Origin of the sequence: Billgrantia sulfidoxydans (genome assembly GCF_017868775.1) — a bacterium.
Lineage (GTDB): Bacteria > Pseudomonadota > Gammaproteobacteria > Pseudomonadales > Halomonadaceae > Halomonas > Halomonas sulfidoxydans.
Window position 1 is genome coordinate 1,799,999 of the sequence record NZ_CP053381.1, and the last position, 114,845, is coordinate 1,914,843.

The window sequence follows — 114,845 nt, forward strand, 5'->3', positions numbered from 1 at the left end:
GCCGATCCAGCTCACCTGGTAGTAGCGCAGTGCGGAGGCCCCGGCCAGTACGCTGACCACGCCGAGCATGGCGGCCAGTGTCTGGTTGAGGCGGGTGCTGTCCTCGGCGAGGAAGCCCTGGTCGATTACCAGGCGCAGCCCCTGGCCGAGCATCAGCACGCTGGCGGAGGCCAGCAACAGCGCCAGGGCGGCGATGGCCAGCCGGGCGCGATAGGGCCCCAACAGCGCCATCAGGCGCAGCAGGAGGCGGGGATCGGGGCGAGAAGTCATGGCGGGGGCGTCGCTCGTGGCAGGCATGCAGACACGATACCAGCGGCCCGGGATCGCCAAAAGCGACGAGGCGCCCAGCGGCGTCTCGTCGCAAGGTGAGACCGGCGTACCTTGCCGTGACGCTCAGGCCAGCAGCCGGCTCCAACTGCCATACTCGCCGCGGATCGCTCCCCGCCGCAGGCTCAGTGCGATCACCGCCGCGCCGCAGGCCAGGCTGTTGACGGTGGATGGCAGGTCGGCGCCATGCAAAAAGGGCACGAAGAACAGCAGGATCCCCAGCGGGATCAGCAGCCAGCGCACGGGGCGGGCCGATTCGGCCATGGCGACCACGCCTACGGTGATGATCAGCGCACCGACCAGGTGATCCCAGTTGGCCAGGGTGCCTTCGGCGCCGAAGGTCAGCCGCGTGAACATCAGCCAGGCGCCGATCAGGATAGACAGAGCCAGGTTCCAGGGCAGGTTCACGCCGGTGGAGAGCGCGTCGCCGAGAATGGCGGCGGGCTTGCGCTGGAAGTTCTCGTCCACCGATTCGTTGGGCCCTTCGTCGGTGTCGCCGGTGAAGAAGATCTTGAGCACCGGAGCCCCGGCCTTGTGGCGCCGCTTGAGGAACTCGCCGGTGGCGACGAATTCGTTGAAGGCGTAGGCGATCTGCAGCAGCATGGCGCCGGCCTGGATCAGGCACAGGGTGCACCAGGTGCCGATCAGGATCGGCTGGATGATGATGAAGGTCACCGAGACCACGCCCAGCGGCACGATCAGTACGCCGAACGAGGCGACGATCCAGGGCATGGTGCGCCAGCGGTTGGCCGCACCGATGAAGCCGAGCAGGATTTCCAGCATGTAGACGATGCCGCCCAGGCCGGCATCGGGTACCGGCCACGCCTCGGAGGCCTCGGAGGTGATGATGTCCTCGGTGCCGTTGAGCCCACTGCGGGTGCCGTCGAAGAAGGGGTCCCATACGGCATCGATGTGGCCGAGCTGGTAGGCGGCGAGGTAGCGCGAGACGAAGAAGCCGACGAAGGCCAGCACGATGATCGGCATGCGCTGGAGCCAGCTCGAGGGGTTGTTGTTCCAGCCGGGCGGCGTGGTGGGGCCGGTCATCGCCGCGGCGGGCGATATTCCCGGCGCCGGTCGCACCAGGGCGGCGAAGCCGATGGCCAGGGTACCGACCAGGGTGCCGTTGAGATAAGCCGCGGCACTCTCGCTCCAGAACACCAGCGGCGCGAACAGCACCCACAGGCCGATGGCGGCGGCTGCCCAGCGCGCCCAGCTCAGCTTCAACGACAGCGAGAGCGCGCCGAACAGCGCCAGCAGCAGCCCCGCGGCCATGTCGCTCACGGCCATGCCGCCGCCGTAGCCTAGCGTGGCGGGGGAGACCACCAGCCAGGCGCCCAGGGCGATGTTGAAGAAGTGCGCCCACAGGAAGCGATAGTGCTCGCGCCGGGCATGGGTCTGATACTCCTCGAGTACCCGCTCGGGATTGGCGCCCTTCTCCTCGGCCTCCTCGACCCAGTCGGGCGGGGTGATGCCGTTGGCCTGGTACCAGCCGTGGGGATCGGCGAGCAGGTGGTCGACCATGGCCTCGAGAGTGTCGTAGAGCTGATGGCGAGGTTCCCAGCCGAGTTGCTCCCGGGCGCGGCGAATGTCCAGCTCGTAGTGGTCGTCGGCCATGTCGATCATGAACGGCCGGATGAAGGGCTTCTCGCCCTTGTCGAAGTCGTCCGGCACCAGCGGCTCGCTCTTCTCCTCCAGCAGCGCGCCGGTCTTGGCCAGCGGCTTCGGCATCACCACGGTCTTCCACTTCTTCTTGCCGTGGATGAGCTCGCCGAGCCGGTTCTGCAGCGCCTCGTAGCTGACGGCGTGCTCCTCGCCGATGAGGATCTCGTTGCGCTCGGGCAGTTCGCGGCGGCGGTCGATGGTGCGGCGGAAGGCATCGATCATGTCTTCCTTGTGCACGCAGGCCTGGCCGGCATTGGTATTGCCCGAATAGAAGTGGCTCTTGAAGGTGTGCTCGTAGATGCGCGCGATCTGGTGTGACAGCGTGGGCACGCTGGTCTTCTCGTCGTACATGCCGGCGAGCCGCAGCAGGGTGTAGGGCATGCGGGCATGTCGGCGAATCACTTCCTCGGTGCGCGCCTTGGACTGCGGGTAGGGCCAGGTGGGGCCGATCGGCGTCTCTTCGTTGACACGGTGACCCGGTACCTGCGGTTCGTGAACCAGCATGGTGCTGGAGTAGACGAAGCGCTCGACGTTCATGCCTTCGAGCGCCTCCAGCAGGTTCCTGGTGCCCTGTTCGTTGACCTTCTCGTAGAGCGGCGACGCCTCGCCGGTGAAGTCGAAGTAGGCGGCCAGATGCACCACCGCGGCGATGTCGCGGCCGTGTCGCTCGGCGATCTTGTCCATCGCCTTGCGGATGGATTCGAGCTCGGTCAGGTCGAATTCGTAGCTTTCGTCCGCCTCTTCCGCTTCGTTACGGTCCAGGGCGATGATCCGATAGTCGTTCTTGAGGCTTTGGGTCAGGGCCGTTCCCACGCCCCCCGAAGCCCCCGTGATCACCACCAGCGGTTTCTCCTGGGTTGCCACTTCCTTGTCCTGCATGGCCAGGGTTCCCTCCTCGCTGCTGCGTTGAAGTGCCTTCGCGCTGCTGCACACTCAAGCTAGTCGGCTTTGCACTCGAACGGCAAACTCGACCTGTTTCTTGGCACAGGCTGCATTGGCTATGCTGCTGAGGTATTGGCGCTCATGCCAAACCGTTTGGAAAGGAAAGGGAGCTTCTCGTTCATGAAGAGTGTCGTTGCCATTCGCCACGTGGCTTTCGAGGATCTGGGTATCTTCGAGCCGATCCTGGAGGAATTCGGCTATCGGGTTCGCTACCTCGATCCGGGGCTGCTGGGGCCGGATGCCCTCGAGGCGCTGGACGTCGACAGCCCCGAGCTGATGGTGGTGCTCGGCGCTCCCCTCGGGGCCAACGACGATGCGCTCTATCCCTTCCTCACTGCGGAGCTGGACGCCATCCGTCATCGCCTCGACTCGGGGCGCCCGCTGCTTGGCATCTGCCTCGGGGCGCAGCTGATCGCCCGGGCGCTGGGCGGCAGAGTATTTCCCATGGCGCAGAAAGAGATCGGCTTCGCCGATGTCTCGCTGACCCGCGACGGTCAGGAAGGGCCGCTGCGCCACCTCGGCAACCCGGACGTGGTGCTGCACTGGCACGGCGACATGTTCGAGACGCCGCCCGGCGCCACCCGCCTGGCGTACAGCCATGCCTGCTCTCACCAGGCCTTCGCCGTGGGCGAGCAGGTGCTTGGCCTGCAGTTCCACCTCGAGGTGGACCCCGCCAGGATCGAGCCGTGGCTGATCGGTCACGCCGCCGAGCTGGCAGCGGCGCAGATCGATCCGGTAGCGCTGCGCGAGCAGGCCGAGCGCTACGGTCCCGGGCTCAAGCAGCGCGGGCAGCAGGTGCTGCGCGAGTGGCTGGCGACGACGGAAGCGGCCCACGGCATCGAGTAGCGACCGCGCCGGTGACAGGGAGCGCCGGGGTCAGCCCTGGCGTTTCTTCAGCTGCTCCTTCAACTGCTTGGGTAGCTGCTTGATGACCAGGCGGTCCTGGCTTTCGTCGTACTCGATGCTGGAGCCGAGCAGGTGTGAGTCGAAGCTGATCGACATGCCGCCGGCGCGCCCGGTGAAGCGGCGAAACTGCCGCAGGGTGCGCTTGTCGGGTGGGATCTCGGGGGAGAGGCCATAGTCGGCGTTGCGGATGTGGTCGTAGAAGGCCTTGGGCTGCTGCTCGTCGAGTAGCTCGGAGAGTTCCTCCAGGGTGATCGGCTCGCCGCGGCCCGCCTGCTCGTTGGCGTAGTCGATCAGCGCCTCGGTCTTCTCCCGGCTTTGCTCCTCGGGCATGTCCTCCCGCTCCACGTAGTCGCTGAAGGCCTTGAGCAGCGTGCGTGTCTCGCCGGTGGCGTCGATGCCCTCGGTGGCGCCGAGCACGCCGGCCAGGTCCTCGGAGAGCTTCTTGCCGCCGCGGTCGTGAATCCACGAGAGGTAATGGCGGGATGCGGCACCCTCGCGCCACTGGGTCAGGTTGATGCGCAGGCCCAGGCTCATGCGCGCCAGGTTGAGCTGGGTGGCGGGTACGACCTGCAGCGAGTCGCCGACGCCGAACCCCTCGCGCTGGTGCAGCAGCGCCAGGGCGAGATAGTGCGTCTCGCCCTGATGGTAATCGACGCACAGCAGGTGGCCCGAGACCGAGAGGTGGGCGTCGACCACAGGCAGCAGCCGCTCGGCGGCCCCGCGGGTGAAGGCGGCGAAATCGTGCTTGCCGTCGAGATAATCGGCCAGGACGGGGACGAACCCGGCGGCCGACTCGGCCTGGTCGTCGCTTGCGGTCACGAAGTGTCCCCAGGCCTTGGTCTTGGCGTGGTAGGCGTCGTGAAAGCGGGCGAGCAGCTCCTCCAGCAGTGCCGAAGGTGCCAGCTCCGCGGTGGCGGGGCTCAGGCGGGCGGGCTGGTCGCTTCCGGCCTTGTCGACGGCGTGGACGATGCAGTGCTGTATCGGCATGACCTGGGAATCCTGCGAAGCGAAGGGAGGCTGCGAGAGGGCACGAAGGGTGGTGCCGGCAAGCTGAAGAGCGAATCATACCGGGCTCATGGGCCAGTTCAACCCGCGCCGGTTGGCTTCAGACCCGGGCGACGATCGAGGAAGGGGCTTCGCCCGCCACCACCACGCAGTTGCGCCCGCGGGCCTTGCCCGCGTAGAGCGCGTCATCGGCGCGTTGCAGTGCCTGCTCGAGCCGCGCCTCACCGGGTTCGACCTGGCTGATGCCCACCGTCACGGAGAGATGCTGGTCCTCATCGAGCATGGGCAGGCGCAGCGAGGTCACCTTGTGGCGCAGGCGCTCGGCGATGAAGCTGGCGGTTTCGAGATCGGCCTGGGGCAGGGCGATGACGAACTCCTCGCCGCCGTAGCGGCCGATGATGTCCGTCTCGCGCAGCATCGAGGCGCAGCACGAGGCGACGGTGGTCAGGACCAGGTCGCCGACGGCATGGCCGTGATGGTCGTTGAGCGTCTTGAACAGGTCGATATCGACCATGCAGATCGTCAGCGGCGTACCGTCGCGTTGTGCCCGGCGGAATTCGCGTTCGGCCAGCTCGAAGAAATGTCGGCGGTTGGCAATGCCGGTCAGTGGATCGGTGCTGGCCATGTGGCGCAGCTGGGCCTCGAGCAGCTGACGCTCCTCGATCTCCTTCTGCAGCTTGCGGTTGATCTCGCGCTCCGCCACCAGCAGGGCGAACTGCTTGCGCTGCAGCCGATTGAGGCGGCTGTAGGTCAGCCAGCCCATCAGGTTGGCGAAGGCGAGAATCAGAAGGCTGCTGATCAACATGCCGGGCGCGAGCGGCTTCCACAGCGCCACCACCAGCACGAACCCACCCGCCAGGTAGCCGTTCCAGGCCAGTATCCATGGCAGGCGGTTGGGCACCAGCAGATAGATGGCCAGGCTCGATATCGCCACGCTCGAGATGTGCAGGCCCACGCTGCCTGGGTGCAGCAGGATCGATACCAGCAAACCGCTGATCGCAATGCAATAGACCAGATTGAGCGGCCGGGGGCGATGGGCCTGCGCCGAATGGCGGCCGATCAGGCGTGCCAGCGCCAGGCAGCTGGAGGCCACCACGAAGCGGACCAACAGCAGGGCCAGCAGGGCGAGACTGGCACCGAGCAGGATATAGTCCGCTGCACCGAACAGCAGGAAGGTGCCGGCAATGATCCATAGCGCGTAACGTAGCTGCTGTGCGTCCTGCAGCTGCATGGTGCGTCGATACAGGGCTTCCAGCGCCGAGTCCTGGAACTCGTCGCGCCAGTCGAGCGAAGCCCCCTCCCCAGCCTCGTTCTTGCCAGCAGTCATGTAGTGTTCCCTTGAAAGGAGGCGCCCGGCTACGTGACGTCCTCCTGCGAAGCCTTGTGGTTATCCTTGCCCGTGATGCTCAGCGATTTGTATTACTTTTTGTTACGTGAAGACAGCTACTGAAGAATGGTCAATAACTTCGCCATGTGCCAGCCGCGACTATGCCCAAACGCCGCGGCGGGGAAAATCGAACGCGGGGTCAGGGCTTGAGGCGATAGCCGGTACGGAAGATCCAGTTGACCACGGCCAGGGCCACGCCGAGGAACAGCGTGATGATGGCCAGGCTGGCCCAGATGCTGACGTCGCCCGAGCCGTAGAAGCTCCAGCGGAACCCGCTGACCAGGTAAACCACCGGGTTGAGCAGCGTCACGGCCTGCCAGAAGGACGGCAGCATGTCGATGGAGTAGAAGGTGCCGCCGAGGAAGGTCAGCGGTGTGACGATCAGCAGCGGTACCAGCTGGAGCTTCTCGAAGCCGTCGGCCCAGATGCCGATGATGAAGCCGAGCAGGCTGAAGGTCAGCGCGGTGAGGATCAGGAACAGCAGCATCACCAGCGGATACTGGATCGTGAAGGGCACGAACAGGCGCGCCGTGCCGAGCACGATCAAGCCCAGGATCACCGACTTCGTGGCTGCCGCGCCGACATAGCCGAGCACGACCTCGAAGTAGGAGATCGGCGCCGAGAGGATCTCGTAGATGGTGCCCGAGAAGCGTGGGAAGAAGATGCCGAACGAGGCGGTCGAGACGCTCTGGGTCAGCAGCATCAGCATGATCAGCCCGGGCACGATGAAGGCGCCGTAGCTCACGCCGTCCACCTCGCTGATGCGCGAGCCGATGGCGGCGCCGAACACCACGAAGTAGAGCGAGGTGGATACCACCGGCGAAACGATGCTCTGCAGCACGGTGCGCAGGCTGCGGGCCATCTCGGCCAGGTAGATGGTCTTCACCGATTGCAGGTTCATGCGCTCTCCCGTACCAGGTTGACGAAGATCTCCTCGAGCGAGCTCTGCCGCGTATGCAGGTCCTTGACGCGCACGCCGGTGGCCTCGAGGTCGGCCAGCAGCCCGGCGATGCCGGTGCCTTCGTCCTGGCGGGTGGCGTCGTAGGTGTAGACCAGCGCATGGCCCTCGTCGGCCAGCACGAGATCGTGGCCGGCGAGGGCGGCGGGCACGGCTTCCAGCGGCACGGCGAGGTGCAGCGTCAGCTCCTTGCGCCCCAGCTGGCGCATCAGCGTCGCCTTCTCTTCCACCAGCACCAGCTCGCCGCGGCGGATCACGCCGATGCGGTCGGCCATCTCCTCGGCTTCCTCGATGTAGTGGGTGGTGAGGATGATGGTCACGCCCTGGTCGCGCAGCCCGCGCACCACTTCCCACATCTCGCGGCGCAGCTCCACGTCGACGCCGGCGGTGGGCTCGTCGAGGAACAGCACCAGCGGCCGGTGCGACAGCGCCTTGGCGATCAGCACCCGGCGCTTCATGCCGCCGGAGAGTTCCAGCAGGCGGTTGTCGCGCTTGTCCCACAGGGTCAGGGCGCGCAGCACGTTCTCGATGTGGCCCGGGTCCTTGGGCTTGCCGAACAGCCCGCGGCTGAAGCTGACCGTATCCCACACCGTGGTGAAGGCCTCGTTGGTCAGCTCCTGGGGCACCAGGCCGATGCGCTCGCGCGCCTCGCGATACTGCATCACGTTATCGAAGCCGTCGACCTTGACGCTGCCGCTGCTGGCATTGACCAGCCCGCAGATCACGCTGATCAGGGTGGTCTTGCCGGCGCCGTTGGGGCCGAGCAGGGCGAAGATCTCGCCACGGCGGATGGTCAGGTCGACTTCCTTCAAGGCCTGGAAACCGTCGCGGTAGGTTTTCGAGAGCTTTTCGACCCGGATCATCGGCGTCCCGGCGTCGGCGTTGCCGCCGGCGGAACTGCCCTGTTCCGGCAGCGTGGTCGGGTTGGCTGAAAGGGTCATGCGGCGTCCCTGTTGGCAAAAGAGCGAATCGACATGCCCTATCCTAGCGCGTGGCAGCCCCCGGCGCAGAACTCATGAGGCTCATGACGAAGCGCCCGGTGGGGGCGCTGTCCAGGCTCAGCCATTCAGCAGGCCCGCCATGTTCAACAGGTAGAGCACCGCAAAGCCGAGATAGAACAGGCCGGCAACCGTCATCGTGGCGGTGGCCGCCATGCCCGGCCGCAGCTGCCTGGGCAGGCGGGTGCGGTTGACGTAGAGCGCCGCCAGGGCAATGAAGGGCGTATGGGCTGCCGCAATGATGCCTGAAACCGACATCACCTGCACCGGATCGGAGAACGCCAACAGAATGAGCAGCGGCACGATGCCGGTCACGCCGACGATGTAGAGCCGCTTGAGCCAGCGCCGCTCGAACATGGGCCAGGGCAGGCGCCGGTCGAGGGCATTCAGGCCCTTCAGCAGCAGGCCCGGTTCATCGGACTCACGGCGGGCCCGGGTCACGATCAGGGTCATGTCGGCGAAGCTGCGACCCCAGCCGTCCTGGTTGGCCAGCACGCTGCCGCCCAGGGCGATGACGATGGCGGCGAGCAGCACGTAGCGGCCGAGCTCGCCCCACACCTCCGAGAAGATGCTGGTCAGGTCCACCGCGACCTCCGGCCCCTCGGGCATGATGCCCTCAGGGGCCAGTAGTTCGGCGCCGAGCACGAGGAACGAGAAGATCACCACCAGCCCGCCGACCACGCCGAGGGCCGCGGTCACGGTCATGGTGCGAATCCAGCCGCGGGCATGGGCGACCCGCACTTCATGCGGCTTGGGGCCTGTCCTGTCCAGCTCCTCGCGCGAGTCGTCGGGCTGCTCGTCGTCGGGCTCGCGGCTCTGCAGGCCGCCGCCGAAGCCGCGGGTGGCGGTCCAATAGCCGAACCAGACGATGCCCATGGAGCCGGCGAGAATGGTGCCCACCCAGGGCAGAATCACGTAGAGGTCGGGATTCTCCGGCCAGCCGGGGGTGAGACCCTCGGCGAGCGGCGCCACCCCGGGGAAGACGATGGCCGCCGTGACGATGGCCATCACCATCAGCGCCAGGGCCATCACGCGGCTGAAGGTCTCGATCAGCGAGTAGCGCCCGGTGGCGGTGAACAGGGTGGAAGCCACCACCATGGCCATGGCATAGAGCGTGTTGGCGCCGGGCAGGGTTTCGCCGAGGGCACTGCCGACGACGGCGGCGAGTCCGGCGATGCCGATCGACGCCGCCAGCAATTGCGGCACGAAGATCACCCACACGGCCCAGTTCCTCGGCCCGCTCAGGGTGTGCATGCCCTCCAGCATGGTCCGGCCGGTGACGATGGAGTAGCGCGCCATCTCGCGGATCATGACCCACATGAACAGCACCACCACGAGCAGTATCCAGAGCAGCTGATACTCGTAGGCGGAGGCCACGCGAGGGGTGAAGAGGATCGAACCGGTCCCCACGGCGGAGAGCATCCACAGCAGACCGGGACCATACCACTTGAGGCGCTTTCTGCCTTGCGGCGGGTCGGGGACCCGCTCGCGAAAATGAGCGTCCTGCTCCTGTTGCTTCCCTGTCACACTCGTCTCCTTGCTGCCTGCATGGATGATTCAAGGTAGCAGGCCAGGCTTCCGCAAGGTCAAGGAAGGGACACACAGCCAGAACGACGAAGCCGCCATGGCGAGGCATGGCGGCTCGGGCGGGTTTGGCCGGGCTCAGCGAGCCGGCCGGGCCGGGATCAGCTGCGGCTGGTGATCTCCAGCAGATGATAGCCGAACTGGGTCTTCACCGGACCGTGCACCTTGTTCAGCTCGCCGGAGAACACCACTTCGTCGAACTCGCGCACCATCTGGCCCGGGCCGAAGCTGCCCAGGTCGCCACCCTGGCGGCCCGAAGGGCAGGTGGAGTGTTCGCGCGCCACGTCGGCGAAGTCGCGGCCGCCCTCGATCTCGGCCTTGAGGGCCTCGCACTTCGCTTCATCGTTTACCAGAATATGCCGTGCCGTTGCCCTGGCCATGCCGTGCTCCCGTGAGGTGGATTGGTGTCAGTGCGGCGAGCATAGCACGACAGCCGCGCCTGGCGAACTCGCCCCCATGCGTTCATCCGCCTACGCCGAACCTCAGCCGCAGGTTCTGCAGGCCGTCGAGCTCCATGCGCATTTCTTCCGAAAACAGCGGGTGGCCGTACAGGCGAATGGTGACCGTGGCATCGGCGCCGCGGTAGCCGACCTCGGCACGGATGGTGGCCTCGGTGCTGAGGGGCGCCAGCGGGTCGTAGTCGATGCGCTGAACCTCGAGGGCACTCAGCCCGCGCGCCTCGAGCTGCTCGTCGATGGCCCGTTCGACGACACGGCCGTAGTAGAAATAGAGGCCGCCGTAGGCCAGGGCGGCAATGAAAAGCAACGAGATGAGTCGGCCCAAGGGGGTCTCCTTCGAGTCTGGAAGTCAGGCTAGGGTCGGCGTTCGTCACGCGTCGAGGCCAGCAGCACCCGGTCCATGCCGCGCGTGGAGAGCAGGCGCTTCAGCACGCCGAACAGGTGGGTGGGCAGGGTCACATGATAGCGCGGTTTGGGGCGCCGGCTCTCCAGGGCGTGGATCAGCTTGTCGACCACGGCGTCGGGACCCAGGGTGAAGGCGCCGCCGGATGAGCCCTTGCTGCCCGCCAGCCGGGCCTCCACGGCGCGATAGGTCTCGTGGTGGACGCTGTGTTCGGCATCGATGTTGGCCTTGAAGGCGCGATAGGCGTTCTCGCGGAAGCGGCTGGCGATGGGGCCGGGCTCGATCAGGCTGACGTGGATGCCGCTGCCGTAGAGCTCCTGGCGCAGGGTGTCGGTCAAGCCCTCCAGGGCGAACTTGGAGCATACGTAGGCGCCACGATAGGGCAAGGCGGCAAAGCCGAGCACCGAGCTGTTCTGCACGATGCGCCCACCGCCCTGCTCGCGCATCACCGGAATGATCCGCGTGGTGAGTTCATGCGTGCCGAGCAGGTTGGCCTCCAACTGGGCGCGCAGCACCGCCCGGGAGAGATCCTCCACCGCGCCCGGTTGGCCGTAGGCGGCGTTGTTGAACAGGGCGTCGAGCCGCCCGCCGGTGTGTTCCAGCAGCTGCGTAACGCAGCGTTCGATCGATTCGCTGGAGGCCAGCTCCAGGGGCAGGGCGTCGAGCCCTTCCGCCCGAAGCCGTGCGAGATCCTCCTCGCGGCGGGCGGTGGTGAAGACGCGCCAGCCGCGCTGCGCCAGGGCGTGCGCCGCGGCATGGCCGATGCCGCTGGAGCCGCCGGTCACCAGCACGCTGGGTGGCGTATCAGCGCGGGAAAGTGGGGAGCGGCGACTCATGGCAGGGGGATCTCGTTGACCTTCTTCGGCACCTGATAGCCGTGCTGAACCGCCGGGCGGCTGGCGATCTCGACGTACCAGCGCCTGACGCTGGGATAGTCGGCGAGATCGATGCGCTGCCATTCGTAGCGCGACACCCAGGGCCAGCAGGCCATGTCGGCGATGGTGTAGTCGTCGCCGGCCAGGTAGGAATTATCGGCCAGGCGTGCGTCCATGACGCGGTAGAGCCGCTTGGCCTCATTGTGAAAGCGCCTTTCGGCATAGGGTGCCTCGCCGGGATTGAAGTGCAGGAAATGGTGGGCCTGGCCGAGGAAGGGGCCGAGGCCGCCCATCTGCCACATCAGCCACTCCAGGGCGCGGTAGCGCTTCTCCGGCTCGCTGGGCAGGAAGCGCCCGGCCTTCTCGGCCAGATAGATCATGATGGCGCCCGACTCCATCAGGGCGATGCCGGTCTCGTCATCGCGAATGGCGGGAATCTTGTGGTTGGGGCTGACCGCGACGAAGGCCGGCTCGTGCTGCTCGCCCTGGGTGATGTCCACGGCGTGGATGCGGTAGGGCAGGCCCAGTTCCTCGAGCAGGATGGAGACCTTGCGTCCGTTGGGAGTGGTCCAGGTCCAGAGGTCGATCATGTCGGTGTCCTTGCGCCTGAGGGGAGGCTCGCACGCAATGCGTCTGCGAAGTCTGCCAAGACCATACCACTCCAGGCGGAGTCGGGGTAACGGCCGGGCCGCCCTCGCCAGGAGCAGGCCAGCGGCTACGCTGAAGGGACATGCACCTTCGAACCTGCGAGGCCTGCCATGCACCTGCAAGGGTCCTGTCACTGCGGAGCGGTAACGTTCGAGCTCGAGTCGCCACACCCGTATCCCTACCAGCGCTGCTACTGCTCGATCTGTCGCAAGACCGCGGGAGGCGGCGGTTATGCCATCAATCTCGGTGGCAGGTACGACACGCTACGGGTAGCGGGGGAGGAGGCGGTCTCGATCTATCATGCGCTGATCGATGGTCAGCCGAGCTCTGGTGAGCGGCACTTCTGTTCCCGCTGCGGCAGTGCCCTATGGGTCTTCGATCCGAGCTGGCCGGCGCTGGTGCATCCTTTCGCCTCGGCCATCGATACGCCTTTGCCGGTACCGCCCGAACGGGTCCACCTGCTGCTGGACAGCAAGGCCAACTGGGTGGAGCCGGAAGTGAGGCCGCGCGACGCGTGTTTCGACCGCTACCCGGAAGAGAGCCTGGCGGAATGGCACGAGCGCCTGGGGCTTGCCAGGTAGGCGGCAGCCCATGAGAATGGCCGCCGAACGGCTGCAGGCGAGCTGGAGCGACGGCGAGGGGGAAACATGACCGGGAAACACGCGCTGTGGGTGTGGCTGGGCCCATGGGCACTGCTGTCGTTGGCTGCGCCGCTAGCGGCCAGCGCTCCGGATGAGCCCGAGATCAGTGGCAGCATGGTGGGGTTGCTGGACGGTGAGGAGCGTGAATGGTTCATCGTGAGCCAGGGCACCGACTCCAACGCCACCTTCACCGAGCTGGGCGACCAGGTACAGATCGACCTGGTCGGTTTCGTCAAGCCCGATGACTGGCAGGTGCGCGACTCGCTCTCGCTCAGCATCACGCTGGAGGAGGGGGAGGTGACGAACTTCGACGTGCTGCATCCCATCGGCGCTACCGCCATGCCACCGGTGTTCACGTCCGACAACGCCTCGGTACGGCTGAACCTGAGCACCTACGAGGTGCAAGGAAGCAAGGTCCATGTCGTCGGCAGGGTGGAGGGCGTTCTGGCCCTGCAGAAGGAGCTGGGTGAAGAGGCCGTCGAAGACGAGGGCATCGGCATTTCGGTGGAGTTCGATGCCGAAGCTTCCCGACTCGAGTACTGAACTGCGCTTCTCCCGCCTCACCTCGTTGCTGGCCGAATGGCAGCCGCTGTGGCGCCCGGCGCCGTTCATGCACCGCCGGCTGCCCTGGGGGGAGGCCTACCGCGAGCTGGCCGAGCGATTGCTGGGGCTGGACGATCGCCAGGTGGCGCGCCTGCAGGCGGACCCGTGGCAGGATTCGCCGCTGCGTGACTGGCTACCGGTCGAGGAGCTGGCCGAGCGGGTGCGTCTGGCGCCGCTGGCTGCCGGTGACGTGTCGTTGCCGCCAGCCTGGGGGCAGCACGTGAGTGGCCGCAAATGGCAGCAGGTCGAGGCCTTCGCGCGCCATCTACGGCTGTCGCCTCAAGACAGGCTGCTGGACTGGTGCGCCGGCAAGGGGCACCTGGCCCGCGCCCTGGCCCGTCGTCACGATGTCGCCGTCACCGCCCTGGAGTGGCAGGCGACGCTGTGCCAGGAGGGGCGTCGCCTGGCGACGATACAGCGAGCTTCGGTGCACATGCAGCAGCAGGACGTGATGGCGGCGGAGGCCGGGCGCCATTTCTCCCCCCGGACTCACGTCGTCGCCCTGCATGCGTGTGGCGACCTGCACCTGCGGCTGCTCGAGCTGGCCGCGGCTGCGGGCAGTTCGGTCAGCCTGGCGCCGTGCTGCTACCACCGTACCCGGGAGGAGACGTATCGACCCGTATCGCAGCGCGGCCGTGCGCTGTCCCGCGATGACGCCCTGCGGCTGACGCGCGACGACCTGGCGCTGGCGGTGCAGGAAACGGTCACCGCACCGCGCGGGGTGCGCCGTCGCCGCGAGCAGGCCAGTGCCTGGCGGCTGGGGTTCGACGAGCTGCAGCGCGAGTTGCGCGGCGATGACCGCTACCTGCCGGTGCCCAGCCTGGCCTACGGCCGCTTTCCCGAGCGCTTCGACGACTTCTGTCGCTGGGCGGCGGCACAGAAGGGGCTGACGCTGCCCGCTTCGCTCGATCCGGCGCCCTTCGAGCGTGCCGGCTGGCAGCGCCAGGCCGAGGTGAAGCGGCTGGAGCTGGTGCGCCATCTGTTCCGCCGGCCGCTGGAGATATGGCTGATACTGGATCGACTCTCGCTGATGGAAGAGGCGGGCTACACGGTACGGATCGGGACGTTCTGCAGCCCGGATCTGACGCCGCGAAATCTGTTAATTTTCGCCAGGAAGGCCTAATCTGGAAGTCGTAGGTCGCCTCCTGTTTACAGCTCAGGCCCGGCCTGCCGATAAAGAAAAAATGATTATAAGGCGCCAGTGCGGATCCACGGATGACTTCGTCCAGGGGGTCCGGCGAAGGTGCCGGTACGCAAGGGAACCGGGCTGTGAACGAAGGTAACTCGACGGCGTCCTCCGACGACGATCTGGGCTGTCTGCTGCACGCTTTGCCCCTGCCGGTTCTGGTGGTTCAAGCCAGGCAGGACTGGCGGCTGCGATACGCCAATGGGGCTGCCCGCCACTATTTCGATCTTGTCGGCGAGATCGGGAGCCGCTCACTGCTGCCCCTGCTGGGTGACGCCGACCGGCGCTCGCTCGAGACAGCCCTGGCACAGCCGGAACTCGCGGCACCCCGCGTCCCCTGCCAGGGCGTCGAGGGCAAGGCACCCTTCGAGGCAATGCTGCGCCGCGCCACGTGGCAGGGGCAGGCGGCGTGGCAGCTGACGCTGGTAACGCTAGCCCCGCGCGCCGGGCCGGGCAACGAGCCCTTCTTTCAGCAGATGTTCAACACCAACCCGGCGATCAAGCTGCTGATCGACCCCCTCGATGGCCGCATCGTCGACGCCAATGCGTCCGCCGTGGCGTTCTACGGCTACTCCCTCGATGCTCTCAGGCAGCTCAAGATCACGGATATCAACTGCATGGGCCCCGAGGAGGTCCGGGCCGGCATGGCCAGAGCGGAATCCTGCCAGCAGCTCTTCTTCGAGTACCGCCATCGTCTGGCCGGCGGTGAGATCCGCGACGTCCACGTCTACTCGGGGCCGGTATGCCTGAGCGGCCGTGAATACCTGCACTCGATCATCGTCGACGTCACCGACGAAAAGCGATACTGCGCCCAGCTGGAGAAGTACAACGAGCTGTTCCACAACCTGCCGGTGGGGGTCTATCGTCACACGGCGGATCCGGCGGGGCACTTCACTGCCGCCAATCCCGCCATGCTGCGCATCTTCGAAGCGGATTCGCGTCAGGCGCTCTTCACCGCACCGGTCACCGCATTCTACGACTGCCCTACGCAGATCCACCGCTTCCTGGTGGATCTGGAGCGCGACGGCGCCGTGATTCGCCGCCCGCTGCGGTTGCGCACCCTCAAGGGGCGTCTCATTCATGCCGAGGTCACTGCCTACCGCCAGGTCGCCGCGGACGGCGCCGTCGAGTACAGCGGTATCGTCGAGGACGTAACGGAGCGCTACGCCGCCCAGGTCAACCAGGAGCGGCTGACGCATCTGCTCGATGCCTCGCCGGACATCGTGTCGATTGCCGATGCCGAGCATCGCGTGGTCTACCTCAACAAGGCCGGGCGGGAGCTGCTGGGTATTCTCCCCGAGGCCTTGTCGGAAGCGCTGGCCGCCGTTCACCCGCTGTGGGCGCGGCGGCTGATCCAGGAGAAGGGCATCCCCTATGCCATCGAACACGGCCACTGGTATGCGGAGACGGCGGTGCTTGGGCGCGGGGGGGAAATCCCCGTCTCGCAGCTGATCGTCACCCGCCGCGACGAGAACGGTGACATCGAGAGCATTGCCACCATCATGCGCGACATCAGCCAGGCCAAGCGCTACCAGGCCGAGCTCGAATACCACGCCGGCCACGACCCGCTGACCGGCGCGGTCAACCGCAACCGCTTCATCGACCTGCTGGCGCGCGAGCGGCAGGAGGCCCGTCGCAACGGCCGCGCCTTGAGCCTGGTCATGTTCGACATCGACCACTTCAAGCGCGTCAACGACAGCTTCGGCCACAGCGTGGGCGACATGGTGCTGGGCCGGCTGGTTCATACCTGCAGCGCCTTGCTGCGCGAAGTGGACGTGCTGGCGCGCTGGGGCGGTGAAGAGTTCATGCTGCTGCTGCCGGGGACGCCGCTGGCCGGTGCCGTGACGCTGGCCGAGCGCCTGCGCCTGGCGGTCGAGGAGGAGGACTTCAGTCCGGTGCCGGGCATTACCAGCAGTTTCGGTGTCGCCGAGCTCAGCCCCGACGAGCCGGAATCCCAGTGCTACAAGCGTCTCGACGAGGCGCTCTATCGCGCCAAGGCCGGCGGGCGTAACCGAGTGTGCGTGGCTGACCTACTCGACGACCTCAGCGAAAAGTGCGGGGTTCGATGAACGGCGCTGCGAGCGACAGTTTTTCAGCGCTTGATTTCCAGATGGACTTCGATGGTGCGCAGCAGACGCTGACGGTCGATCCAGCCACTGACACGCCCGTTCTCCATGACGGGGATTTGGTTCAGGCCGTGCTCGTTGAGCAGTTGCAATATCTCGTCGGCCTTGGCGCCGGGGGGCACATGATAAAGCTTGTCGGCAGGGGTCATGATATCCGCCACTCGTGTCTCGGGCCACTGCGCTTGCGCCACCCGGCGTGCATCGCTCAGAGAGACCAGCCCCTCCACGTGAGCGGTATCGCGACTGACCAGGAAGGCTCGGCGCCCTGAAGGCAGCACGTCCTGGTACAGCCACGCCTCGACCGGGCGTTGCCCCGTCACCAATGGCACGTCGGGGTCGGCCAGGTCTCGAGCCCGCACGCCGGCCAGTCGCTCCTTCAGCAGGTACATGCGACTCTGTGCCTGGGTCATGTTGAGCAGGAACCAGGCGATCAGCAGGATCCACAGCCCGCCGACGAGATTGCCCACCACCATGTTCCACACGGCCAGTCCGAACAGTCCGTAGGCGACCAGCTTTCCGCTGGCGAAGGCCGTTTCGTTTGCCTTGCCGGCGTCATTGGTCAGCTTCCACACCACGGCTCTCAAGACCCTTCCGCCGTCGAGTGGGAAGCCTGGTATCAGGTTGAAGACGGCCACCAGCAGGTTGATCGTCGCCAGCCATCCCAGGGCAACGGGAACCGGCTGATACCAGCCGCTAGTGATTGCCGCAAGCAAGCCGAAAGCGCCTGCCAGAACGAAGCTGACGATCGGCCCAGCGATGGCGATCCAGAACTCGTCGTTCGCCTTGTCCGGATCGCGGTCCATCTGCGCGACGCCGCCGAAGATAAACAGAGTGATGGCCGTAACGAGAACACCTCGATGTATCGCCACGAGACTGTGTCCCAGCTCATGGGCAAGGATGGAGGCAAAGAACAGCAGAGCGGTAACCAATGCGGTGATGACAGCCGTGGTGACGGCCCAGCCGGGATGCTGGTTCTGGAATCCCGCACTCATCGTCGTCAGCAACAGGACGAAGATGATCAGCCAACTGATGTGGACTTCCAGGCGAATCCCGCGGAAATGACCGATGACCAGAACGGACTTGAACATCGTGAGCCTCCTCTTTTCGGCCAGTTTGACCGCTTCGGCGGGGCCGGCCAAGGAGAACCGCCTGCTAACAGGTTTTGTTCTGTTCACCAGCCTCCCTCGCGCCTATCTTCCAAACGTAGGTGTGACTCCAGGGAGGGAGGGCGGATGCCGTCGAAACGCATGCAAGGGGTGGAGGAGCGCGAAGCGGGCCGAACGGTGAAGCGCAGGCACTCGCGCCTGATGGCGCTGCTGGGAGCACTGGCGCTGGTCGTCTTCGTGGCGCTGGCGAGTGGCTACTGGCTGATGCTGTCCATGCCGGGGGGTTCCTTTCGCGATGAGCCCGCCCCGTTGAAGGAGGAGGGCGAGGCCCTGCGTGAACGGCTCCATGCTCACGTGCGCATCCTGTCCGAGGAGATCGGCGAACGCCACTACTGGCGGCCGGATGCCTTGCGGGCCGCAGGCGACTATGTCGAGCGCGCCTTCGAGGCGGCTGGGCACCGGCCGCGGCGGCAGGCCGTACCGACGGGTAGCCGGACGTTCCATAACATCGAGGTGGTCCTGCCTGGCGGGCTGCTGGCCGACGAGGTGCTGGTGGTCGGCGCGCACTACGATACGGTGCGCGGCAGCCCCGGTGCCGATGACAATGCCTCCGGCGTGGCGGTGCTGATCGAGCTGGCACGTCTCCTGCAGAATGCCGAGCTCGATCGCACCTTGCGCCTGGTGGCGTTCGTCAACGAGGAAATTCCGTTCTTCGGCAGCAGGGCCATGGGCAGCCTGTACTACGCGCGGCAGGCCAGCGCCGAAGGGATGGATATCGTGGGCATGATCTCACTGGAAATGCTCGGCTATTTCAGCAGCGAGCCGAACAGCCAGGCCTATCCGTTCCCGCTGAGCCACTTCTATCCCGACCGGGGGGAGTTTCTCGCCTTCGTCAGCAACCTGGAGTCGCGCAGCCTGCTGCATCGGACCATCGGCGCCTTTCGCCGGCACGCCGAGATTCCCTCCGAGGGGCTGGTGGCGCCGCCGCAGCTCGGTGACATACGCCGCTCGGACCACTGGGCCTTCTGGGAGTCGGGGGTTCCCGCCATCATGCTGACCGATACCGCCAATTTCCGTAACCCTCACTATCACCGCCCCAGCGATACACACGACCGCCTCGACTATCCCGCCATGGCCAGGCTCACCGAAGCGCTGGTGGCCACGCTCGAGGCCTTGGCCAGGCGCTGAGCCGGGCCGCTTCCATGAACCGGGCCTCGCCGCTGGCGAGGCCCGGGGAGCGACGAGCGACAGGGCGGCAAGGCACTCCTGGCGCTCAGTGGTGGCGGCTGAACTGACCGTGCGGACTGTTGCCCATCAGCTTCTCGAACTCGTTGCCGCTCATGTGCAGCAGCGTTTCGTGATCGCCGGCATCGAAATAGATGTCGGGCTGGTGGCGCAGCATGTCGTCGACGTAGACCTGCAGGCCGTACGCCTGGCCCACGGGGCTGGTGGCGCCGGGGTCGCAGTCGCGAAAGCGGCTGACGATCTCATCTTCCGTGGCCAGCTCCACCGGTTCGTCGAACAGCTGGGAAAGGCTGTCGAGGTCGGCATCGCAGGTACTGGGCAGCACGGCGATCCGGTAGCCCGAACTGCCGTGTAGCATGACGGCCTTGGCGAGCTGCTCGCCGGTGATGTGGGATTGCTGGGCAACGCGGCTGGCGCTGACTTCACGGACGTGCTTGACCTCCTCGTAATCGATGTCACAGGCTCTCAAGTACTCCCGTAGGGTTGCCGGGATAGCCATGGCTCTGTCTCCCTCGGCACGGTGGCCGACGTACGCTGGTGGTGTGCCTCCCTGCGGCGGTGTCTGTCCTCGCCTAATCAGCATAGCGCGCCAATGGGTGGGTATCTCGTACAGGAGGCGCGACGGCCTGCGTTGATCGACAAGCGGGCAGTGCGATGCTCGGCTGGCCATACTGTGTCGTAGGATTCCGGAGGCGACCAGCCAGGTGGGGCGAAGTGCGATCGATACGTCAGAGGTTGATGGCCGGACTGGCCCTGCTGGCTCTTGCGGCCTGCTCGGATTCGACGGCGAAGGCGCGTGAAGTGAGCCTGCCGGTGCTCGTCGATCAGGCTGGACAGCTCGACGGCTCGCGGTTGGCCACGCAGGGGAAGGTGCGCCACTTCGAGGACCCGCTGCACTACTGGATCGAGGATGAGGACCTCAACCGAGTGGAGATTTTCCCCCACGAGCGGATCGCTCCCCACCTGGGCGAGACGGTGCGTGTCATCGGGGTTTTCGAGTACTCTCCCAGCCGTGGGCGTCGTTTGACCCTGGAGAGCGTCGAGCCGGTCGGTGAGCGCTAGGGCAGGCGCAGGGGCAACGAGTCGCAGCGAGGGAACCGCCATGATCGGGCTCAGCCAGAGGCCGCAACTGCCATCCTTGCCCGCCAGGGTAGAGGCCATCGACCTGGCCCGAGGCATTGCCATCGCCCTGATGATCCTCAGTCACACGGTCAGCGGGCTGCTCGGCATCCGCGAGGTGCCCGACTGGGGCATGGTGCCGATCCACCTGTTCACCAAGTTTTCCTCCTCGCTGTTCATTCTGGTGTTCGGCATCGCCTTGGCGGTGGCCTTCCTGCCCAAGGTCGGCACGCCCGACTGGCCCCGGCGCCGGCGCAAGCTGGTGCTGCGTGGGCTGGAAGTGCTGTTCTGGTACAAGGCGTTGACCATCGTCGAGATGCTGCCGCTGTTTCCGCCCCCCGACATACTCGCCACGCTGCTCTACCAGCGCTTCGCCATCTGGGTCGAGATTCTCGGCTTCTACGCCCTGGCGCTGCTGTGGCTGCCGTGGGTGCTGCCGCTGTGGTGCCGCATGCCGCTATGGTCGCGGCTGCTCGTTCCGGTGGCGGTGGGCGTGATCTCGGTACTGCTCGAGCGCCATTTCCACTTCTGGGGCAGCGTGATACTCAAGGCGCTGCTGGTCGAGGACGTCGACCACTACACCTGGGGCCAGCTCGCGCGGCTGCCCCTGGTGATGGCGGGCCTGCTGATCGGCGAGGCGGTGCTGCGCTGGTATGGCGAGCCGGCCACCCGGCGGCGCCTGATGGCATGCCTCGCCGGCATGGGCACGCTGTTCCTGGCGGGCTTCGCGGTGCTTGCCTGGCCCGATGGCCACGAGGCGCTGCTGGCCGTGGCCTGGAATGTCGGCAAGCACCCTCCCGAGGTGCCCTTCATGCTGTTCAGTACCGGCGGGGCGCTGGTGATCCTGGCGCTCTGCCTGCTGGGGGGGCGGCGTGCGGCCACCTGGCTCGCCCCCTTCACCGTGATCGGCGGCGATGCCCTGCGCGCCTTCATCTTCCACATCGTGGCGATCTTCCTGGTGCTGCGCTTGCTGTTCGGCGCCTGGCAGGTCTACAGCTATCCGCAGGTGTTGGCCATCGCCGTTGGCCTGATCCTGCTCACCGCGGGCTGGATTGCCCTGGTACGCCGCTTCAGGGAGCTGAGTCGATGACAGGAAGGAGGTGCATGCGGGCGCTGCTGCTGCTGGCCATGACGATCCCGTCGCTGGCCGTGGCCCAGCCCGGCTGGGCGGAGCAGGTAGAAGCCTGGGTCGAGCCGCCCTGGGCCGAGCGGCTGGATGCCCGGTTGGCACTGCTGGATGCCGGCTTTCACGGCGAGCTCGGCGTGCACGTGCGCAACCTCGAGACGGGGGCGCGGCATGGCTGGCGCGACGCCGAATCCTGGTACCTGGCCTCGCTGGTCAAGGTGCCGGTGGCGATCGAGCTGATGGCCCGGGTCGAAGCGGGGGAGATGGCCCTGCGCGACCGCCTGATGCTCGCCCGCAGCGATTATGTCGACGGCGCCGGCTCCACCAACTGGGCGTCACCGGGCAGCGCCTTGCCGCTGCGCCGGCTGCTGGAGTCGATGCTGGTTGCCAGCGACAACACCGCCAGCGACATGCTGATGCGCCACCTGGGGGTGGAGAGGGTCAACGAGAGGGTGCGCCGCCTCACGCCAGCCGGTGGGCTGGGGCCGATCACCACGCTGGTCGACGTGCGCCGTCGCGCCTATGCCAACCTGCATCCGGACGCCTCCGGCCTGAGCGGCATGGATTTCATCGAGCTGCGCAAGCGCGACGGGGAAGAGGCGCGGCTGGCCTGGTTCCTTCGGCGCCTGGGGCTGTCCCCGCCGCAGCTGCTGGCGCCGAGCATCGACGAGGCCTTTCAGCGCTATTACGCCACCGACCTCAACAGCGGCCGGCTCGACGCCTATGGCGACCTGCTCGAGGCACTGGCGCTGGGCAGGGCGCTGGGGCCGGATGCCACCGCCGAGCTGCTCGCGGTGATGTCGCGTACCCGCAGCGGCGATCGGCGGCTCAAGGCCGGCCTGGGCCACGACATTCGCCTGGCCCACAAGACCGGCACCCAGCATCGGCTCGCCTGCGATGCGGGCATCGCCACGCAGGGGCAGGGCGAGGAGGCTCGCCGCGTGGTGATCGTGGCCTGTGTGCGCGGCGAGCTCGACCTCGCCCGCAACGAGCAGATGCTGGCCGCCGTGGGGCGTGCCGTGAGGGAAGCGGGGGCGTTCGAGGGCTGACCGGGGTGCGTTCGAGAGGGAGGCGGGCCCGGACTTGCGACGAACGTATAATGGCCGTTGCCGCGTTCGAGATTGACAGCCCAGCGGGCGATGTCTAGCCTTCAAGCATCGAATGTTACCGGTAACAACGCCGACATTCGATCCGGTGGGCTGCATGCCTGCCGGAGACGCGACGATGTGCCAACTCACAACGATAATTCGACTGGAGTCCGCCATGACCCCCATCTGGCGCAACACCCTTACGCTAGCCGGTGCTGCTACCCTCTCCGTGGGCCTTGCCTATGCTCAGAGCCCGGACCTCTCCGATCCGCCCGCCATCGAGGGCGAGGTGGTGGGCGACCACGGCAGCCATACCCTGCGCATGGGCATCGGCCTGGCCGAGAGTTCGCCGCAGTATCTCTCCAGCCAGTATTTTGCCGACATTCTCGAGCAGCGTACCGATGGGCGCATTACCGTCAACATCTTCCCCAACAGCCAGTTGGGTGACGACGTGCAGATGATGGAAATGCTCCAGACCGGTTCGCTGGACATGACCTATCCCTCCTCTTCGCCGGCCACCACCTACGTCGAGGAGCTGGCGGTGTTCGACCTGCCCTTCCTGCTGCCGAATCGAGAGGCGGCCATCGCCGTCATGCAGAGCGATACCGCCCAGCGCATGCTCGATGGCTTCGAGGGTTCCGGCATCAAGGCGCTGGCCTTCTCCGAGAACGGCTACCGTCAGCTCTCCAACAGCGTACGCCCGGTCGAGTCGCCCGAGGACGTCGCCGGCCTCGACGTGAGCGGCCTGACCATTCGTACCATGGAGAACCCGGTCCACCTGTCGATCTGGGAAACCCTGGGCGCGAACCCCACGCCGATGGCGTTCGGTGAGCTGTTCTCGGCCATGGAACAGGGCGTCGTGGATGGCCAGGAGAACCCCTGGAGCACCATCCTGACCTCCAACTTCCACGAAGTGCAGGACTACGGCTCCGAAACCCGCCACGTCTATACGCCGTTCATCATGATGATCTCCGAGCGCACCTGGGAGCGCATGGCGCCCGAGTACCAGGAGCTGGTGCAGGAGGCCGCGCGGCAGTCGGCCGAGTACGAGATCCAGCTGGCCACCGAATACGATGACTGGTCGCGCGAGCAGCTCGAAGAGAAAGGCATGCAGATCACCCGCCTCGACGACGAGCAGATCGCCGCCTTCCAGGAAGCCGTGCAGCCGGTCTACGACGAGTGGGCCCCGCGCATCGGCGAGGACCTGATCGCCGAGATCCAGGAGATCGTCGAGTCCTCTTCCCAGTAATCCTTCCAACGACCGCATTGGCAGGGCAGGGGGCTTTCCCCCTTGCCCTGCACGGAGCGCTGCATGACCACGCACAACCCACCTCCGGCCGACCCCGGCGTCTATCTCGACGACCCCAACCGTGAACCGCTGGAGCTCGATGTCGAGGGCCGCCGCGGCCCGGCGGCCTTTCGCTGGCTGACCGTGGCCATGGAACACCTGATCGCGACCATCCTGGTCGCCCTGATCGTGTCGGTGTCGGCCAACGTCATCGGCCGTTCGATGTTCAATCGCTCGCTGCCGTGGGCCGACGAGCTGGCCCGCATGCTGTTCATCTGGCTGATCTTCGTCGGCGCCGCGGCGGCCTTCGCCCGCTACGAGCACATCGCCGTGGATTTCCTGGTGCGCCGGCTCAAGCCGCGCGCCGCCTATGTCCTTTTCCTGCTCCAGCACCTGATCATCGCGTCCCTGATGGGCATCATGGTCTGGGGTGGCTACTTGGTGATGTCACGCTCCACCGGTCGCACCGCCATCCTCGGCGTCCCGTGGAACCTGATCAACGTCTCCCTGGTGCTCTGTTCGCTGTTCATCGTCGCAGTGGCCTTGTGGCGTGCCTGGCTATGCCTGCGCCTCATCCGCGACCCTCAAGCCGCCGTGCGGCAAGCGGGAGACTGACCCATGCTGTGGATTTTCCTCGCCATTCTGTTCGCCTCCATCGTGCTGGGGCTGCCCATTGCCTTCGGCCTCGGCATCGCCGCCGTGGTCATGGCGGTGCTCTCCGACATTCCGCTGTCGATCCTGATCGAGCAGTCGATCCGCGGCGTGAACAATTTCCCGCTGTTGGCCATCCCGTTCTTCATTCTGGTGGGAGAAGTGATGAGCAACGGCGGCATCGCCCGCCGGCTGATGGAGCTCGCCGGGGCGTTGGTCGGCTTCGTGCGCGGCGGGCTCGGGCAGGTGGCGATCACCGGCTCGATGTTCTTCGGCGGCATCAGCGGCTCGGCGGTGGCCGATACCGCCGCCACCGGCGCGATGATGATCCCGTCGATGAAGCAGCAGGGCTATACCGCCCCGCATGCCACCGCGATCAACACCGTCTCCTCGGTGATCGGCATCATCATTCCGCCGTCGATCCCGCTGATCCTGTTCGGCATCGTCACCGAGACCTCGATCAGCCGGCTGTTCATCGCCGGCATCGTGCCGGGCCTGCTGATCGGCTTCGCGCTGATGGTGACCACGTTCATCATGGCCAGCATCGAGCACGCCGGGCAGACCCGAAAATTCGAGCTGGGCCGCCTGTGGCAGGCGCTGAAGGCGGCGTGGCTGGCGCTGGTGCTGCCGGTGATCGTGATCGGTGGCATCCTCGGCGGGGTCTTCACCGCCACCGAAGCGGCCGTGGCCGCGCTGCTCTATTCGCTGTTCATTTCGCTGGTGGTGTACCGCGAATTTCACCCTCGCGAGCTGTGGGGCATGCTGATCCGCACCGCGCGGCTGACCGGCATGGTGCTGCTGCTGCTGGCGTTCGCCACCGTCATTGCCTGGTTCCTGACCATCAACATGGTGCCGCAGACCCTGGTGCGCCAGGTACAGGCGATCACCCAGGAGCCGTTCTGGCTGCTGCTGATCGTGGCCGGTCTGCTACTGCTGGTGGGGTTCGTGATGGACCTGACCCCGGCGATGGTGATCATGGCGCCGATGCTGACGCCGATCGTCACCTCGGTGGGGGTCGACCCCGTCTACTTCGGCGTGCTGATGGCCTTCATCCTCGGCATCGGCCTGCTGACGCCGCCGGTGGGCACCTGTCTCTACGTCGGCTGCGGTGTCGGTCGGGTCAGCATGGAGCAGCTGGTCCGGGCAATGCTGCCCTATTACGCGGCGCTGCTGGTGGTGCTGGTAGTGTTGATCGCCTTCCCCGGGATCGTGACCTGGCTGCCCGACATGGCCGCAGTCCGTGGAAACTGAGTGCGGCAACTGACGAGCGGAGGTCCCGTGAAGGATGACACATACCGCATCGTGGTGATGGGCGTATCGGGCTCGGGTAAGTCGCGTATCGGCGCCTTGCTCGCCAGTCGCCTGGGCGTCGCCTTCGTCGATGGCGACGACTACCACTCGCCGGCCAATGTCGACAAGATGGCCAACGGCATACCGCTCGACGACGACGACCGCCGCGAGTGGCTGGAGACCCTGGCGGGGCTGATCGGCGACCATCGCCGCCGCGATGCCTCGCTGGTCCTGGCCTGCTCGGCGCTGAAGCAGCGTTACCGCGACCTGCTTCGGCGCGGCGACCCCGAGCTCGCCTTCCTGTTTCTCGAAGGAGGGCGCGAGCAGCTGCGTGTGCGCCTGGCCGCGCGGGAGGAGCACTTCTTTCGCGGCGAGGCGATGCTCGACAGCCAGCTCCACGACCTGGAGCCCCCGACGGAAGCCGAGGCCGTGGTGTGCAGCATTGGCGAAACTCCCGAGACGATCGTCGAGACATTCCTGGAAGCCTTGCCTCACGTGCACCGCGCTCCCTGAGGGGATTGGCTCGAGTCGGCGGCGGGACCGGGGCGACTCCGGTATGATGCCGCTCGTGACGGCGGCGGGTGCCGCTCGGCGCCGGCCAGGACCAACAGCAGCCAGCGGGGCACCGTGAAGAAGAAGCGACCGACACTGCAGGACATTGCCGACCGGGTCGGGGCGACCAAGATGACCGTGAGTCGCTGCCTGCGCGATCCCACTACCGTCTCGGAGGGGCTGCGCGAGCGGATCTTCCGGGCGGCGGAACAGGTCGGCTACATTCCCAACCGGGCGCCCGACCTGCTCTCGCGTGCCACCAGCCACTCCATCGGCGTGCTGGTGCCCTCGCTGACCAACCAGGTATTCGCCGACGTGCTGGTGGGCATCGAGGAGGTCACCGAGCCGCTGGGCTATCATCTGATGCTCTCGCACTACGGCTACAGCCAGGAGCTGGAGGAGCGCAGCCTCGCCTCGCTGCTCTCCTACAACGTCGATGGCGTGATCCTCTCCGACAGCCACCACACCGCGCGCACCTGCCGGATGCTAGAGACGGCGGGCATCCCCATCGTGGAGATCATGGATTCGCTGACCCCGCCGCTGCAGCAGTCGATCGGCTTCGACAACGTGCGTGCCGCCGATGACATGGTCAGCGAGATGATCCGCCATGGCCGGCGTCGGATCGTCTACCTCGCCGTGCGCCTCGACTCGCGGACGCGCCAGCGCGAGCAGGGTTACCGCCAGGCCATGGAGCGGCACGGGTTCACGCCGCTGACGCTGCAGCGCAGCCAGCGCTCCTCGTACAGCGTGGGGGCGGCACTGCTCGACGAGATCCTCGCCGAGCATCCCGAGACCGACGGCATCTTCTGCACCAACGACGACGTCGCGGTGGGGGCCTACTTCGAGTGCCTGCGGCGTGGCGTCGAGGTGCCGGCACGCATGGCCATCGCCGGTTTCCATGGCCACGACGTGGGCCAGGTGATGACGCCGCGGCTGGCCAGCGTGATTACCCCGCGACAGGCGATCGGCAAGCGTGCCGCCACCGAGCTGCTGCGGCGTATCCAGGGCGGTGAACTGGAAAAGCGCACCATCGACCTGGGCTACCGCATCGAGCCTGGAGGGACGCTCTGAGCCGAACGCTACGATGCCGACTGTGAGAACGGCCGGCCATGGGGGTCATGTCTCGTGGCCGGCTTCGCCCTTGCAATGAGAGGAGGTCGACGGCTGGCGAGCCATCAGCGTGATCTCGACATTGGCGCCACCGCTCAGGCGTGATGACTCGGTGCAGGTGCGGGCCGGATAGCTGTGATTCTCGAAGAACTCGGCGTAGGCCGCATCCATGGTGTGGATGGTATCGAGGTTGGTCAGGTGGATGTCGACCCGCACCACGTGCGCCAGCGAGGCACCGGCGTACTCCAGCATGCGCGACAGGCGGCGCATCACCCAGCGGGTCTCCTCGGCGATGTCGCCGAGTACGGCGTCGCCGCCCTGGATATCGGTCACCGTCAGACCGGAAAGGAAGAGGTAGTGGCCATCCATGGCGATGTGGCTACCCGGGAAGACCGGAACGGCAAGCGTCGGATCGTTGAGGAAGCGATGCATGGGGGTTCCGCCTCGTTGGGTTATCGTTCTCTCATTGTGACGGCTTACGTCATGGCTGCAAGGCGCTTGCCTTCATCGGGGGCGTAGCCGATGCTATTAGCACCGGCTTGCTGCGTTGCAGTATTCGACGGCGCCGGGTTCTCCCTCTCCGGTCGAGGCGTAGTACATGGACAGTCAGGATCGGTTGACCACCAACGGCCATATCGCAAACCGCACCTTCGACGAGATAGCCATCGGCGATACGGCATCGCTCGAGAAGCGCCTGACCCTCGACGACATCAAGCTCTTCGCGATCATGTCAGGCGACATCAACCCGGCGCATCTCGATGACGACTTCGCCAGGAGCACGCGCTTCCAGGAGGTGGTCGCGCACGGCATGTGGGGCGGGGCGCTGATCTCCACCGTGCTGGGCACCGAGCTGCCCGGACCCGGCACCATCTACCTGGGCCAGACGCTGCGCTTTCGCAGGCCGGTCCGGTTGGGCGACGTGTTGCGGGTGAGCGTGCGTGCGCAGGCCAAGGACGAGCGGCTCAAGCGCATCGTCTTCCAGTGCCTGTGCACCAACCAGAACGGCGAGACCGTCATCGAGGGCGAGGCGGAGGTGCAGGCGCCGACCGAGAAGATCGTTCGGCCGCGTGCCGTTCTGCCGCGGGTACGCCTGGCCGAGCGGGCGCGCCTGCACGAGATGCTCAGCGCCGCCGAGCATCCTGCGCCGGTGAGCATGGCGGTGGTGCACCCCGTGGACGAGGCGTCGATCCTTGGCGCCTTCGAGTCGGCGCGCCAGGGACTGATCCGCCCGGTGCTGGTGGGGCCCAAGGCCAAGGTACATGCCGCCGCCGCAGCCGCCGGAGTCGACATCGCCGAGTTCGAACTCGTCGACGTGCCGCACAGCCATGCCGCGGCGGCCGAGGCGGTGGCCCTGACCCGGGCGGGGCGGGTAGAGGCGCTGATGAAGGGCGCGTTGCATACCGACGAGCTGCTGCACGAGGTGGTCAAGCGCGACACCGGCCTGCGCACCGAGCGCTGCCTGAGCCACGTGATGGCGTTCGACGTGCCGACCTACCCGCGACCACTGTTCATCACCGATGCGGCCATCAACATCTACCCGACGCTGGCCGACAAGAAGGACATCGTGCAGAACGCCATCGACCTGGCCCATGCGGTGGGCAACGCCTCGCCCCGGGTGGCGATCCTGTCGGCAGTGGAAACGGTCAACCCCAAGATCGCTTCGACCCTCGAGGCCGCCGCGCTGTGCAAGATGGCCGAGCGCGGACAGATCCTCGGCGGCGTGCTCGACGGCCCGCTGGCCTTCGACAATGCCGTTTCCGAAGCGGCCGCCGCGGCCAAGGGTATCGTCTCGCCGGTGGCCGGGCGTGCCGACATCCTGGTCGCTCCCGATCTCGAGTCGGCCAACATGCTGATGAAGCAGCTCACCTACCTGGCCGATGCCAGCGGTGCCGGCCTGGTGATGGGGGCACGGGTACCGATCGTGCTGACCAGCCGCGCCGACGATGCCATCACCCGCCTGGCTTCCTGCGCCCTGGCGCTGCTGGTGGCGGAGCAGCGCAAGAAGAGTGGGCCATGAGCGGGGAGATCCTGGTCGTCAACAGCGGCTCCTCGAGCCTCAAGTTCGCTCTGTTCGAGGCCGTGCCCGCCGAGACCCCCATGGGCCTGAGGCTGCGCTGTCGCGGCCAGTTCGCGGGGCTCGGGGACCAGGCTCGCGTCGAGCTGGGCGCGGGGTTCGACGAGCCCCCGAGCGATGCGAACACCGCCGCACTGTGCAACGTACCGCCCATGCTGGGCCACCCGGGTGCCCTGGCCCGCCTGCTCGAATGGGTGGAGGCGAATCCGGCCCTGGGCGACCTGCGTGCCGTGGGGCATCGCATCGTGCATGGCGGGGCGAAGTATCGCGATCCGCTGCGCCTCGACGAAAGCAACCTCGGCGAACTGCAGGAGCTCGTGACATTGGCGCCCTTGCATCAGCCGCATGGCCTGGCGGCGGTGCGGGCATTGGCCGACCTGCGGCCGGCACTGCCTCAGGTCGCCTGCTTCGATACCGCCTTTCACGCCGGCCAGCCGGCGGTGGCCCAGAGCTTCCCGCTGCCGCGCCGCTATCGCCAGCAAGGCGTGATCCGCTACGGCTTCCATGGGCTCTCCTTCGACTATGTCAGCCGTGTCCTGGGCGAGCAGGAGTTGCCGCAGCACCGCCAGGCGGCATCGAGCGGGCGGGTGATCATCGCCCACCTGGGCAATGGCGCCAGCCTGTGTGCGCTGCGCGATGGCCGCAGCGTCGCCGCCACGACCGGGTTCACGGCGCTCGAAGGGCTGATGATGGGCACCCGCAGCGGCAGCCTCGACCCCGGTCTGGTGCTGCACCTGATCCTGCAGGAGGGCATGAGCGCCGAGGCGGTACAGCGCATGCTCTACCGGGAGTCGGGCCTGCTCGGTGTGTCGGGGATCAGCGGCGACATGCGCGAACTGCTGGCCAGCCGGGCGCCTGCCGCGGCGGAGGCCATCGAGCTTTACGTCTACCGCATCGTGCGCGAGATCGGCAGCCTCGCGGCGGCCCTGGGCGGGCTCGACCATCTGGTCTTCACCGCCGGCATCGGCGAACACGCCGCCCCGGTGCGCGCCGCCGTGGCCAAGGGCTGCGAGTGGCTCGGCGCGCGGCTCGACACCGAGGCCAACGCCGCCCATGCCACCGACATCGCCGCTCCCGACAGCCGGCTGGGGCTGTGGGTCATTCCCACCGACGAGGAGCGCATGATCGCCTGGTATACGGCCGGCGTCATGCTCCGCTAGCGGGAGGCAGGCCGCTCGGCGCTGCCTCCAAGTGCGGTGTGACATCAAGGGTGGCAGACGAAGTAGTCGTTCTGGATGTCGTGCTCGAGCTGGTGAACCGCGATATCGCCGAAGCCGGCCTCCTCCAGGTAGGCCAGCGCGCGCTCGCGCCCCCACATGGTACCCAGCCCTTCGCCGCCCTGGGCCAGGGATACCGTCATGCAGTGGCTCACCGAGACCGCGTAGAGCATGGTACCCAGCGGGTGTTCGCGGTCGAGGTGGTGGTGGCTCGAGGCATGAATGTCCTGCACCAGGTAGACGCCGCCCGGCGCCAGACTGCGACGAATGCCCCTGAGCAGACTGCGTGGCCGCGCCTGGTCGTGGATGCCATCGAAGGTGGTGACCAGGTCGAAGGCCTCGGGCTCGGCGGTCTCGTCGAAGTCGCTCAGGTCACGCACCTCGAACGTGAGATTGGCAAGCCCGGCGCGATCGGCTTCACGCCTGGCCCAGTCGATGGCCTCCTGTGACAGGTCGTAGCCGACGAAGCGGCTGGCGGGATAGCGCTGGGCCATGGCCATCAGCGCCCGGCCGCGACCGCAGGCGCAGTCGAGCACCCGGATGCCACGCTCGAGTCGCTCGGTGAGGCCCTCGGCCAGCGGCAGGATGGCATCGAACAGGGCCGGCAGCACGGTCTGGCCGCTGTCGCTGGCCATCACTTCCTGGAAGCGTGGATAGCGCGAGTAGGGCACGCCGCCGCCTTCGCGGAAACAGCGCACCACATCGTCCTCCACGCTGCCCAGAATGGCGATAAACTGCGAGTAGACGGCGAGGTTGGCCGGGCCCTTGTCCGTCAGCAGCAGGGCATGCTCCTGTGGCAGCCAATAGGTACCGGTCGACGGATCGGTCTCGACGACGCCGCTGGCGACCATGCCCCCTAGCCATTCGCGGACGTAGCGTTCGTCGAGTTCGGTGCGCGTGGCCAGGGCCTCGCTGGTTTCGGGAGGCGCCTCGGCCATGGCCGCCAGCAGGCCGGTGCGATGACCGAGCGAGAGCAGCAGCATCAGGCCGCTTGCGTTGAGCGCCTCGACCAGGCGTGCCTCGAAGGCTTCGGTCGTGGTGGCAGCGCCAGTGCTGGTTTCCTGGGCGCCAAGAGTGGGAACATCACACATGGTGGCTCTCCTTCGTGTTGTCGTTGGCGTTGTCGTGCAGGATCACGTTACGACCGTCGGCGCGGCATCACGCAGGAGCAAAGCGACGCAATCGGGAGTTTTCTGCCATGGGGAACGATGTCGAAGCCGATGAGCCGCTGACCATTGCGTTGCTGGCCACGCCCGAGGCGACCGCCTCGACGCTGTACGGCATGTTCGACCTGTTCGGCTCGGCGGGGCGGGATTGGAATTTCCTGGTCTACGGGCGGATGGGCGAGCCTCTGCTGCGCCCGCTGATCGTCTCGCGCAGCGGCGAAGGCTTCCGCGCTCCCAATGGCGCCTGGGTCCAGCCTGACTGCAGCCTGGAGGCGTGCCCGCCGATCACCGCGGCCTGCATACCGGATCTCTTCATTGCCCCCGAAGCGCCGCTGGCGGGGCGCTACGGGGCCGAGATCGCCTGGTTGCGCGAACGTCACGTCCAGGGGGCCCTGTTGGCGGCGGCCTGCACCGGCGCCATGCTGCTGGCCGAGGCGGGATTGCTGGCAGGGCAGGAGGCCACCACCCACTGGGCCTACTGCGAGGCCTTGGCGCGACGCTATCCGGAGGTGCAGGTGTACCCGCATCGCATCCTGGTCGCCAGCGGGGAAGGGCAACGGTTGATCATGGCCGGCGGCGGTACCAGCTGGTTCGATCTCGCCCTCTACCTGGTGGCGCGCCTGGTTGGCACCGACGAGGCAATGCGCCTGGCCCGTGTCCACCTGATCGACTGGCATCAGGACGGGCAGCAGCCCTACGCCGTGCTCAGTAGTTCACGGCAAGTGGCGGATGCCTGCATCGCGCGCTGCCAGGTGTGGGTCGCCCAGCACTACGACGACCACTCGCCGGTGGCCGGCATGGTGGAGGTCAGCGGCCTGTCGGAACGCGCCTTCAAGCGCCGCTTCAAGGCGGCGACCGGCATGACGCCGATGGACTATGTGCACACTTTGCGCCTGGAGGAGGCGAAGCAGCTGCTGGAGCAGGGCGACGAGCCGATCGAAGCGATCGCCGAACAGCTCGGTTATGCCGACCCCAGCTTCTTTCGTCGTCTGTTCGGTCGTCGCGTGGGGCTGACGCCCAGCCGCTACCGGCGGCGCTTCCGCGGGCTGCGACTGCGCCTGTCTTGAGGCGATCTGTTGCGCTACAGCGTCTGCCAGGGCGCGGCCGGAGGCTCGGCGAGCAGCCCCGCCAGCGTATCCAGCGCCTGGGCCAGCGCCTCGCGCGAGGGCGCGGCACTGAGGCACAGCCGCAGCGCCTGGGGCGCGGGTTCGCTGCCCACGCAGAAGGGCTCGGCGCTGCTGACCAGGACCCGGCGCTGCGCCAGCGCTTCCACGAACACGGCGCTGCGCAGCCCCTCCGGCAGCGGCAGCCACAGGTTGTTGCCATGCGGGCGTCCGCTCACGGCATAGCCGGCCAGGCGTTCCCGGGCCATGCGCTGGCGCTCCCCCAACTCCTCGATCAGCCAGTCGAGCAGGGCGTCGCTCTCTTCGCTTGCCACCCAGCGACACACCGCCTCGACCATCAGCGGCGGCACCATCCAGCTCTGGGCGCGCAGCGCCGTGCCCAGCCGCTCGCGCAGCGCCGGCGGCGCCAGCAGCGTACCGATGCGCAGGCCGCCGGCCAGCACCTTGGCGGTGCTGAAGAGAAACAGCGTGCGCTCCGGCGCCAGGCGGTAGACCGGCGTGCCGCGCTCCGCCTCGGGCAGGTACTGCACGCCATCCTCGACGACCCAGAAGTCGTGGCGACGGGCCAGGGCCACCAGGCGTTCGCGGCGCGCTTCGCTCATGGGCGTGCCGGTGGGGTTGTTCTGATCCGGCGTGACGTAGACCAGCCGCGGTGGCTGCTGCGCGCAGAGCCGCGCCAGGGCGTCCATGTCCATGCCCTCGGCGTCCATCGGCACGCCCACCAGCTTGAGGTGCGCCTGGCTGGCGGCGGTGATCAGGCCCGGATAAGTGAGCACGTCGGCGGCGATGCGCTCGCCCGGCCGCGTCAACGTCTGCAGCGCCAGGTGGATGCCGTGCTGGCCGCCCTGGGTGACGACCAGCGTCTCGGGCTCGGCGGGCATGCCCAGGCGGGTCATCCACGCGGCCAGCTGTTCGCGGTGGGCGGGAACGCCGCGATCCGGCTGGTACTCCACGGCGCGCTGGAGAATCGCGGGCTGCTCGGCGATCTCTTGCAGCACGCGCCCCAGGCTGGCGACTCGCATCGGGTGCGGCGGCGGCAGGCTCAGGCTGAGGTCGATGGTGCCATCCTCGACGGGGCGGCTGGCCAGAAAATCCTGGCCTGACGCCGCCTCGTTGCCGCGCACGAAGGTACCGCTGCCCACGCGGGCCACCACCCACCCCTGACGCTCGGCTTCGGCATAGGCACGGGTCACGGTTCCCACGGTAACCCCCAGGCGGTCGGCCAGGCGGCGCTGCGGCGGGAGTTTCTGCCCCGGCAGGAGTTCACCGGCCTGCACCGCCACGGCGATGGACTCGGCGATGGCGCGGTAGCGCACGCCCGTTTCGGCAAGCTGTGGAACCCACATTGTCATGGTGACAATAAAACCTTTGACGGCGGATTTAGCCTCATTATGCTGACAATTGTAGGAAAATTCCAATCCTGACGATAAATTGTATGGGTACAAAGACATGGAAGCTCTGGCGTTTCTCGGCCCTGCGGCACTCTACATGATCTCGATGACCATCACCCCGGGGCCCAACAACATGATGCTCACGGCCTCGGGGGCCAACTACGGCTTCATGCGTACCTTGCCGCACATCTTCGGCATCCTGGGCGGCTGCTTCCTGCTGTTTGCTGCCATCGCCCTGGGGCTGGGGTTGATCTTCGAACGCTACCCCGCGGTGCAGATGACCCTGCGTGTGGTCGGCAGCGCCTACCTGCTCTACCTAGCCTGGAAGATCGCCACGGCGCCGCCGCCCGACCTGCGCCACAAGGGCGAGGGGCGGCCGCTCAGCTTCTGGCAGGCGGCGGCCTTCCAGTTCGCCAACCCCAAGGCATGGGTGATGGGCCTGGCGCTGATGGCGGGCTTCCTGCCCGAGGGGGGCGATACCGTCCTCAACGCGCTGCTGCTGGCCGGGTTCGCCGAGCTGGTGGGCCTGCCCTGCATCGCGCTGTGGGCGGGCTTCGGAATGGCCATCGGGCAGTGGCTCGACACACCGCGTGCCTGGCGCGTCTTCAATGGAACCATGGGTGGGCTCACCGCAGCCTGCGTCTACTTCATCCTGGCCTGATGTGCCGGGCGGTAAGGCGGCTGGCGTCACAGGAATGGTTCCAGCTCCTCCCGGCTCATGTTGCCGCCGGTGATCACCACCACCACGTCGCCTTCGGGCGGAAGCGCGACGGCTTCCTCCAGCAGGGCGGCGACGCCCACCGCGGCGCCCGGTTCGGCCATCAGCTTGGCCTGGTAGAGCAGGTGGTGCAGGGCGCGGCCGATGGCCGCGTCGTCTACCTGCGCGAGTGCCCGTACGGTTTCACGGCAGATGGGGTAGGTATGCTCGCCGACGATGGCCGCGCCCAGGCTCTTGGCGCAGGTCTCCACCTTGCCTAGACGCGAAGGCGCGCCCTGGGCCCAGGCGTGGGCCATGCTGGCGGCGCCGCAGGGTTCCACGCCGAAGAGTGCCAGCTCAGGGCGCAGCGCCGCGGCGGCCGAGCCGATGCCGGCGATCAGCCCGCCGCCGCCCACCGGGCAGAGGATGGCCGTGGCCTCGGGTGCCTGCTCGAGGATCTCGAGACCCACCGTGCCCTGGCCGGCGATGATGCGCTCGTCGTCGTAGGGGTGGACCAGCGTCAGCCCGCGCTCAGCCACCAGCTTATGCATCCGCTCCCAGGCGGCGTTGATGTCGCCGTACAGGATCACCTCGGCACCCAGCTCACGGCTGCCCTCCACCTTGAACCGGCTGGCGTTCTCCGGCATCACGATGGTGACCGGTACGCCGGCCTGGCCTGCCGCCCAGGCGAGCCCCAGGGCATGGTTGCCCGCCGATACCGCCCCCAGGCCGCCGGCCAGCTCCTCACGTTTGGCGGTACGCACCCAGTGCAGGGCGCCGCGCGGCTTGAACGAGCCGGTGCGCTGGAACAGTTCCCCCTTGAGCCACACGCGACGGCCCAGTCGGTCCGACAACCCATGGTCGAGCAGCAGGGGAGTGGGCGGGAGGGTGTCGGCAATGAGCCGCTGGGCTGACTGAAGGCGTTCGAGCGGGAGCATGGGCTACCCCTACAGCAGGTTGTAAAGAATGACGAACAGGCTCGTGCCGGTGATGAGAAAGGCAAGGATCGACAGCAGGCCGTCACGCGCCATGATCGCCAGGCCGAAGAAGGTCAGGGCCACGCCGGCGATGTTGACCGTGAGCGGCACCAGTTCCATGGGCGGCATGGCCAGGGCCAGCACGAAGCACGACAGGGCGGTGAGCTGAATGCCAAGCGGGCCGGTCATGAAGGAGAAGCGCGGGTGCAGTAGCCGGTCGATCCACTGGGCCGGCTTGTACATCCACTTGAGCCCCTTGTGCACCTTGTCGCTGGGCAGCGTTCGGTTGCGCAGCCAGCGTGGCAGCCAGAAGGTGCGTCGACCGATCAGCAGCTGTGCGCAGACCAGCAGCGTGAACAGGGCCATCAGCGTGGGTACGCCGGGGATACCACTGACGATGGGCATCAGCGTCACGAGCCCGGCCAGCAGCAGCAGCGGGCCGAAGGCGCGCCGGCCGATGGCGTCCAGCACCTCGTCGAAGCGGATGCGCCCAGAGGGTGTATCGATCGATTCGATGGCCTGCATGAGTTCGACCAGGCTATGTGGCTCCGTGACGTCATCCGCTTTCGTGTCTCGTGAGGCCTGCATCCTTTCTCCCATTGGCTCTCCCTTTGCGTGCACAAGAACTCCTGATGGCTCACAGCATAGCGCCAACGCGGCGGGACGTGCTCATGCCGCCGCCGTGTCTACCCGCCCTGACCGGATCGTCGACCCGCTCGGGTCAGACCAAAGCGGAATTGCTGGCGCGCACTTATGCCATTGCTCTATATCCAGAGATCGAATTTGTCTTCCACGTTTTCTCAACTTTTCGCTTCGCAGGCCGATGGGATAAGGGAAACCACCCAAAAAAACCAGAACGCGTCATGCAAGGGGCGATGTATGAAGAACCTATCCATCAAGTGGAGCCTGACAGCAGCACTCGCGGTACTGGTGCTGATGATCGGTTTGATCAGCGGGCTGGGGTTCTACTCCAGCGGCAAGGGTGAAGCGGCCCTGCACGAGCTGGCGGAAACCAACATGAAGCTGGCCGACACGGCCAACCGGGCGCAGGTGAACGTGCTGCGCGCCCAGACCTTCCTCGACCGCTATGCCAGCCTCAGCACCCAGGGCAACCCGGACAAGGCTGGTGAGAACCAACAGTTGGCGGCGGCCGCGATTGAAACGGCACAGCAGCGCTTCGCTGAATTCCGTGAAGTGTCACTCGACCCCGCGGATACTCGTACACCACACGTCGTGGCCATCACCGAGGCTTACGATGCGCTCGTCAACGAGGGCCTGGTGCCGCTGCTGGATGCCGCGCCGTTCCAGGTCCAGCGCAGCCAGGAGCAATTGGCCGAGCTGGGCGCGCAGCTCGATCGGGCCATGGATACTTTTATCCATTACATCGAAGAGCGCGCCGTCCACGATATCGAGGCGGTCGAGGCCCTGGATCGCAACGTGACGATCATCGCCACGACGCTGCTGGTGGCGGGGCTGGTGGCCGCTTTCCTGATTCGCCTCGCCCTGATGCGGGTGGTCGTGACCCCGCTGCGCGAAGCAATAGTGCATTTCCAGCGTATCGCCGATGGCGACCTGACCGCACGGATCGAGGACCGCGGTCGCAACGAGATCGGCCAGCTTTACGCTGCGCTGAAGGGGATGCAGGAAAAGCTCAAGGTGCTGGTGATCTCGCTGCGCGACAGCAGCGAGAACGTCTTTACCGGCGCCGGCGAGATCGCCACGGGCAGCCAGGATCTCTCCTCGCGCACCGAGCAGCAGGCCTCCGCCCTTCAGGAAACCGCCTCCAGCATGGAGGAGATGGCCTCCACGGTGAGCAAGAACACCGACACGTCGATCGAGGCCGACCGGCTCTCTGCCTCTGCCTCGCAGACCGCCGAGGCCGGTGGCCAGGAGGTCGAGCGCACCGTGAAACTGATGCGCGAGATCGCCGAAAGCGCCAAGCGCATCAATGACATCATCGGCGTCATCGACTCCATCGCCTTCCAGACCAACATCCTGGCGCTGAACGCCTCGGTGGAGGCGGCAAGGGCCGGGGAGCAGGGCCGCGGCTTCGCCGTGGTGGCCAGCGAAGTGCGCTCCCTGGCCAGCCGCAGCGCGGAGTCGGCCAAGGAGATCCGTGGCCTGATCGAGGACACCACCGCGCGCATCTCCAGCGGCGCCGAGCAGGCGGAACGCAGCGGCCAGACCATCAACGACACCGTCGACTCGATCCGCCAGGTCAGTGCCCTGATGGCCGAGATCTCCACTGCGACGCGGGAGCAGAACAGCGGCATCGAGCAGATCAACACCGCACTGACCGAGATGGATTCGGTGACCCAGCAGAACGCCTCCCTGGTGCAGCAGACCAGTGCCGCAGCGGCCTCACTGGAGGAGCAGGCTCGTAACCTCGCCGCACTGATTGCCACCTTCCGCGTCGACGAGCACGCCACGCCCAAGGCGGTGAAAAACGAGCGGGCGTCCACCGCCCGGAGCGAAACACGAGGTGGCAGGGCAGAGCGGCAGGCCAGCCAGCACCAGCTCGTTCACCTGACAGATCCCAAGCCGTCCAGCGCTCGCCAGCGCTCGAACGTCGAAGAGGACTGGAGCGAGTTCTAGCGTTGGGTCCGCCGGGTTCTCCTGCGCCGGTTCTTCAACCCCCGACCTGACCGGCTCGGGGTGTTTCGTCGCCAGGCTTGGCGCCCAGCCATCTGCATGTAATTTTTTGTTTAAAACAAGGGCTTATGGTCTCTCCGCGACTAGACTGCCGGTAGGAAAGGCAATCCAGGGAGAGAGCGATGGCTAGGGATCCGGTACATGGCAGCCTGCCGACGGCAACCGTGGGCGAAACCTTGGCGGTGGTGGGCAACGTCTTCGTTCCCAACATCGCCAAGGGGGTGATCATCCGTCGCCCCAGGGTGGTGGGCATGGCGGAGAAGCTTGGCCTGGACAAGCACAGCATCCGCCGCCTGCAAAAGCTCAACGAGAAGTACGGCGCCGGTCCGTTGATGCTGCACACCCCCAAGAGCAAGCCCATGGCGCTGGTGCTCGACCCCGACCACGCCAACCGTGTGCTCAACGAGACGCCCGAGCCTTTCGCCACCGCTGAATGGGCCAAGCAGAAAGCCCTGGAGCACTTCGAGCCCGACATGGCGTTGGTTTCTCACGGCCCCGAGCGTGCCGAACGCCGCCGTTTCAATGAGGAAGTATTGCAGAGCGGGTGCCCCGTGCACGGCCTGGGGGCGCGATTTGCCCAGGTGGTCGAGCAGGAAGCCAGCGAGCTGCTCACCTTCGTGGAACGGCACGACGGCAAGCTCGACTGGGGCATGTTCGAGGAAACCTGGAACCGGGTGGTGCGCCGCGTGGTGCTGGGCGATACCGCGCGCGACGACCGCGCCTTGACCGAGATGCTGGAAAAGCTGCGTTCCGCCGGCAACTGGGCCTTCCTGCATCCGGGCCATGACCGCCTGCGCGATACCTTTCACGAGCGTCTCCGCACCTACCTCAAGCGGGGGGAGGCGGGCAGCCTGGCCGCCGAAGTGGCGCGGGCTTCGACCGACGCCGTCACCCAGCCGGAGCACCAGGTGCCGCAATACCTGTTTGCCTTCGATCCGGCCGGCATGACCACCTTCCGTGCCCTGGCGCTGCTGGCTGCGCATCCCGGCCAGGCCGAGCGGGCGCAGGCCGAGGTCACCGAGCACGGCCTGGAGCGAGCGCCCAAGCTCGACTTCCTGAGAGCCTGTGTACTCGAGTCGCTGCGACTGTGGCCCACCACGCCGCTGCTATTGCGCCAGACCACCGAAGCGACCGAATGGGAGAACGGCACGATGCCGGCGCAAACCTCGGTACTGCTGCTGGCCCCCTATTTCCACCGCGACGATCGCTATTTGGACGATGCCAATCGGTTCGATCCCGACCTCTGGCTGCAGCCGGGCGAAGCCGGGAACTGGCCGTTGGTTCCGTTCAGCGGCGGCAGCGGCATCTGCCCGGGCAGGCACGTGGTGCTACTGGTGACCAGCCTCATGCTGGCCCAGTTGCTGAAGGGGCGGGAGTACCGGTTGAACCCGCCGACTCGGTTGCTCAGCAGCAGGCCGATGCCGCCGCTGCTCAACAACTACGGTCTGGCCTTCGACTGCAGGGCGTGTTGAGCGCCGCGGCCGTGTGTCGCGCGGCTCAACCAAGGGCGGCGCGTTGCCTGCGGCGCTCGCTCTTGTCGTCGTACATGCGCTCGTCGGCCAGGGCGAGCACTTCCTGGGCTGACGTCTCGCATGAACTGGCGCCACCCAGGCTCAAGCGAAGCTCCAGCGTCAAGCGCTCGCCATTGGCCGAGGTGATGGAGCAGCGCTGGCCTTCGAGATGCGTTCTGATCAGGCTGGCCAAGCGGTTCGCGGCCGCTAGATCGGCGGAGGGAAACAGCACGACGAATTCGTCGCCGCCGTAGCGGGCGAGGATGTCGCTGGCACGGCAGTGCACTTGCAGACGCTCGGCGACCGTGGTGATGAGCTGATCGCCCGCCACATGGCCATGGCGATCGTTCACCTGCTTGAGCCCGTCGACGTCCATCATCAGCACGGCGAAATCCAGGTTCGGTGACTGCGCCTTGCCCTGGATGCTCAGCTGCAGAGCCGACTCGAAGAAGCCGCGGTTGTAGAGCCCGGTCAACCCGTCGCGTTCCGCCGTCTTCTTCAATGCGAGATGCAGCAGCTTGTTCTCGGTAGCCGCCGCCAACTGGTCGACGAACAGCGTCAGCATGCGCTCCAGGCGCCGATCCAGCCTGGGGGCGCGCACGATCAGCCAGCCTTCGTACATGCTGAGGCGGCCTGCCATGGGGGTGGCGTACAGCTGCTCTCCGTCCGGCTTCACGCGCAGCTTGACCGTACTTTCCGGCCGCTCCTGGAGCGTTGCCAGCAGGCCGCCCAGCTGGCGTTCGTCTTCGGCGCCCAGGCGGAGGCCGGCCACGGCCGCGTAGCGCGTCACTTCGGGGCGCTGCCGCTCCTGCAGAAACACGGCGAAACCGTACTCCGGAAAATCGGCATGCAGATGCTTCAGCGAATCGTCCAGCAGGGTATGGATGTTCGAGGCGCGATTGGCCACGACGCCAAGATCGAGCAAGGCATGAAAGACGCGGTTCTGGAACTTGATCTCGGCAATGCTGCGGCCGATCTTGCGATTCTGCCCGTACATCACATAGGCGAGCGCGAGGAAATAGAGCACCGCGCCGGTGACCTGGTAGATATCCAGCTCGGTGCTGACGTAGGGGCGGAATTCGAAGCCTGCCGACAGGCCCCAGCCCAGTGCGCCGGCGGCAAACAGCGCCATGGAGACGGCCAACCGGCGCAGGCCGCCGACCACCATGTTGTTCATGAAGCAGGCGAGGCCGATGGTGACGGTGGCCAGTACATAGAAGTCCAGTACGCCGCACCACATGCCAAACAGCAGGCTGTCCAGGGCTAGATTGCGAAACTCGGCGCGTTTCGAGTCCTGCGCCAGCACGGCATGGCCATAGGCCAGCGCTGGCCACAAGAGTAGAAGCAGGCCTGGGCCGATCAAGGTCCAGCCGCTGCCCTCGACCAGGGCAATCCACAGCGTGAGGCCGAAGGTGTGACAGAAAGCGAAGGCGCGGGGTCCCAGCGTCGCCAGGGCGAGACGGTGAGGGCGCTTGAATCCGGGCTGAGCCCGAGTCGAGAGAGTCTTGAAATCTACCATGCCCGCCTGGGTCGTCTTGCCCGCTCGAGGCCGACAACCATACGTTGGAGTTATAAGCCGATTAACTTTAAGTTGACTGTAGCCTAACACTGGCGGGTAGGACTGGCATCAACCTGGTGCATCGCGAGGGACCCGTGGCGTTTACGGCCGCTTTGAACGCTCACCCCCTGGGCCGCCCGGCTGGTCGTCGGCCGCCTGCGCGTGGGTGCGAAGCTCGCCGAAGGCCTGTGCCACATCGGCGGCATCGCGGTACCGGCGCGAGGGCAGTTGCGCGACGATGTCGCGTATCTCTCGCTCCTCGCCCCTCACGGCATCGACAAGGTCTGCGTGACCCACGGGAAAATCGATGCCTCTCAGTGCCTTCTCGAGGTCGGCGGCCGACACGGCCCGTGTCGGGTGGGAAGTAAGCATATGCCGTTCATAGCGGCTCTTCTGCTCGAACGTGGCGCCGCAGATCTCGCAAGTGAACTGTGCCATCAACGTAGCTCTCCCACGGCGCGCTGAACGTCCGCCATCGTGTCGTACCTGCGGCGGGGAAACTCGTTCAGTACCTCGATGACCTCGGCCGCGGCGCGGTTGGTCTTGGCCTGATGGATCAGCGCGGCCTTGTCGCAGGGGAAGTCCACCCCCTTGAGCGCCTGGGCGATCCCGGCCGCCGAAGCCGTGCTGCTGGCCGCCTGGCCACCACGCTCGCCGCCCTTGCTGCGGTCTCCCGCGGGCGCGTGGCTTTCCGGCTGCATGTGCGGTCGGGCGAGGTCGCCGCCCTCCAGTGCCTCGGTCGGCCACTCCCGCCGATCCAACCCCAGAGTCCTGAACAGATCCGCCTTGCCGCTGATCGTCACATCCTCCTCGCCGAGATCGTCGTGCGCACCGATCAGCAGCAGCTGGACGCTCTCGTAGTCGAGCAGGCGGCCATCGTCGACATCGATCCAGCGCCGGTCGGCGAACTTGTCCTGCAAGCGCTTGGGATAGTTCGGTTTGGACTCGGGGAAACCGGGTACCTCCAGGGAGGGGTTGCGCACCGAGATGATGAAGCTGGCCTCGGCCAGGATGCCCAATTCCCGCTGGGCCTTGCCGGGCCTGCCTGGGCGGCTGAGGCGGTAGGCCAGGCGGGAGCTGTTGCCGCGCTCGAAAATCGCGTAGCGACCCTCGCCGGCAGGAATGGCCTCGCCCTGCTCCTGCTCGCCGCGGGTCCTGGTTTCGTACTCCAGCGGCGCCAAGGCCTCGCCGATCGCCTTGGGCTTTCCCGTCAGGTCGACCATCATCCATTCACGGGCGGTGGACTTGGGCTTGCCCTTCACGATCTCCGGCAACCGCTTCTTGCCCACCAGCAGCAGGCGGGCGGTCTCGCGATCGTCCGGCACCAGCACCACGTGCAGGCGTTGTACGTCGTCGAGCGACTGCACCGTCGTCGTATTCACCTTGGGCCGGTAGAAGAAATGGATCTCTCCTTTCTCGACATGATCCGCCATCTGGCACCTCCTGTGCTGGAATGGGCGTGTCGCGACAAGAATCCTTATCTCTGGTTAGCAGAGAGGCGCCGAGCCTGCAAAGAGGGTACCGCTGGCGGCGGCCACCAACGAGCGCTATCTTGGAATTCGATTCACTCCGGAAGCCTGTCATGTCGGACGCCACCAAACCCCTGTTCTGGCGCGACCCGCGCATGCCGCACGTGGAACTGCGCAAGGTCGATGACGGCCGCAGGGTCTGCTACGCCCCGCACAGCCACGCCCATTGGTCGCTGGGCGCCATTACCGCCGGGGAGAGCTCCTTCCGCTACCGGGAGGATTGCTACCACGTGCATGCCGGCACCCTGGTGCTGATGAATCCCGACTGGATGCACGCCTGCCGCGCCATTGACGACCGGCCCTGGGCCTACCTGATGCTCTACGTCGATACCGACTGGCTCACTGAGCTGCGCCATCAGGCCGGGCTGCTGGCATCGCCGCGCTGGCAGGATTTCGCCACCGCCGTGATTCGCAGTCCCACGTGGTATGAGGGGTACTGTCACATGGCGGCATGCCTGCTCGAGCCGACCCGTGACCTGCTGGACAAGCAAACGGTGGTGGTCGAATACCTCGCCGCCCTGATGCACGAGCTGGCCGGCCAGCCGGCCCGGGCAGTGGCCAGGGCGCCGGCCGTGTTGAAGGAGCTGGCAGCCTACCTGGATGCGCATGCGACGGAGGAGATCTCACTGGACGACCTGTGCGAGCGTTCCGGCTACAGCCCCGGCCACCTCATTCGCGCCTTCAAGCAGCACTTCGGCTTCACGCCGCACGCCTACCTGATCAACCGGCGCATCCAGTTGGGCCAGCGCGAACTGAAGCGCGGTACGCCGATTGCCGAGGCGGCGCTGAACGCCGGTTTCGCCGACCAGCCGCACTTCCAGCGCACCTTCAAGCGCCTGGTGGCCGCCACACCGAATCAGTACCGGCAGCCCTCACTCGAGAAGTAGGTACAAGCAGCTAGCGGCGAGCAGCACCGCCAGCGTGCGATTGACGGTGGTCAGCACGGCCGGCCTGTGCACGTAGCGACGCAGGAAGGCCCCGGCGTAGACCCAACTCCCCAGCGACAGCCAGCAGATCGGCAGGTAGAGCCCGGCGAACAGCAACACCTGATTCAGATCGCTGCCGCTGGTGTAGGCGCCGATGCCCGAGGCCGACGCCAGCCATGCCTTGGGGTTGAGCCACTGCATCAGTGCACCCGTCATGAAGCCCGGCGCCCGCTGGGCTTCGCCCTCCGGCAGGCGGCCTTCGTCGCGAAACAGCCGAACGCTCATATAGAGCAGAAACGCCACCCCCGCCCAGCGCAGCGCCCGATCCAGCCCCGGCACCACCGCCAGCACCGAGTAGAGCCCCAGCCCCACCGCTACGAACAGCACGACGAAGCCCAGCGTGGCTCCAGTGACGAACACCAGCCCCTGCGACAGAGGGTAGCGCGTGCCGCTGCTCAGGCAGACCAGGTTCACCGGCCCCGGCGAGATCGAGGCCGCAAGGGCAAACGCCGACATCGGCAGTATCATGGCAAGGCTCATCGTCATCCTCCTGGGTGGCAATGAGCCAAGCGTGCCGTACGGCTGGGGCCGCGGTATTGAACGAAATTGAGGTATTACCTGCCGAGCGCCTCCAGCAGCAGCTGGGCCGTCGGCTCGGAGGAGGGGGGATTCTGGCCGGTGATCAGCCGCCCGTCCTGGCGGGTGTAGGGCGTGAAGACATCGGCCTTGGTGTAGTGGGCGCCGCCCTCCTTGAGGGCGTTTTCCACCAGGTGCGGAACGACTTCGGTGAGGCCCACGGCTTCTTCCTCCTCGTTGGTGAAGCCGGTGACCTGGCGCCCACGGATGATCGGATTCCCTTCCTCATCACGCGCGTGGAGCAGCACGATGGGCGCGTGGCAAACGGCGGCCACCGGTTTCTGCTGTGCCCAGAAGGCCTCGATCAGGCGGATCGAATCCGCATCGTCGACCAAATCCCAGAGCGGGCCATGGCCGCCGGGGTAGAAGATGGCATCGAAATCGTCGGCGCTTACCTCGCTCAGTTTGTGTGTATTGGCCAGCGCCTGCTGGGCCTGGTCGTCCTGCTGGAAGCGGCGGGTCGCCTCGGTCTGGCTCTCTTCGGCGTCGCTCTTGGGGTCCAGCGGTGGCTTGCCACCCTTGGGCGAGGCCAGCACCACCTCAGCGCCGGCGTCCAGGCAGGCGTAGTAGGGTGCCGCCAGCTCCTCCAGCCAGAAACCGGTAGGCTCGCCGGTATCGCCGAGACGGTCGTGGGAGGTCAAGACCATCAGAATTCTCTTGCTCATGGGGCTCTCCTTTTCACTCATTCGTTGACGGGTCACTCACTCATTTACGGGCCAAGTTCCCGATGCGTCCCTTCCCCAAAACCCTCAATAACCCATTGCGGCATGCCCTGAGCAGAGGATAGAGCCGTGCCGTGCGCTCCTGGCTTGAAAAGAGCCGATACATCGTTCGATTGAACGCGCCGCTGCGGGTGCCGAGCAGGGTGAGGCGGTGCAGGGCTTCGCTGCCGTGATACCAGCGCTCGCCTACCTGCAGGGCGAAGCCCTCATCCAGGTCAATGCCCAGGTTCGTGAGCTCCCGGCGTGCTGCGCTGTTCTGCCTCGCGTCGATCAGCTCCAGTTCGCCGACCTCCTGGCGGATGCGCTGCCAGCGTACGTAGCGGCGGCACATCGGGCAGGCGCCGTCGTACACCAGGCGGAGCTTGCGGCTCGATGCGCCCTGATCGCGCGAATCGTTCATCGTCGGCACTCTGCTATCCTGACGTCGTTGGCGAGTAGCGCTGCTCCGGCAAAGCCGGAATCTTCGAGACATGTCAGTGAGGGTAGCAATCTTCCGCGGTGGTCTCGACCGCTCATGAATGTCCAGTCCCCCATTCCCATCATTTCGAGGAGGCGAGCGTGCTTCGTGTGTGGTGGCATTTCACATTACTCATTACGGCGCTTGGCCTCGTCATGGGGGGAGCCCATGTGCTTGAGCTACCGGTTCGGATGCAATACGACCCCGAGTTCTACATGCGGGTCACATCAACGCTCTATGCGTTTTTTGGTCTTGTCGGCGGGCCGCTCCAGCTCATTGCCCTCCTGGCCGCTGCCGTGCTGACCTGGTTGCTTCGTGGGCGGGTCGCGTTCCGCTCGACGCTGACGGGAACGGCCTGCCTGGGCCTTTCTCTGGCTCTCTGGTTCCTGCTCGTACAGCCGGTGAACGCCGCCTGGGCTGAGGCGCTGCAGGCCAGCCCGGCTGATGCGGTTCAGGCCTACGCCCGGTTGCGCAGCCGCTGGGAATACGGGCATGTCGCTGCCTTCGTGGCCTGGTGCCTGGGTTTTGCATTCTTGCTGAATGGGGTGCTTCGCGAAGCGATGGCGGCCACACCCAGAGCTTGACCGCGCAATTGCCAGCCTTGCTGGGTCGGCATCGTTGCCAAGCCTTGAGCCAAGGGCGCCTTTGACCTATGCCTGAAGGTGGCGCTGATGGCGCGTCCTGCATGGGTTACCTAGAGGTGCGATATGGAATTCACGGGCAAAGTCGCCGTGGTGACGGGGGCGGGTACCGGCAACGGTGAAGCGATAGCCGAGCGGCTCCATGCAGGTGGGGCGTCGATGGTTCTGGTCAGTCGTCGTCTCGAAACCGTGCAAGCGGTAAGTCAAAGAGTCGATCCGCAAGGCGAGCGGGTGCTGGCGCCGGTTATTCGTACGCCAAGCCGGGGCTGGAAACGATGCCCTGGGGCTGCAAGGAGATGAAGATTGCAGACCCGTTCGGCAACCGGCTCATTTTCACCGATGCCATCAGTACTTGAGCATCCTTTACGTGAGCACCTTTAGAGGAAACCATCATGGACGATGCAACGAAACGCGACCTCATCGAGCGCTATATTACCGCCTACAATAATTTCGACATTGACGGGATGCTGGCCGTGCTCGATCCGGGCATCAGCTTCGAGAATTACTCGGGCGATGAACTCACCACCTCGGCCAATGGCATCGACGAGTTTCGTCAGCTTGCCGAACATGCCAAGGGGTTCTTCGCCGAGCGTGTGCAGCGTGTTAGCAGCCTGACCCTCAGTCAGGACGGCGCCACGGCCGAGATCGACTACCATGGCCGTCTGGCCCAGGACATTCCCGGCGGGCCGAAGGCGGGAAGCCTGATCGAGCTGAATGGCGTCTCCGAGTTCACCTTCGGCGCTGGACGGATCATCAAGATCATCGATCGAAGCTGACTAACGGAAAGGCGTGAAGCCATGAAGACACAGTATTACACCGCATCCAGTCTGGATGGCTTTATCGCCACCGAAGACGACTCCCTGGAGTGGCTGTTTCCGTTGGGTGAACTGAACGAATCCAGCTATCCGGATTTCATTGCCGAAGTGGGCGCTTTGGCGATGGGAGCCACCACCTACGAGTGGATCCTGCGCCATGCCGACACCGTAGCAGCCGAGGCCGGTTCGCCATGGCCGTACACTCAGCCTACCTGGGTGTTCACCCATCGCGATCTCCCAATTCCGCTAGGAGCGGACGTCCGCTTCGTGCAGGGAGGCGTGTCCCAGGTTCACGAAGAGATGTGCGCAGCCGCGGGTGGCAAGAACCTCTGGGTCGTCGGAGGCGGCGACTTGGCGGGGCAGTTTCACGATGCCGGCCTGCTCGATGAACTCATCGTTCAGGTCGGCTCCGTTACCCTGGGCAGGGGCAGGCCGCTCTTTCCACGTCGCGTGCTGAGCCCGACCCTGCGTCTCGAGTCGGTACGCCAGATGGGAACCGGCATGGTCGAGCTGCGGTATCGGCTTTCCCTTCAGGAGTAAGGCCGTCAGGATCAAGAGCAGAGCGGCAAGGAGGAGGTACATTGAAAAAGGTCCTGATGATTACCGGCGGCAGCCGAGGAATCGGCGCGGCAACGGCGCGCCTGGGCGCCGCTAGCGGTTACGCCGTGTGCATCAACTATCGGCATAACGAAGCCGCGGCTCTCGCCGTGGTCGAGGAGGTCGCCCGGGCTGGCGGCGAGGCGATTGCCGTGGCGGGTGATGTCGGCCATGAGCCCGACGTGGCACGGCTATTCGAGCAAGTCGACGAGAAGCTCGGCCCGGTCACGGCGCTGGTCAACAACGCCGGCATTCTGGAAACGCAGATGCGCGTAGAGGAGATGGACGCCGCGCGCCTGCACCGGGTGCTGACGGCTAACGTGATCGGCAGCTTTCTCTGCGCCCGGGAAGCCGTGCGGCGCATGTCGACCCGGCATGGTGGGCAGGGCGGAGCGATCGTCAACGTCTCTTCCATTGCCTCCCGGCTCGGCGCACCCAATGAATACGTCGACTACGCCGCCGCCAAGGGCGCCATCGATAGCTTCACCATCGGCCTGGCCAAGGAGGTCGCGGGCGAGGGCATCCGCGTCAACGCCGTACGCCCGGGCGTGATCTACACCGAGATCCACGCCAGCGGCGGCGAGCCCGATCGCGTCGAGCGGGTGAAAACTTCCGTGCCCATGCAGCGCGGCGGCCAGGCCGAGGAGGTAGCGCGCGCCATCCTTTGGCTGCTTTCGGATGAAGCCTCCTACTCCACCGGGGCGCTGCTGGACGTAACGGGCGGGCGGTAGTCGCCCGCTTCGACATTGCAACGCATGCCGACGCTTGCGTTTCCAAATATTTCCATAGCCGCTTGGTGACAGGAACCCGAGGTAGCATAGCGAAAACATGTTCAGTCACTTAGCAGTATTGCTCTCTGCCAAGCAGTACCAGGACGGCCATGCGTCTTAGCCCTTTGTCTATGTTGCTTTTAACGTTACTCAACGTTAATTTGAGTAACGAAAGCTGCTGAGACAGCTCTGACGAAAAGACATAAGTACGCAGGGAACTACCCGGTAACGCGTTTACCGGGTAGACTCTTGTTTGCCTCCAGTCAGTCCCTTCGCATCCTTCCTCAGGATTTCCTCGTATCGATGCTCGCTACCCATTCCAGATAGTGCGTGACGAGCGCGATGGCGATTGGTTCAAGTCGAAGCGAGACGTAAGCACATGCCGTCAAATTTGCTCATCCGCAGCGAAACGCCTGCCGATATTGACGCAATACACGACGTGACCGTCGCAGCCTTCCAGGCGATGCCATATAGCAGCCACACCGAGCAGTACATCATCGAGGAACTGCGCGCCGCCAATGCTTTGGCGGTATCGCTCGTGGCGGAGCGGGATGATCGGCTGGTAGGGCACATTGCCTTCTCCCCGGTGATCGTCTCCGACGGCAGCCAGGGCTGGTACGGGCTGGGACCCGTGTCGGTGCTCCCGGAATACCAGCGCCAGGGGATTGGCAAGGCATTGGTGGAGGAGGGGTTGGCACGCCTGAGAAATATCGGCGCTCAAGGATGCTGCCTCGTTGGTCACCCCGAGTACTATGTCAAGTTCGGGTTTCGCAACATGCCGGAACTTGTCTATGAAGGCGTGCCGCCGGAATATTTCTTCGTGCTGCTGCTAGGCGGTAATGCTCCTCAAGGCACCGTGACCTTTCACGAGGCGTTTCTGACAGAGCGGCCCTCCTGAGCCCGTGGGGCAAGCCCATGTCCGTTAGGCTGGAGCTCATCCATTTTATTGGAGAAACCGCAAGTCGCCGTGTGCGGTGTGCGCTTCCCTGGGGCCAGCGCCGCGTGACCATGCCGGGCCGGTGGTTGCCGAAAGGGTCGGGGTGGTGTGGTAGACTGCGCGCCTCGGCCTGCGCCTGCAACACATCCCCACCGGTAGCCCGTCATGGAAATCAAAGTCAATTTTCTCGAAAATCTCAGGCTTGAAGCCAAGTTTGACGATTTCACCGTCATCACCGACCAGCCCATTCGCTACAAGGGCGACGGCTCGGCGCCAAGCCCCTTCGACTACTTCCTGGCGTCCTCCGCGCTGTGCGCGGCCTATTTCGTGCGGGTGTACTGCAAGGCGCGCGACATCCCCACCGAGAACATCCGGCTCTCGCAGAACAACATCGTCGACCCCGAGAACCGCTACAACCAGATCTTCAAGATCCAGGTCGAGCTGCCGGAAGACATCTCCGAGAAGGATCGCGAGGGCATCCTGCGCTCCATCGACCGCTGCACGGTCAAGAAGGTGGTGCAGACCGGCCCCGACTTCCAGATCGAGACGGTGGAGAACCTCGACGAGGACGCCCAGGCGCTCCTGATGGTGCAGCCCGACGAGGAGGCCTACACCTGGATCGAGGGCAAGGACCTGCCGCTGGAGCAGACCATCGCCAACATGTCCGGCATCCTGGCGGAGCTGGGCATGAAGATCGAGATCGCCTCTTGGCGCAACATCGTGCCCCACGTGTGGTCGCTGCACATTCGCGACGCCGCCTCGCCGATGTGCTTCACCAACGGCAAGGGCGCCACCAAGGAGAGCGCGCTGTGCTCGGCGCTGGGCGAGTTCATCGAACGCCTGAGCTGCAACTTCTTCTACAACGACCAGTTCTTCGGCGAGGAGATCGCGAACAGCGCCTTCGTGCACTACCCCAACGAGGAGTGGTTCAAGCCGGGGCCCAACGACGCGCTGCCCGAAGGCATCCTCGACGACTACACCCGCGAGATCTACGACCCCGAGGGCGAGCTGCGCGGCTCGCACCTGATCGACACCAACTCCGGCAAGCGGGAGCGGGGTATCGTCGCCTTGCCCTTCGTGCGCCAGTCGGACGGCGAGACGGTCTACTTTCCCTCCAACCTGATCGAGAACCTCTATCTCAGCAACGGCATGAGCGCCGGCAACACGCTGCAGGAAGCCCAGGTGCAGTGCCTCTCGGAGATCTTCGAGCGGGCGGTGAAGCGCGAGATCCTCGAGCAGGAGCTGGCGCTGCCCGACGTGCCCATGGCAGTGCTCGAGCGCTACCCGGCCATCCTCGAAGGCATCCAGGCGCTGGAGGCCCAGGGCTTCCCGGTGCTGGTCAAGGACGCCTCGCTCGGCGGCCAGTTCCCGGTGATGTGCGTGACCCTGATGAACCCGCGTACCGGCGGCGTGTTTGCCTCCTTCGGCGCCCACCCCAGCTTCGAGGTGGCGCTGGAGCGCAGCCTCACAGAGCTGCTGCAGGGTCGCAGCTTCGAGGGCCTGAACGACTTCCTGCCGCCGACCTTCAACTCCCAGGCCGTCAGTGAGCCGAACAACTTCGTCGAGCACTTCATCGACTCCTCGGGGCTGGTTTCGTGGCGCTTCTTCAGCGCGAAGAGCGATGTCGAGTTCGTCGACTGGGACTTCTCCGGCACCAACGCGGAGGAAGCGGCGACCCTGTTCGGTATTCTGGAAGAGATGGGCAACGAGGTGTACGTGGCCGTGCACGAGGACCTGGGCGCGCCGGTGTGCCGCATCCTGGTGCCAGGCTACTCCGAGGTGTACCCGGTGGACGACCTGATCTGGGATAACACCAACATGGCCCTGGATTACCGCGAGGACATCCTCAACCTCCATGCGCTGAACGACGGCCAGCTGGCCGACCTGCTGGCGCGCCTGGAGGAGAGCCAGCTCGACGAGCACATGGACATCATCACCCTCATCGGCATCGAGTTCGACGAGAATACCGTGTGGGGGCAGCTCACCATTCTCGAGCTGAAGCTGCTGATCCACCTCGCCCTGGGGCAGCACGAAGAGGCGCTGGAGCGGGTCGAGATGTTCCAGCAGTACAACGACAACACCGTGGAGCGCGGGCTGTTCTACCAGGCCATGGCTGCGGTGCTGGAGATCGTGCTCGACGACGAGCTGGAGCTCGACGACTACCGGCACAACCTCACCCGCATGTTCGGCGAAGAGACCATGGCCGCGGTGATCGGTTCGGTGACTGGCGAGGTGCGCTTCCACGGCCTCACGCCCACCAGCATGCAGCTCGAAGGCCTGGAGAAGCACCAGCGGTTGATCGAGAGCTACAAGAAGCTGCACGCCCACCGCGCCAGGCGGGCGGGCGTGGCGCTGTAAGCCGAACGAGCACCAGCTCCGTGCTCACAAGCGCCCCGGGTCAGTTCATACTGGCTCGGGGCGCAGCGTTTGGCGCCTCTATCGATAAGAAAAGGAGCCTGCAATGGCCAAGGTGGCAATTTTCGTCGACGTCCAGAACGTCTACTACACGGTGCGGGAGGCGTATCGACGCCATTTCGACTACAACGCGTTCTGGGCAGAGGCCACGGCTGGCAGGGAAGTCGTCACGGCCATTGCCTATGCCATCGACCGGGGCGACCGGAAGCAGCGCGAGTTTCAGGCTATCCTTCGCGCCATAGGATTCGAGGTGAAGCTGAAGCCATTCATCCAGAGAGCGGACGGCACCGCAAAAGGCGATTGGGATGTCGGCATTGCCCTCGATGCCATCGAATACGCCGAGCAGGCGGATGTCATCGTGCTGGTCTCGGGAGACGGCGATTTCGACCTGCTGGTGGACAAGCTCCGTCAAGTGCACGGCAAGAGGGTCGAGGTCTATGGCGTGCCGCAGTTGACGGCAGCTTCGATAAAGCGAGCGGCGACCGAGTTCAAGCCGATCGGGGAAAAGCTTCTGTTGTGACATGACTCTTCGTCCTACGGCGCCACTACAGGAATGTATCGCATGCAGGAGGCAACGTGCCGGAATTGGTAAAAGCGGTTGCAGAGTGGGGAGTGACGATCACCGAGATCGTCGGCATCCTGATTATCGTCGGATTTGCCTTATATGCCCTGGTGGTTGTACCGCTCCTTCGGTTGAAGCATCACCAAGCCAACGAGATCTATACCGAGGTCCGTCAACGACTTGGTAGAGGTATCCTGCTTGGCCTGGAATTTCTCGTGGCAGCAGACATCATTCATACCGTGGCGGTGGAGCTGACCTTCGAGACGGTAGGCATACTCGCCATCATCGTGCTGATACGCACCTTCCTCAGCTTCACGTTGGAAGTCGAGCTGTCCGGGCGCTGGCCGTGGCAGAAGAAGGAGTAGGCATGGCCCCGCCACGGCGAACGTCGGCCGAAAGCCTCGTATCTCGGCTGCTCTAAGCTGGCCCTATGCCAGCTTCTCGGTGCATGGACGTTACCTCTAGCCAACAAGAGGCCTCGCATGAACGTATTCAAGACAACAACGTTAACCAAGCCTACCGCCGACGAGCTCCATACCTTGTTCCAGCAGACGACCTGGGCGGCGGACCGCACCCTTGGAGACATCGAAGCGATGATCGCACGCCTCGATGTTTTCGTCTGCATTCGTCAAGAAGGCAAGCTGGTGGGGTTCGCAAGGGCCCTTACTGACGGTGTGTACCGCGCCCATCTCGACGACATCGTGGTCGACGCCCAGGTGCGGGGGGCAGGGCTGGGGCGGTCGCTGGTCGATTCACTTCTGAAGCAGCTCTCCCGCGTAGAGGAGGTATTTCTCAATGCCGGGGAAGAACTGGTGCCATTCTACTCAAGAAGCGGCTTCAAGCTCTTCGAGGGACGAACCATGGTACTTACCCGATCGCAGTCAAGCGATGCCTGAGCAGCTATCCGGGAGCGTTATCGGCTAGCACCGTCCAGGTATCTTGGTGTCGAATGGCTTGCCGGCCATTCCAGCGAAGGGTACTGGGCAGGGAAGACGGCGAAACCGACATGGACAAAGACTTTGCGGGCTATGCTGGACACCCTTCGGATGGCATTCTTGAAAACCTCAGCATCCAGAACAATGTGCATGAGGGCCATTTGAGTACAGCGAAACACATTCTCGAGCAGCTTGCCGGCTGCTTACTTCCCGACTGGCAACTCGTCGAACCTCTGCTTCGGCGCAAGACGTTACAGCCCGGCGATGCCCTCTTTCGGGACGGCGTCGTCCACCCCTTCGTCTACTTCGTGGAAAGCGGGATCATCAAAATGATCTACGAAACCGATGAAGGCGATGCCTGGGTCAAGGCTTTTGTCGCTGAGAGCAGGTTTTTTGCCAGCCTTGCCGCGCTTTCACCGGGCGGGGTCACCAGCTTCAGCGCCATCGCGGCCTGTCCGGCTGTGGTCGAATCGTTGCCCTATCAGATCCTGGATCAGCTCGCCGACAGGCACCCCCAATGGCAGCGCGCCCTAAGGCGCTCGTTCGAGCTCTATGGCTTTCGCAAGGAATGCCGCGAACGCGACCTGCTGACGCTCTCCGCCGAGGAGCGCTATCGGCGCTTCATCGAGGAATACCCTCACATCGCCGCGCGCCTGGCCGACCGGGACATAGCCGGCTACGTTCGCGTCACCCCGGCGTCTCTTAGTCGAATCAAGGCGCGAATCAGGCAGGCTCATACTCGCGTATGAGCTCGATAGTCATAATTTGCTCTGTTTCCCGGCCTCGCTATGTCAGAGTCATGGCTAGTGAGGCGAGAACCTGCACGGACGCGTCCAGCGATATGCAGAGGCCATGAATCCATGAGTATCGGTGCCGCAGAGTTGAGCGTGGATACCGCCATTTACAAGACGCTGCTGGAGTCTACCCAGGCCATCCCCTGGAAGATCGACTGGCAGACGATGCGCTTCGCCTATGTCGGCCCGCAGATCGAGCGCCTGCTGGGCTGGCCCCAGGGTAGTTGGATCGGTATCGACGACTGGGTCGAGCGCATGCACCCGGAGGACCGCGAGCGGGTCGTCGGCTTCTGTGTGGCCCAGTCCAAGGCGGGAGTCGACCATGAGGCGGATTACCGCGCGCTGAAGGCCGACGGCAGCTACGTGTGGATTCGCGACGTCGTGCACGTGGTACGCAAAGACAACGGTGAAGCGGAAGCGCTGATCGGCTTCATGTTCGACATCAGCGAGCGCAAGAAGAATGAGGAGAAACTGCTGCGGCTCCAGCGTGAGCTGGAGGAGCTCTCCTATCAGGATGGCCTGACCGGTGTCGCCAACCGGCGCCTGCTCGACTCCATACTGGAGTCGGAGTGGGCGAGTGCTCGGCGCTCCGGCCAGCCTCTATCGTTCATCATGCTCGATATTGACTGCTTCAAGCAGTACAACGATCACTACGGTCATCTCGCAGGCGACGACTGCCTGCGCCGCGTGGCGCAGATACTGGGCTCGTCGGCCGTGCGGCCGCGCGACCTGCTGGCGCGCTTCGGCGGCGAGGAGTTCGCCCTCGTGCTGCCCGAGACGGACCAGGAAGCCGCCTGTCAGGTGGCGGAGCGCTGTCGAGCCGCCCTCAGTGACGAGGCCATTCCTCATCGCGCTTCCGATGTCTCTCACCTCGTCACCGTCAGCATGGGAGTGGCCACCGCTAATCCAGCGGATGGCGGTGGTCAGGCCTCGCTGATCGAAAAGGCGGATAGGCTGCTTTACCGGGCCAAGCAGGGTGGGCGCGATTGTATCGTTGCGGAGGGAAAGCTGTAGGGGCAGCTTCCGTCCGGTAGAAGTGCCTCGATGCAGGCCCCTCGCGAGGGGCCTGCTGGGATCAGTCAGCATCGGCAACCGTAGGATACGGATTATCCGGCATAAGCGTGCGCGGCAGTGCAGGACGCCGTGTGTCTTCCTTGGGGCCGTAGTACTCGGCAAGGTAATCGAGGATGGTTTCCTCGGTCTCGGCTTCGAACTCCCATAGCCCCTGGGTATCCTGCATCCAGCGGATCAGACTCTCCCAATGGTTGCGGGTCCCGCTGTTCTGAGTCACCAGGTTGGCCGAATGGCAGGCGGTGCAGTTGTTGCGCACCGTCTCCCATCCTTCGGCTTTTATCAGACCGGTATCTGAATCGGTTTCTTGAGCCGGCGCGGCAATCGAGAAGCAGAAGATGGCGGCACCAAGGGGCGTGATGACAAGCCTGTTTGAGCGCTTCATGGATACCCCCCTAGGTAACCTGAACCGCTATGCGGTGGCAGGCATTGTTGAGGTAGCCCTTGGGATTCCATCCCGGTACCACCATGGGCTGAGATCTCCCTTCCGAATCGGTGGCTTTGGCCCAGACCTCATAGTAGCCGGGTTCCGGAAACCCCACCGTGGCGATCCAACGCTGCCAGGCCAGTCGATTGGGAGGCGGCTGCAGGTCAGCCTTCTGCCAGGTGGTGCCGAAATCGATGGAGACATGGACTTCCTCTACCGAAAGGTCGCCTGCCCAGGCATGGCCACGTACCGTCAACGATTCGCCAAGAGCATGCTCGATACCCGAGCGAGGGTACGTCACCAGCGACTTCACCGGCATCGATTCGATGGTTTCGAAGTCCTCGTCGGGCACCACGCTGCCCGGAGCCACCGGATATTTGGGCATACTGTAGGAAGGCGGCGCCATCTTGGCACCATCATGCTTCTGGTTGCGAACCACGATCCGCTTTAACCATTTGCCGGAAACGGAGCCTGGCCAGCCGGCGCAGACGAGCCGCAGGGGATATCCGTTCAAGTGGGGGATATCCTCATCGTTCATTGCCCAGGCGATCAGCGACTCGTCTTCGAGCGCCTTCTCCATGGGCACGCCGCGCGAGATCGCTTCCTTGTTGGGATCGCCACTGGCATGACGGTCGGTGCCGTAGTAGCCGATGTAGACGGCGTCATCCTTGATCCCACAGGCTTCCAATACATCGCGCAGGCGTACGCCTGTGAACGTCGGGCAGGCCACCGCGCCGGTCGTCCACTGGTTGCCGCTGGCCGAGGGTACGTACTCGCTGCGGCCATTGCCGCCGCACTCCACTTGTAACTGCAGGGTGTGGTGTTCGAAGCGCTCCTTGAGGTCGGCGATGGTGAAAGTTTGAGGGTTCTCGCAGGACTCGCCGGCAATCTCCAGCTCCCAAGTGTCGGCATCGATGCTTTCCAACTCGGGGGGAATGCCGTTGTTGCGCACGAACATGTGCTTCGCCGGCGTGATGTCGTCATCGAGCAGGTGGGCCGGGGTCTCTGCATTGATGGGGCGATCATTGAGTACAGTCAGGCCCTCCTTGCCCTCGAGCGTGAAGGGCTCGTCACTCTGTGCCAACGCGGCTGGGATCAGCCCACCGGGCATGCGGTCGGCAAACGGAATGGAGCCACCCACGGCAGCGGCCATGGCCAGCAGGCTAGAGCGCTTTAGAAAACCACGGCGAGTCAGTGGATCGACTTCGCGGCCCCACAGCAGGCGATCTGCCGCTTCGGGATCTTCTGCGTAAAGCGCGTGGATGCCTCGGGTTCGGTTATTGGTAGGAAGTTTCGTCATGGCGCTGCTCCAGGCAGGCCTTGGCGCCGAGCTCCCTTGTGCGCCGTGCCGGAATTGTCGTTGTCGTGATGGAGTTGTCCTTTACTCCTCGTCTTTCGTTATTCCAGATTAGCAGTAAACTCTGGAAGCAACTGGCAAGTCGCACTTAACTTGATGTTCGTCATGATGGCCCTTCGGGAATTCGCACTACGCTTCGATGACCACACGTCATAACCCATGACAGGCTGTCACCCAGGAGGTGGGCGATGCGGCTGTCCCCGACCCTGCCAGATTATGCTGCTGCACGGGCGTCGTTTAACTGGAGCGATGCCCGTGCACAGCTCAACGGAATGCCTGCTGGGATCAACATTTCCCACGCGGCTCTCGACCGCCACCTCGGTACGCCCACTGCAAACCAGACGGCGATCCGATTTTTGCCCCGCGAGGGCGACCCCGTCGATATCAGCTATCGTGAGCTGGCGGCGCGGGCCAACCGCTTTGCCAACCTGCTGGCCACGCTGGGCCTGCAACCGGGTGACGGCGTCTACTGCCTGGCCCATCGCATCCCTGACCTCTACGCCGCCGCCCTGGGCACACTGAAGCACGGTGGCGTTTTCACCCCTTTGTTTTCTGCCTTTGGGCCGGAGCCGATTCGCTCACGGGTGGAGATCGGTGCGCCGGTGGCCATCGTCACCACCGAGCGACTCTATCGTCGCAAGCTTGCCGACTGGATCCACAAGATGCCCTCCGTGAAGCATGTATTGCTGATTGGTGGGGTGGGGGAGGCGCCGCGGGGAACCCTGGATGTCGACGATGTCCTTCGCGACCAGTCGGCGGAATACGCGACCCGGGCCATGAACCCCGAAGACCCGGCGCTGTTGCACTTCACCAGCGGCACCACGGGGCGGCCCAAGGGCGCCATTCATGTGCATGAGGCGGTAGTGGCCCATCACATCACAGGCCAGTACGCTCTGGACCTGCATCCAGGTGATATCTACTGGTGCACCGCCGATCCCGGCTGGGTCACCGGCACCTCCTACGGCATCATCGCGCCGCTCACCAATGGCGTGACGATGGTGGTGGACGAAGAGGAATTCGATGCCGAGCGCTGGTACCGCATCCTCCAGGACCAGAAGGTAGCGGTCTGGTACACCGCGCCCACGGCCATCCGCATGTTGATGAAGCTAGGGCCGGAGCTGGCACGTCGCTACGATCTATCGAATCTACGCTTCCTCGCCAGCGTGGGCGAGCCGCTGAATCCAGAAGCGGTGTACTGGGGCAGGGCAACGCTGGGGCTGCCCTTCCACGACAACTGGTGGCAGACGGAGACCGGCGGGATCATGATCGCCAACTTCGCCAGCATGGCGATTAAGCCTGGCTCCATGGGGCGCCCCGTGCCCGGTATCGAAGCCGGTGTGGCAAGGCGCACCAGCGCCGGTATCGAACTGATCGAGGAGCCGGACGAGACCGGCGAGCTGGTCCTCAAGACTCCTTGGCCCTCGATGTTTCGCGGGTATCTGCATGAAGAGGCGCGCTACCGCCAGTGTTTCGCCGGCGCCTGGTACCTCACCGGCGATCTGGCCCGCCGCGACGCGGAGGGCTACTTCTGGTTCATCGGCCGCGCCGACGACGTGATCAAATCCTCGGGGCACCTGATCGGCCCCTTCGAGGTAGAGAGCGTGTTGATGGAACACCCAGCAGTGGCCGAGGCAGGCGTGATCGGCATCCCCGACGAGATCGCAGGCGAGACGGTCAAGGCCTTCGTGTCGCTCAAGCCCGGCCATGAACCCGGCGAGGCACTGCGCAAGGAGATCCTTGGTTTGGCACGCAAGCGTCTCGGGCCGGCCGTGGCACCCCGTCAAGTCGAGTTCCGCGATAGCCTGCCCAGCACGCGCAGCGGCAAGATCATGCGACGCTTGCTACGGGCCCAGGAGCTGGGGCTGCCGGAGGGCGATACATCAACGCTGGAAGGAGCCCGGGAATGAGTACGCCTTCGATCGATAAACCGCGGCTGTCCCGGTCGCATCTGCTCGACCTGCTGCGCCAGATGCTGCGCATTCGCCGTTTCGAGGAGCGTTGCGTGGAGCTCTACACGCAGGAAAAGATCCGCGGCTTCCTGCACGTCTATATCGGCGAGGAGGCCGTGGGCACGGGGGTCATGTACGGACTGAAACCCGACGATGCGGTGGTCTCCACCTATCGTGAGCATGGCCACGCGCTACTCAACCGCATTCCCATGGATCGGGTGATGGCCGAAATGTACGGCAAGCAGGCCGGCTGCAGCAGGGGGCGAGGAGGCTCCATGCACCTGTTCGACGCCGCCGCCCGTTTCTTCGGTGGTAATGCCATCGTCGGCGGCGGCCTGCCGCTTGCCGTCGGCCTGGCCCTGGCGGACAAGCTCGCCGGGCGTAGCCGGGTCACTGTCTGCTTCTTCGGCGACGGCGCCGCGGCGGAAGGTACCTTCCATGAGGGCCTCAACCTGGCGGCCCTGTGGAAGCTGCCGGTGCTTTTCGTCTGCGAGAACAACCTGTACGCCATGGGCACGGCACTGCGTTACTCCCATGCCCAGACGGAGCTTCACCGCAAGGCCGAGGCCCTGGGAGTGCCTGCTGAGTATGTCGATGGCATGGATATCGCCCGGGTGGAGGCCGCCAGTGCCCGGATGCTGGAGTCAATCCGTGCCGGTGAGGGACCGCGTTTCCTAGAGTGCCGCACCTATCGTTTTCGCGCCCACTCGATGTTCGACCCGGAACTCTATCGCGACAAGGCCGAGGTGGAGGAGTGGAAAAAGCGCGATCCCATACTGCGCCTATCACAGTGGATGCAGCAATCGGGGATGTTGCACGAGGGCGAGCTCGAGGCAATGGAAGGCGTGATCAGTGAAGAAGTGGAGCAGGCCGTTGCCTACGCCGAGGCAGCGGAATGGGAGCCGGAGGCCAGCCGGTTCGAACACGTCTATCGGCAAGCGAGCGCTGCACCGATAGCGCCGCCTGCCGTCGAGCCTGAGCCTGTGGAAGTCAGTTATCGCGAGGCTTTCCGGCTCGGCCTGATCGAAGCGCTTGAGCACAACCCGCGAGCATTCCTGATGGGCGAGGACATCGGCCACTACGGCGGCTGCTACGCGGTCAGCCGCGGCCTGCTGGAGCGCTTCGGTCCCGAGCGCATTCGCGATACGCCGCTGTCGGAGAACGGCTTCACTGGCGCCGGCATCGGCGCGGCGCTTGGCGGGGCGCGGCCCATCGTCGAGATCATGACGGTGAACTTCAGCTTGCTGGCCATGGACCAGATCGTCAACGCTGCTGCCACCCTGCTGCACATGTCCGGCGGCGAGTTCAATGTACCTCTGGTGATCCGCATGGCCACAGGAGCCGGCCGCCAGGTGGCCGCCCAGCACTCCCACAGCCTGGAGCACTGGTACGCCCATGTACCGGGTCTCAAGGTACTGGCCCCCGGCTGCCTGGAGGATGCTCGCTACATGCTCTGGGCGGCACTGCAGGATCCCAACCCGGTGCTGATCTTCGAGCACGTGATGCTCTATAACCGTGAAGGGCGGCTGGACCCCTGCCCGCAGGGTGTGGACATCGAGCGTGCCGCCATCCGCCGAGCGGGTCGTGACCTCAGCCTGATCACCTACGGCGGCAGCCTGCCCAAGACCCTGGAGGCAGCCGGCGTCCTGGCCGAGGAGGGTATCGAGGCCGAGGTGGTGGACCTGCGCGTGCTGCGCCCGCTGGACACGGCGACGCTGATCGAGTCGGTCAGTCGCACCCATCGCGCCGTGATCGTCGACGAAGGCTGGAAGACCGGTAGCCTGGCAGGCGAGATCGCCGCTATCCTCGCGGAGCAGGCCTTCTGGGCACTGGATGCTCCCATTGAACGGGTCTGCACCGACGAGATCCCCATACCCTACCCGCGACATCTCGAGAATGCAGCGCTGCCCCAGGTGGCGGGCATCCTGGCCGCGGCTCGCAAGGTCATGGGGGCCACGCCGTGAGCGATTTCCTGATGCCGTCGATGGGGGCCGACATGGAGGCGGGCACCCTGGTCGAATGGTTGGTGTCACCGGGCGACCGTGTGGAGAAAGGGCAGGTCATCGCCGTGGTGGAGACTGCCAAGGGAGCTATCGATGTGGAAGTGTTCGAGAGCGGCGTGGTCGAAGAGTGCTATGTGGAGCCGGATACCAGGGTGCCGGTAGGTACGCCCCTGGCTCGCATCGGTAGCAGCGAACGAGTGGTTGCCGGGCGGCCCGGCTCCTTGCTGGAGCCAGCCGTCTTGGCCGAAACCGTTTCCGCGGAAGCGACATCCGCCGGGCCGGTAGCAGAGCCTTCTAAATTTCCGGAGTCGCCTCCGGCACCAAGCCCTCAGCCGGAAACCGACAGGGTAGCGGCCTCACCTGCCGCGAGGCGACGGGCGCGTGAACTTGGCCTGGAGCTTGGCAATATCAACGGCAGCGGCCCGGGTGGTGCCGTTGTGTTGCGTGATCTTGCCCAGGCTGCCGATGACAAGCCCAGGCATGAGCATCGGCGCAGCGGTGCCTTCGACCGCGACGAGATGCGCCAGGCCATTGCCGCGTCCATGAGTCGCTCCAAGCGCGAGATACCTCATTACTACCTCGCCACGACGCTCGACTTGCACGCTGCCGAGCACTGGCTGGCGGAGTACAACCGAGAACAGCCGCCCGAGGCCCGCCTGTTGATGGCTGCGCTGTTCATGAAGGCGACCGCCCGGGCATTGTCGCGCTACCCGGACCTCAACGGTCATTACGACGAACAAGGCTTCCACCCAGCCGAGCGTGTCCACCTCGGCATGGCCATTCATTTACGGGGCGGAGGACTTATCGCTCCGGCGCTGCGGGATGCCGAAGCGCAGGATCTGCCAGCACTGATGAGCCGCTTGCAGGACCTGGTGCAGCGTGCCCGCAGCGGTGGACTACGCGCCTCCGAACTCAGCAGTGCCACGGCCACCGTCACGGCGTTGGGGGAGCGAGGAGTGGATACCGTGTACGGGGTCATCCATCCGCCTCAGGTAGCGATGGTCGGCTTCGGTTCCGTACGCAGGCGCCCGCTGGCGGTGGGAGGCATGCTGGCGATTCGACCGGCAGTGGATGTCAGCCTGGCCGCCGATCATCGTGTCTGCGATGGCCACCTCGGCGCGCGATTTCTCAACGAAATCGATGCTCAACTGCAACATCCGGAGGCGCTGTGAACAGAGAAGAATTGCGTACCATCGTGCTCGAGGAGCTTTCCGCCATTGCGCCGGATATCGATATCGACCACTTCGATGACCGTGCCCGGCTGCGTGACGAATACGATCTCGATTCCATGGATGCCCTCAACCTGCTAACCGCTGTACACCAGCGTCTGGGCGTCAATATCCCAGAGAGCGATTACGCACGGATGCAAAACCTCCAAGCGCTGCTGGATTATCTGGAAACGCGAGTCGAAAACTGTTGAACTCCACCCTTGGGCAGCTCTCAAGTTTGCGACTCCTTCATGAAAAGGGTATAGGTGCTGCATCGACAAGCAGGACCTTGTGCAGCTATGCCTATGCAAAATCTCCAGCTCAACTGGTTGAAAACCTTCGAGGCGGTGGGTCGGCACCTGAGCTTCTCACAAGCCGCTCAAGAGCTGAACATGAGCCAATCGGCTGTCAGCCAACAGATCAAGCTGCTTGAGAACAAGCTGGGTCGGCGTCTTTTCGAGAGGCGGACACGCGCCATCCAGCTGACCGTAGCGGGACGTGCCTATCTGGGCGTGGTGCGGGAAGGGCTTGGGCACATCGAAAAAGGGCTAAACAGTATCTTCGATTCCGAAGCTCAGGGGACGCTGGAACTCAGCGTCAACAACACCTTCGCTCAGTTCTGGCTGGCACCTCGGCTGGAGAGGTTTGCCAAACTCTACCCTCATATCACGGTACGCATCTATGGCATGAACTGGGAGGCGGAATCACCCCCAAGCAGCGCCGAACTGGAAATCCGTTATGGTTCAGGCAATTGGCCTTCATATCAGGCCAAGTGCCTGCTGTCGAGAGAGATACGTCCTTATTGCTCGTTAACCCTGGCCAATCACTTGCGCGATACCGGTAACCTGCTCGAGCTGCCTTTGATCGATGTTCTTGGCACTCCCAACGGCTGGAAAGACTGGCTCACGCGACACTTGCCAGAATCCACCGAGAGTGGCCAGCTTTTCTACGTCGATAGCTATACCATAGCCGCCAGCCTGGCGATCGAGAACGTAGGCGTCTGCTTGCTCAATGACGAGCTGGTCCAAGGCTCGTATTTGCACAAGTTTCTCATGTCGCCATTCCGAGAGGGCATGGAATGCCAGGCGAGCTATTTCCTCATCAAATTGCATGAAAGGCCGCTTTCCGGCGTTGCCCAGGCATTCCACGACTGGCTGCTGAAGGAGCTCGGCTAGCGCACGGGTCGCATCAACTCTTTACTCGCTGCATATCGGGATCGTAGAACGCACGCAGCCTTGCCTCGACCTTGTACCGATGCATGGCGATTTCTATCTCGTATTCTCCGCTCTCGATCCATTGTTTCGTGATGCCAGCGGGGTTTTCGACATAGCCCATGGCAATATTGGCACCAACGTAATGACCAAACATGCCCGAGGTGGTGCGGCCTACAATTGAGCCATTGCGGTAGATCGGCTCTTCATGGAAGCTGGTGGCTTTCGGGTCGAGGAATCGGAACAATACCATCCGCTTCGTCACACCTTCCTCTTTCTGTCGGAGTAGTGCTTCGCAACCAATGAAGCCATCCGGCTTGTCGAAATCCGAAGCGAAAGAGAGCCCCGCTTCAAGCGGCGTGTCTTCCTCAGTGACGTCATGACCGTAATGTCGATAGCCTTTCTCGATGCGCAATGAGTTGAGAGCATGGTAGCCGCATAGCTTGAGATCGAAGGGTTTACCGGCCGCCATGATCCGGTCGAAGACATCCGGCGCAAATTCCGTGGGAATATACAACTCCCAGCCCAATTCACCGACATAGGTGATGCGCGAAGCACGCACCCGGGCATAGCCCAGCTCGATTTCGCGCGACGTGCCGAAAGGGAAGCCTTCGTTGGTGAGATCCTCATCGGTCAAACTTTGCAGTAGCTCGCGCGAAGCAGGGCCCATCACACCGAGCACGGCCATCGATGAGGTCATGTCGGTCACCACGACCCTTGCTTCCTCGGGGGTGTTGCGCTGCAGCCAGTCGAGATCACGTGTCTGGGTCGGCGCACCGGAGACGACTAGAAAAGCCTCCTGCGTGAGTCGAGTGACAGTAAGGTCGGCTTCGATGCCGCCACGCTCGTTGAGCCATTGGGTATAGACGATGCGCCCCGGGCTCACGTCTATGTTGTTGCTGCAGATACGGTTGAGCAGCGTTACCGCGTCGCGGCCCTGCACCAGCAGCTTGGTAAAGGAGCTCTGATCGAACAGTCCGACTTTCTCGCGCACGGCCATATGCTCCGCCGCTGACCAATCGAACCAGTTCTGCTTGCCCCAGCTGTACCGATATTCCGCTTTTTCACCCTCGGGAGCGAAAAAATTGGCCCGCTCCCAGCCTGCCACTTCGCCGAAGCACGCGTTGGCCGCTGCCAGTCGGTCATGCAGGATGCTTTTTCGTACATTGCGTGCCGTTTCGAACTGGCGGAATGGCCAATGCATGGCATACAGCAGGCCCAGCCCCTCGGTGGTCCTGTCATAGAGATAGGTGGCATTTCCCTGAAAGGGCAAGTTGCGGCGTATATCCACGTCCCACAGGTCCATCGGGGCGTGTCCCTTGCTGATCCATTCGGCAAGCACTTTGCCGGCGCCTCCTGCAGATTGAATGCCGACCGAATTGAACCCGGCGGCGACGAAATAGTTGCGCAGCTCCGGAGCTTCACCAAGGTGGTATCGGTCATCCGGAGTGAAGCTCTCAGGGCCGTTGAAGATGACCTGGAGGCCGGTCTTGGCGAGGGCGGGCACGCGTCGTATGGCGGCCTCAAGGTAAGGTTCCAGGTGGTCGAGGTCCGGCGGTAGCTCATCGAAACTGAAATGCTCGGGGATACCCTCGTGTCCCCACGGCTTGGCATTTGGCTCGAAGGTACCAATCAGCAACTTGCCGGCATCGGTCTTGAAATAGTTGCAGTTGTCGAGATCCCTTAGGGTAGGCAGTTGGGTCGCCAGGTCAGGCATCGCTTCGGTGACGACATAGTAATGCTCGGCGGCATGAAGCGGGATATTGACTCCTGTCTTCCTGCCGAGGTGGCGAGCCCACATGCCGGCACAATTGACGATGTATTCCGCTTCGATGTCACCCAACTGGGTGACCACGCCGGTGGCCGTGCCATGCTTGGCCTTGATCTCGAGGACTTTGGTATTCTCGTAGATTCTGGCTCCTCCCATGCGCGCCCCCTTGGCCAAGGCCTGGGTCACATCGACCGGATTAACGATACCGTCGAGTGGGAGGTAGATGCCCCCGACGATATCGTCGGCATTCATCAACGGCCACAGCTCACTCGCCCTTTGCGAATCCACGACCTCGCAAGGGAAACCGCATAACTTGGCCATCGAGGCACCGCGCTTGAGTTCGGTGAAACGCTCCTGATGAGTGGCCACGCTCAATGAGCCGTTGCGCACAAAACCAGTGTCCTGTTGGGTTTCATCGCGCAAGCGTTCATACAGGTCGGCACTGTAGCGGGCCAGCATGCTCATCCGGTAAGTGGCTCTCAGGGTCGGCACCAGTCCGGCGGCGTGCCAGGTCGTCCCACAGGTCAGTGAGTTGCGCTCCAGCAAGATGACGTCGCGGATTCCCAGCTTGGTCAGGTGATAGGCCACACTGCAGCCTATCACCCCACCGCCAACGATCACGACGCGGGCCGAGCTCGGCACTGTCTGGCTCATGGTCAGTCTCCCCGGGTTATTGTCCTTTTGTTTCGATGCTAGGGAGCGAGCCAGGCGGAAGCCAACGATTTATCTTTGGGTGATTAATAAGCTGAGCTTATTCGTTTGACTTGCCAACCTTGCCGTCGAGCAGTCAATGTAAGCGTGGCGATGCGCATCACAGCAGCCCCTGGATTAGTTCGTTACCACCAATATTGAAAGGTTGCCTCGCGAGCCGAGGCATTCTCTGAAAATTTAATAGACGATCAGTTTATTAAGAGGTGCTTTATGCGAAGTGACATGCAGGGATGCGCCGGGCTCGCCCGGCGCTTGAGTGCCCCTCAAAAGTCTGCGAAGAGCTGATCCCTACACCTTGCTCACGATCAGCGCCGCATTCACCCCACCGAAGCCGAAGCCGTTGCACAGCACGTGCTGGGTCGCGTGCTGGCGCGCCTCACCCGAGACGATGTCCAGGTCGTGCAGGTCCTCGTCGTGGTGCTCCAGGTTCAGGGTCGGGGGCAGGCGGTCGTGCATGGCGGACAGAATGGAGAAGATGCTCTCCACGCCCCCGGCGGCACCCAGCAGGTGGCCGGTCGAGGCTTTGGTGGCGGAAATCGGGATGCCGCCGAGGGCGTCGCCGAAGGCGTTGCGCAGGGCGGCGATCTCGGCCCGGTCGCCGACCGGCGTCGAGGTGGCGTGGGCATTGATATGGTCGATATCGGTGGGCGTCATGCTCGCCATTCGCAGCGCCGCGCGAATGGCCGCCGCGGCACCGCTACCGTCCTCGGGGCCGGCGGTGATGTGATGGGCATCGGCGCTGGTGCCGTAGCCGCTGAGGATGGCCAGCGGCGTGGCGCCGCGTGCCTCGGCGTGGGCCAGGGTTTCGATCACCAGCAGCCCCGCGCCTTCTCCCATCACGAAGCCGTTGCGTGCCTGGTCGAAGGGGCGCGAGGCCCGGGCGGGGTCGTCCTGCTCGGTGGAGAGCGCCTTCATGGCGTGGAAGCTGGCCAGCGACAGCGGGTCGATGCAGGCCTCGGCACCGCCCACCAGGGCCACCTCGGCCTCGCCGCTGCGGATCATGCGCATGCCGTCGCCGATGGCCTGCACGCCGGCCGCACAGGCGGTGACCGGGCAGCCGATCGGCCCGCGCAAGCCGTAGCGGATCGAGACGTTACCCGCCGCCAGGTTGGCCAGGAAGGCCGGCACGGTGAAAGGGGAGAGCCGGCGGTAGCCGCGCGTGGAGAGGGTATTCTGCGCCTGGGTGATGGTGGGGAAGCCGCCGATGCCTGAGCCGACGATGGTGGCCGTGGCCAGCCGGTCTGCGTCGCTTTCGGGGAACCAGTTGGCCTGGCGCAGCGCCTCCTCGGCGGCGGCCATGGCGTAGAGGCTGAACAGCTCCATCTTGCGACGCTCCTTGGCGTCGACCACGCGATCCGGATCGAGGCCGGCCTGGGGGTCGTCCTCGATGCCCGGCACTGAGCCTGCCACCTTGATGGGCAGCTCGCCGGTGTCGAATCGGCTGATCATGGAGAGGCCGGAACGGCCGGCCAGCAGGCGCTCCCAGCCTGCCTTGACGCCGCAACCAAGCGGGCTGATCATGCCCATGCCGGTGATGACGAGCGGTGATTGCATGGTAATTTCCTGAACAGCTTGGGGTTGTGCCACGCTAGCAGTCAGGTTGATATGATCAACATAATATTCAGCGTAGGAGTGTGAGATCGCCATGCCCTACTCGACGAACCACAAGGCCAAGTCGCGTGAGCGCATTCTCAAGTCGGCCATCGAGCTGTTCAGCCGAAAGGGCTTCGAGAAGGTCTCCATCGGCCAGATCATGAAGCTGGCCAAGATGACCCATGGCGCCTTCTATGCGCACTTCGCCTCGAAGGAAGCGCTCTATCACGCCTCGGTGCGCGAAACCCTGGAGAGCAGCCGCGCGGCCCGGTTGGTCAAGGGGCCTCTCTCAGTGAAGCACCTGACGGAGCTGGTCGCCAACTGCTGGAACCTGCAGGAACTGGAGCGCAAGCGCAAGCCGGGTCCCGAGTCGGTGCTGTTCAACGAGATCGGCAACGAGAACGCCGAGATCCGTACGCTCTTCGAAGCTTCCTACCTGCGCATGAAGAAGATGCTGGAGACCCGGCTCATCGCCTTGAGCCGCCTGAAGAAACTGCCCTTCGAGCCCGACCGCGAGATCATCGCCGACAAGTCCCGCGTGATTCTCGCCTCCCTGGTCGGTGCCGTGGCCATCGCCAAGAGCCTGCCCAGCGAGCAGGAGCGCCAGCGTATCCTCGACGCCGCCCAGCGCAACATTCTGCAGATGCTCGGCGTCGACGAGAGCGAACTGGACGGCATGACGGGAGCTGCGGGGCAGGGCGCCGTTTGAGCGTACTCGATCGGCCCTGAAGTCCGGAGCGGCGTGCCCGTCGGGGGGCGTCAGGTCATCCAGTGCACCGGCGCGCGCGGGTCGGGTTCGTAGGCGAAATAGCTGCCGGTGCGGATCGTTCGCGCCAGGTGCTCGCCGAGGCTCGGGTGATGTTGCGAGATGCGCTTGAGGGCGTAGCGCAGCGAGCGGGTGGCGCTGGTGCGAGCGCGTTCCAGGCCGTCACCGACGGCTCTGGCCCGGCCGTTCAGGCCGACGCCGCGACGAAGCTCATCGATCAGGAACTGGCGATCGGCACGCGCCAGCTCGGCGCGGTGGAAGTCGTTGTTTGCCTCGGCCTCGGCAATGTCCTCTTCGGTCTCGGCGAGCCGCTGTCGGTAGGCCTCACGCGCCTTCGAGTCGAACACTTCCAGCCCCGCCTGGCCCAAGCCGGAATGGGCATCGCGCCTGGGGCCATCCACAGTGTCACCGACAGGGAGTGAGCCACGCTCCACTGCCACCAGGTCGAGCACGTGGAATTCCCGGCCGGGCTCCGTCAGCAGGCGTTCCAGGTAGTGCATGCCCTTCAGATCCTTCAGGTACACGGTAAGACCGTCGAACGTCACCGTGCGCATGTCCCCCTCGCAACGGAAGACACACTGCTCGGGCTCGGCCGCTTGCCGCGACGCGGTGACCGGCAGGTGCTCGCGGGCCAGTTTCGCCCAGGGCAGGGCATGGAGGGTCTCGAAGGCTCGACACGCCGCCTCGAGCTCCCGTTCGGCCGTCTTCTCGTCGCCCGCCGTGCGGTGCGCCGCCGCGAGCTCGACGCGCAGTTGCGCTGCCTCGAACGGCATTCGCAGCGAGACCCACTCCATGACGGCCTCGCTGAGAAGCCGTATCGCATCGCTCGCCTGACCGTCGTACAACGCCAGGCGCCCCTGCGCGGCGAGCGCCGAGTTCTGCAGCGTGCGGCTGCGGTACGTCCGGGCGATCTCCGCGAGGTCGGCTGCGGCGGTGCGAGCCGTGTCGGCGTCTCCGGCCGCCAGCGCAATGACCACCTGGGCATCGCGCAAGGGAGCCCGCTGCAGGCCTCCCGAAGGCGGGCGCTCCTTCGACGGCACGTCGAATGGATGGTCGAGGGCGCCGTTGATCATGGACAGCGCTTCGTCGGCCCGACCCTGGGCCAATCGCAACAGCGCCAGGCCCGGCTGAGGCAGCCAGGCGTTTTGATGCGCCGCGAGAAACGCCTCCTCGGCACCGGCGAAGTCACCCTTGCGCAGCCGCGCGTTGCCGAGTTCGGTCAACGGCCAGCCGTACTCCCGCCGCATCCACGGGCGCAGCTCCTCGCAGGCCAGCAGCGCCTCCTGCTCGGCGGCGTCGCAAGGCCCGCGCAGGCGCATGATCTCCGCGCGGTGCACCCGGCAGCGCCCGTTGAGCCCACCGAACGCCGCCCCATGGCGCCAGCGTTCCATCGCCTCGGTCCACTCCTCGGCGCGGTCGTGCTGGCCGATCCACTGCATGGCGCAGATGACCTCGCACCACATCTGCCCCGTGGTGAGGGGGTCGAGATGGCCGGAGCTCAGCTCCACGGCAACGTCGTCCAGCGCACTTAGCCCCTCATCCAGGTCGCCGTCATGGATGCGGACCCGCGCCATGGCCACCCGCCCGATGATCGACGGCGGTGCCAGGCCGTGCCGTTGGCCTTCGTCCATGGCCCGTTGCGCCCACTGCGCCGTGCCCGGCATGTCACCGCACATCAGGCGCTCATAGGTGCGCACCGCGGCGAGCCACGCCCAGGCGGGATTGTCCGGCGCGTCTTGCACCAGGCGTTCCGCCCGCGACAGCCACGCGCGTACCGTGGCCATCAAACCCGTGTCCATCATCAGGTACATGCCGACCATGACGGCGGCGAAGGCAGCCTCATGGAGACGGTCCGCTTCCAGGTGCAGGTGGTAGAGCTCGCCATAGGCGGCCAGCGTACCTTCCAGGTCGCCGGTGCCGTAAGCCGCCTGGGCTCGTAGCGCCAGCAGCTCGGCTGAAGGGGGCATCGAAAGCCCGTCGAGCAGTTGCTGGGCCAGGGCGAAGTCGCCGGCGTCGAGGGCGGTGCGAATCGACGACAGGTCCGCTTTCGTCATCGCTCAATTGCCTTTTGTTGCGGTTGTAACAAGGAATGTTACGCCCTTTATGTAGGTGCCACGGCACCGAACCGAAACCGCATCCAAGAAAGGAGCATCTCGCCATGAACGAAACCCTTTATCACAGACTCGGCGGTCGCGACGGTATTGACAAGCTCTGCGACCGCATCGTCGAACTCCACCTGCAGAACGACGTCGCCGGCCCACGCTACCAGGCCCTCGACCAGGAGGCGCTGGAGCGGGCCCGCATCAAGGTCAAGGAGTTCATCGCGGCCGGTACCGGCGGGCCGGTGGAGTACACCGGGCGCTCGATGCTAGAGACGCACACCGGGATGAACGTCAGCGCGGCCGAATACGTGGCCGTGATGGACGACATCATGCAAGCCATGAACGAGATGGAGTATCCGCGCCCGGTGTGCGACGAAGTGCTGGGCATTGCCTATTCGCTCAAGGGAGAGATCATCCACCGATGAGCGAGGTCATGCCGCTCGGCCATCCCCAGCCGCGGCCGGTTGCTTCGGCCGTCGGGCCGGGTGTCCTATTCTCCCGATGCCGGTATCGGCCAGCTTGGCGCCGGTCGATGCCGGTCTGTGCAACATCGCCATGAAGGGCCAAGTCTTCGCCTAACCTGTAGCTGATGTGCTGGGCGACACCGGAAAGGGCGACGGTAACGTATACGCTACCGCGACATTTCAACTGCACTCGTTCGGCCTGGACAGGAGGAGAGCATGATGCCACGCGACAAGGCCAAGCCAGCGGCAGAAGCGAAACCGAAACTGCTTTCGGGAGGCAACCCGCAGATCCCCAAGGGTGACGGCGACGGCCCCGTACAGGCCTACATCGCCGCCATGCCGGAGTGGAAGCAGGACGTCGGGCGCCGGCTCGACGAGCTCATCGTGCGTACGCTGCCCGAGGTGCGCAAGGCCGTGAGGTGGAACTCGCCCTTCTATGGCATCGAGGGCCAGGGCTGGTTTCTCACCTTTCACTGCTTCACCAAGTACATCAAGGTGGCGTTTCTCAACGGCGCCTCGCTGGAGCCACCCCCGCCTGTCGCCTCCAAGGACCCCAACACGCGCTACCTGCACATCCACCAGGATGAGCCGATCGACGAAGCCCAACTGGAAGAGTGGCTTCGCCAGGCAGCCCGGCTGCCCGGCGAGCGGATGTTCTAGAGGACGTTCTAGCGAATGCTCATTGAACCCGTAGCCATCGCCTGAACCAAGGACTAGTTGATGATGACCACGAATCAACCGATTGCTCGATGTGCTTGTGGAAGCGTTGAACTCGAGGTAACCGGCTCCCCGATTTTGGGTGCCGCTTGCTATTGCGACGATTGCCAGGAAGGTACTCGTCAAATCGAAGGGCTCCCGAACGCACGTCCGTGCATCGATCATCGAGGCAGGCGGCTTCGAGCATCCGGTGCCATTCTTTCAGGCTGGCTTGATCCATGCCTGGCTATCAAAGCGAACTCAAACCCAGCCGCCTGACTAAACTATAAATCGTACGGCACACGTCGCCGAGGGGCATGCCATGCCGTTTACCGTGGAGCAGTTCTTCGGGGTGTTCGGGGCTTACCACGAAGCGGTCTGGCCGGCACCGCTCGTACTGAGCGGCCTGGCCCTGATCGGTATAGTGCTGATCATCAGGCCGAGCCGTTGGAGTCACGCGGCGGTAGCCGGCATATTGGCCGCACTATGGGCATGGCTGGCCATTGCCTACCACTTTGTCTTCTTCGCACGCATCAATCCGCTAGCGTATGCCTTTGCCGCCTTGTCGCTCGGCGGTGCGTCAATATTCTTCTGGGAAGGGCTGGTCCGTCATCGGCTCCGCTTCGAGTGGCGTGGCAACGCGCGTGCCTGGATCGGTGCGGCATTGGTCGGCTTCGCGTTGGGGGTATATCCGGTTTGGTCGTGGCTGGTTGGCCATACCTACCCCCACATGCCGACGTTCGGGCTTCCTTGCCCCACCACACTGTACACGCTGGGGATGTTGGCGTTCCTGGTTCCACCCTATCCGCGCTGGCCCCTCCTGGTACCGGTCATCTGGAGCGCCATCGGAGCCCAGGCCGCCTTCTTTCTAGGAGTAGGGCAGGATCTCTCCCTCATTGGGGCAGGGCTGATGGGCGTGTACCTGATGATGCGCAATGGCAGGCCGCGCCACGAGACGGCGAAGCCTACATGGTGACTGACATGCAGTTCCCTGACGGAACAGGGGGATTATCGTGCAGAATTTTTGCGTCCTTCTGCCGCCTGGCCCGTCTTCTGATGTGAAAGCCTCGCCAAGGGCGAGGCGCTCACCCCTGGAGGAACCCAAATGAAGCAGAAAGCTCAGGCACCCGTATCGGCCGAGGTGAGCCACACGCCCTCAGATATCGACATCGAACTTTTGGCCCTCGACCTTACGAGCTGTACGCGATGCGCCGGTACCCTTGAGAATATTGAAAAAGCTATCGAAATCGTGCGCCCCGCAGCTGAGGCGATCGGGACCAGGCTGAACGTCAACAAGATAATCATCGATTCAGAAGCTCGGGCTGTTCGGCACCGGTTCAGTTCCTCGCCTACCGTTCGGGTAAACGGTCTCGACCTCGCATTCGAAACCCGGGAGAGCCGCTGTGACTCCTGCACGACACTCAGCGGGTCGGATGAGGGCACGAGTTGCCGAATATGGCACTACCGTGGCGAGGAATACACAGAAGCCCCCGTTGGGTTAGTGGTCGAAGCGCTGCTCGGCGTCTTGGCGGGGCAGCGTTCCGCAGCGCCGGCACCGGTTGAATATGGGGGAGTGCCAGAAAACCTGCGGCGCTTCTTCGCCGGTAGGGCGGCCCGGCAGAACGGCGCAGCGCATTCATGCTGCGACCCAAGCGAACAGGCCAATTGCTGCCAGCCACAGGCCAAGGCCGAATGCTGCGGCCCAACCACGGAGGAGGATTCATGCGGGTGTCGTTGAGCGCGAACGACGAACAGGCCCAACGCCTGCTGTGGCAGGCGTTTCGCACCGAACTTCTACGTTTCGTGCGCAGGCGGCTGGCGGACGAGAGCGTGGCCGAGGATATCGTGCATGACGTCCTCATCAAGGCATTCTCCCGCCGCGATGAGCTGAGGGACGACTCCCGGCTGCGCGCATGGCTCTACCAGATCACCCGCAATGCGCTGGTGGATCACTACCGGGCGCACAAGCCGCTGGCACCGCTGCCGGCGGAACTGGCGGAATGGCCGGAGGCAGATGATCGAGCGGAAGCGGAGCTGGCCCTGTGCCTGCGTCCGCTCATGGACAAGCTGCCGGAAAAGTACCGCGCAGCGCTGCTCTCCACCTTGGAGAGCGGCTTGAGCCAGGAACAGTACGCATCCCAGGCGGGGCTGTCGATCTCCGGCGCCAAGTCCCGCGTGCAGCGCGGTCGTACCATGTTGCGGGATGCGCTGGTGGAGTGCTGTCGGGTCGAAATGAACCAGCGTGGAGAGGTACTGAATTACGACGTTGGCGAAGGGTGCCAATGCCGCTAGCGCAAGACCGCCCTGGGACACCGTGACATTCCATGCCGCCAATCGCTCATAGCCTGCCTCTCATAGCCTGCCCCTATCGAGCCGAAAGCCTCCCTCCAGCTTGACGGTTTCGCTCTCTAATCCTTGACTGATACTTGACGGCTTACGGGACGCTCAATGCCTGCGGCGAAGGGCTGCAAGGCGTTTACAACAACATGAGGCGATGCGGCGTTATCGGCTCAGATACCCTGTAGGCCACCATCCAGTCGAGGAGAAGACCGTGTCCGATCAAAAGCCTACACGCCGGGAGTACGGGGCGCGCACGACATCCCGTCTGCAGGGCAACGAGCACTGGTGGCCCGACCAGCTCAACCTCAACATCCTGCACCAGAAACACCCCGACGCCAGCCCGTTCGGGGCCGACTTCAGCTATGCCGAGGCATTCTCGCAGCTCGACGTCGACGAACTCTGCGCCGATCTCGATGCCTTGATGACCGATTCGCAAGACTGGTGGCCCGCCGACTGGGGCCACTACGGCCCGTTCTTCATTCGCATGTCGTGGCACGCCGCCGGCACCTACCGTGCGCTGGACGGCCGCGGCGGCGGCGGTACCGGCGCCCAGCGCTTCGCCCCGCTCAACAGCTGGCCCGACAACGGCAACCTGGACAAGGCCCGCCGCCTGCTGTGGCCGATCAAGCAGAAGTACGGCGAGAAGATCTCCTGGGCCGACCTGCTGGTTCTCGCCGGCAACCGCGCACTCGAAACCATGGGTTTCCGCACCTTCGGCTTCGGCTTCGGCCGCGCCGACATCTGGGCACCCGAGGACGACATCTACTGGGGCCCCGAGACCGAGTGGCTCGCCACCAACGACGAGCGCTACACCGGCAGCTGGGAAGACGGCAGCCGCGTGCTCGACAACCCGCTCGCCGCGGTGCAGATGGGCCTCATCTACGTCAACCCGGAAGGCCCCAACGGCATTCCCGACGCGATGAAGTCCGCCCAGGACGTACGCGAGACCTTCGCCCGCATGGGCATGAACGACCGCGAGACCGTCGCGCTGACGGTGGGCGGCCACACCTTCGGCAAGATGCACGGCAACGGCTCGCCGGATGCCGTGGGCGAGGCCCCCGAGGCTGCCAAGATCCACCTGCAGGGCTTCGGCTGGGCCAACACCAATGAAACCGGCCTCGGCGAGTACACCGTGACCTCCGGCCTCGAAGGCGCCTGGACCCCGACGCCGACCCAGTGGGACAACGCCTACCTCAACACCATCTTTGCCCATCAGTGGGAGGTGAAGAAATCGCCCGCCGGCGCCAACCAGTGGGAGCCGGTCGAGGTCAAGGAAGGCTACTGGGTGCCCGACGCCCATGTGGAAGGCAAGAAGAACCCGCCGGTGATGAACACCGCCGACATGGGGATGATCACCGACCCCATCTACCTCGAGATCGCCAAGGACTTCCACCAGAACCCCGAGAAGCTCGCCGACGAGTTCGCCCGCGCCTGGTACAAGCTGCTGCATCGCGACATGGGCCCGCGCGCCCGCTACCTCGGCCCGCAGGTGCCCGACGAGGTGCTCGTATGGCAGGACCCGGTGCCCGAGCACCAGGGGCCGCTGGTCAACGACCAGCAGATCGCCACGCTCAAGCAGCAGATCGCCGACTCTGGCCTCAGCGCCAAGCAACTGGTGAGCACCGCCTGGGCCTCGGCCTGCACCTACCGCCAGACCGACCACCGCGGCGGCGCCAATGGCGCGCGCATCTGTCTCGAGCCGCAGACCGGCTGGGACATCAACCTGCGCTCCGGCGTGTACGACGTCATCGACAAGCTCAAGCAGATCAAGGACGCCTCGGACGCCAACATCTCGCTGGCGGACATGATCGTGCTGGGCGGCAGCGTCGGGGTCGAGATGGCGGCCAAGGCGGCCGGGCACAACATCACCGTGCCGTTCACCCCGGGCCGTACCGACGCCACCCAGGAAATGACCGAGGTGGATACCATCGCCTACCTGGAGCCGAGGCACGACGCCTTCCGCAACTACATGCAGCCCCAGGTGACCTCCATCCCCGCCGAACACCTGATGGTCGACCGCGCCTTCATGCTCAACCTCAGCGTACCGCAGATGGCCGCACTGCTCGGCGGCATGCGGGCCATCGGCGTCAACGTGGGAGACAACGACGACGGCATCCTCACCGACCGCCCCGGCCAGCTGACCAACGACTTCTTTGTCAACCTCGTCGATATGGGCACCGTGTGGGAGCCCCTCGATGACAGCGAAGAGCGCTTCGAAGGCCGCCACCGCAAGACGGGCGAGAAGAAGTGGACCGCCACCCGCGTCGACCTCGTGTACGGCTCCAACTCCCAGCTACGCGCCATCGCCGAGGAGTACGCCGCCAACGGCGGTGAGGAGCGCATGATCGACCGCTTCGTGAAAGGGTGGGTCAAGGTCATGGAGAACGACCGCTTCGACCTGCACCGCTGAACGACAGGTCCGCGGCAGTAACGCGGACCTGGCTCAAAAAACCGACCCCGAAGGTGGTAATCCCGCCTTCGGGGTTCTTAATTCCACCTAATGCTTTCGTTGGCATTGCCCTCAACGTAATGCTTAGTTACGGTTAGTAAAAAGCTGCAAAGAATAGCTTAGAGACCAAGTAATACGCAGGGACTGCCGCATTAGGATGATGCGAATCATCATCCATTCTGCCAGCAGGGGCGGTAGCGTGCCCCGACTCCCAAACTCCCCCTCCCGACACCTGCTTTACCTTCTATCTCAGTAATACCTACTGATTCAGAACCGTTCGGCCGTGCGTGGCATTCTGACAGCATCCTGATTAACCAAGGATAACTGATGCGGCACGAAGGCAAGCTCACACAGTGGAACGACGCCAAGGGCTTCGGGTTCACCACGCCAGCCGCAGGCGGCCCTCGCGTATTCGTCCACATCAGCGCCTTTCCCCGCGGTGGGCGCCGCCCAACACTCAACGAGCCGATTACCTACCAGCTGACACAAGATAGCCAAAACAGACCGAAAGCCCAGAAGGTGGGCTACCTGAAAGCAGCACGCAGCGCATCCCCACGCTCCAGAGGGCTGATGTTGGCATCCGCCATCGCCGCTGCGTTCTTCGCGCTCCTGGCTGCCTTGAGCGGGCTGGGCTACGTGCCAATGCAGCTCCTGGCGGCATACGCGCTGCTGAGCGTGATCACCTTCGCCATGTACGGCATCGACAAAGCCGCAGCAGGGAAGGGCAGAAGGCGCTCACCAGAAGCCACGCTTCTCTTCGCAGGCCTGATCGGTGGCTGGCCCGGAGCGCTGGTAGCGCAGCGGTTGTTTCGGCACAAAACCAGAAAGCAGCCGTTTCAGGCCATATTTTGGTGTGGGGTGGTGGTGAATTGTGGGGTGTTTGGGTGGCTTGTTTATACGGGGGAGGTGGCGCGGCTTTGGGCTGGTTTTGGGTTTGAGCCAACAAAATTTGGAGTAATCGGCTGCGCATCAGGCTTTCTGGAAATTTGCATGCTAACTAATTTAAATTTTAATATTTCTAAATTTGGCTGAATTAAAAAGAGAAAGATATGGATATTATTAAAATTAAGAAAGATATTTATGAGGCAATAAAGAACGGCGAAATATCTAAGTCTGTTGTTGAAAAGCTTGTAAGAAGGGACGGCGCGCTGATCTCGAAAGAGTGTGAGTTGTGGGACTACAAAAAAACTTTTGAAGAGGATAAAGATTCATATTTAAAAATATTAAAATCGATAATCAGTTTCCACAATACTTTTGGTGGATACATGATTTTTGGTGTGGAGGAAAAAGTTAAAGATACTTCTTTTATTCTTTGTGGTGTGGAAAAGAATCTCATAGATCAACAGAAGCTTAGGGGGCAATTTGATAGGTATTTTAATCAGCGGCTTGATTTGACTTATGAAGAAATATTAATTTCTTCCGGGACGGGAAAAGTGCTTGTTGGTTTGCTCCATATACCTAAGAGAGATAAAAAAAATCACTCTGTTGCAGCAGTGATTGATGGAGCAAACACGAAGAATAAAATTATATTGGCAAAAGATGCTGTTTATATCAGAAAGCTAGACGAGTGTAAGCAAGTTGTCACACAGGCTGATTTTGAGTTCCTTGTGTCTGAGAGAAATTTTAATACTGAAGCTACTACCAAACAATCAAGGAAAAAAATAATTGAACACAACCTGCCAGATAAAAATTTCATATGTCCTGATTTTATTGGTAGGTTTGAAATACTCCAAGAGTTATGGTCTTGGCTTTCAGATGATTTCCAGTACACTAAAGTTTTGGCTGCAGATGGAGGTAAAGGGAAAACATCTATTGCGTATGAATTCTGCCAGCTGATAATTAAATCAGGCACAGAGCTATTTGAGCAAGTAATTTGGCTGACCGCAAAGAAGCGGCAATTTAAAGCGGCCTATAACCAGTATGTAAGAACTCCGGATACCCATTATAATGACCTAGAGTCGTTGCTAAGCGAGGTTTGCTTAAGGACGGGATCTCTACCTGATGAAGTAACGGATTTTACACTGCAGCAATTGCAAAGATCTGCCAGAGAAGGTTTGAGCTTAATCCCATCTTTTGTTGTTATTGATGATATCGATTCAAATTCTCCCGAAGAGCAAAAGCGTATTATGGAGATTGCGCGCACCATCTCTAATTCGTCTTCTAGGATATTGATGACCACGCGCGCCAATAATATTTATTCTAGTGATTCTTCCATATTGGTCCCAGGCCTAGAAGGAGAGGAATACAAGGATTTAATTGATTCTTTGTGTGGATCACTTGGTTTGCAAAGATATAACGATAAAAACATAAACAAATTGAATGCGGCGTCCGAGGGCTCTCCGTTATTCACAGAATCAATTTTAAGGTTATGCAAGCTTGGTCTTTCAGTAGATAAAGCCATTTTAGACTGGTCAGGAAAAAGTGGTGATACGGTTCGAGAAGCAGCATTGAGAAAAGAGGTATCTGAACTATCGTCTGAGGCAATAAAAATCCTTTTAACAATAAGTTATATAGGATCGCTATCGCGAAGTGAACTCCATTTATACACAGATTTAGAAAATTCAGAGATTAATGAGTCCATAGAGCAGTTGGGAAATCTTTTTTTAATTAGCAGCATTGAATTTATTGAGGAAGAGCCGAGATTTGAAAGCACGTCATCAATAAGTAAGTTGGTGTTGTCAATAGCAAGCGATATTGTTCCCAATTCAGAGCAATATATTAGTCGAATTAGAGAAATTAGCGAAGGGCTGGAGGCAAATACCAAAATACATATTCCAGAGGTAGGTGCGGCCATTCGTCAATGTAATTCACTAATAAAAGAAGAAAGATACGATGACGCAAGAAATACTGTGCTTTCTTTGTTGAGACAGCCGAGATATAAAGAAAATAGCGATCTCTATTTTATGTTGGCTAAGACCGAGTATGAAGACCCCAACATTAACGACGAAGTAGCCAGAAAATATTTTTCAGAAGCCTTTATTAAGGGGCAAAGGAAGCCAGCATTTTTTGAAATGTGGTACCAGACTGAAGTAAACCATGGCACTAATATAAAAATATTAGAAGTATGCGATCATGCCCTTCGTAGCATGGGGAAGTTTGATACACAGTGGGGGGAGAGAAAAGCATATGCTAGTTACAATTTGGCGATGAGTACTGAAAATTTTGAAAATAAAATTCGTTATTTGGTTTCGTGCTACGAAAATTCTTCAAAGCTAATTAAGCTTTCAAAAAAGGAGCGATGGGAAAGATTTAAGGAGTTGAACATTAAGGTTGTAGACAACATTTGGAATGAATCGATTAATAATGGCATGTATGAGGTGGCTGGGCGCGCAATTATAAACGCTGTTAATGGTGGAGATATTCGAAGTGCTAATTTTAACAGAATAATTGAAGTTTCCCATTTTTATGCGGATGAAAAATCAGTATCAGACGAAGCATTCAGAGAACTTCGAGATTTTCTCGAATGGGCTCCGAAGCTAGTCCGTGAGGGGGCTATTAGTAGAGAGGCGCTCGCTCTAAAGTTAGATCAATCTTACCGCACAATGTTAGCATCTGTACGCAACAAGAAAATTCAGGTGACAGCTTAGTTTTTTCGAATCTAATGTTGCCATTACGAATCGTTTGTACGCTCTTTTGGCAGAGATAGAGAGCTATAGCGGTTTATTTTGCTACGAAAGTAGAAAGCAATACCAAGTCTTGGAAGCACACACTTTGACTTGTTATGAAGCCGAAGATTGCCCACCACGAAATGAGATACTTTCCCTATGGATTCGGTGTCGCTCTGTTTGCCATGCTCCGCGAATATCTGAGCGACAGCGAATTCAGAAAACGATTGATGGTCGATTGTGATTTCAGTGTACTTTATCGGGGAGGTCCAACCGCTTTTCCGCCGCGCTGCAGCTCCAAAACGGCCCGTGCGTTATGTATTTATCTAGTGCGAGGGGATCATGGAAGAAGAAAAATATTTGGGTTACATAAAATATGACGGCCCTCTGATTGAAGATGGGTTGATGGATGGACGAAGGCAGGCTCAAGCATTAATAGGTTTTGATTCTGCCATCCGCTACTTTATCGGTAAGCTTGCGCCTGATCTCCAAAATTTGGACTTTGAGATACCGGTCCGCATAAGAAAAGGCTCATGGGAAGCCTTGATACCGGAGACAGTAGCCGGTTGGACACAGGCAGGCTTAGGTGTGGTTGCAACGGCCTACTTGACTAAAGCTGCACAGAAGATGGCCGAAAAGGATTTCTCGGATTTTGGGTTCAAAGATATTTTTCGAGCATCTCTTGATGGAGTAAAATGGTTTGCCCGGATTGGCAAACACATGGGAGATGTTTCGATCCGTAAGTTTTCTGACGTCCGGTTTGATAGTTCAAAGGGGTTAATAGGCATCGTTAATGCTCAGGGAGAGATTCTCTACGTTCCTAAACACATGATAGAAATTTACAGTCAGTGCCCTGCCAATATCTTGGAGAACATTGCAAACAATATCACTTATGGTAGAAATTTAGTTATTGGATCGGTTGAAGATGATATTCTGGATGAAGTTACGATAGACAATGGCGAAAAGTACATATTCTGCCAAGACGAACAAGAGAAGGAAAATGAAATTCTTTTTCCTGATCTTGAGCATGGTACTGAAGTTGTCCTTGAAGGTGAGGTAACCAGGGAGAATAAAACGTCAAATTCGATGGGCTTTAAATACAATGATCATATTCTAACCTCCTATCCCGAAATTGGCAGTATTGTTCAGTATAAGCACCTTATATTTTCAGAATGTCGGCTATATGGGCGCGTAAGTCGCTTGGACGAAAAAGGACGGCTTAGCGCAAGGAGGCCTAAGTTGATTTTTCGTCACCTAGAGAAAATAAGAGGAGACGAAAATTACGATCTTTTCAATCAGTAAATAAAAAATTCAGCCACGGCGACTCCTTTTCCATTGCGGCTTCGCCTACATTTCAAAGGCGCGCATACTGCGGGCTTTAGCTGCATTCGAGTACAAAGGAATTTTTTATTCAATGTTCAAAGAACAGGTTATAGACAGAATTACAAAAGAGTTCGGGCGTCCATCGCGCGAGACGGTGAAAGTAACCGCATGGGATGTAGGAAGCAGCCTAGCCGTGGTGGTTCAAATAGATCAGCCAAATAAAGATGATTATGCTTACGTATGGCTGCCATATCCCCCTGATTCGGAGACTGTTCCAGAAATCGCATTGGAATATGCCGCTGAATCTGGCAGGCACAGTAATACTTACCCATCACCAGGATTGGAAAGGGGAAAGGCTGCCCTAAAGCTCATCATAACAAGCACGGAAGAACTGGATGATTTGATTGCTTATATCAATGCTTTCAAGTCCTTTCTGCCGCTCCCAGATTTCAAGGCTAGCCCGCGACAGGAATCGCAGCCTGAACCTGTCACTGAAGAAAGCTTGATTCGTGTCGATACATCGTCAATGCCGAACCCTAAGCCAATAAAACCGCGTCGAGAGGCCATACCCAGACCGGTTCAAAGGGAGGTGTGGCAAAGGGACGGAGGCAAGTGCGTAGAATGTAGTTCCAATGTAAAACTATGCTTTGATCACATTGTTCCTTTTTCGAAAGGTGGCAGCAATTCAGTTCGGAACCTGCAATTACTTTGTGAGCGTTGCAATCTATCAAAAGGCAACAGAATATAGGTGGCAAACAAGGCGTTGCTGACGGACAATTTGCCGCAGAGCGCGGCGTTAGCTGTGGGAGGTGCATAGATTGATCGAAGGAAAATTTCGAGGCTGCATGGCCAGAGTATTTTGACGTTGTTGCGGATGTGGAATGGACGCAACCGGCTCCGCATGATCTTCTTTACTCGGGAGGCGTCGAGGCTGATGCAACTGCATACTTTTACAGCATCGTTGGGTATGTTGGAAAGCAGTGGTGGCCTTACTACCTTGGCATGGTTTTCAACCAAAGTGCATCCATCAGAAATCAGCAGCGTGATCATCTTGAACGGATGATCAAGCTCCAGGCAAGCAATCCAGGAGTCTCTTTTTCAATCACACTAGGGACCCCATGCTTCCGCGTGGGAAAATGCACCAGGGACTACATCCAAGCAATCGAAGGGCTCCTAATATACGGAAACTGGCATGAGAATATGATCAACGAAAGGAAGATCAGTCGCTTTTCGCATGCTAGGCAAATATTTATTCGCAACACTGGCTGGAATGAGCACGTTGAGGCGGAGTTTGCTTACGGTGTGTTCTACCGGTAGTCATCAGGCCAGCCAAAGGACCCCAAATTGATCATCCCCCAAGACGGGCGTTTGCGGCTGGATCGTGAGCGCTTGAAGCTGCATCGCAAGCGGCTGGGCCTGAGTCAGGAGGCGCTGGCCGAGTACTGTTTTGATCGGCGCTTGTGCGTCTCCATCGCTTCCATCAAGCGGGCGGAGAGTGGCAAGGCGGTGCTGTATCGTACCGCGCGCCATCTGGCCGAGATCTACGAGGTCGAGGTCGAGGAGCTGTCGGCGGAGGCCGAGGAGGCTGCCGTTGTCGCTTCCGATATCGAGGAGATGGAGAGCGCCCGCGTGCTGATCCAGTTGCACGCCGTGGCGGCCGATCCCTCGGCGCTGGCGAGCTGGGTGCAGCATTTCGGCGGTAGCCTGGCGGAAGGGGGCACGGCGCTGTTCGGGCTGCCCCGGGCTTACCGCAGCGATGCGCAGCGCGGCCTGCTGTGTGCCGCCACCCTGGTGGAGCAGGGGGTGGCCCGCGGCGTGTATCTTCAGGCCGGCCATTGGCCTACGGCTACGCCGCTTTCCATGTCGGGTGGGCAGAGCGGTGTGTGGGTCGAGCGTGGGGTGGCGGTGCAGTTGGCGGAGCGCTTCGTTTTCGATGACGAAGGCGGGGAGTGGCTGCGCTATCGCCAACCCCGGGACGAAGCTCATGACGCCCGCTTCGAGCTGGTGGGGCGCCGGGTGCAGTTGGGCCAGCTGCAAGCCATCCTGGAGAGCACCCAGGCCTACCAGGCCGGTCATCTGATCTATATCCGCGGGGTGGCGGGCATCGGCAAGACGCGCCTGAGCGCGGAGTTTGCCGAGATGGCCGCGGCCCATGCCGATCATCACCAGGCCGAGGTGCTGGACTTCGGTACCCGGGCCGATGAAGGCCCACTGATGCAGCTCACGCGCTCGCTGCTGGAAACCTCCGCCGAGGCGAAAGCGGAAATTCTGGACGAGGCTCTCCTGCTGGCCCGTCTCTCGGCGCTGCGCCTGCCCATGGATCACGCCATGCTGCTGCGCCCGCTGCTGGGCTTGCCTCAGCCGGAGGAGGCGCAGTCGCTCTATGCCGCCATGACTCCGGCGACCCGCAGCCAGCGCCTGGTGCTGGCACTGCGCGATCTGCTCCTGGCGCGCTCCATTCATCGCCCGCAACTGGTGGTGGTGGAGGACCTGCACTGGGCCGACGAGGCGCTGCTGGCCACGCTCACCGGGCTGCTGCAGGGTACCCAGGAAGCGCCGGTGATCTGGCTGTTCACCTCGCGCCTGGAGCAGGACCCGCTGGAGAGCCGCCTGCGCCCGCAGTTGCCGGAGCTGCCGCTCACTCTGATCGAGCTGCCGCCGCTGCGCCCGCAGGAGGCCGAGGCCCTGGTGGCCAGCTACGGCACGGTACCCGCCGAGCACGCCGCCCGCTGCGTGACCCAGGCCCAGGGCAACCCGCTGTTCCTGACCCAACTGCTGCTGTTCCATCCTCATCGCAGCCTGCCGGCCAGCCTCGCCAATCTGGTACAGAGCAAGCTGGATCAGCTCACCGATCTGGATCGTCGGGCCATGTGCATCGCCGCGGTGATGGGACAGCGCTTCTCCCTGGCCTCGCTGCAGGAGGTGCTGGGGCAGGCCGATTATCAGCCCGAACTGCCCCAGCGCTACAGCCTGGTGCGCCCGCTGGAAGAGGGCAGCTACCGCTTCGTGCACGACCTGATCCTGCAAGGCATCTACGAGGGGATTCCCAAGATCCAGCGCGACCGCCTGCACCTGCGGTTGGCTGCGCTCTACGGCGAGGCGGAACCTGGCTTACGGGCGCGCCACCTGCATCGGGCGCGCTCGCTGGAGGCGCCGAATGCCTTCCTGCAGGCGGTGGCGGCGGAAATGGCCCGCTATCGCCACGAGGAAGCCATGGCGCTGCTGCGGGATTGCCGCGCCATCGACTATGCGCCGAAGGATGAGTACCGGCTGATGCTGCTGCAGGGCCAGGTGGCGATGGCCACCGGGCAGATCCAGGCGGCGCGGGAGCACTTCGAGGCGGCGCGCAGCTTCGCCCGGGAAGAGTGTCAGCGCATCACGGCCGATCTTTGGCTGGCCCGGGTGCTGAACATGCTCGATGCGCTGGCGGCGGAGGAGGCGATTCTCGACGGCCTGCTGCCCCTGGCCGAGGCGCTGGAGGATCCCTTGCCCCTGGCCGAGGCGCTCTATCTCAAGGGCAATCTCTACTTCCCCCGGGGCGACTTTGCCACCAGCCGCGCCTATCACTCCCGCGCCCTGGAGCAGGCCCGCCGTGGCGGCGACGTGCGCACCGAGATCCAGGCCCTGAGCGGGCTGGGCGATGCCCACTATGCCGAGGGGCAAATGCTCAGCACCCTCGAGCTGTTCGATCACTGCGTAGCGCTGTGCCGAACCCATGGCCACGCCGAGCTGGAGGCCTCCAACCTGTTCATGCTGGGCACCGCGCGCATTTACGCCAACCAGACCGAAGCGGCGCTGGCCGACTGTTTCGATGCCGCCGAGCTGGGCAAGCGGGTCGGTAACCGGCGTGCCGAGGTGGTGGCGCGGCTCACGGCGGGGTGGATTCTGCTCTCCCAGGGCGAGCCGTATGCGGCGGACGAGCAGATCGAACAGGCGCTGACGGTGGCGCGTGGCCTGGGCTCCGGTCGCTTCGAGGCGTTCCTGCTGGAGAGTCGCGCCCGGGTCGAGCTGATCACCGGACGGCTGGTCGAGGCGCGAGCCAGCATCGAGCGTGCCTGGCAGCTGGTCGAACAGCACGGCCTGAAGGCCTTTATCGGCCCCTGGGTGCTAGGCACCCGGGCGCTGCTGGAAGAGGAGCCCGAGACGCGCCGGGCGACGCTACAAGAGGGCGAAGCGCTGCTGGATGCCGGCTGCGTGGGGCACAACGGCTATCGCTTCCTGATCGCGGCGGCGGAGGTCAGCCTGCTCGACGGGCGCCCGCAGGCGGCTCGCCACTACGCCCGGCGCCTGACCCAGCTGATGGGGGCGGAGCCCTGTGCCTGGGGCGAGCACCACTGCGCCTTGATCGAGGCCTATGCCGATTGGCTGGAGAACGGCCAAGCGGAGGGCGAGAAGGGCGGCGAGGAGAGCACCCTGAAAGCCCTACGGGCGTGCTGGCACCGTGGCGAAGCCGCTGGCCTGGTGATGACGCTGCCCCGCCTGGCTGCCAGTCGGCACTAGCCGCAGGACTTTCTCATCCCGGCGCTCCGCCGTGCCCAGCAGCAGCTCGACGAGATGCGCCGACTGCTCCAGGCACTGCTCCTGCAGGCCGGCGCCGCGGGTCCAGCCGCCGGCGAACAGCAGCGGGCAACCCTCTTGGCCCTCGGCGCTCCGTCGGGCGGTGGCCTGGTTGTAGCGCTCGATCTCCGCCTGCGCCTCCAGGCAATTGGCATCCAGCACGTTGTGCTTGAACAGGGTCCAGGCCTTGGATTCCAGGGCGCTGTCCAGCGGCGGCAGCCGGTCCCGATAGCCGCCCTCGCCGGGAGCGGCGGTCATCGGTACGGACTCGTCCAGGGGAGGGGACTGCCGCTCGAGCATCTCGCTGCGGGGAATCCGGTTCAGATCATCCACCAGGGAGACGAAGTACTGCGGCAGGCCCGCCTGGTTGTACGCGGGGTTCTCGGCATCGTTCTGGTGGCGATTGGCCACGTAGTCGATGCGGTAGGGGAAGAAGGTGTCCTCGGGATTGCGCACCTCGATGTTGTAGGTGCGCCACAGGTTGCGATCGGGCGGCAGGCGCGCGGCGGCGGTGTGGCAGACGCCGAAGCTGCGGGTGTAGCGCACCTTGCCGAGGATATGCCGCAGCTCCCGCTGGGTGTCGCTCAGGCCGTCGCCGAAGGTCAGCAGCGGCAGGGCGTCTTCGGCATGGGTGGCCATGAACAGCAGGTCGGCTTTCCAGCGTCGCTCGCCGGGGGCACGCTCCGTCAGCGTCACACCCTGGGGCGAGAGGCTGGCTTCCACCTCGATGCCGCGCAGGATCTGAACGCGGGGGCCCGGCGTATTGGGGTTGAGGATATGCGCGGCCAGGGCCTCCAGCCAGTGCTGGGCGCCGTGCTCGAAGTAGCGGCGGTCCGGCGGTGAGCCGCCCTCCTGAATGCGGTAGTACTCGAAGGGGGCCTGGAGCGGCATGCCGCCCGGGCCGCGATCGTCGGCGAAGTACATGGCCGAGATGCGGGGGTAGTAGATGGTCTGGCGGATACGCTCCAGCCGCGCCGGTAGCTCCGGGTCCTGCCAGTCGATGGTGACGCTCAAACGCTCCGCCGCCGCGGCCAGCATCTCGGCGGGGGCGGCAGCGCAGGCGTCGAAGAAGTCGTCCACCGTATAGCGCGGCGTAACGCGGTGATTCTCCACCAGGGCGATGGCACTTTGATGAACCACGGGGATCAGCAGTGCCAGCCGGCCTCCATCGACCTTGCACAATTCGTGGGCCGGGTCGCTGACGCCACGAAACAGCTCCTTGTCGTCGGTCAGGGCAATGCTTCCGTCGCGGCTGAAATAGCTCTCGGTATTCTCCAGCGGCTTCATGCGCTCCAGCTCGCCGATCTCGCCGAGTATCGTGCGCAGGCGGTGGTAGGTCGCCAGGTTGACGTCATTGACGCCCAGGTCGGCCCAGCGGCGATAGGGCGTTTCGGGCTTGCCAGGGTACCGCCGCACCCCCAGGTCGACCCACACCGTCTCGGCGTTGCCGCCCAGGCTGGCCTTGCGCTCGAAGATCGTGACCTCGAGCTGCCGGGCCGTCTCGTGCCCCAGCTTCTGGCAGCCGAGTTTTTGCAGATAGTAGGCCAGCGACAGGCCGGAAACCCCGCCGCCGATGATGGCGATCCGTAGCGGTGCATGGTCCATGGTGACGCCCCCAGTCGTTGTTTTCATAAGAATCCGCCAGGAGGATGTCGCGTCCAAGAGGCTTAGATGAGGTGATACCGAAGTGATCCGTTGCGCTTGGCAGGGCTGACTCCGGCGTTCGTGGTGATACCGAGGTGATGCGGTCAGCCACTTCCAGTCGGGGGCCGTCTCCATCGTCAGCGGTGTCGGTGGGGGCAAGTGGCACTGAGTCGGGAACTTTGAGCTGGTCACATCCGGGGGCGCTACGGCGCCCCTGTTCATTTGAGCGGCTATACTTGCTCCATGCCTGCGTTGGCTTTGCCGTCACCGTTGGTGCTAGTTGCGGTTGGTGAGAGCGCAGAAAATGTGCTTGAGATGCGGTCCATGTCTTCCATGAAAGCATGAAGGCAATCCAATGCATTTATATGAAGAGCAATTTTCAGAGCGCCATGACTATCCGAGAGTAAAAGCTCCCGCCAAGGTGTTGGTCATCGCATCGACGGGAAGGTGCGGCAGCCATATGCTGGGCCATGCCCTACATGCAACCAATCGATTTGGCTTTCCATTGGAATATTCGAATCCTGTAAATTTGCAGGAATGGCAAAGGCGACTGAAAATCGATGATTTTCAGGATGTAATGGAGGAGATAAAGCAGCGAAGGACATCGCCTAACGGCGTGTTTGGGATAAAGCTTCATTATCCGCACATCAAGCTGTTTGGAGGTTTCGGTAATGTGGTCAAGTGTTTTCCAGATGCCTATTACATTCTCCTGTCGAGAAAGGATCTGTTGAAGCAGGCCGTGTCACTGTCGATAGCCAGCCAGACGGGGGTGTGGATTGCTGGCCAAGAGGCGGTAAACGATGATCCGCACTATGATTTTGCTCATATTGACAAATGCCTTCGCGAGACCATTTTGAACAACGCTTCATGGAGGTACACGTTAGCTGCTAACGGCTGTAACTACATCGAAATGAACTTTGATGATGTTCGTCGTGATCTCGTTCGGTCGATAAATAACATAGCAAATTTTATGGGCGTAGAGATCGATCCGATTGATATACCCCGCGAACCAGTCACAAAAAAGCAGAGTGACCTTAGAAATGCAGAGTGGGAGAAGAGGTTCATCTCCGACTTCAATGCATCGAGCGAGCTTTTGAGCAATTCGGCGTCTGGCCTCATGAAAAGTATTGAACGAAAAGTCAAGCGAATGCTACATGCATAGCAGAGCGCACCCCCTCCTCATGGCCCCCGAGCCGGATTCCTGGCTCGGGGGTTTTTCGTTTACCCCCCCCACGACTTCGCCACCAGCGCCATGCCCACCTCCGGCCGGTTCGGTCGTTGAGCAGGTAAGCGACGCCCCTACTGATCGCTTGGCCGAGGTCGCCTTTGCCACCGGTGCAACCACCAAGAGGATAGGCGGATCCGACTTCTTTGTAAGCCTTTTCCTACATGTTTATCGGCGAAGTGCCACAGATACCCGCCGCTTCGATTGGTATGCTCTCTGCGCGAAGAATTGCGATTCCCCTAATTAACCAATAAGAGCGGCATCTTTCGGATGCAGGGAGGCACCATGGCCGATGCAAGCGGATGGCAATTCACCCTGGCCCTGGCCGGGGCCGACGACCTGGCGGTGGTCGAGTTCACTCACAAGGAAGCGCTCTCCCAGCCCTTCGAACTGACGGTGCGCTTCGCCAGCCGCGATGGCAGCCTCTCCGCCACCGATATCCTCGACCGCGAGGCCACCCTGACGATCTGGCAGGAGGGCGAGGCGCTGCGCCACGTGCACGGCATCGTCACGGAATTCGCCCGTGGCGACCGCGGCCACCGCCGCACCTTCTACCGGGTCGAGATTCGCCCCGCGCTGTGGCGCCTTTCGCTGCGCCACAACTCACGCATCTTCCAGGAGGTCTCGCCGCTCACCGTGCTCAACACCCTGTGCGACGAGCATGGCCTGACCGATCTCGCCTTCGCCGCGACTCGCGAACCCGAGACGCGCGAGTACTGCGTTCAGTACCGGGAGCATGACCTTGCCTTCGTCGAGCGCCTGGCCGCCGAAGAGGGCCTGTTCTACTTCCACGAGTTTTTCCAAGTCAGCGGTGAAGAGGGAGCCAGCGCCGCCCATCGCCTGGTCTTCGCCGACGCACCCCAGGTGCTCACCCACCTGGGCAGCCGCAGCTACCACAGCCGCGCCGGAGGAACACCGCCGCAGCGCCACGTGCGCAAGCTCGAGCAGTTCGCCCGGGTCGCCCCGGCCTCGGCCACGCTCAAGGACTACTCCTTCAAGCGCCCGGCCTACGGTCAGCTGCACGACCACCACGCCGACGGGCTGGAGGAGCACGCCCAGCGCGTCGACTATGAGCATTACGACTACCCCGGCCGCTACAAGCGCGACGCCTCCGGCCGGGCCTTCACCCGCATCCGCCTCGAATCCCTGCGCCGGAGTGCCAGCACCGCCGACGCCGAGAGCGACCTGCCCGAGCTGGCCCCGGGCGTGCGCTTCACCCTCACCGATCACGACCTCGATGAACTCAACCAGGACTGGCAAGTGCTCGGCGTGGTCCACTACGGCAAGCAGCCCCAGGCCCTGGAAGAGGACGGCTTTGTTCAGAGCGTCAGCCAGAGCGATAGGCAAGGGAAGGGTGGCCTGCAGGGGCGGGCAGGCTCGGAAGCCATGACCCGCTACCACAACGAACTGGTGCTCATGCCCGCCGACCTGGCCTGGCGCCCCGAACCCAACCCCAAGCCCCGGGTCGACGGCCCCCAGGTCGCCTTCGTCGTCGGGCCCGAAGGCGAGGAGATCTACTGCGACGAACACGGCCGGGTCAAGGTGCAGTTCCCCTGGGATCGCTACGCCGAACCCAACGAAACCGCCAGTGCCTGGCTCCGAGTCAGCCAGGACTGGGCCGGCGGCGGCTACGGCAGCATGGCGATTCCCAGGATCGGCCACGAGGTGATCGTCAGCTACCTGGAGGGCGATCCCGACCAGCCGCTGATCGCCGGACGGGTCTACAACGCCGTCAACACGCCGCCCTACGAACTCCCGGCGCACAAGACCCGCACCGTCATCCGCACCCAGAGCCACCAGGGCGAAGGGTTCAACGAACTGCGCCTGGAAGACCAGGCCGGCCAGGAGCAGATCTGGCTCCACGCCCAGAAGGACCTGGAACTGCTGACCCACAACGACCGCACCGAAGAGATCGGCAACGACAGCCACCTCAGCGTGCACCGTAACCGTATCAGCGAGATCCACAGCCACGACCACCTCACCGTGCACGGTCAGCGGCATACCCAGGTCGACGGCGACGACCACCTCATCGTCGGCGCCACGCGCCACGAGAAGACCGCCCGCGCCCAGCTCGTCGAAGCCGGCCAGGAAGTGCACCACAAGGCCGGCAGCAAGACCGTGATCGACGCCGGCGCCGAGATCACCCTCAAGGCCGGCGGCAGCTTCCTCAAGCTCGACCCCAGCGGCATTACCATCGTCGGCGCCCAGGTCAAGATCAACTCCGGCGGCAGCCCCGGCTCGGGGAGCGGGCAGGGGGCGCAGCCCCCGGAACTTCCCCAGCGCGCTGAGCGAGAGGAACACACCCAAGTCGCCTTCTCAGGCCATGGACCCAGCCAGCAGGCACAGTTGGTCGAGGCGGAAGGGTTGGGTGAGCGCGAGTTTCTCGTCGACGTCACCAGCGGTAGCCAGGACGGTCAGCAGGTTCGTCTGCGCAAGGGGCGGGCTCGGACGAATGGAGGACAGAACGGATGAGCGAAGGTGATCTCAAGGAACTGCAAGACGAGGATGTCGACCTGGGCGTGCGGCGCCGTGTCGAATATGAGGACGACGAAGACGGCACTCTGGCGCTGGTCATTCCCAAGCGTGAAGGCGGCGGTGAAATCGAGATACCGCTGCAGGAGCATGCCAGAACAGTTTTCGAGCGCACCGATGGCAGCCTGCAGGACAACACCATGCTGGCCGTTCGCCCCCTGGCGGAAGTCGGGCGCAATCGCCCCGTTCAGCGGAGTGGGGTAACGACCAATACCGGTATCGCTACTGCCATGCTACGCCCAGGATACCTCTATGTCTTTTTCGACAACCGCCTGTGGCGCGAACTCGAGGTTGGCACCGACGGCAAGCTAAGCGACGTAGACGTCGAACACTATCGCGAGAAAGCCGAAGGCGGCGATACCCCCAACGAGCGCGACAGCGCAGGTGAATGGCTCGATAACATCCTGCTGCCGGCCATGCTGCAAGGGCAGGCCACCCTGCATCGGGTGCGCCTCGCCTACAGCGAGATTGCCTGGAGCTGGCCCTACATCACCTGGCTCGAAGCCAATCCTGGCCGGCTCGAAACGCGCACCACCGCCGTCGGTCACGCCCATGCCGTCGTCCTCGATATGGAAGGCTGGCTCTCCATGCAGACCGGCTTTCCCGCCGGTCGCGTGGCCGACCAGCCGCCACTGCGTGAACGCGATCTCGGTATCGAACTGATGCTGGAATCGCCCGAAGCTTATACCACCGACTTTACCGCACCAGCGGGAAACGAATTGTGCACCAAGCTCAAAGCCTTGTGGGAGCAAGCCGGGGAAACCAATCGCGCTGCTACCCTGGCGCTGGAGTGCGAGGCGGGCGATGACCTCTTGGCTGCCATACGGGATAACGCTGGCATCGTTGCCGTGGCACTGCCGGACCCTCTGTTTACGCTGCGCCATGCCCTGGCACAGATCCACCTCGCCGAACACTACCTGGATGGCCTCGACAGCCGGCTGGCCGACAATCCCTTGGGGCATTCGGCCAAGCTCATTCGTCAGGCTCTCTTCACCGCGCCGAGCAGTGGCGAGGCAAATCCACTTGCCGAGTTTCGGGGTGCCATCGACCCGACAAAGCTCGATGCCACCCTGGAGCAGGCTGAACGCAACGCCGCGCTTGCGGTAGTGCGCGCACAGCTCGAGGCCCTCCAGCAACTGGCCAGCCAGGGCCAGCTCACTGCCGTGCTGCGTGATTTCACCAGCCACGATGAACTGGGCATCTGCGAAGGTTATGCGCTGTGTGGCGACTTGTTCGGTGTGCTGCAGCAGCTTCCCGGTGTGCTCCACGACCAGGGCGACACCCGCCAGGAGGCCCGTACCCGGCAACTGCTCAAGACGCTGCTGACCGACCGGGAGTTGCAAGCGCTTTGGAGTGCCGACGAGAACGAGGCCAGCGATGAATCGGCTGATGACGACACCAATGATGGCAGTGGCAATTTCCGGCCAGCCTTCCTGCGCCGGCTTGCCGAGGACGAGCGCGACATCGACGAAGCCCTTGCCGCGAGCCTGGGGCTGGAGACCCTGGGGCTGATCGCACAAAACCAGTCCGAGCAGGAAAAAGCCCAGCAGGCCGGTGTGCTCAGCGTGGCCAACGCCATCAAGGTGGGAGGCTTGGTCAACACGGTGGTTGGGCAGTGGAGCCAGGCCGTGCTGCGGGTCGCGGAACGGATCGGCGACGACTTGGAAGTGGTTCACATGCGCCGTGTGTTCACCGCCGTTGGCGCCCATGCCAACCTGATCGACGGCAACTTGAGGGGCGAGCTGCAGGTCATGCACCGCGGCGACGTCGACCTGAGCCGCTACGTCATCATCGGCGTGCATGGGGATGGCATCGAATGGGGGCTGACCGATCGCGACCGTACCAGTGGCGTGCTCCAGACCCAACGGGACTACCTCTACGCCGAACAGGTGGACCCCAGGGGCAATGTGCAAACCTCGACCAGCCCGAAACGCATGAGCGCGGAAGTCGACGACGCCATCCGCCAGGTAGCGGGGCATACTCTGGTGTACGTGCTCCCCGCCGGCCACCCCCGAAGCGGCGAAGGTAGCTCAACTGCGTCTGACCAAGCTTGCCGGTCAGTTTAAAGTAGTAGTTGATGGTCCGGCGGTGTCGCGGATGTTGGTGGGGTTTGCGATATATAATGTTGGTCGAGAAACAGCTATTGCTGTCAAGGCACGTAACGAAGGAGAGTTAACAGGGGTTCAAATTGCTAAGGCGTTTAGTGGTTTGCTGGATATGGGGGCTGCGTCAATGAAATTGCATGCAGTGTTATACCCAGAATCAATTTCTGCCATTGGGAGCTTTATTCAAAGACCTCTGTTTGATTTAAAAAACTTACCTAAGGCTGGCCCGTGGGTAGCAAAGCAGCTTGCTCGCCAGGGAGGAAGTAGCCTGGTTCGAACGTTAGGGCTGGCAAATTTTCTGGCTGGTGTAATGGTAGTGGGGGTCAGCACCTGGGAGCTACGCAATAGTTTGCAGCAGGGAGATCACGATGCTGTTCTTGGCCATAGTGTAGCTATAGCTGGCGGGGCGCTGTTTCTTGCCGCTCCTCTGATGGCGGGGCTGGTGATGATTCCCGGCTGGGGCTGGGCGTTGCTAGGCCTGGGGTTGGCCATTGGCGGTAGCAGCTATGCCGCCATGAACCAGGACACCCCCTTCGAGCAACTGCTTAGGCAAGGCCCCCTGGGTACCCATCCTGCCAGTACGGTGACATCGGCCGACGATACCGTTTACTACCCGCAGCTGTTGACGCAGCTGAGCCCGGCCCAAATCGAAGTGACGCGCTACGGCAGCCTTGATACCGAAGAGCGGCAGGCACTGCTAGAAAGCGTATGGGAATCCACGACGGATACCCCTAGCAGCCGCGACTATGTGGTCACGATCAGCACGCCGTTGATCAGCCGCTACAAGATTGGCGAGACATTGAACCTGGCCGTGCAGGAGCTGGAGCAGACCGATACCGGCACCATCACCCCGCTTGGCACATACGAGCAGCTCTCTCATATCACAAGGTCGCCAGAACCTTTTGAAATCGGCAAACGTCAATTGTTGCCACAGCAAAGTGCGGTACGCTTTCTAGTCAAGCGCAAGGTGGCGGAGGAGAGCTTCCAGATGGGTGGCACCAGCGTGAGCTCTACGGCTCGCCTGCGTGTCGCCCTGCAGGCGCGAATAGAATGGGAGCTGGGCGAGATGGTGCTGCCCACCCCAATGTTGAGTGAATACGAGCCCTTTGTGGAAGGGCAGCATGATGCGCTTCCAGCTCGGTCGTATCGCACGGTGAACAACCCAATCGCCGACTTCATCAGATCCTTTACAGGGCATTCACAGGACCCCTGTTACTGGTACATAAAGGAATTCCAGGTATGAAAGAGGCAAGCTCCTCCCATTATGACGCCGGCGCTTACCGTGCCGGGGCCATTCCTTCCATGCCAGCATCGCCGAAGAAGCGCGAGCGTATTGGTGAGGAGCTGCTGCCTTTTGGGGACTATGCCAGTATCGACCCCTATCAGCAGCTCTGCGAGGATGCCGAGTTCGTTCAGCATCAAGATCGTCAGGATAAAGCGTTCTACGAAACGGATGATTGGTGGTGGGACCATCAGCGGGTTCGTTTTCTAGAGAGTAAAGTGGGAATTGCAGCGCTCCTGTTGATGATTCCTTATATTTGTGCTGTCGCACTTTTAGCTCTTGTTGTTTATTTGGGTATTGAATTAACTTTCTTTTTAGATCCTGTGATCGGTGGGTTTTCGATATTGGCGGGGTTGATTTTTTTTGCCTTGGGGATAGTTTTTATTTTTGTTGCGGTGCCGTTTGTTAGTCGATTTGCTATGAGCGGTGTCATTTTGCTCGCAACGCCACTACACAAATATATTACTGGTCAGGCCCGGGAGTACATGGAAAACCGCTGCAGCGAATTTAACCGCCAAACAGGAATGGTGAGCTTCGCCCAAGGCAAGAAGAAACCGCCGCTGAAGGCGCCTTTCGTCGAGTTCGATGGCTATGTGGAGCGCGTGGTACAGCGGGGCGGTGTCTTCTATCGGCTGATGTTCGTGCACCGCTATACCGGCAAGCAGTTCAACCAGACCTCGCTCAGCACCGTCGTCGATCACAAGCATGAGGTGCACGCCACGTGGGACATGCTGCAGCGCTATATGGACGTGAGCCAGCCCATGCCGGACGTGCCGCGCCTGGAGCCTTTCCGACATCTCGACCCCACCACCGCCGAGTACGATCGGCAAACGGGGCGTAACCCGCGCTACTGGCGTGACCTGGATCTGGAGGCATGGAAGGCGGGAGAGGGTGCCGCTCACCTAAAGGCGCAGATCGACTACCCCTGGTCCCGCCAGCGCTGCCAGCTCACCCCGCAGCTAGGCAAGGTGGAGATGGCTGTTTACCGGAAGCAGCGGGAGGCCGCAGTGGCATGATCGAGGCAGGCGCCTCCCACTATGGCCCCGGTGCCTACCGTGCCGATGGCCAGGCCTGCGCAAGCCAGATGAACTAAAGGATCCCTGTCGTAATGGGACCTGCCTTCATCCTCCCTGACGAAGGCTTGTCCATTAGCGGCAACATGTCAGGATGCTGTCCGGGTAGCCACCACCAGCAAATACTGTGCCTTGACTCGGGTACTGCCGTCGGTGGCCTCGTTATTATGGTTCCAGTGAGCCTCGAGATCGCGACGCAGTGACTCACGCTCGTCATCTGCGAGTCTGGCCCAGGCGCGTTCGATTGGGCCGAAGAAGATTCTGTGGAACTCCACCACTTCAGGAACTGAAAACGGATACTGGAAGATGACAGTAACCGGTTTGGTGTTCAGCTCGCTGATGCCCTCACTCAGGCGCTGGCGTACCGTGGCGGGGTCTCCCCAGAGGGCGGGCGAGGGAACCCCTTCCGGCGGTGGCGCGTGGCGACCGATGAGCTTGAACATATCGCCGATGAAGGTCTCCGGCATCCAGTTGGCCATGGCGATGGTACCGCCGGGACGGCATACCCTCACCATTTCAGCGGCCGCACGCTCGGGTCGTGGAGCGAACATGGCCCCATACATGCTCACCACAACGTCGAACGCAGCATCGGGTTGGGCGAGACTCTCGGCATCGTCAACCTCGAAGTGAATGTCCAGGCCTTCGGTGCGCGCTCGAGTACGGGCCTGTTCGATCAGATTGTCTGCGATATCGATTCCCGTGACCGATGCGCCGGCACGGGCCGCCGGAATCGCCAGGTTCCCTGTACCGCAGGCGACATCGAGCAGTCGGATCCCGGGCTTGATGTTCAAATCGGAAATGAAGTCGTCGGCATGGTGCTGGATGAATTTGGCGATTTCACCGAAATCACCGGCCATCCAAGTCTTGCGCATGCGTTCCTTGATGGTCTGGATATCAGGAGCATTGCCGGCCATATGGCCCCCTCGCATGGGTTGCCCATGCATTGTCATTGTGGGTTCGGAATGCTCTAACCAGTGTAGATGCCGCCACAGCAAAACATAGCGTAATAATCCAAAGCCCCTGAGCCAGTCGCCTGACTCAGGGGCTTTCCGTTTCTAACGCTTAATCACTTCGCTGCCAGCGCCACACCTACCTTCGAACGGTTCGGCCGGCCGATGGTTTGGGTGATCCAGGTGCCGGTTTCGGCGAGCTTGTCGAGATCGATGCCGGTTTCGATGCCCAGGCCGTTCAGCAGGTAGACGACGTCCTCGCTGGCGACGTTACCGGAGGCACCCTTGGCGTAGGGGCAGCCGCCGAGGCCGGCGACGGAGCTGTCCACTACGCCGATGCCTTCTTCCAGCACGGCGTAGAGGTTGGCCAGCGCCTGGCCGTAGGTGTCGTGGAAGTGAGCGGCGAGCTTTTCCATGGGGATGTCGCGGCTCACGGCTTCGATCATGCGCTTGGCGGCGAGCGGGGTGCCGACGCCGATGGTGTCGCCGAGCGAGACTTCGTAGCAGCCCATGTCATATAGCGCCTTCGAAACTTCGGCGACTTTGGCCGGGGCGACTTCGCCTTCGTAGGGGCAGCCGAGCACGCAGGAGACGTAGCCGCGCACGCGCACGTTGGCCTCTCTGGCTCGCTCCAGCACGGGGGCGAAACGCTCCAGGGATTCGGCGACGGAGCAGTTGATGTTCTTCTGCGAGAAGGCCTCGCTGGCCGCGCCGAATACCGCCACTTCCTCCACGCCGCACTCCAATGCCGCTTCCAGCCCCTTGAGGTTGGGGGTGAGGGCGGCGTAGGTCACGCCCTGGCGGCGCTTGAGGCCGGTCATCACTTCGCGATGGTCGGCCATCTGCGGTACCCACTTGGGCGAGACGAAGCTGGCCGCTTCAATGTAGCTGATACCGGCGGCGCCCAGGCGGTCGATCAGTTCCAGCTTGGTGGCCGTGTCGATCGGGTTGGGCTCGTTCTGCAGCCCGTCGCGTGGGCCGACCTCGACCAGGCGCACTCGTTTCGGAAATGCCATTTATCGTTCTCCTATTCCGCCGGCGCGAATTCCAGCAGCACATCCCCCTGGCCTACCGTATCGCCGGCGTTGAAGTGGAAGCTCTCCACGTGGCCGTCGGCGGGGGCGGTCATGGTGTGTTCCATCTTCATGGCTTCCATGACCATCAGCGGCATGCCTTTCTCCACCTTCTGACCGGTTTCCACCAGCAGCGCGACCACGGTGCCGTGCATCGGCGCGGTGAGGGTCGATTCGGCTTCGTGGTGGCCGTGGTCGATGGCGTCGATGCGGCGCCAGAACAGGCGGGTTTCGCCGCGCGGGTCGACCATCACCACGACGTTGCCGTCGCGGCGTGCCTGCAGGCGGCGGCGGTGGCCGTTGAGGGTGACGGCCACGGCGTCGCCTTCAAGGTGCTGCAGGCGGGCGGTAAGGGTCTCGCCGCCAATGGTCAGGTCCCATGGATCGGCGCCGCTGGCCCGGGTGCCTTCCACGACCACCACGCTCGCTTCGTCCTGCACATGGGCCGGGTCGCAAAGCGAGATGCGGATGGTGTGCGGGGCGTTGAGGCGGAAGCCGTCGTGGCGGTCCCAAGGGGAGTCGCTCTCACACTCGCGGGCAAGCTGGTTGAGGCCGATCAGGGCGGCGCCGGCGTACTCTTCGGTGGTGTATTGCTTGGGGGCGAAGAGGGTGGCTTCGTTCTTCTCGATGAAGCGGGTATCCAGCTCCGCGTTGCGGAAGGCAGGATGAGTGGCCAGCCGCTGCAGGAAGGCGCGGTTGGTCACCACACCCTGCACGTCCAGCGCGGCGAGTGCGCGGTTGAGGGTGGAGAGTGCCTGGTCGCGGTCATCGCCGTGAACGATCAGCTTGGCGAGCATGGGGTCGTAGTGCATGGAGACCACGTCGCCGGTTTCCACGCCGCTGTCCAGGCGCACCTGGCGCGGGTCGAGTCCGGCGCCCTTGAGGTCCATGGCGAAGCGAGTCAGCTTGCCGGTGGCAGGCAGGAAGTCCTGCTCCGGGTCTTCGGCGTAGAGGCGCGCCTCGAAGCTGTGGCCGGTGATGGTCAGCTCCTCCTGCTGGAGCGGCAGCGCTTCGCCCATGGCCACGCGCAGCTGCCACTCGACCAGGTCCTGGCCGGTGATCATCTCGGTGACGGGGTGCTCCACCTGCAGGCGGGTGTTCATCTCCATGAAGTAGAACGAACTATCTTTGTCGAGCAGGAACTCGACGGTGCCGGCGCCCACGTAGCCGATCTCCTTGGCGGCGCGCACGGCGGCTTCGCCCATCTCGCGGCGCAGTTCGGCGGTCATGCCGGGGGCGGGGGCTTCCTCGAGCACCTTCTGGTGGCGGCGCTGCACGGAGCAGTCGCGCTCGAACAGGTAGACACCGTTGCCGTGGCTGTCGCAGAACACCTGCACCTCGACGTGACGCGGCTGGGTCAGGTACTTCTCGATCAGCATGCGGGTGTCGCCGAAGGCGGCCTGGGACTCGCGGCGGCAGCCGTCCAGCGCGGCCTGGAACTGCTCGGGGGCTTCGACCACGCGCATGCCCTTGCCGCCACCACCGGCGCTGGCCTTGAGCAGCACCGGGTAGCCGATCTTGTCGGCTTCGGCCTTGAGCAGGGCGTCGTCCTGGTCGTCGCCGTGGTAGCCCGGCACCAGCGGCACGCCGGCGTTGGCCATGCGCGCCTTGGCCGCGGACTTGTCGCCCATGGCGGCGATTGCCGAGGCGGGCGGGCCGACGAAGGTGATACCGGCGGCGTCCAGCGCTTCGACGAAGGCACCGTTCTCGGAGAGGAAGCCGTAGCCGGGGTGAATGGCGCCGGCGCCGGTGCGCTTGGCGGCTTCCACCACCGCTTCGATTTTCAGGTAGCTTTCGCGGGCGGCGGCCGGGCCCAGGCGTATGGCCTCGTCGGCCTCGCGCACATGGCGGGCGTTGGCGTCGGCGTCGGAGTACACCGCCACGGTGCGCAGGCCCATGGCGCGGGCGGTGCGCATCACGCGGCAAGCGATCTCGCCGCGGTTGGCCACCAGCAGGGTGTCGAAGGGCGTGTTGCGGGTATCGTGGGTCTGACTCATGAGCGGCGCTCCGAGGAATTCGTGTTGTCGTCGGCCCAGGCGGGGCGGCGCTTCTCGAAGAAGCTGGTCAGGCCTTCCTGACCTTCGGCGCTCACGCGTAGCTCGCTGATCACGCGGCAGGTGTGCTCGCGGGTGGCCTTGCTGTCGGAGTCGCGCGCCACTTCGGCCAGCAGCGCCTTGGTGGCGCGTTGGGCCTGGGGCGAGCCGGCCAGCAGGGTGGCGATCATCTCCTCGACTGCCTCGTCGATGTGGTCGTGGCCGACGATCTGGTGGGCCAGGCCCAGTTCCAGCGCCTTGTCGGCGTCGATCACCTCGGCGGTGAGTGCGTAGCGGCGCATCTGGCGCGAACCCAGGGCGCGCTGCACGTAGGGACTGATCACCGCAGGCGAGAGGCCGATCTTGACCTCGGAGAGGCAGAACTTGGCCTTCTCGGAAGCGATCACCACATCACAGCAGGCAGCCAGGCCAACGGCACCGCCGAATGCGGCGCCCTGCACGCGGCACAGGGTGGGGCAAGGGAGGGTGTCCAGACCGTGCATCAGCTGCGAGAGCTTGCGCGAGTCGGCCAGATTGCCCTCGAAGTCGTACTCCACCATGCGCTTCATCCAGTTCAGGTCGGCGCCGGCGGAGAAGCTCTTGCCCTCGGAGCCCAGCACCACCACGCGCACCTCGCCGTGGCGGGCGGCGTCGTGGAGCTTGGCGAGGTGCTCGTTGAGCTCGGCGATCAGGCTGTCATCGAAGGCATTGTGCACCTCAGGGCGATTCAGCGTCAGCCGGGCGACGCCGCGTTCGTCGATGTTCAGGTTCGAATATGTCTGTGTCATAACGGCCTCACATCCGGAATACGCCGAACTTGGTTTCCTGGACTTCCGCGTTCATCGCCGCGGCGAGCGACAGCCCCAGCACGTCGCGGGTCTGGGCCGGGTCGATCACGCCGTCGTCCCACAGTCGGGCGCTGGCGTAGTAGGGGTGGCCCTGGCGCTCGTACTGCTCGCGGGTGGGCTGCTTGAAGGCTTCCTCCTCCTCCTTGCTCCACTCGCGGCCTTCGCGCTCGTACTGCTCGCGCTTGACCTGGGCCAGCACGCCGGCGGCCTGTTCGCCACCCATTACCGAAATACGCGCGTTGGGCCACATGAACAGCAGGTTGGGGTCGTAGGCGCGGCCGCACATGCCGTAGTTGCCGGCGCCGAAGCTGCCGCCGATCAATACGGTGAACTTGGGCACCTTGGCGCAGGCCACGGCGGTGACGAGCTTGGCGCCGTGCTTGGCGATGCCTTCGTGCTCGTACCTGGAGCCGACCATGAAGCCGGTGATGTTCTGCAGGAACACCAGCGGGATCTTGCGCTGGGCGCACAGCTCGATGAAGTGGGCACCCTTCACCGCGGATTCGGAGAACAGCACGCCGTTATTGGCGACGATGCCCACCGGGTAGCCGTGGATGTGGGCAAAGCCGGTGACCAGGGTGTCGCCGTAGTAGCGCTTGAACTCGTCGAAGTCGGAGTCGTCGACGATGCGGCCGATCACCTCGCGCACGTCGAACGGCTTCTTGAGGTCGGTGCCGACGATGCCGTAGAGCTCGCTGGGGTCGAGGCGCGGGGGCCTCGGCTCCTGCATCTTGAGCTGGCCGCGCTTCTGCCAGTTCAGCCGCGACACGCAGGCGCGGGCGAGCTGCAGGGCGTGGGCATCGTTCTCGGCGTAGTGGTCGGCCACGCCGCTCTTCTTGGCGTGCACGTCGGCACCGCCCAGGTCCTCGGCGCTGATGCTCTCGCCGGTGGCGGCCTTCACCAACGGCGGGCCGCCGAGGAAGATGGTGCCCTGCTGCTTGACGATGATCGACTCGTCGGCCATGGCCGGCACGTAGGCGCCGCCGGCGGTGCACGAGCCCATCACCACGGCGATCTGCGGGATGCCCTCGGCGGAGAGGGTGGCCTGGTTGTAGAAGATGCGCCCGAAGTGGTCGCGGTCGGGGAACACTTCGTCCTGGCGGGGCAGGAAGGCGCCGCCGGAGTCGACCAGGTAGATGCACGGCAGGCGGTGCTTGCGGGCGATCTCCTGGGCGCGGATATGCTTCTTCACCGTCAGCGGGTAGTAGGTGCCGCCCTTGACGGTGGCGTCGTTGGCGACGATCACGCATTCGACGCCGGAAACGCGGCCGATACCGGTGACCACGCCGGCGGCGGGCACCTCGCTCTCGTAGACCTCATGGGCGGCCAGTGCCGAGAACTCGAGAAAGGGCGAGCCCTCGTCGATCAGGTGGTCGATGCGGTCGCGCACGAACAGCTTGCCGCGGCTCTCGTGGCGGGTGCGGGCCTTCTCGCCGCCGCCCTGGCTGATCGCCGCGGTCAGCTCGCGCAGCTTCATCACCTCGTGGCGCATGGCCTTGTCGTTGGCCTGGAAGCCGTCGCTGCGCGGATTGACCTGAGTGTTCAGAATCGCCATCGGGGCTCCCCTTACTTCGATTCAGTAAAAAGTAAAAATTTCGCGGCCGATCTCAGCATGCGGCGAATCTCGCTGGTGCCGGCGCCGATCTCGTAGAGCTTGGCGTCGCGCAGCAGGCGCCCGGTGGGGTACTCGTTGATGTAGCCGTTGCCGCCGAGCAGCTGAATGGCGTCCAGCGCCACCTGGGTGGCCTTTTCGGCGCAGTAGAGGATCACGCCGGCGGCGTCCTTCCGGGAGGTCTGGCCGCGGTCGCAGGCCGCCGCCACGGCGTAGAGGTAGGCGCGGCAGGCGTTGAGCGTGGTGTACATGTCGGCGATCTTGCCCTGCACCAGCTGGAACTCGCCGATCGACTGGTCGAATTGCTTGCGCTCGTGGATGTAGGGCACGACGACGTCCATGGCCGCCTGCATGATGCCGATGGGGCCGGCGGCGAGCACGGTGCGCTCGTAGTCCAGGCCGCTCATCAGTACGCGCACGCCCTTGCCTTCGTCACCCAGCACGTTCTCGACCGGCACTTCGCAGTCCTGGAACACCAGCTCGCAGGTGTTGGAGCCGCGCATGCCCAGCTTGTCGAGCTTCTGGGCGGTGGAGAAACCGGGCATGCCTTTCTCGATGATGAAGGCGGTGATGCCTTTGGAGCCCGCTTCCGGGTCGGTCTTGGCGTAGACCACCAGCACGTCGGCGTCGGGGCCGTTGGTGATCCACATCTTGTTGCCGTTGAGCACATAGTGGTCGCCTTCGCGCCGTGCGCGCAGTTTCATCGAGACCACGTCGGAGCCGGCGCCCGGCTCGGACATGGCCAGCGCGCCGACGTGCTCGCCGCTGATCAGCTTGGGCAGGTACTTGGCCTTTTGCTCGGCATTGGCGTTGATCTTGAGCTGGTTCACGCACAGGTTGGAGTGGGCGCCGTAGGAGAGGCCTACCGAGGCGCTGGCCCGGGAGATCTCCTCCATGGCGATACAGTGGGCGAGATACCCCATGCCAGTGCCGCCATCCTCCTCCGGCACGGTGATGCCGAGCAGGCCCATGTCGCCGAATTTCCGCCACAGGTCGTTGGGGAACTCGTTCTTCTCGTCGATCTCGGCGGCGCGCGGGGCGATCTCGTCGCGGGCGAAGGCGTTGACCTGATCGCGCAGCATGTTGAGTTCGTCATCGAGGCCGAAGTCGAGGGGCTTGTAGGACGTGAACATGGCGGCGGAACTCCCTAGTGTCAGTGGTAGACCGGCTGTCGGCTGATGCGGGCACGCAGCCGCGCCTCAGTGTATTCAGGATGCTACAAGACTAGGCGAGGTTGACGTTAACGTAAAGTGCAGCCTTGGGGCGTGCTACGAATGTCGAAGGGTGTCGTGGCGAGATGACGCCACCGAGCCCATCGGCTCGATGGCGACATGCCGGTTCAGCTTAGCAGCAGGGTGAGCTGATAGTAGAGGGGGATGCCCACGATCACGTTGAGCGGGAAGGTGAAGCCCAGCGAGGCCAGCATGGCCAGGCCGATGTTGGCCTGGGGAATGGCGGTGCGCATGGCGGCCGGTGCGGCGATGTAGGAAGCGCTGGCGGTGAGCGCCGTGAGGATCAGCACCGAGCCGGCCGGCAAGCCCAGCGCCAGGCCGGCCAACATTCCCACCAGCGACAGCAGGGGCGGGGCCACCAGGGCGAAAGTGAGCAGGCGCCAGTGGTACCAGGGGATGGGGCGAAGGGTCTCCGCCGCGGTCAGACCCATCTGCAGCAGGAACAGGGCGAGTACCGCATGGAAGGCACCCATCAGCAGGTCGGTGACGTTGGCGCCGTCCGCCGGGCCATACATCGCGCCGATCACCGCACCGCCGGCCAGCAGGATCACGCCGCGGTTGGTCAGCGTCTCGTGCCAGATCCCCTGCAGCGCCTCGCTGGAAGCCTTGCCGGAATGGCGGCGGTACAGCGCGATGGCGACCATGATCGCCGGCAGCTCCATCATCACCAGGTAGAGGGTGACCTCGGCGCCGATGGGTAGGGCGCGGCTCTCGGCGAAGGCCAGCGCCACGGCGAATGTGCCGGCGCTCACAGAGCCATAGTGGGCCGCGATGCTGGCGCTGTCGGCCGCCGAGAGACGTACCAGGCGGCGCAGAACCGGCATCAGCGCCAGCGGGATCAGGGCGCCAAGCGCCGCCACTGCGAGCAGCTCCGGCACGATCGACCAGCCCAGGTTGCCATAGAGCGCCATCCCGCCCTTGAGGCCGATGGTCAGCATCAGCAGCAGGCTCAGGGTGTCGTAGGCGGCCTTGGGTATGGTCAGGTCGGACTTCACCACACCGGCGAGCAGGCCGAGCAGGAAGAACATCACCACGATATCGGGCATGGGTGGACTCTCTTATCGTGTCGCAACGCACGTGCCATGTTGCGACGCAGTGGCTGGGTGTCGCGGATTGTGAAGAGTACACTATATTGATTCCAATAAATTGTTTCAGGAAATAGCATTGGTGATCGTCTATAGCGCTCTCTTCGGGACCCACGAATGAACGTTCGCCACCTGACGTTTCGGCTTCTGCAGGTGTACACCGCCGTGGTACGGGCGGGCTCGGTCAGTGAAGCGGCACGTCAACTGCATCTGACCCAGCCAACCGTTTCCCAGCAGCTCAAGCGACTGGGCGAGGCGGTGGGCGAGCCACTATTGAACGTGCGCCAGGGTCGGCTGGTGCCCACGGAGGCGGGGCGGGAGCTCTACCGCGCCAGCCGCGAGGTGCTGGGCCGCTTCGATGACTTCCAGGACTACCTCACCGCACTGCGTGGCGGCGAGCGGGGGCGCTTCAGCATCGCCCTGGTCAATACCGCCCAGTACGTGCTGCCGCGCCTGCTCGGCCCCTACAGCCACGCCTTTCCCGATGTCGACGTGACCCTGCATATCGGCAACCGCCGCCAGATGCTGACGCGCTTCGAGCGCCAGGACGACGATCTCTACGTGTTCAGCCACCCACCGTCGTTGGCTCATGCCCTGGCCGGGCGTTTCCTGCGCAACCCGCTGGTGGTGGTGGCACCACAGGGGCACCCTATGGCGAAGCACGAGCGCATCGCCATGGGCGAATTGCTGGAGGAGCGCTTCCTGCTGCGCGAACCGGGTTCGGCCACGCGCATGATGTTCGAGAGCTGGCTGCAGGAGCACGGCCTGTCGCTGGGGCCCACGCTGCAGATGGCCAGTAACGAGGCGATTCGCGTCGGCGTCGCGGCCGGCATGGGCCTGGCCGTGCTCTCCGAGCATGTACTGCCGCCGGAGCATCCGGATATCGTCATCCTGCCGGTGGCAGGCTTCCCTATCGAGAGCCACTGGCAGTTCATCGTGCGCCGCGACCGCCGCCTGCCTCACGCCGCGCTGGGCTTCCTGCGCTTCGCCGCGGGGCATCTCGACGAGTGTGTCGAGCCGCGCTTCGTGGCCAACGAGCTGGAGGCGATGCTGGGGCGGTTGGAAGACCCCTCATGAAGGTCTCAGGCAGCTTGATCCTGCGACTGGCGACGATGGCGCAGCGTCTTCCACAGCTGCGAGAGTAGCACCACGGCCAGCAGGGCGATGATGCCCAGCGAGATCGGGCGGGTGAACAGCACCGTCCAGTCGTTCTGGGCAATCAGCATGGTCAAGCGGAAGTTCTGCTCCGCCATGGGACCCAGCAGTACCCCCAGTACCACGGGCGCGAGCGGGAAGCCGAGCCGGTTCAGCAGGTAGCCGGCCAGGCCGAAGGCCAGCATGACATAGAGATCCGTCACGTTGCCGTTCACGGTGTAGACGCCCACCGCCATCAGCACCAGAGTGGTGGGCACCAGCAGTGCGGAGGGCATGCGCAGCACCTGGGCGAACAGGCGCGTGGCGACCATGCCGCCGAGCAGCAATAGCAGCATGGCCGTCAGCAGCATCTGCCACATGAAGCCGAACACCACGTCGGGGGAGCGGGTGAACAGCTGCGGGCCGGGCTGCAGCCCATGGATCATCAGTGCGCCCAGTACCAGTGCCGCCACCAGGTTGCCGGGAATGCCCAGCGTCAGCGAGGGGATCATGGCCGCCGCGTTGTCGGCGCTGTTGCCGGACTCCGCCGCGGCGACGCCGACCGGATTGCCGCTGCCGAAGGTCTCGGGGTCCGGCGCCTTGCGCTTGGCCTCGTTGTAGCTGAGCAGGGCGGCCAGGTTGCCGCCGGCGCCCGGCAGGATGCCCACGGCCACGCCGATCAGCGAGGAGCGGCTCCAGGTACGCCAGTGGCGGCGCAGCAGGCCCAGGCTGCCGCCGCTTGGCTTGGCGCGAAAACTGTCGCTGTTGAAGTAGGATTCGTTGCGCTTTTCCGCCATCTCGAGCACTGGCGGCACGGCATACAGCCCGATCAGTACGATGAGCAGCTCGAAGCCGCCTGACAGGTAGAGCGAATCGAAGGTGAAGCGCTCTTCGCCGCTGATGGTATCGATGCCCACCAGGCCGATGATGACGCCGAGCAGGGCGCTGAGCATGCCCTTGCTGACATCCTTGCCCACCAGCACGGCGATGCTGACGAGGCCGAACACGGCCACCCAGAAGTACTCCGCGGGGCCGAACGCCAGGGTCACCTTGGCCAGCATGGGGGCCAGCGTCATCAGGGCCAGGGCGCTGACGATACCGCCGATGGCGGACGACCAGCAGGCCGTCTTCAGGGCCAGCCCGCCTTCGCCCTGGCGCGTCATCGGATAGCCGTCGAAGGTGGTGGCGATGGCGGCGGGCGTGCCGGGAATGTTGAGCAGGATGGCGGGAATGGCACCACCGTACATGGAGCCGTTGTAGATCCCGGCGACTAGCCCGAGGGCAATGATGGGGTCGAAGCCGTAGGTCAGCGGCAGCATCAGGGCAATGGCCATGACCGGATTCAAGCCGGGCAGCGCGCCGATCAGGATGCCGATCAGCGTGCCGACGAACAGGCTGATCAGCGAGCCGAGCTGCAGGGCCACCGGCAGCGCATTCAGGAGCGATTCGAACATGAGCGGGACCCTATTCTAGGAGGCGAGGAAGAACTCGACGGGCAAGGGGCGCTTGAGCACCACGGCGAACAGGGCGTACAGCAGCGTGATGAAGCCCAGGGTGATGCCCGCCACCACGGCGGGGCGCCGCTCTCCCAGCAGCACGGCCAGCAGCGTGATGAACAGGGCGCTGGTGGTATAGAAGCCGACGATCGGCAGGGCCGTGTAGTACACCAGACAGCAGCCTAGCGTCACCGAGAAGCGCGCCGGGTGATCGACCAGGGCGGGAGCAGGATGGGTCGTCATATGGCCACCGGTGGCGGCATCGGTCGTGGCGCGCGCGGCCAGCACGCTCTTCATGCCTCGCCAGATCAGGGGCAGGGAGAACGCGCCCATCAGGGTGCCCACCCCGATGGGAACGTAGGCGGCATCGGCAAAGAAGTCCTTCCCCATCCAGACGGTGGTGACGCCAATGATGAGGAAGGCAATGCCAGAGAAGAGATCTCTGTAGTTCATGGTCTTATCGATGCCTTTGCCGGTCACTGTTGCTTGAGGCCGAGGTATTCCAGGGTCTCGCCGATGGCCTGGGTCTCCTGCTCCAGGCGCTCGCGCAGGGCTTCGCCACGCACCAGGTTGAGGGTTTCGCCCTGGGCGGCGAGGAATTCCTGGAACTCCGGGTGCTCCACGGCGCGGGCCACGGCATCGGCGACCGCTTCGGCGCGCTCTTCCTCCATGCCTTCCGGGCCCAGCATCATGCGCCAGAGCACGGTTTCGAGCTCGGGGTGGCCCAGGGCGGCGAGGCCGGATGCCTGGGGCAGGGCCTTGTTGTCGTCGGCGGAGGTCACCAGCAGGCACTTGGCCTGGCCTTCTTCCACATAGGGCAGCACCGGTGTGATGGAGCCCCCGTAGATGTCGACGTGGCCGCCGAGGAAGTTCTGCAGGGTCTCGCCGGCACCGCCGAAGGGAATCGGGCGGGCGGTGATGTCGTAGGCTTCGAAGATCCGCTCCGCCGCCAGGCGCATGGTGCCGCCGACGCCATCGTTGCCATAGGTGTACTTGCCGGGGTTGGCTTGCAGCTCGGCAAGGAACTCCTCGCCGCTCTCGGCGGGGAAGTCGGGCGCGACGCAGAGGGTGTAGGCGCTCTGCGAGGTACTGGTGATGGGGGTCAGCGTCTCGTAGGAGTACTGCACGCGCTGCATGTGCGGCACCGTGGTGATGGGGCTGTTCCAGGTGGAAAGCAGGGTATAGCCATCGGGCCGCGCCCGGGAGAACTGGTTGACGCCGATGGCGCCGCCGCCGCCTGCCACGTTGAGCACGGCGACGGGTTGGCCCAGCTCCTCCTCGAGGTACTGGTTGAGCATGCGCGCCACGTTGTCGGTGCCGCCGCCCGCCGGTGCCGGCACGATGAGCTCGATGGGGCGGTCGGGATAGTCGGCCATGGCCGGGGTGAAGGCAAGGGCCGATACGGTAGCGGTGGTGAGGAGCAGCGTGGTTTTCATCTGTCGAACCTGTCGTTGGAGTCGTTGGGACATGGGGGCGGGCATCGAGGCCCGCTTCAGGCGTTTTGTTCGCCGAGGGTGACGCGATAGCGGAAACGCTCGGGTCGGCCATGCACGAGTCGATACTCGATGACGCGGCCCATGGGGTTGCGCGCGATGCGCTCGATGACGGCAACCGGCGAATTGGCAGGCAGCTCCAGGTGCCTGGCGCTTGCCTGGGTGGCGGTGCCGAACGAAAGCTCATCCGTCGCCGACGTGATGAGAATCCCGAATTCCTGAAGGAAGACGGGGTAGAGCAGCGGTCCCATGTCCTTGGGATCGAGCGCCAGCAGCCCTTCGAAATCGGGCAGGCGCAGGTAAACCTCCTCGAACAGCATCGGTTCGCCGGACCACTGGCGAACGCGCTCGAGCTTGATGCAGCGCGTCGCCTCCGGCTCGCCGAAGGCCAGCCGGACCTCGGCAGGCGTTTCAACCTCCTCACGGCTGAGAATGCGGCTCTCCGGAATCATGGAGCCGTCGGGATCGTCGGCATCGTGCACATGGAAGAAGCGGAACAGGTCGGCGCGAAACGCCGGCTGCTTGACGAAGGTGCCGGTGCCGCGGCGCCGCTCCAGCAGGCCTTCGTCCACGAGCTGCTTCAGCGCCATGCGCATGGTGGCCAGCGCCACGCCGTACTCTTCGGCCAGGCGGTTCTCCGAGGGGATCGTGTCGCCCGGCGACCACTCCCCATTGGCGATCCGCGACGCCAACTGGTCGCGCAGCCGGGCATAGAGGGGAAGGCGCCCGTCGGCTTGGGGCATGCGCAGTGCACACATGGGTTCGTTCTCCTGGATTCGCTGCCTTGTTGCTGTCACTAAAGACCAGTGTATACTTCTAGTCAACCGATTCTCTAGAGAACTAGACTTAAGTCTAGGTGAGACGCCCTTGAGTATTCGGCCACGGGCCTGGCGGGTGGGAAAGCTGGGGGTGAGGACGTCGGTGAGGAAAGTCGGTGAGAAAAGCAGGTGAGGAAACCAGAGTGAAGCAAGGGTTCGACTGTCACGCCCACGTCTATCCGCAGGTGGATGAGGTCAAGGGCTCCAACTATCGTCCGTCGCGGCCGGCGCCGCTGCATGAGTGGCAGGCACATCTGGAGGCATGCGAGCTTCGCGGTGGCGTGCTGGTGCAGCCGAGTTTTCTCGGCCACGACAACCGTGAGCTGTTGCGGATCCTCGGCGAACTGGGGGGGAACTACCGCGGAGTGGTGCAGCTTCCCAAGGAGGCCAGCCTGACCGAAATGCGCCAGCTCGATGCGGCCGGCATCGTCGGCGTGCGCTGGAACCTGATCGAACGGCGCCGCGAACTTCCCGACCTGGAGGATCCGCAATGGATCGATTTCCTCGACCGGCTGAAGGCGCTGGACTGGCACCTGGAGCTGCACCTCGAGGGGGATCGCCTGCCCGAACTCTTCCCCGCGCTGCACGAGCACGGCGTCACCCTGGTGATCGATCACCTGGGGCTGCCCGTCGAGGCCGCCCCCGCCGACGATGCCGGTTTCCGCCTGTTGCTGGAAGCCGGCCGGTACGGCCGCACCTGGGTCAAGCTGTCGGGGCCTTATCGTTCCCCGGTGCGCGACCTGCGACCCCATGTGGGCGAGCTGCTGAACGAGCTGGGGCGCGAGCGGCTGGTGTGGGGCAGCGACTGGCCCTGGACCCGTCATGAAGGCAAGCATAGCTATCGCGATACCGTCGACTGGCTGGCCGACTGGGTCGGCGACGATGACCGGCGCGTGATCCTGAACGATTCCCCGCGAGAGCTGTTTCGCCTCGATTGACGCAAACCCGATGGTCAAGCCCGGCAGGCAGAGGCCCGGACCACTGTCGCAAGCGTCTGGGCCTCTGCGCCTCGTCGAAGTTCAGGCGAAGCTGCCGTGGCGATGGCCGGCCCTGGCCAGCCATCCGGCCAGGTGAAGGCTGAGATCGCGGGCGTCGTCGTCGGCGCCGTGGATGGCGCCCGACTTGCGCCGCCGCATGAAGGGCAGGCCCATGGCGTAGAGGCCCGGCGCCACCACGCCGCCGTCGTGCCGCAGGCGTCCGCGGGCATCGAATACCGGTGCGTCCAGCCAGCTGAAGTCTGGCTTGAAGCCGGTGGCCCACAGCACCGTGCGGATTTCGCCGCCGGCCAGGTCGAGCCCGAGGCAGGGTCGCTGCGGCACGCGGGTGGACGGCAGGGGTTCCGGGGCGGGCAGGGCATCGTGCCAGTCGTGGGCAATGGCCCAGGCATCCAGGTTCTCGAGCAGCCGCACCAGCTTGAGGTCTGCCGCCGTGGCGTGCATGGCAAGCGACCCCGAGAACTGCAGCCGGGTGCCGGCCAGGCCCGCCAGACGGCCGACCAGACGAACGCCGCGCTCGCTCAGGGCGTTGAGGTCCAGGTCCTGCGGCTCGACGCTGCCCAGCAGCTGCGGCGAGGGCTGACGCCGGGCGCGGGCCAGGTCGTCCACCTCGTCGAAGCGCTGGTCGAGCATCCCGGCGTGCTCCAGCCACCACTGGATGTCGCGGCCCCGGTAACGCCGTGGCATGCGCAGGTGCTCGCCCACGGCCAGCGTCACGGGTCGCCCGCTGCGCTGGATCTCGTCGGCCAGCTGCACGCCGGTGGCCGAGGCGCCCACCACCAGCACGCCGCCCGGCGGCAACTGCTCCGGGCGACGATACGCATGGGGCGTGAGGCTTTCGACCCAGGGCGGCAGGGCTGCGGCCATGGCGGGCACGGCGGGAAGCTGGCAGGCGCCGGTGGCGATCACCACCGCCCGGCAGCGCCAGTCGCCCCGGTCGGTCACTACCCGGTAGCCGCCGTCCGCCGGCCAGACCGTTTTCACTACGGTGCCGGTATGCAGCGGGGCCGAGAGGCCCCGTGCATAGTCGTCGAGAAAGGCGATCAGCTCCGCCATGCCCATGAAGCCTTCCGGCTCCGGCCCGGCATAGGCCTGGCCGGGCAGCCGGCATTGCCAGTTGGGCGTGAGCAGGCGCAGCGACTCCCAGCGTTCGTTGCGCCAGGCGTTGGCCACCTCGCCGCGCTCCAGGAGAACGTGGTCGATGCCGCGCTGCGCCAGGTGGTGGCTCATGGCAAGCCCCGCATGTCCCGCGCCGATGACCACGGTGGTCACGACGCGGGCCGGGCGATGCAGCGGGCGTTGATGCCCTGCGCTCATTTCACCGCCACCTTCACGTGGGTCGGGTTGGTGAGCAGGTCGTAGACCGCCGAGCGCTTCTGCGACTGGGCCACCAGCGCCTCGATATCGGCGCGACTGGCATCGGCGTCGATCTCGAACATCACGCGGATGTCGTCGAAGCCGTTGCGCACGTCGGGGTCCATGCCGAGGATGCCCTGGATGTCCATGTCGCCTTCCACCGTGGCCTTGACCGAGTGCAGCTGAATGTCGCGATGCTGGGCCACGGCGGCCACGCCGGCGGTGAGGCAGGCGGCCAGGCCGACCAGCACGTACTCCACCGGGGTGGGGCCGTGGTCCTCGGCGGCGAACACCTCGGGGTGATCCGCCTCGAAGGTGGAGCGTGAGCGGTGCCGCTGGGTTTCGCCCAGGCCATGGAAGTCCTCGACGGCGATACGGCTATGGGTGCCACGGACCCAGTCGCAGTGGGCGCGCCAGGTAAAACGGGCGGCGGCGGGGGCCTGGGACAGCACCTCGCGGGCGCCCAGCAGGGCGGTGACGTTGACGCCGTTGTCGATCGGTTGGGTGGCGGTGTGCATCTAGACTCTCCTCGTATTGTTTTGTCTCGTCATGGATTGACCGTCAGCGGTCAACGGCGAGATTCGACGCGCTTGGTGTGAGTCAGCGTGGGAGAGGGCGTGGTTTTTCAGGCCGCCGGCGTGGAATCCACCTCGGGTGCGATGCGCCGGAAGGCCCAGATGCGGGTGACCGGCATGCCGGCCTGATGCTGGGCCAGGCGTACCGATTCGGCATCCGGGGCGTGGTAGAGACAGAGCATGCGCTGCCGGTCGAGCGAGAAGAAGGTGCGCAGGAAGCGCACCTGGTGATTGTTCAGGCACGCCGCCCCGGCATCCTCCAGGGCCTGGATCGCCTCGAAGGTCACCGGGGCCGCGAAGTGGCGCTCCACCATCACGCTGGCGGCCGCCAGCGCTGCGGGTCTCAAGGCGGGGGCATCGTACACCCTGCCGGCCCACAGTGAGCTGACGTCGGCGCCGGCCTGGCGCAGGCCGATGCGCGCCGATTCCACGTCGGGCGCCCGGAAGTGACAGACCAGGCGGCGTCCGTCCCGTGCCAGCAGGCTCTCTTCCCAGCGAATCCGATGCAGGTCGAAACAGGGCAGGGCCGCTTCGCTCAGCGAGCGCACGCGCTGCGGTTCGAGGGGGCGGTCGAAGCCGCGCTCGAGGATGACGTCGGTCATGCCTCGTCCTCGGCTTCGGGTTGTGCCAGCAGTGCCAGCCAGCGTCGCCGGGCCCAGCCGGCAACGGGGCCCCGTGCCAGCGTTTCGGCAGCCTGGGCATGCTGTCGCCAGGCCGGTGTGTCGCCAAGGCGTCGGGCACATTCGGCCAGCAGGGCATGGGCCAGCAGTTGCTCGCTGCGCCGCTCCAGCACCCTGGCGTGTTCGAGGGCCTCGCCGGCCCGCTGCCTGGCGCTGTCGGCTCGTTCCCTGATCAGGTCGAGCCGCGCCGCCTGGAGCAGCAGCACGGCCAGGCGATGGCGGGCATCGGCATGACGCAAGGTGACGAGTGCCACGCCGAAGGAGTCGGGATCATCTGCCAGCGCGTAGTGGCACAGGGCCTCGGCGGCGACGGCATAGGGCGCCTCGCTGCCGTCGCGCAGGCGCCCGCCGAGTTCGCGTAGCTGGTGACAGCGCTCCCGGGCCTGTGCGTAGTCGTCCCGCTCGAAATCCATCAGCAGCAGCATCTCCTGGGCCTGGAACTCGCCCAGCCGGTCGCCCATGGCCTTGCACAGGGTGCGGGCCTCCTTGAAGTAGCTCTCTGCCTTGTCGAGACGATCCTCATGCAGGCTGAGCAGGCCCTGGGCCAGGGGAATGGCCGGGTGGCCGATATGCTGCTGGATGGCCAGCTTGCGCGCCTGGGCGAGCAGCTCGCCCGCCTGGTTCAGGTCGCGCTCCAGCATGGCCAGGCAGCGGGCGGTCTCGGCCATGGCGATGACCTGCTCGCGGCCTTCGCCGCAGCGGGTCGCGCGTTCCGCCTGCAGGGTCTGCTCATGGGCGTCGCGCCACTGGCCGTGGGCCCAGCGAATATGGCTGGCCAACTGGAAGCCGAGGCGCGCGTGGGCCAGAGCACCGTGCTCCAGGGCCTGCTCGGCCAGGGCCACGACCTCGCCGGCCCCGGCCTCCCAGTCCGCCATGGGGGCGGCGCTGTAGAGAAGGTCGTGGAGCTCCAGGGCCAGGCAGACGCGTCGGGTGCCGGTCATGTCGTCGGTCAAGACTAGGCCCCGCTGGGCATAATGCTGGGCCTCTTGATTGGCGAAAATGCGCAGACAGTAGCGGCCGGCTTCGATCATGGCCCGGACGGCCAATTCGAGGTCGCCGCTGGCATGGGCGTGGTGCGCCAGGCTAGCGGCCTGGCGCATGTCGTTGAGTGGCCTTTCGGCCAGCCATTCGGCAATGCGCCGATGCATGGCCTGGCGACGTGCCGGCGTGATCGCCTGGTAGAGCTCGCTCGCCAATTCGCCGTGCGTGAAGCGCAGCCCCTGGCTGCCGCTGGTGAGCCAGTGGTGCCGTTCGGCCACTTCCAGCGCCATGCCGACACGGTTGGTGTCGAACCCCGAGACCTGGCCCAGGGTGGCGGGATCGGGTTCCGGGGCGAGCAGCGCGGCCCAGCGCATCACCTCCAGGGTATCGCCCTTGAGGGCCGAAGAGGGCGTCTGGGCGGCGGGGGGCGTTGCCGCCACGAAAGGGTCGGCGCCTCTCGTCGACGGGGTCGGGGGAAGCCTGGTCTCGCGCCAGGCGCGCAGCAGCTGGCCGTTGAGCGGCAGACCCGCCTCGCGGATGAGCCTCACCCCAAGCTGCAGCTGATGCTCGGCCTCGCGAGGGCGGTGCAGCGCCAGCAGCAGGTGCACCAGCCGTGCGCGAGCCGTTTCGTCG

101 protein-coding genes and 3 pseudogenes (2 of these 104 running past the window's edge) are annotated in these 114,845 nt (G+C 64.0%); 59 read left to right on the forward strand and 45 right to left on the reverse strand.

Features of this window, described 5'->3' with window-relative positions:
• A protein-coding gene (locus HNO51_RS08390) for an ABC transporter transmembrane domain-containing protein (protein WP_209538943.1) crosses the window boundary here: on the reverse strand, positions 1-270 show its start. The gene continues 1,506 nt to the left of window position 1, outside the view; 270 of the gene's 1,776 nt are visible here — the first part of the coding sequence; it begins with the start codon at positions 268-270; its stop codon lies beyond the left edge, outside the window.
• A 123-nt stretch (positions 271-393) separates the two neighbouring features.
• Entirely contained in the window at positions 394-2,868 is a 2,475-nt protein-coding gene (locus HNO51_RS08395; protein ID WP_209538944.1) for an NAD-dependent epimerase/dehydratase family protein, read from the reverse strand.
• Positions 2,869-3,051: 183 nt separating this feature from the next.
• Here HNO51_RS08395 and HNO51_RS08400 point away from each other — a divergent pair, with 183 nt between their 5' ends.
• Entirely contained in the window at positions 3,052-3,777 is a 726-nt protein-coding gene (locus tag HNO51_RS08400; RefSeq protein WP_197450548.1) for a glutamine amidotransferase, read from the forward strand.
• Between the two features lie 30 nt (positions 3,778-3,807).
• Here the strand turns inward: HNO51_RS08400 and yejK are convergent, their stop codons facing one another.
• The 9 genes from yejK to HNO51_RS08445 all read right to left on the reverse strand — a co-directional run bounded on the left by yejK (position 3,808) and on the right by HNO51_RS08445 (position 12,095).
• Positions 3,808-4,824, reverse strand: a complete 1,017-nt coding sequence (gene yejK, locus HNO51_RS08405) for a nucleoid-associated protein YejK (protein ID WP_209538945.1) — start codon at positions 4,822-4,824, stop codon at positions 3,808-3,810.
• A gap of 118 nt (positions 4,825-4,942) precedes the next feature.
• Complete coding sequence (locus HNO51_RS08410) at positions 4,943-6,169, reverse strand: GGDEF domain-containing protein (RefSeq protein ID WP_197450550.1); 1,227 nt, start codon at positions 6,167-6,169, stop codon at positions 4,943-4,945.
• Positions 6,170-6,368: 199 nt separating this feature from the next.
• Positions 6,369-7,130 (reverse strand): ABC transporter permease, encoded by a 762-nt coding sequence (locus tag HNO51_RS08415; RefSeq protein ID WP_197450551.1) that lies wholly within the window; start codon positions 7,128-7,130, stop codon positions 6,369-6,371.
• Entirely contained in the window at positions 7,127-8,050 is a 924-nt protein-coding gene (locus HNO51_RS08420) for an ABC transporter ATP-binding protein (RefSeq protein WP_197450976.1), read from the reverse strand. The genes HNO51_RS08415 and HNO51_RS08420 overlap by 4 nt, the downstream gene beginning before the upstream one ends.
• 195 nt (positions 8,051-8,245) lie before the next feature.
• Complete coding sequence (locus HNO51_RS08425; protein ID WP_209538946.1) at positions 8,246-9,712, reverse strand: Nramp family divalent metal transporter; 1,467 nt, start codon at positions 9,710-9,712, stop codon at positions 8,246-8,248.
• A 158-nt stretch (positions 9,713-9,870) separates the two neighbouring features.
• Positions 9,871-10,149: a peptidylprolyl isomerase gene (locus tag HNO51_RS08430; protein WP_209538947.1), complete on the reverse strand. Its 279-nt coding sequence runs from the start codon at positions 10,147-10,149 to the stop codon at positions 9,871-9,873.
• An 82-nt stretch (positions 10,150-10,231) separates the two neighbouring features.
• Entirely contained in the window at positions 10,232-10,552 is a 321-nt protein-coding gene (locus HNO51_RS08435; RefSeq protein ID WP_209538948.1) for a hypothetical protein, read from the reverse strand.
• Between the two features lie 29 nt (positions 10,553-10,581).
• The gene (locus tag HNO51_RS08440; protein ID WP_209538949.1) at positions 10,582-11,466 is read right to left on the reverse strand and encodes an SDR family NAD(P)-dependent oxidoreductase; all 885 of its coding nucleotides are present in this window, start codon (positions 11,464-11,466) and stop codon (positions 10,582-10,584) included.
• On the reverse strand, positions 11,463-12,095 hold the full coding sequence (locus HNO51_RS08445) for a glutathione S-transferase family protein (RefSeq protein WP_209538950.1): 633 nt from the start codon (positions 12,093-12,095) through the stop codon (positions 11,463-11,465). Before HNO51_RS08445 ends, HNO51_RS08440 begins: the two co-directional genes overlap by 4 nt.
• Before the next feature lie 168 nt (positions 12,096-12,263).
• Between HNO51_RS08445 and HNO51_RS08450 the strand changes: the two genes are divergently transcribed.
• From HNO51_RS08450 to HNO51_RS08465, 4 genes are all read left to right on the forward strand, one after another.
• A complete protein-coding gene (locus HNO51_RS08450) occupies positions 12,264-12,734 on the forward strand; it encodes a GFA family protein (protein WP_197450557.1) in 471 nt (156 codons plus the stop codon).
• Between the two features lie 66 nt (positions 12,735-12,800).
• Complete coding sequence (locus tag HNO51_RS08455) at positions 12,801-13,337, forward strand: hypothetical protein (RefSeq protein WP_197450558.1); 537 nt, start codon at positions 12,801-12,803, stop codon at positions 13,335-13,337.
• Complete coding sequence (locus HNO51_RS08460; protein WP_209538951.1) at positions 13,309-14,520, forward strand: methyltransferase; 1,212 nt, start codon at positions 13,309-13,311, stop codon at positions 14,518-14,520. The genes HNO51_RS08455 and HNO51_RS08460 overlap by 29 nt, the downstream gene beginning before the upstream one ends.
• A 146-nt stretch (positions 14,521-14,666) precedes the next feature.
• Entirely contained in the window at positions 14,667-16,652 is a 1,986-nt protein-coding gene (locus tag HNO51_RS08465) for a sensor domain-containing diguanylate cyclase (protein WP_209538952.1), read from the forward strand.
• Between the two features lie 23 nt (positions 16,653-16,675).
• On the opposite strand, the gene HNO51_RS08470 is transcribed toward HNO51_RS08465, so the two are convergent.
• Positions 16,676-17,848: a site-2 protease family protein gene (locus tag HNO51_RS08470; protein WP_242597231.1), complete on the reverse strand. Its 1,173-nt coding sequence runs from the start codon at positions 17,846-17,848 to the stop codon at positions 16,676-16,678.
• 93 nt (positions 17,849-17,941) lie between these two features.
• Between HNO51_RS08470 and HNO51_RS08475 the strand changes: the two genes are divergently transcribed.
• Positions 17,942-19,003, forward strand: coding sequence for a M20/M25/M40 family metallo-hydrolase (locus HNO51_RS08475; protein ID WP_242597232.1), 1,062 nt, complete (start codon positions 17,942-17,944; stop codon positions 19,001-19,003).
• Between the two features lie 85 nt (positions 19,004-19,088).
• Here the strand turns inward: HNO51_RS08475 and HNO51_RS08480 are convergent, their stop codons facing one another.
• Positions 19,089-19,559, reverse strand: a complete 471-nt coding sequence (locus HNO51_RS08480) for an aminoacyl-tRNA deacylase (RefSeq protein ID WP_197450561.1) — start codon at positions 19,557-19,559, stop codon at positions 19,089-19,091.
• 215 nt (positions 19,560-19,774) lie between these two features.
• Between HNO51_RS08480 and HNO51_RS08485 the strand changes: the two genes are divergently transcribed.
• The 8 genes from HNO51_RS08485 to HNO51_RS08520 all read left to right on the forward strand — a co-directional run bounded on the left by HNO51_RS08485 (position 19,775) and on the right by HNO51_RS08520 (position 27,245).
• A complete protein-coding gene (locus tag HNO51_RS08485; protein WP_242597233.1) occupies positions 19,775-20,122 on the forward strand; it encodes a hypothetical protein in 348 nt (115 codons plus the stop codon).
• A 40-nt stretch (positions 20,123-20,162) separates the two neighbouring features.
• Positions 20,163-21,269 carry a heparan-alpha-glucosaminide N-acetyltransferase domain-containing protein gene (locus HNO51_RS08490; RefSeq protein ID WP_209538953.1) on the forward strand — a complete coding sequence of 369 codons (1,107 nt, stop codon included), beginning with the start codon at positions 20,163-20,165 and terminating at the stop codon, positions 21,267-21,269.
• 14 nt (positions 21,270-21,283) lie between these two features.
• Positions 21,284-22,354: a serine hydrolase gene (locus HNO51_RS08495; RefSeq protein ID WP_209538954.1), complete on the forward strand. Its 1,071-nt coding sequence runs from the start codon at positions 21,284-21,286 to the stop codon at positions 22,352-22,354.
• Positions 22,355-22,568: 214 nt separating this feature from the next.
• Entirely contained in the window at positions 22,569-23,642 is a 1,074-nt protein-coding gene (locus HNO51_RS08500) for a TRAP transporter substrate-binding protein (RefSeq protein WP_197450564.1), read from the forward strand.
• A gap of 63 nt (positions 23,643-23,705) precedes the next feature.
• A complete protein-coding gene (locus tag HNO51_RS08505; RefSeq protein WP_197450565.1) occupies positions 23,706-24,296 on the forward strand; it encodes a TRAP transporter small permease in 591 nt (196 codons plus the stop codon).
• 3 nt (positions 24,297-24,299) lie between these two features.
• Entirely contained in the window at positions 24,300-25,583 is a 1,284-nt protein-coding gene (locus HNO51_RS08510; protein WP_197450566.1) for a TRAP transporter large permease, read from the forward strand.
• 27 nt (positions 25,584-25,610) lie between these two features.
• The gene (locus HNO51_RS08515; RefSeq protein WP_242597234.1) at positions 25,611-26,135 is read left to right on the forward strand and encodes a gluconokinase; all 525 of its coding nucleotides are present in this window, start codon (positions 25,611-25,613) and stop codon (positions 26,133-26,135) included.
• 114 nt (positions 26,136-26,249) lie between these two features.
• Complete coding sequence (locus HNO51_RS08520; RefSeq protein ID WP_197450567.1) at positions 26,250-27,245, forward strand: substrate-binding domain-containing protein; 996 nt, start codon at positions 26,250-26,252, stop codon at positions 27,243-27,245.
• A 45-nt stretch (positions 27,246-27,290) separates the two neighbouring features.
• Here the strand turns inward: HNO51_RS08520 and HNO51_RS08525 are convergent, their stop codons facing one another.
• A complete protein-coding gene (locus tag HNO51_RS08525) occupies positions 27,291-27,716 on the reverse strand; it encodes a RidA family protein (protein WP_197450568.1) in 426 nt (141 codons plus the stop codon).
• 166 nt (positions 27,717-27,882) lie between these two features.
• Here HNO51_RS08525 and HNO51_RS08530 point away from each other — a divergent pair, with 166 nt between their 5' ends.
• Together HNO51_RS08530 and HNO51_RS08535 are read left to right on the forward strand one after the other, a co-directional pair.
• On the forward strand, positions 27,883-29,301 hold the full coding sequence (locus HNO51_RS08530; protein WP_209538955.1) for a bifunctional enoyl-CoA hydratase/phosphate acetyltransferase: 1,419 nt from the start codon (positions 27,883-27,885) through the stop codon (positions 29,299-29,301).
• Positions 29,298-30,518: an acetate/propionate family kinase gene (locus HNO51_RS08535; protein ID WP_209538956.1), complete on the forward strand. Its 1,221-nt coding sequence runs from the start codon at positions 29,298-29,300 to the stop codon at positions 30,516-30,518. Before HNO51_RS08530 ends, HNO51_RS08535 begins: the two co-directional genes overlap by 4 nt.
• Positions 30,519-30,562: 44 nt before the next feature.
• On the opposite strand, the gene HNO51_RS08540 is transcribed toward HNO51_RS08535, so the two are convergent.
• Positions 30,563-31,666, reverse strand: a complete 1,104-nt coding sequence (locus tag HNO51_RS08540; protein ID WP_209538957.1) for a class I SAM-dependent methyltransferase — start codon at positions 31,664-31,666, stop codon at positions 30,563-30,565.
• A 107-nt stretch (positions 31,667-31,773) separates the two neighbouring features.
• On the opposite strand from HNO51_RS08540, the gene HNO51_RS08545 reads away from it, so the two are divergent.
• On the forward strand, positions 31,774-32,808 hold the full coding sequence (locus HNO51_RS08545; RefSeq protein ID WP_209538958.1) for a GlxA family transcriptional regulator: 1,035 nt from the start codon (positions 31,774-31,776) through the stop codon (positions 32,806-32,808).
• Between the two features lie 14 nt (positions 32,809-32,822).
• On the opposite strand, the gene HNO51_RS08550 is transcribed toward HNO51_RS08545, so the two are convergent.
• The gene (locus HNO51_RS08550; protein ID WP_209538959.1) at positions 32,823-34,217 is read right to left on the reverse strand and encodes an aminotransferase-like domain-containing protein; all 1,395 of its coding nucleotides are present in this window, start codon (positions 34,215-34,217) and stop codon (positions 32,823-32,825) included.
• Positions 34,218-34,314: 97 nt separating this feature from the next.
• Between HNO51_RS08550 and HNO51_RS08555 the strand changes: the two genes are divergently transcribed.
• The gene (locus HNO51_RS08555) at positions 34,315-34,917 is read left to right on the forward strand and encodes a LysE family translocator (protein ID WP_197450574.1); all 603 of its coding nucleotides are present in this window, start codon (positions 34,315-34,317) and stop codon (positions 34,915-34,917) included.
• 26 nt (positions 34,918-34,943) lie between these two features.
• On the opposite strand, the gene HNO51_RS08560 is transcribed toward HNO51_RS08555, so the two are convergent.
• Complete coding sequence (locus HNO51_RS08560; RefSeq protein ID WP_209538960.1) at positions 34,944-35,891, reverse strand: threonine ammonia-lyase; 948 nt, start codon at positions 35,889-35,891, stop codon at positions 34,944-34,946.
• 9 nt (positions 35,892-35,900) lie between these two features.
• Positions 35,901-36,518, reverse strand: coding sequence for an exopolysaccharide biosynthesis protein (locus tag HNO51_RS08565; protein ID WP_209538961.1), 618 nt, complete (start codon positions 36,516-36,518; stop codon positions 35,901-35,903).
• A gap of 291 nt (positions 36,519-36,809) precedes the next feature.
• Between HNO51_RS08565 and HNO51_RS08570 the strand changes: the two genes are divergently transcribed.
• Both HNO51_RS08570 and HNO51_RS08575 read left to right on the forward strand, forming a co-directional pair.
• Positions 36,810-38,525 carry a methyl-accepting chemotaxis protein gene (locus tag HNO51_RS08570; protein ID WP_197450577.1) on the forward strand — a complete coding sequence of 572 codons (1,716 nt, stop codon included), beginning with the start codon at positions 36,810-36,812 and terminating at the stop codon, positions 38,523-38,525.
• Positions 38,526-38,704: 179 nt separating this feature from the next.
• Positions 38,705-40,054 carry a cytochrome P450 gene (locus HNO51_RS08575; RefSeq protein WP_209538962.1) on the forward strand — a complete coding sequence of 450 codons (1,350 nt, stop codon included), beginning with the start codon at positions 38,705-38,707 and terminating at the stop codon, positions 40,052-40,054.
• Between the two features lie 25 nt (positions 40,055-40,079).
• On the opposite strand, the gene HNO51_RS08580 is transcribed toward HNO51_RS08575, so the two are convergent.
• The 3 genes from HNO51_RS08580 to HNO51_RS08590 all read right to left on the reverse strand — a co-directional run bounded on the left by HNO51_RS08580 (position 40,080) and on the right by HNO51_RS08590 (position 43,084).
• Positions 40,080-41,612, reverse strand: coding sequence for a sensor domain-containing diguanylate cyclase (locus tag HNO51_RS08580; protein ID WP_197450579.1), 1,533 nt, complete (start codon positions 41,610-41,612; stop codon positions 40,080-40,082).
• 141 nt (positions 41,613-41,753) lie between these two features.
• Complete coding sequence (locus HNO51_RS08585; RefSeq protein ID WP_242597258.1) at positions 41,754-42,089, reverse strand: DUF2795 domain-containing protein; 336 nt, start codon at positions 42,087-42,089, stop codon at positions 41,754-41,756.
• Positions 42,089-43,084: a DUF2795 domain-containing protein gene (locus HNO51_RS08590; protein WP_197450581.1), complete on the reverse strand. Its 996-nt coding sequence runs from the start codon at positions 43,082-43,084 to the stop codon at positions 42,089-42,091. Before HNO51_RS08590 ends, HNO51_RS08585 begins: the two co-directional genes overlap by 1 nt.
• A gap of 149 nt (positions 43,085-43,233) precedes the next feature.
• On the opposite strand from HNO51_RS08590, the gene HNO51_RS08595 reads away from it, so the two are divergent.
• A complete protein-coding gene (locus tag HNO51_RS08595; RefSeq protein ID WP_209538964.1) occupies positions 43,234-44,067 on the forward strand; it encodes an AraC family transcriptional regulator in 834 nt (277 codons plus the stop codon).
• On the opposite strand, the gene HNO51_RS08600 is transcribed toward HNO51_RS08595, so the two are convergent.
• The 3 genes from HNO51_RS08600 to HNO51_RS08610 form a co-directional block, all read right to left on the reverse strand.
• Positions 44,053-44,646 (reverse strand): LysE family translocator, encoded by a 594-nt coding sequence (locus HNO51_RS08600; RefSeq protein ID WP_209538965.1) that lies wholly within the window; start codon positions 44,644-44,646, stop codon positions 44,053-44,055. The two genes, HNO51_RS08595 and HNO51_RS08600, sit on opposite strands and share 15 nt — an antisense overlap.
• A 74-nt stretch (positions 44,647-44,720) precedes the next feature.
• The gene (locus tag HNO51_RS08605; protein WP_209538966.1) at positions 44,721-45,407 is read right to left on the reverse strand and encodes a type 1 glutamine amidotransferase domain-containing protein; all 687 of its coding nucleotides are present in this window, start codon (positions 45,405-45,407) and stop codon (positions 44,721-44,723) included.
• Between the two features lie 40 nt (positions 45,408-45,447).
• Positions 45,448-45,864, reverse strand: a complete 417-nt coding sequence (locus HNO51_RS08610; RefSeq protein WP_197450585.1) for a DCC1-like thiol-disulfide oxidoreductase family protein — start codon at positions 45,862-45,864, stop codon at positions 45,448-45,450.
• 158 nt (positions 45,865-46,022) lie between these two features.
• Here HNO51_RS08610 and HNO51_RS08615 point away from each other — a divergent pair, with 158 nt between their 5' ends.
• The 13 genes and pseudogenes from HNO51_RS08615 (at position 46,023) to HNO51_RS08670 (ending at position 55,401) form a co-directional block, all read left to right on the forward strand.
• Positions 46,023-46,505: a hypothetical protein gene (locus tag HNO51_RS08615; protein WP_209538967.1), complete on the forward strand. Its 483-nt coding sequence runs from the start codon at positions 46,023-46,025 to the stop codon at positions 46,503-46,505.
• Positions 46,506-46,628: 123 nt separating this feature from the next.
• Positions 46,629-46,739 (forward strand): annotated as a pseudogene (locus tag HNO51_RS08620) (hypothetical protein); the annotation flags it as partial.
• A 68-nt stretch (positions 46,740-46,807) separates the two neighbouring features.
• Positions 46,808-46,918: pseudogene (locus HNO51_RS20990) on the forward strand (glyoxalase superfamily protein); the annotation flags it as partial.
• A gap of 36 nt (positions 46,919-46,954) precedes the next feature.
• On the forward strand, positions 46,955-47,338 hold the full coding sequence (locus HNO51_RS08625; RefSeq protein ID WP_197450588.1) for a nuclear transport factor 2 family protein: 384 nt from the start codon (positions 46,955-46,957) through the stop codon (positions 47,336-47,338).
• A 21-nt stretch (positions 47,339-47,359) separates the two neighbouring features.
• Positions 47,360-47,917, forward strand: coding sequence for a dihydrofolate reductase family protein (locus tag HNO51_RS08630; protein WP_209538968.1), 558 nt, complete (start codon positions 47,360-47,362; stop codon positions 47,915-47,917).
• Positions 47,918-47,958: 41 nt separating this feature from the next.
• Positions 47,959-48,705 (forward strand): SDR family oxidoreductase, encoded by a 747-nt coding sequence (locus HNO51_RS08635; RefSeq protein ID WP_197450590.1) that lies wholly within the window; start codon positions 47,959-47,961, stop codon positions 48,703-48,705.
• 418 nt (positions 48,706-49,123) lie between these two features.
• On the forward strand, positions 49,124-49,642 hold the full coding sequence (locus HNO51_RS08640) for a GNAT family N-acetyltransferase (protein ID WP_209538969.1): 519 nt from the start codon (positions 49,124-49,126) through the stop codon (positions 49,640-49,642).
• A gap of 204 nt (positions 49,643-49,846) precedes the next feature.
• Complete coding sequence (locus HNO51_RS08645) at positions 49,847-52,039, forward strand: OsmC domain/YcaO domain-containing protein (protein WP_197450592.1); 2,193 nt, start codon at positions 49,847-49,849, stop codon at positions 52,037-52,039.
• A gap of 103 nt (positions 52,040-52,142) precedes the next feature.
• Positions 52,143-52,616, forward strand: coding sequence for a LabA-like NYN domain-containing protein (locus tag HNO51_RS08650; protein ID WP_197450593.1), 474 nt, complete (start codon positions 52,143-52,145; stop codon positions 52,614-52,616).
• Positions 52,617-52,672: 56 nt separating this feature from the next.
• Positions 52,673-53,023 (forward strand): DUF1622 domain-containing protein, encoded by a 351-nt coding sequence (locus tag HNO51_RS08655; RefSeq protein ID WP_209538970.1) that lies wholly within the window; start codon positions 52,673-52,675, stop codon positions 53,021-53,023.
• A gap of 117 nt (positions 53,024-53,140) precedes the next feature.
• Positions 53,141-53,554, forward strand: coding sequence for a GNAT family N-acetyltransferase (locus tag HNO51_RS08660; RefSeq protein WP_209538971.1), 414 nt, complete (start codon positions 53,141-53,143; stop codon positions 53,552-53,554).
• A gap of 110 nt (positions 53,555-53,664) precedes the next feature.
• A complete protein-coding gene (locus HNO51_RS08665; protein ID WP_197450596.1) occupies positions 53,665-54,342 on the forward strand; it encodes a Crp/Fnr family transcriptional regulator in 678 nt (225 codons plus the stop codon).
• 111 nt (positions 54,343-54,453) lie between these two features.
• Positions 54,454-55,401: a GGDEF domain-containing protein gene (locus HNO51_RS08670; RefSeq protein WP_197450597.1), complete on the forward strand. Its 948-nt coding sequence runs from the start codon at positions 54,454-54,456 to the stop codon at positions 55,399-55,401.
• Positions 55,402-55,462: 61 nt separating this feature from the next.
• On the opposite strand, the gene HNO51_RS08675 is transcribed toward HNO51_RS08670, so the two are convergent.
• Both HNO51_RS08675 and HNO51_RS08680 read right to left on the reverse strand, forming a co-directional pair.
• Complete coding sequence (locus tag HNO51_RS08675; protein WP_197450598.1) at positions 55,463-55,843, reverse strand: hypothetical protein; 381 nt, start codon at positions 55,841-55,843, stop codon at positions 55,463-55,465.
• Positions 55,844-55,853: 10 nt separating this feature from the next.
• A complete protein-coding gene (locus HNO51_RS08680) occupies positions 55,854-57,185 on the reverse strand; it encodes a sulfite oxidase (protein WP_209538972.1) in 1,332 nt (443 codons plus the stop codon).
• Positions 57,186-57,430: 245 nt separating this feature from the next.
• Here HNO51_RS08680 and acsA point away from each other — a divergent pair, with 245 nt between their 5' ends.
• The 5 genes from acsA to HNO51_RS08705 all read left to right on the forward strand — a co-directional run bounded on the left by acsA (position 57,431) and on the right by HNO51_RS08705 (position 63,577).
• Entirely contained in the window at positions 57,431-59,149 is a 1,719-nt protein-coding gene (gene acsA / locus HNO51_RS08685; protein ID WP_209538973.1) for an acetate--CoA ligase, read from the forward strand.
• On the forward strand, positions 59,146-61,155 hold the full coding sequence (gene pdhA, locus HNO51_RS20995; RefSeq protein ID WP_242597235.1) for a pyruvate dehydrogenase (acetyl-transferring) E1 component subunit alpha: 2,010 nt from the start codon (positions 59,146-59,148) through the stop codon (positions 61,153-61,155). The genes acsA and pdhA overlap by 4 nt, the downstream gene beginning before the upstream one ends.
• Positions 61,152-62,366: a dihydrolipoamide acetyltransferase family protein gene (locus HNO51_RS08695; protein WP_209538974.1), complete on the forward strand. Its 1,215-nt coding sequence runs from the start codon at positions 61,152-61,154 to the stop codon at positions 62,364-62,366. Before pdhA ends, HNO51_RS08695 begins: the two co-directional genes overlap by 4 nt.
• The gene (locus HNO51_RS08700; protein WP_197450602.1) at positions 62,363-62,614 is read left to right on the forward strand and encodes an acyl carrier protein; all 252 of its coding nucleotides are present in this window, start codon (positions 62,363-62,365) and stop codon (positions 62,612-62,614) included. The genes HNO51_RS08695 and HNO51_RS08700 overlap by 4 nt, the downstream gene beginning before the upstream one ends.
• Positions 62,615-62,707: 93 nt before the next feature.
• Positions 62,708-63,577 carry a LysR family transcriptional regulator gene (locus HNO51_RS08705; protein ID WP_209538975.1) on the forward strand — a complete coding sequence of 290 codons (870 nt, stop codon included), beginning with the start codon at positions 62,708-62,710 and terminating at the stop codon, positions 63,575-63,577.
• Between the two features lie 13 nt (positions 63,578-63,590).
• On the opposite strand, the gene HNO51_RS08710 is transcribed toward HNO51_RS08705, so the two are convergent.
• Together HNO51_RS08710 and fabF are read right to left on the reverse strand one after the other, a co-directional pair.
• Positions 63,591-66,038 (reverse strand): GcvT family protein, encoded by a 2,448-nt coding sequence (locus HNO51_RS08710; protein WP_209538976.1) that lies wholly within the window; start codon positions 66,036-66,038, stop codon positions 63,591-63,593.
• Between the two features lie 345 nt (positions 66,039-66,383).
• Positions 66,384-67,649, reverse strand: a complete 1,266-nt coding sequence (gene fabF / locus HNO51_RS08715) for a beta-ketoacyl-ACP synthase II (RefSeq protein WP_209538977.1) — start codon at positions 67,647-67,649, stop codon at positions 66,384-66,386.
• A gap of 91 nt (positions 67,650-67,740) precedes the next feature.
• Here fabF and HNO51_RS08720 point away from each other — a divergent pair, with 91 nt between their 5' ends.
• The gene (locus tag HNO51_RS08720; protein WP_209538978.1) at positions 67,741-68,397 is read left to right on the forward strand and encodes a TetR/AcrR family transcriptional regulator; all 657 of its coding nucleotides are present in this window, start codon (positions 67,741-67,743) and stop codon (positions 68,395-68,397) included.
• A 50-nt stretch (positions 68,398-68,447) separates the two neighbouring features.
• On the opposite strand, the gene HNO51_RS08725 is transcribed toward HNO51_RS08720, so the two are convergent.
• Positions 68,448-70,508, reverse strand: coding sequence for an ATP-binding protein (locus HNO51_RS08725; RefSeq protein WP_209538979.1), 2,061 nt, complete (start codon positions 70,506-70,508; stop codon positions 68,448-68,450).
• Between the two features lie 104 nt (positions 70,509-70,612).
• On the opposite strand from HNO51_RS08725, the gene HNO51_RS08730 reads away from it, so the two are divergent.
• The 12 genes from HNO51_RS08730 to HNO51_RS08780 all read left to right on the forward strand — a co-directional run bounded on the left by HNO51_RS08730 (position 70,613) and on the right by HNO51_RS08780 (position 85,933).
• A complete protein-coding gene (locus tag HNO51_RS08730; RefSeq protein WP_209538980.1) occupies positions 70,613-70,981 on the forward strand; it encodes a group I truncated hemoglobin in 369 nt (122 codons plus the stop codon).
• Positions 70,982-71,236: 255 nt separating this feature from the next.
• Complete coding sequence (locus tag HNO51_RS08735) at positions 71,237-71,680, forward strand: DUF1801 domain-containing protein (RefSeq protein ID WP_209538981.1); 444 nt, start codon at positions 71,237-71,239, stop codon at positions 71,678-71,680.
• 63 nt (positions 71,681-71,743) lie between these two features.
• Complete coding sequence (locus HNO51_RS21310; protein WP_479688693.1) at positions 71,744-71,995, forward strand: GFA family protein; 252 nt, start codon at positions 71,744-71,746, stop codon at positions 71,993-71,995.
• Positions 71,996-72,038: 43 nt separating this feature from the next.
• Entirely contained in the window at positions 72,039-72,692 is a 654-nt protein-coding gene (locus HNO51_RS08740; RefSeq protein ID WP_209538982.1) for a DUF6064 family protein, read from the forward strand.
• 129 nt (positions 72,693-72,821) lie between these two features.
• The gene (locus HNO51_RS08745; RefSeq protein WP_209538983.1) at positions 72,822-73,454 is read left to right on the forward strand and encodes a DUF2703 domain-containing protein; all 633 of its coding nucleotides are present in this window, start codon (positions 72,822-72,824) and stop codon (positions 73,452-73,454) included.
• Positions 73,439-74,008: an RNA polymerase sigma factor SigZ gene (gene sigZ, locus HNO51_RS08750; RefSeq protein WP_209538984.1), complete on the forward strand. Its 570-nt coding sequence runs from the start codon at positions 73,439-73,441 to the stop codon at positions 74,006-74,008. The genes HNO51_RS08745 and sigZ overlap by 16 nt, the downstream gene beginning before the upstream one ends.
• Before the next feature lie 259 nt (positions 74,009-74,267).
• Positions 74,268-76,466 carry a catalase/peroxidase HPI gene (gene katG, locus HNO51_RS08755; protein ID WP_209538985.1) on the forward strand — a complete coding sequence of 733 codons (2,199 nt, stop codon included), beginning with the start codon at positions 74,268-74,270 and terminating at the stop codon, positions 76,464-76,466.
• A 366-nt stretch (positions 76,467-76,832) separates the two neighbouring features.
• The gene (locus HNO51_RS08760) at positions 76,833-77,537 is read left to right on the forward strand and encodes a DUF1294 domain-containing protein (RefSeq protein ID WP_209538986.1); all 705 of its coding nucleotides are present in this window, start codon (positions 76,833-76,835) and stop codon (positions 77,535-77,537) included.
• 17 nt (positions 77,538-77,554) lie between these two features.
• Entirely contained in the window at positions 77,555-80,092 is a 2,538-nt protein-coding gene (locus tag HNO51_RS08765) for an ATP-binding protein (RefSeq protein ID WP_209538987.1), read from the forward strand.
• Positions 80,093-80,452: 360 nt separating this feature from the next.
• Positions 80,453-81,412 (forward strand): hypothetical protein, encoded by a 960-nt coding sequence (locus HNO51_RS08770; protein WP_209538988.1) that lies wholly within the window; start codon positions 80,453-80,455, stop codon positions 81,410-81,412.
• A 112-nt stretch (positions 81,413-81,524) separates the two neighbouring features.
• Complete coding sequence (locus HNO51_RS08775) at positions 81,525-82,181, forward strand: HNH endonuclease (protein WP_209538989.1); 657 nt, start codon at positions 81,525-81,527, stop codon at positions 82,179-82,181.
• Positions 82,182-82,777: 596 nt separating this feature from the next.
• On the forward strand, positions 82,778-85,933 hold the full coding sequence (locus tag HNO51_RS08780) for an ATP-binding protein (protein ID WP_209538990.1): 3,156 nt from the start codon (positions 82,778-82,780) through the stop codon (positions 85,931-85,933).
• Here HNO51_RS08780 and HNO51_RS08785 read toward each other — a convergent pair.
• Positions 85,856-87,622, reverse strand: a complete 1,767-nt coding sequence (locus HNO51_RS08785; protein WP_242597236.1) for an NAD(P)-binding protein — start codon at positions 87,620-87,622, stop codon at positions 85,856-85,858. The genes HNO51_RS08780 and HNO51_RS08785 overlap by 78 nt on opposite strands.
• 367 nt (positions 87,623-87,989) lie before the next feature.
• Here HNO51_RS08785 and HNO51_RS08790 point away from each other — a divergent pair, with 367 nt between their 5' ends.
• The 5 genes from HNO51_RS08790 to HNO51_RS08810 all read left to right on the forward strand — a co-directional run bounded on the left by HNO51_RS08790 (position 87,990) and on the right by HNO51_RS08810 (position 95,794).
• Positions 87,990-88,796: a Stf0 family sulfotransferase gene (locus HNO51_RS08790; RefSeq protein ID WP_209538991.1), complete on the forward strand. Its 807-nt coding sequence runs from the start codon at positions 87,990-87,992 to the stop codon at positions 88,794-88,796.
• Between the two features lie 348 nt (positions 88,797-89,144).
• Entirely contained in the window at positions 89,145-91,331 is a 2,187-nt protein-coding gene (locus HNO51_RS08795) for a type VI secretion system Vgr family protein (RefSeq protein ID WP_209538992.1), read from the forward strand.
• Positions 91,328-93,457, forward strand: coding sequence for a toxin VasX (locus HNO51_RS08800; RefSeq protein ID WP_209538993.1), 2,130 nt, complete (start codon positions 91,328-91,330; stop codon positions 93,455-93,457). The genes HNO51_RS08795 and HNO51_RS08800 overlap by 4 nt, the downstream gene beginning before the upstream one ends.
• Before the next feature lie 31 nt (positions 93,458-93,488).
• Entirely contained in the window at positions 93,489-94,739 is a 1,251-nt protein-coding gene (locus tag HNO51_RS08805) for a hypothetical protein (RefSeq protein WP_209538994.1), read from the forward strand.
• Entirely contained in the window at positions 94,736-95,794 is a 1,059-nt protein-coding gene (locus HNO51_RS08810) for a hypothetical protein (protein ID WP_209538995.1), read from the forward strand. The genes HNO51_RS08805 and HNO51_RS08810 overlap by 4 nt, the downstream gene beginning before the upstream one ends.
• A 146-nt stretch (positions 95,795-95,940) precedes the next feature.
• On the opposite strand, the gene HNO51_RS08815 is transcribed toward HNO51_RS08810, so the two are convergent.
• From HNO51_RS08815 to HNO51_RS08845, 7 genes and pseudogenes are all read right to left on the reverse strand, one after another.
• Positions 95,941-96,765 (reverse strand): class I SAM-dependent methyltransferase, encoded by an 825-nt coding sequence (locus HNO51_RS08815; protein ID WP_209538996.1) that lies wholly within the window; start codon positions 96,763-96,765, stop codon positions 95,941-95,943.
• Between the two features lie 152 nt (positions 96,766-96,917).
• Complete coding sequence (locus HNO51_RS08820; RefSeq protein ID WP_209538997.1) at positions 96,918-97,817, reverse strand: hydroxymethylglutaryl-CoA lyase; 900 nt, start codon at positions 97,815-97,817, stop codon at positions 96,918-96,920.
• An 11-nt stretch (positions 97,818-97,828) separates the two neighbouring features.
• Positions 97,829-99,871, reverse strand: a complete 2,043-nt coding sequence (locus tag HNO51_RS08825) for an acetyl/propionyl/methylcrotonyl-CoA carboxylase subunit alpha (RefSeq protein WP_209538998.1) — start codon at positions 99,869-99,871, stop codon at positions 97,829-97,831.
• Entirely contained in the window at positions 99,868-100,695 is an 828-nt protein-coding gene (locus HNO51_RS08830) for an enoyl-CoA hydratase/isomerase family protein (RefSeq protein WP_209538999.1), read from the reverse strand. Before HNO51_RS08830 ends, HNO51_RS08825 begins: the two co-directional genes overlap by 4 nt.
• A gap of 7 nt (positions 100,696-100,702) precedes the next feature.
• Positions 100,703-102,310 carry a carboxyl transferase domain-containing protein gene (locus tag HNO51_RS08835; RefSeq protein ID WP_197450635.1) on the reverse strand — a complete coding sequence of 536 codons (1,608 nt, stop codon included), beginning with the start codon at positions 102,308-102,310 and terminating at the stop codon, positions 100,703-100,705.
• A 21-nt stretch (positions 102,311-102,331) separates the two neighbouring features.
• Positions 102,332-103,500: pseudogene (locus HNO51_RS08840) on the reverse strand (isovaleryl-CoA dehydrogenase).
• 206 nt (positions 103,501-103,706) lie between these two features.
• Positions 103,707-104,645 carry a sodium-dependent bicarbonate transport family permease gene (locus tag HNO51_RS08845; protein ID WP_197450637.1) on the reverse strand — a complete coding sequence of 313 codons (939 nt, stop codon included), beginning with the start codon at positions 104,643-104,645 and terminating at the stop codon, positions 103,707-103,709.
• A 156-nt stretch (positions 104,646-104,801) separates the two neighbouring features.
• Here HNO51_RS08845 and HNO51_RS08850 point away from each other — a divergent pair, with 156 nt between their 5' ends.
• Positions 104,802-105,761, forward strand: a complete 960-nt coding sequence (locus tag HNO51_RS08850) for a LysR family transcriptional regulator (RefSeq protein ID WP_209539001.1) — start codon at positions 104,802-104,804, stop codon at positions 105,759-105,761.
• Positions 105,762-105,766: 5 nt separating this feature from the next.
• Here the strand turns inward: HNO51_RS08850 and HNO51_RS08855 are convergent, their stop codons facing one another.
• The 4 genes from HNO51_RS08855 to HNO51_RS08870 are packed head-to-tail and all read right to left on the reverse strand — an operon-like array spanning position 105,767 to position 109,565.
• The gene (locus HNO51_RS08855) at positions 105,767-107,272 is read right to left on the reverse strand and encodes a tripartite tricarboxylate transporter permease (protein WP_209539002.1); all 1,506 of its coding nucleotides are present in this window, start codon (positions 107,270-107,272) and stop codon (positions 105,767-105,769) included.
• A gap of 15 nt (positions 107,273-107,287) precedes the next feature.
• Entirely contained in the window at positions 107,288-107,767 is a 480-nt protein-coding gene (locus tag HNO51_RS08860) for a tripartite tricarboxylate transporter TctB family protein (RefSeq protein ID WP_242597237.1), read from the reverse strand.
• A 23-nt stretch (positions 107,768-107,790) separates the two neighbouring features.
• Positions 107,791-108,750 (reverse strand): Bug family tripartite tricarboxylate transporter substrate binding protein, encoded by a 960-nt coding sequence (locus HNO51_RS08865; protein WP_209539004.1) that lies wholly within the window; start codon positions 108,748-108,750, stop codon positions 107,791-107,793.
• A 56-nt stretch (positions 108,751-108,806) separates the two neighbouring features.
• Positions 108,807-109,565 carry a GntR family transcriptional regulator gene (locus HNO51_RS08870; RefSeq protein ID WP_209539005.1) on the reverse strand — a complete coding sequence of 253 codons (759 nt, stop codon included), beginning with the start codon at positions 109,563-109,565 and terminating at the stop codon, positions 108,807-108,809.
• A gap of 203 nt (positions 109,566-109,768) precedes the next feature.
• On the opposite strand from HNO51_RS08870, the gene HNO51_RS08875 reads away from it, so the two are divergent.
• Positions 109,769-110,563, forward strand: coding sequence for an amidohydrolase family protein (locus tag HNO51_RS08875; protein WP_209539006.1), 795 nt, complete (start codon positions 109,769-109,771; stop codon positions 110,561-110,563).
• Positions 110,564-110,644: 81 nt separating this feature from the next.
• On the opposite strand, the gene HNO51_RS08880 is transcribed toward HNO51_RS08875, so the two are convergent.
• From HNO51_RS08880 to HNO51_RS08895, 4 genes are all read right to left on the reverse strand, one after another.
• Positions 110,645-111,937 carry a flavin-containing monooxygenase gene (locus HNO51_RS08880; RefSeq protein WP_209539007.1) on the reverse strand — a complete coding sequence of 431 codons (1,293 nt, stop codon included), beginning with the start codon at positions 111,935-111,937 and terminating at the stop codon, positions 110,645-110,647.
• Complete coding sequence (locus HNO51_RS08885; protein ID WP_209539008.1) at positions 111,934-112,494, reverse strand: OsmC family protein; 561 nt, start codon at positions 112,492-112,494, stop codon at positions 111,934-111,936. Before HNO51_RS08885 ends, HNO51_RS08880 begins: the two co-directional genes overlap by 4 nt.
• A 107-nt stretch (positions 112,495-112,601) precedes the next feature.
• On the reverse strand, positions 112,602-113,153 hold the full coding sequence (locus HNO51_RS08890) for a DUF4242 domain-containing protein (RefSeq protein ID WP_197450646.1): 552 nt from the start codon (positions 113,151-113,153) through the stop codon (positions 112,602-112,604).
• On the reverse strand, positions 113,150-114,845 hold the 3' portion of the coding sequence (locus HNO51_RS08895) for an ATP-binding protein (protein WP_209539009.1). Its footprint extends 563 nt past the window's final position; only the last 1,696 of its 2,259 coding nucleotides appear in the window; its start codon lies beyond the right edge, outside the window — the gene reads right to left on this strand; it ends in the stop codon at positions 113,150-113,152. Before HNO51_RS08895 ends, HNO51_RS08890 begins: the two co-directional genes overlap by 4 nt.

Bases quoted from the DNA above. Each gene is read 5' to 3' on its own strand.
- HNO51_RS08395 (WP_209538944.1), bottom strand. From the start codon at position 2,868: ATGCAGGACAAGGAAGTGGCAACCCAGGAGAAACCGCTGGTGGTGATC.
- HNO51_RS08400 (WP_197450548.1), top strand. From the start codon at position 3,052: ATGAAGAGTGTCGTTGCCATTCGCCACGTGGCTTTCGAGGATCTGGGT.
- yejK (WP_209538945.1), bottom strand. From the start codon at position 4,824: ATGCCGATACAGCACTGCATCGTCCACGCCGTCGACAAGGCCGGAAGC.
- HNO51_RS08410 (WP_197450550.1), bottom strand. From the start codon at position 6,169: ATGACTGCTGGCAAGAACGAGGCTGGGGAGGGGGCTTCGCTCGACTGG.
- HNO51_RS08415 (WP_197450551.1), bottom strand. From the start codon at position 7,130: ATGAACCTGCAATCGGTGAAGACCATCTACCTGGCCGAGATGGCCCGC.
- HNO51_RS08420 (WP_197450976.1), bottom strand. From the start codon at position 8,050: ATGATCCGGGTCGAAAAGCTCTCGAAAACCTACCGCGACGGTTTCCAG.
- HNO51_RS08430 (WP_209538947.1), bottom strand. From the start codon at position 10,149: ATGGCCAGGGCAACGGCACGGCATATTCTGGTAAACGATGAAGCGAAG.
- HNO51_RS08440 (WP_209538949.1), bottom strand. From the start codon at position 11,466: ATGAGTCGCCGCTCCCCACTTTCCCGCGCTGATACGCCACCCAGCGTG.
- HNO51_RS08445 (WP_209538950.1), bottom strand. From the start codon at position 12,095: ATGATCGACCTCTGGACCTGGACCACTCCCAACGGACGCAAGGTCTCC.
- HNO51_RS08450 (WP_197450557.1), top strand. From the start codon at position 12,264: ATGCACCTGCAAGGGTCCTGTCACTGCGGAGCGGTAACGTTCGAGCTC.
- HNO51_RS08455 (WP_197450558.1), top strand. From the start codon at position 12,801: ATGACCGGGAAACACGCGCTGTGGGTGTGGCTGGGCCCATGGGCACTG.
- HNO51_RS08460 (WP_209538951.1), top strand. From the start codon at position 13,309: ATGCCGAAGCTTCCCGACTCGAGTACTGAACTGCGCTTCTCCCGCCTC.
- HNO51_RS08475 (WP_242597232.1), top strand. From the start codon at position 17,942: ATGCCGTCGAAACGCATGCAAGGGGTGGAGGAGCGCGAAGCGGGCCGA.
- HNO51_RS08480 (WP_197450561.1), bottom strand. From the start codon at position 19,559: ATGGCTATCCCGGCAACCCTACGGGAGTACTTGAGAGCCTGTGACATC.
- HNO51_RS08490 (WP_209538953.1), top strand. From the start codon at position 20,163: ATGATCGGGCTCAGCCAGAGGCCGCAACTGCCATCCTTGCCCGCCAGG.
- HNO51_RS08495 (WP_209538954.1), top strand. From the start codon at position 21,284: ATGCGGGCGCTGCTGCTGCTGGCCATGACGATCCCGTCGCTGGCCGTG.
- HNO51_RS08500 (WP_197450564.1), top strand. From the start codon at position 22,569: ATGACCCCCATCTGGCGCAACACCCTTACGCTAGCCGGTGCTGCTACC.
- HNO51_RS08505 (WP_197450565.1), top strand. From the start codon at position 23,706: ATGACCACGCACAACCCACCTCCGGCCGACCCCGGCGTCTATCTCGAC.
- HNO51_RS08510 (WP_197450566.1), top strand. From the start codon at position 24,300: ATGCTGTGGATTTTCCTCGCCATTCTGTTCGCCTCCATCGTGCTGGGG.
- HNO51_RS08525 (WP_197450568.1), bottom strand. From the start codon at position 27,716: ATGCATCGCTTCCTCAACGATCCGACGCTTGCCGTTCCGGTCTTCCCG.
- HNO51_RS08530 (WP_209538955.1), top strand. From the start codon at position 27,883: ATGGACAGTCAGGATCGGTTGACCACCAACGGCCATATCGCAAACCGC.
- HNO51_RS08535 (WP_209538956.1), top strand. From the start codon at position 29,298: ATGAGCGGGGAGATCCTGGTCGTCAACAGCGGCTCCTCGAGCCTCAAG.
- HNO51_RS08540 (WP_209538957.1), bottom strand. From the start codon at position 31,666: ATGTGTGATGTTCCCACTCTTGGCGCCCAGGAAACCAGCACTGGCGCT.
- HNO51_RS08545 (WP_209538958.1), top strand. From the start codon at position 31,774: ATGGGGAACGATGTCGAAGCCGATGAGCCGCTGACCATTGCGTTGCTG.
- HNO51_RS08550 (WP_209538959.1), bottom strand. From the start codon at position 34,217: ATGACAATGTGGGTTCCACAGCTTGCCGAAACGGGCGTGCGCTACCGC.
- HNO51_RS08555 (WP_197450574.1), top strand. From the start codon at position 34,315: ATGGAAGCTCTGGCGTTTCTCGGCCCTGCGGCACTCTACATGATCTCG.
- HNO51_RS08560 (WP_209538960.1), bottom strand. From the start codon at position 35,891: ATGCTCCCGCTCGAACGCCTTCAGTCAGCCCAGCGGCTCATTGCCGAC.
- HNO51_RS08565 (WP_209538961.1), bottom strand. From the start codon at position 36,518: ATGCAGGCCTCACGAGACACGAAAGCGGATGACGTCACGGAGCCACAT.
- HNO51_RS08570 (WP_197450577.1), top strand. From the start codon at position 36,810: ATGAAGAACCTATCCATCAAGTGGAGCCTGACAGCAGCACTCGCGGTA.
- HNO51_RS08575 (WP_209538962.1), top strand. From the start codon at position 38,705: ATGGCTAGGGATCCGGTACATGGCAGCCTGCCGACGGCAACCGTGGGC.
- HNO51_RS08580 (WP_197450579.1), bottom strand. From the start codon at position 41,612: ATGGTAGATTTCAAGACTCTCTCGACTCGGGCTCAGCCCGGATTCAAG.
- HNO51_RS08585 (WP_242597258.1), bottom strand. From the start codon at position 42,089: ATGGCACAGTTCACTTGCGAGATCTGCGGCGCCACGTTCGAGCAGAAG.
- HNO51_RS08590 (WP_197450581.1), bottom strand. From the start codon at position 43,084: ATGGCGGATCATGTCGAGAAAGGAGAGATCCATTTCTTCTACCGGCCC.
- HNO51_RS08595 (WP_209538964.1), top strand. From the start codon at position 43,234: ATGTCGGACGCCACCAAACCCCTGTTCTGGCGCGACCCGCGCATGCCG.
- HNO51_RS08600 (WP_209538965.1), bottom strand. From the start codon at position 44,646: ATGAGCCTTGCCATGATACTGCCGATGTCGGCGTTTGCCCTTGCGGCC.
- HNO51_RS08605 (WP_209538966.1), bottom strand. From the start codon at position 45,407: ATGAGCAAGAGAATTCTGATGGTCTTGACCTCCCACGACCGTCTCGGC.
- HNO51_RS08610 (WP_197450585.1), bottom strand. From the start codon at position 45,864: ATGAACGATTCGCGCGATCAGGGCGCATCGAGCCGCAAGCTCCGCCTG.
- HNO51_RS08625 (WP_197450588.1), top strand. From the start codon at position 46,955: ATGGACGATGCAACGAAACGCGACCTCATCGAGCGCTATATTACCGCC.
- HNO51_RS08630 (WP_209538968.1), top strand. From the start codon at position 47,360: ATGAAGACACAGTATTACACCGCATCCAGTCTGGATGGCTTTATCGCC.
- HNO51_RS08640 (WP_209538969.1), top strand. From the start codon at position 49,124: ATGCCGTCAAATTTGCTCATCCGCAGCGAAACGCCTGCCGATATTGAC.
- HNO51_RS08645 (WP_197450592.1), top strand. From the start codon at position 49,847: ATGGAAATCAAAGTCAATTTTCTCGAAAATCTCAGGCTTGAAGCCAAG.
- HNO51_RS08650 (WP_197450593.1), top strand. From the start codon at position 52,143: ATGGCCAAGGTGGCAATTTTCGTCGACGTCCAGAACGTCTACTACACG.
- HNO51_RS08660 (WP_209538971.1), top strand. From the start codon at position 53,141: ATGAACGTATTCAAGACAACAACGTTAACCAAGCCTACCGCCGACGAG.
- HNO51_RS08665 (WP_197450596.1), top strand. From the start codon at position 53,665: ATGGACAAAGACTTTGCGGGCTATGCTGGACACCCTTCGGATGGCATT.
- HNO51_RS08670 (WP_197450597.1), top strand. From the start codon at position 54,454: ATGAGTATCGGTGCCGCAGAGTTGAGCGTGGATACCGCCATTTACAAG.
- HNO51_RS08675 (WP_197450598.1), bottom strand. From the start codon at position 55,843: ATGAAGCGCTCAAACAGGCTTGTCATCACGCCCCTTGGTGCCGCCATC.
- HNO51_RS08680 (WP_209538972.1), bottom strand. From the start codon at position 57,185: ATGACGAAACTTCCTACCAATAACCGAACCCGAGGCATCCACGCGCTT.
- acsA (WP_209538973.1), top strand. From the start codon at position 57,431: ATGCGGCTGTCCCCGACCCTGCCAGATTATGCTGCTGCACGGGCGTCG.
- pdhA (WP_242597235.1), top strand. From the start codon at position 59,146: ATGAGTACGCCTTCGATCGATAAACCGCGGCTGTCCCGGTCGCATCTG.
- HNO51_RS08705 (WP_209538975.1), top strand. From the start codon at position 62,708: ATGCAAAATCTCCAGCTCAACTGGTTGAAAACCTTCGAGGCGGTGGGT.
- HNO51_RS08710 (WP_209538976.1), bottom strand. From the start codon at position 66,038: ATGAGCCAGACAGTGCCGAGCTCGGCCCGCGTCGTGATCGTTGGCGGT.
- fabF (WP_209538977.1), bottom strand. From the start codon at position 67,649: ATGCAATCACCGCTCGTCATCACCGGCATGGGCATGATCAGCCCGCTT.
- HNO51_RS08720 (WP_209538978.1), top strand. From the start codon at position 67,741: ATGCCCTACTCGACGAACCACAAGGCCAAGTCGCGTGAGCGCATTCTC.
- HNO51_RS08725 (WP_209538979.1), bottom strand. From the start codon at position 70,508: ATGACGAAAGCGGACCTGTCGTCGATTCGCACCGCCCTCGACGCCGGC.
- HNO51_RS08730 (WP_209538980.1), top strand. From the start codon at position 70,613: ATGAACGAAACCCTTTATCACAGACTCGGCGGTCGCGACGGTATTGAC.
- HNO51_RS08735 (WP_209538981.1), top strand. From the start codon at position 71,237: ATGATGCCACGCGACAAGGCCAAGCCAGCGGCAGAAGCGAAACCGAAA.
- HNO51_RS21310 (WP_479688693.1), top strand. From the start codon at position 71,744: ATGACCACGAATCAACCGATTGCTCGATGTGCTTGTGGAAGCGTTGAA.
- HNO51_RS08740 (WP_209538982.1), top strand. From the start codon at position 72,039: ATGCCGTTTACCGTGGAGCAGTTCTTCGGGGTGTTCGGGGCTTACCAC.
- HNO51_RS08745 (WP_209538983.1), top strand. From the start codon at position 72,822: ATGAAGCAGAAAGCTCAGGCACCCGTATCGGCCGAGGTGAGCCACACG.
- sigZ (WP_209538984.1), top strand. From the start codon at position 73,439: ATGCGGGTGTCGTTGAGCGCGAACGACGAACAGGCCCAACGCCTGCTG.
- HNO51_RS08760 (WP_209538986.1), top strand. From the start codon at position 76,833: ATGCGGCACGAAGGCAAGCTCACACAGTGGAACGACGCCAAGGGCTTC.
- HNO51_RS08765 (WP_209538987.1), top strand. From the start codon at position 77,555: ATGGATATTATTAAAATTAAGAAAGATATTTATGAGGCAATAAAGAAC.
- HNO51_RS08770 (WP_209538988.1), top strand. From the start codon at position 80,453: ATGGAAGAAGAAAAATATTTGGGTTACATAAAATATGACGGCCCTCTG.
- HNO51_RS08775 (WP_209538989.1), top strand. From the start codon at position 81,525: ATGTTCAAAGAACAGGTTATAGACAGAATTACAAAAGAGTTCGGGCGT.
- HNO51_RS08785 (WP_242597236.1), bottom strand. From the start codon at position 87,622: ATGAAAACAACGACTGGGGGCGTCACCATGGACCATGCACCGCTACGG.
- HNO51_RS08790 (WP_209538991.1), top strand. From the start codon at position 87,990: ATGCATTTATATGAAGAGCAATTTTCAGAGCGCCATGACTATCCGAGA.
- HNO51_RS08795 (WP_209538992.1), top strand. From the start codon at position 89,145: ATGGCCGATGCAAGCGGATGGCAATTCACCCTGGCCCTGGCCGGGGCC.
- HNO51_RS08800 (WP_209538993.1), top strand. From the start codon at position 91,328: ATGAGCGAAGGTGATCTCAAGGAACTGCAAGACGAGGATGTCGACCTG.
- HNO51_RS08805 (WP_209538994.1), top strand. From the start codon at position 93,489: ATGTTGGTGGGGTTTGCGATATATAATGTTGGTCGAGAAACAGCTATT.
- HNO51_RS08810 (WP_209538995.1), top strand. From the start codon at position 94,736: ATGAAAGAGGCAAGCTCCTCCCATTATGACGCCGGCGCTTACCGTGCC.
- HNO51_RS08815 (WP_209538996.1), bottom strand. From the start codon at position 96,765: ATGGCCGGCAATGCTCCTGATATCCAGACCATCAAGGAACGCATGCGC.
- HNO51_RS08820 (WP_209538997.1), bottom strand. From the start codon at position 97,817: ATGGCATTTCCGAAACGAGTGCGCCTGGTCGAGGTCGGCCCACGCGAC.
- HNO51_RS08825 (WP_209538998.1), bottom strand. From the start codon at position 99,871: ATGAGTCAGACCCACGATACCCGCAACACGCCCTTCGACACCCTGCTG.
- HNO51_RS08830 (WP_209538999.1), bottom strand. From the start codon at position 100,695: ATGACACAGACATATTCGAACCTGAACATCGACGAACGCGGCGTCGCC.
- HNO51_RS08835 (WP_197450635.1), bottom strand. From the start codon at position 102,310: ATGGCGATTCTGAACACTCAGGTCAATCCGCGCAGCGACGGCTTCCAG.
- HNO51_RS08845 (WP_197450637.1), bottom strand. From the start codon at position 104,645: ATGCCCGATATCGTGGTGATGTTCTTCCTGCTCGGCCTGCTCGCCGGT.
- HNO51_RS08850 (WP_209539001.1), top strand. From the start codon at position 104,802: ATGAACGTTCGCCACCTGACGTTTCGGCTTCTGCAGGTGTACACCGCC.
- HNO51_RS08855 (WP_209539002.1), bottom strand. From the start codon at position 107,272: ATGTTCGAATCGCTCCTGAATGCGCTGCCGGTGGCCCTGCAGCTCGGC.
- HNO51_RS08860 (WP_242597237.1), bottom strand. From the start codon at position 107,767: ATGAACTACAGAGATCTCTTCTCTGGCATTGCCTTCCTCATCATTGGC.
- HNO51_RS08865 (WP_209539004.1), bottom strand. From the start codon at position 108,750: ATGAAAACCACGCTGCTCCTCACCACCGCTACCGTATCGGCCCTTGCC.
- HNO51_RS08870 (WP_209539005.1), bottom strand. From the start codon at position 109,565: ATGTGTGCACTGCGCATGCCCCAAGCCGACGGGCGCCTTCCCCTCTAT.
- HNO51_RS08880 (WP_209539007.1), bottom strand. From the start codon at position 111,937: ATGAGCGCAGGGCATCAACGCCCGCTGCATCGCCCGGCCCGCGTCGTG.
- HNO51_RS08885 (WP_209539008.1), bottom strand. From the start codon at position 112,494: ATGCACACCGCCACCCAACCGATCGACAACGGCGTCAACGTCACCGCC.
- HNO51_RS08890 (WP_197450646.1), bottom strand. From the start codon at position 113,153: ATGACCGACGTCATCCTCGAGCGCGGCTTCGACCGCCCCCTCGAACCG.